At 63.1% G+C, this 109996-nt stretch carries 120 protein-coding genes and 3 pseudogenes (2 of these 123 cut by a window edge); 51 read left to right on the top strand and 72 right to left on the bottom strand.

Translation table 11 applies throughout. From position 1 onward, the window contains the following. On the top strand, window positions 1–408 hold the 3' portion of the coding sequence (locus NKH60_RS11635) for a GntR family transcriptional regulator (protein WP_352612064.1). Its footprint begins 354 nt before the window's first position; 408 of the gene's 762 nt are visible here — the last part of the coding sequence; the start codon falls outside the window, past its left edge; its stop codon occupies window positions 406–408. Here NKH60_RS11635 and NKH60_RS11630 read toward each other — a convergent pair. The 3 genes from NKH60_RS11630 to NKH60_RS11620 are packed head-to-tail and all read right to left on the bottom strand — an operon-like array spanning window position 394 to window position 940. Next, a complete protein-coding gene (locus NKH60_RS11630) occupies window positions 394–582 on the bottom strand; it encodes a hypothetical protein (RefSeq protein WP_352612066.1) in 189 nt (62 codons plus the stop codon). The two genes, NKH60_RS11635 and NKH60_RS11630, sit on opposite strands and share 15 nt — an antisense overlap. 8 nt (window positions 583–590) lie before the next feature. Continuing rightward, window positions 591–719, bottom strand: coding sequence for a hypothetical protein (locus NKH60_RS11625; protein WP_280952094.1), 129 nt, complete (start codon window positions 717–719; stop codon window positions 591–593). 5 nt (window positions 720–724) lie between these two features. Continuing rightward, window positions 725–940, bottom strand: a complete 216-nt coding sequence (locus NKH60_RS11620) for a DUF2934 domain-containing protein (RefSeq protein ID WP_352612068.1) — start codon at window positions 938–940, stop codon at window positions 725–727. Window positions 941–1158: 218 nt separating this feature from the next. Between NKH60_RS11620 and NKH60_RS11615 the strand changes: the two genes are divergently transcribed. The 9 genes from NKH60_RS11615 to NKH60_RS11575 all read left to right on the top strand — a co-directional run bounded on the left by NKH60_RS11615 (window position 1159) and on the right by NKH60_RS11575 (window position 7585). Next, complete coding sequence (locus tag NKH60_RS11615) at window positions 1159–1557, top strand: hypothetical protein (RefSeq protein WP_352612070.1); 399 nt, start codon at window positions 1159–1161, stop codon at window positions 1555–1557. Further along, window positions 1554–2774 (top strand): NRAMP family divalent metal transporter, encoded by a 1221-nt coding sequence (locus tag NKH60_RS11610; RefSeq protein WP_352612072.1) that lies wholly within the window; start codon window positions 1554–1556, stop codon window positions 2772–2774. The genes NKH60_RS11615 and NKH60_RS11610 overlap by 4 nt, the downstream gene beginning before the upstream one ends. Next, window positions 2774–3136, top strand: coding sequence for a hypothetical protein (locus NKH60_RS11605; protein WP_352612074.1), 363 nt, complete (start codon window positions 2774–2776; stop codon window positions 3134–3136). The genes NKH60_RS11610 and NKH60_RS11605 overlap by 1 nt, the downstream gene beginning before the upstream one ends. Then, a complete protein-coding gene (locus NKH60_RS11600; protein ID WP_352612076.1) occupies window positions 3136–3474 on the top strand; it encodes a hypothetical protein in 339 nt (112 codons plus the stop codon). The genes NKH60_RS11605 and NKH60_RS11600 overlap by 1 nt, the downstream gene beginning before the upstream one ends. Window positions 3475–3508: 34 nt before the next feature. Beyond that, on the top strand, window positions 3509–4795 hold the full coding sequence (locus NKH60_RS11595; protein WP_352612078.1) for an SDR family oxidoreductase: 1287 nt from the start codon (window positions 3509–3511) through the stop codon (window positions 4793–4795). Continuing rightward, window positions 4795–5268: a DUF2269 family protein gene (locus tag NKH60_RS11590; RefSeq protein WP_352612080.1), complete on the top strand. Its 474-nt coding sequence runs from the start codon at window positions 4795–4797 to the stop codon at window positions 5266–5268. The genes NKH60_RS11595 and NKH60_RS11590 overlap by 1 nt, the downstream gene beginning before the upstream one ends. A 270-nt stretch (window positions 5269–5538) precedes the next feature. Next, a complete protein-coding gene (locus tag NKH60_RS11585) occupies window positions 5539–6267 on the top strand; it encodes a WXG100 family type VII secretion target (protein WP_254818832.1) in 729 nt (242 codons plus the stop codon). Further along, complete coding sequence (locus NKH60_RS11580) at window positions 6264–6659, top strand: phage holin family protein (RefSeq protein WP_254818831.1); 396 nt, start codon at window positions 6264–6266, stop codon at window positions 6657–6659. The genes NKH60_RS11585 and NKH60_RS11580 overlap by 4 nt, the downstream gene beginning before the upstream one ends. Beyond that, window positions 6656–7585, top strand: a complete 930-nt coding sequence (locus NKH60_RS11575; protein WP_254818830.1) for a hypothetical protein — start codon at window positions 6656–6658, stop codon at window positions 7583–7585. Before NKH60_RS11580 ends, NKH60_RS11575 begins: the two co-directional genes overlap by 4 nt. Window positions 7586–8123: 538 nt before the next feature. Here the strand turns inward: NKH60_RS11575 and NKH60_RS11570 are convergent. From NKH60_RS11570 to NKH60_RS11525, 10 genes are all read right to left on the bottom strand, one after another. Beyond that, entirely contained in the window at window positions 8124–8693 is a 570-nt protein-coding gene (locus tag NKH60_RS11570; protein WP_352476444.1) for a c-type cytochrome, read from the bottom strand. Then, on the bottom strand, window positions 8674–9558 hold the full coding sequence (locus tag NKH60_RS11565; RefSeq protein WP_352612085.1) for a cytochrome c oxidase assembly protein: 885 nt from the start codon (window positions 9556–9558) through the stop codon (window positions 8674–8676). The genes NKH60_RS11570 and NKH60_RS11565 overlap by 20 nt, the downstream gene beginning before the upstream one ends. Beyond that, window positions 9555–9896: a hypothetical protein gene (locus tag NKH60_RS11560; RefSeq protein ID WP_352612694.1), complete on the bottom strand. Its 342-nt coding sequence runs from the start codon at window positions 9894–9896 to the stop codon at window positions 9555–9557. Before NKH60_RS11560 ends, NKH60_RS11565 begins: the two co-directional genes overlap by 4 nt. A 1-nt stretch (window position 9897) precedes the next feature. After that, complete coding sequence (locus NKH60_RS11555; protein WP_352612087.1) at window positions 9898–10503, bottom strand: cytochrome c oxidase subunit 3; 606 nt, start codon at window positions 10501–10503, stop codon at window positions 9898–9900. After that, window positions 10500–12476, bottom strand: coding sequence for a cytochrome c oxidase subunit I (gene ctaD, locus NKH60_RS11550; RefSeq protein ID WP_352612089.1), 1977 nt, complete (start codon window positions 12474–12476; stop codon window positions 10500–10502). Before ctaD ends, NKH60_RS11555 begins: the two co-directional genes overlap by 4 nt. Then, window positions 12473–13447 carry a cytochrome c oxidase subunit II gene (coxB, locus tag NKH60_RS11545; RefSeq protein ID WP_352612091.1) on the bottom strand — a complete coding sequence of 325 codons (975 nt, stop codon included), beginning with the start codon at window positions 13445–13447 and terminating at the stop codon, window positions 12473–12475. Before coxB ends, ctaD begins: the two co-directional genes overlap by 4 nt. Before the next feature lie 38 nt (window positions 13448–13485). Beyond that, the gene (locus NKH60_RS11540) at window positions 13486–14019 is read right to left on the bottom strand and encodes a c-type cytochrome (RefSeq protein WP_254818823.1); all 534 of its coding nucleotides are present in this window, start codon (window positions 14017–14019) and stop codon (window positions 13486–13488) included. Continuing rightward, window positions 14016–14849: a substrate-binding domain-containing protein gene (locus NKH60_RS11535; RefSeq protein ID WP_352612093.1), complete on the bottom strand. Its 834-nt coding sequence runs from the start codon at window positions 14847–14849 to the stop codon at window positions 14016–14018. The genes NKH60_RS11540 and NKH60_RS11535 overlap by 4 nt, the downstream gene beginning before the upstream one ends. Window positions 14850–14865: 16 nt before the next feature. After that, the gene (locus NKH60_RS11530; RefSeq protein ID WP_352612696.1) at window positions 14866–16623 is read right to left on the bottom strand and encodes a methanol/ethanol family PQQ-dependent dehydrogenase; all 1758 of its coding nucleotides are present in this window, start codon (window positions 16621–16623) and stop codon (window positions 14866–14868) included. A 104-nt stretch (window positions 16624–16727) separates the two neighbouring features. Next, window positions 16728–17507, bottom strand: coding sequence for a heme-binding protein (locus NKH60_RS11525; protein WP_352612095.1), 780 nt, complete (start codon window positions 17505–17507; stop codon window positions 16728–16730). A gap of 215 nt (window positions 17508–17722) precedes the next feature. On the opposite strand from NKH60_RS11525, the gene NKH60_RS11520 reads away from it, so the two are divergent. The 4 genes from NKH60_RS11520 to NKH60_RS11505 all read left to right on the top strand — a co-directional run bounded on the left by NKH60_RS11520 (window position 17723) and on the right by NKH60_RS11505 (window position 20050). Then, window positions 17723–18553, top strand: coding sequence for an SIR2 family NAD-dependent protein deacylase (locus NKH60_RS11520; protein WP_352612097.1), 831 nt, complete (start codon window positions 17723–17725; stop codon window positions 18551–18553). A 118-nt stretch (window positions 18554–18671) separates the two neighbouring features. Then, complete coding sequence (locus NKH60_RS11515) at window positions 18672–18830, top strand: hypothetical protein (protein ID WP_352612099.1); 159 nt, start codon at window positions 18672–18674, stop codon at window positions 18828–18830. Window positions 18831–18834: 4 nt separating this feature from the next. Then, the gene (locus NKH60_RS11510; RefSeq protein ID WP_352476452.1) at window positions 18835–19470 is read left to right on the top strand and encodes a LysE family translocator; all 636 of its coding nucleotides are present in this window, start codon (window positions 18835–18837) and stop codon (window positions 19468–19470) included. 82 nt (window positions 19471–19552) lie between these two features. Then, window positions 19553–20050 (top strand): hypothetical protein, encoded by a 498-nt coding sequence (locus tag NKH60_RS11505; RefSeq protein ID WP_254818816.1) that lies wholly within the window; start codon window positions 19553–19555, stop codon window positions 20048–20050. Window positions 20051–20091: 41 nt separating this feature from the next. Here NKH60_RS11505 and NKH60_RS11500 read toward each other — a convergent pair whose 3' ends face one another. The 3 genes from NKH60_RS11500 to NKH60_RS11490 all read right to left on the bottom strand — a co-directional run bounded on the left by NKH60_RS11500 (window position 20092) and on the right by NKH60_RS11490 (window position 21093). Further along, the gene (locus NKH60_RS11500) at window positions 20092–20382 is read right to left on the bottom strand and encodes a DUF982 domain-containing protein (RefSeq protein WP_352612102.1); all 291 of its coding nucleotides are present in this window, start codon (window positions 20380–20382) and stop codon (window positions 20092–20094) included. Window positions 20383–20423: 41 nt separating this feature from the next. Continuing rightward, window positions 20424–20771 carry a DUF982 domain-containing protein gene (locus tag NKH60_RS11495; RefSeq protein WP_352612104.1) on the bottom strand — a complete coding sequence of 116 codons (348 nt, stop codon included), beginning with the start codon at window positions 20769–20771 and terminating at the stop codon, window positions 20424–20426. Between the two features lie 118 nt (window positions 20772–20889). Next, window positions 20890–21093, bottom strand: coding sequence for a hypothetical protein (locus tag NKH60_RS11490; RefSeq protein WP_292657608.1), 204 nt, complete (start codon window positions 21091–21093; stop codon window positions 20890–20892). Between the two features lie 317 nt (window positions 21094–21410). Here NKH60_RS11490 and NKH60_RS11485 point away from each other — a divergent pair, with 317 nt between their 5' ends. Together NKH60_RS11485 and NKH60_RS11480 are read left to right on the top strand one after the other, a co-directional pair. Then, window positions 21411–21974 (top strand): sigma-70 family RNA polymerase sigma factor, encoded by a 564-nt coding sequence (locus NKH60_RS11485; protein ID WP_352488584.1) that lies wholly within the window; start codon window positions 21411–21413, stop codon window positions 21972–21974. A 50-nt stretch (window positions 21975–22024) separates the two neighbouring features. Continuing rightward, window positions 22025–22153 (top strand): hypothetical protein, encoded by a 129-nt coding sequence (locus tag NKH60_RS11480; protein WP_352502174.1) that lies wholly within the window; start codon window positions 22025–22027, stop codon window positions 22151–22153. Window positions 22154–22341: 188 nt separating this feature from the next. On the opposite strand, the pseudogene NKH60_RS11475 reads toward NKH60_RS11480, so the two are convergent. From NKH60_RS11475 to NKH60_RS11430, 10 genes and pseudogenes are all read right to left on the bottom strand, one after another. Beyond that, window positions 22342–22558 (bottom strand): annotated as a pseudogene (locus NKH60_RS11475) (hypothetical protein). Window positions 22559–22783: 225 nt separating this feature from the next. Further along, a pseudogene (locus tag NKH60_RS11470) lies at window positions 22784–23485 on the bottom strand (class I SAM-dependent methyltransferase); the annotation flags it as partial. Between the two features lie 59 nt (window positions 23486–23544). Next, window positions 23545–24534, bottom strand: coding sequence for a GNAT family N-acetyltransferase (locus tag NKH60_RS11465; RefSeq protein ID WP_352872149.1), 990 nt, complete (start codon window positions 24532–24534; stop codon window positions 23545–23547). Between the two features lie 7 nt (window positions 24535–24541). Beyond that, a complete protein-coding gene (locus NKH60_RS11460) occupies window positions 24542–25606 on the bottom strand; it encodes a glycosyltransferase family 4 protein (protein ID WP_352872147.1) in 1065 nt (354 codons plus the stop codon). A gap of 20 nt (window positions 25607–25626) precedes the next feature. Then, window positions 25627–26559 (bottom strand): glycoside hydrolase 5 family protein, encoded by a 933-nt coding sequence (locus NKH60_RS11455; protein WP_352502177.1) that lies wholly within the window; start codon window positions 26557–26559, stop codon window positions 25627–25629. After that, the gene (locus NKH60_RS11450) at window positions 26552–27313 is read right to left on the bottom strand and encodes a TIGR04290 family methyltransferase (RefSeq protein ID WP_352768295.1); all 762 of its coding nucleotides are present in this window, start codon (window positions 27311–27313) and stop codon (window positions 26552–26554) included. The genes NKH60_RS11455 and NKH60_RS11450 overlap by 8 nt, the downstream gene beginning before the upstream one ends. Window positions 27314–27315: 2 nt before the next feature. Next, window positions 27316–28116: a nucleotidyltransferase family protein gene (locus NKH60_RS11445; RefSeq protein WP_352612112.1), complete on the bottom strand. Its 801-nt coding sequence runs from the start codon at window positions 28114–28116 to the stop codon at window positions 27316–27318. After that, complete coding sequence (locus NKH60_RS11440) at window positions 28116–29219, bottom strand: CgeB family protein (RefSeq protein ID WP_352472875.1); 1104 nt, start codon at window positions 29217–29219, stop codon at window positions 28116–28118. Before NKH60_RS11440 ends, NKH60_RS11445 begins: the two co-directional genes overlap by 1 nt. A gap of 14 nt (window positions 29220–29233) precedes the next feature. Further along, the gene (locus NKH60_RS11435) at window positions 29234–29830 is read right to left on the bottom strand and encodes a histidine phosphatase family protein (RefSeq protein ID WP_352612114.1); all 597 of its coding nucleotides are present in this window, start codon (window positions 29828–29830) and stop codon (window positions 29234–29236) included. Then, the gene (locus tag NKH60_RS11430; RefSeq protein ID WP_352488477.1) at window positions 29827–30930 is read right to left on the bottom strand and encodes an inositol-3-phosphate synthase; all 1104 of its coding nucleotides are present in this window, start codon (window positions 30928–30930) and stop codon (window positions 29827–29829) included. Before NKH60_RS11430 ends, NKH60_RS11435 begins: the two co-directional genes overlap by 4 nt. 152 nt (window positions 30931–31082) lie before the next feature. Here NKH60_RS11430 and NKH60_RS11425 point away from each other — a divergent pair, with 152 nt between their 5' ends. Continuing rightward, complete coding sequence (locus NKH60_RS11425) at window positions 31083–32915, top strand: hypothetical protein (RefSeq protein WP_352612116.1); 1833 nt, start codon at window positions 31083–31085, stop codon at window positions 32913–32915. A 243-nt stretch (window positions 32916–33158) separates the two neighbouring features. On the opposite strand, the gene NKH60_RS11420 is transcribed toward NKH60_RS11425, so the two are convergent. The 8 genes from NKH60_RS11420 to NKH60_RS11385 are packed head-to-tail and all read right to left on the bottom strand — an operon-like array spanning window position 33159 to window position 42112. Continuing rightward, window positions 33159–34205: a UDP-glucuronic acid decarboxylase family protein gene (locus NKH60_RS11420; RefSeq protein ID WP_352472879.1), complete on the bottom strand. Its 1047-nt coding sequence runs from the start codon at window positions 34203–34205 to the stop codon at window positions 33159–33161. Between the two features lie 23 nt (window positions 34206–34228). Further along, window positions 34229–35338: a CgeB family protein gene (locus NKH60_RS11415; RefSeq protein WP_352612118.1), complete on the bottom strand. Its 1110-nt coding sequence runs from the start codon at window positions 35336–35338 to the stop codon at window positions 34229–34231. Next, window positions 35335–36429, bottom strand: a complete 1095-nt coding sequence (locus NKH60_RS11410; RefSeq protein WP_352612119.1) for a CgeB family protein — start codon at window positions 36427–36429, stop codon at window positions 35335–35337. Before NKH60_RS11410 ends, NKH60_RS11415 begins: the two co-directional genes overlap by 4 nt. Next, window positions 36426–37556 (bottom strand): CgeB family protein, encoded by a 1131-nt coding sequence (locus NKH60_RS11405; protein WP_352612121.1) that lies wholly within the window; start codon window positions 37554–37556, stop codon window positions 36426–36428. The genes NKH60_RS11410 and NKH60_RS11405 overlap by 4 nt, the downstream gene beginning before the upstream one ends. Window positions 37557–37558: 2 nt before the next feature. After that, window positions 37559–38659 carry a glycosyltransferase family 4 protein gene (locus NKH60_RS11400; protein ID WP_352612123.1) on the bottom strand — a complete coding sequence of 367 codons (1101 nt, stop codon included), beginning with the start codon at window positions 38657–38659 and terminating at the stop codon, window positions 37559–37561. Further along, entirely contained in the window at window positions 38644–39936 is a 1293-nt protein-coding gene (locus NKH60_RS11395; RefSeq protein WP_352612125.1) for a TIGR04295 family B12-binding domain-containing radical SAM protein, read from the bottom strand. The genes NKH60_RS11400 and NKH60_RS11395 overlap by 16 nt, the downstream gene beginning before the upstream one ends. Then, window positions 39933–41009, bottom strand: a complete 1077-nt coding sequence (locus tag NKH60_RS11390; protein WP_352612127.1) for an NAD-dependent epimerase/dehydratase family protein — start codon at window positions 41007–41009, stop codon at window positions 39933–39935. The genes NKH60_RS11395 and NKH60_RS11390 overlap by 4 nt, the downstream gene beginning before the upstream one ends. Continuing rightward, window positions 41006–42112 carry an NAD-dependent epimerase/dehydratase family protein gene (locus NKH60_RS11385; protein ID WP_352612129.1) on the bottom strand — a complete coding sequence of 369 codons (1107 nt, stop codon included), beginning with the start codon at window positions 42110–42112 and terminating at the stop codon, window positions 41006–41008. Before NKH60_RS11385 ends, NKH60_RS11390 begins: the two co-directional genes overlap by 4 nt. 271 nt (window positions 42113–42383) lie before the next feature. Here NKH60_RS11385 and NKH60_RS11380 point away from each other — a divergent pair, with 271 nt between their 5' ends. Beyond that, window positions 42384–42653: a hypothetical protein gene (locus NKH60_RS11380; RefSeq protein WP_352472886.1), complete on the top strand. Its 270-nt coding sequence runs from the start codon at window positions 42384–42386 to the stop codon at window positions 42651–42653. A 24-nt stretch (window positions 42654–42677) separates the two neighbouring features. Here NKH60_RS11380 and NKH60_RS11375 read toward each other — a convergent pair whose 3' ends face one another. Further along, a complete protein-coding gene (locus NKH60_RS11375; RefSeq protein ID WP_352612131.1) occupies window positions 42678–43274 on the bottom strand; it encodes a response regulator in 597 nt (198 codons plus the stop codon). A gap of 1 nt (window position 43275) precedes the next feature. Beyond that, window positions 43276–43473, bottom strand: a complete 198-nt coding sequence (locus tag NKH60_RS11370) for a hypothetical protein (RefSeq protein WP_352472888.1) — start codon at window positions 43471–43473, stop codon at window positions 43276–43278. Window positions 43474–43639: 166 nt separating this feature from the next. On the opposite strand from NKH60_RS11370, the gene NKH60_RS11365 reads away from it, so the two are divergent. Beyond that, window positions 43640–46744, top strand: a complete 3105-nt coding sequence (locus NKH60_RS11365; RefSeq protein WP_352612133.1) for a CheR family methyltransferase — start codon at window positions 43640–43642, stop codon at window positions 46742–46744. An 8-nt stretch (window positions 46745–46752) separates the two neighbouring features. Then, complete coding sequence (locus NKH60_RS11360; protein ID WP_352612698.1) at window positions 46753–47100, top strand: response regulator; 348 nt, start codon at window positions 46753–46755, stop codon at window positions 47098–47100. A 66-nt stretch (window positions 47101–47166) separates the two neighbouring features. On the opposite strand, the gene NKH60_RS11355 is transcribed toward NKH60_RS11360, so the two are convergent. Then, window positions 47167–49467 (bottom strand): FdhF/YdeP family oxidoreductase, encoded by a 2301-nt coding sequence (locus NKH60_RS11355; RefSeq protein ID WP_352612134.1) that lies wholly within the window; start codon window positions 49465–49467, stop codon window positions 47167–47169. Between the two features lie 134 nt (window positions 49468–49601). On the opposite strand from NKH60_RS11355, the gene NKH60_RS11350 reads away from it, so the two are divergent. The 5 genes from NKH60_RS11350 (at window position 49602) to NKH60_RS11330 (ending at window position 51118) form a co-directional block, all read left to right on the top strand. Then, window positions 49602–49820: a hypothetical protein gene (locus NKH60_RS11350; protein WP_352472892.1), complete on the top strand. Its 219-nt coding sequence runs from the start codon at window positions 49602–49604 to the stop codon at window positions 49818–49820. Window positions 49821–49846: 26 nt separating this feature from the next. Further along, complete coding sequence (locus NKH60_RS11345; RefSeq protein WP_352472893.1) at window positions 49847–50284, top strand: GFA family protein; 438 nt, start codon at window positions 49847–49849, stop codon at window positions 50282–50284. A 148-nt stretch (window positions 50285–50432) separates the two neighbouring features. Then, on the top strand, window positions 50433–50591 hold the full coding sequence (locus NKH60_RS11340) for a hypothetical protein (RefSeq protein WP_023716639.1): 159 nt from the start codon (window positions 50433–50435) through the stop codon (window positions 50589–50591). Between the two features lie 125 nt (window positions 50592–50716). Further along, the gene (locus NKH60_RS11335; protein WP_352472894.1) at window positions 50717–50896 is read left to right on the top strand and encodes a hypothetical protein; all 180 of its coding nucleotides are present in this window, start codon (window positions 50717–50719) and stop codon (window positions 50894–50896) included. 3 nt (window positions 50897–50899) lie between these two features. Further along, window positions 50900–51118 carry a hypothetical protein gene (locus tag NKH60_RS11330; protein ID WP_352612137.1) on the top strand — a complete coding sequence of 73 codons (219 nt, stop codon included), beginning with the start codon at window positions 50900–50902 and terminating at the stop codon, window positions 51116–51118. A gap of 43 nt (window positions 51119–51161) precedes the next feature. Here NKH60_RS11330 and NKH60_RS11325 read toward each other — a convergent pair whose 3' ends face one another. Next, window positions 51162–51422 carry a hypothetical protein gene (locus NKH60_RS11325; RefSeq protein ID WP_352502195.1) on the bottom strand — a complete coding sequence of 87 codons (261 nt, stop codon included), beginning with the start codon at window positions 51420–51422 and terminating at the stop codon, window positions 51162–51164. A gap of 447 nt (window positions 51423–51869) precedes the next feature. Between NKH60_RS11325 and NKH60_RS11320 the strand changes: the two genes are divergently transcribed. The 9 genes from NKH60_RS11320 (at window position 51870) to NKH60_RS11280 (ending at window position 59698) form a co-directional block, all read left to right on the top strand. Then, a complete protein-coding gene (locus tag NKH60_RS11320) occupies window positions 51870–52586 on the top strand; it encodes a GntR family transcriptional regulator (RefSeq protein WP_352612139.1) in 717 nt (238 codons plus the stop codon). Beyond that, window positions 52586–53680: an LLM class flavin-dependent oxidoreductase gene (locus tag NKH60_RS11315; RefSeq protein WP_352612700.1), complete on the top strand. Its 1095-nt coding sequence runs from the start codon at window positions 52586–52588 to the stop codon at window positions 53678–53680. The genes NKH60_RS11320 and NKH60_RS11315 overlap by 1 nt, the downstream gene beginning before the upstream one ends. Then, window positions 53680–54225, top strand: coding sequence for a flavin reductase family protein (locus tag NKH60_RS11310; protein ID WP_352502197.1), 546 nt, complete (start codon window positions 53680–53682; stop codon window positions 54223–54225). The genes NKH60_RS11315 and NKH60_RS11310 overlap by 1 nt, the downstream gene beginning before the upstream one ends. Window positions 54226–54305: 80 nt before the next feature. Next, on the top strand, window positions 54306–55283 hold the full coding sequence (gene dctP, locus NKH60_RS11305; RefSeq protein ID WP_352612141.1) for a TRAP transporter substrate-binding protein DctP: 978 nt from the start codon (window positions 54306–54308) through the stop codon (window positions 55281–55283). A 78-nt stretch (window positions 55284–55361) separates the two neighbouring features. Then, on the top strand, window positions 55362–55874 hold the full coding sequence (locus NKH60_RS11300; protein ID WP_352612143.1) for a TRAP transporter small permease: 513 nt from the start codon (window positions 55362–55364) through the stop codon (window positions 55872–55874). A 3-nt stretch (window positions 55875–55877) separates the two neighbouring features. Beyond that, complete coding sequence (locus tag NKH60_RS11295) at window positions 55878–57188, top strand: TRAP transporter large permease (RefSeq protein ID WP_352612145.1); 1311 nt, start codon at window positions 55878–55880, stop codon at window positions 57186–57188. Window positions 57189–57214: 26 nt separating this feature from the next. After that, a complete protein-coding gene (locus NKH60_RS11290) occupies window positions 57215–57928 on the top strand; it encodes a hypothetical protein (RefSeq protein WP_352612147.1) in 714 nt (237 codons plus the stop codon). Between the two features lie 42 nt (window positions 57929–57970). After that, entirely contained in the window at window positions 57971–58729 is a 759-nt protein-coding gene (locus NKH60_RS11285; RefSeq protein WP_352612149.1) for an HpcH/HpaI aldolase family protein, read from the top strand. 12 nt (window positions 58730–58741) lie between these two features. Next, on the top strand, window positions 58742–59698 hold the full coding sequence (locus NKH60_RS11280) for a C-terminal binding protein (RefSeq protein WP_352502202.1): 957 nt from the start codon (window positions 58742–58744) through the stop codon (window positions 59696–59698). A 212-nt stretch (window positions 59699–59910) separates the two neighbouring features. Here NKH60_RS11280 and NKH60_RS11275 read toward each other — a convergent pair whose 3' ends face one another. The 8 genes from NKH60_RS11275 to NKH60_RS11240 all read right to left on the bottom strand — a co-directional run bounded on the left by NKH60_RS11275 (window position 59911) and on the right by NKH60_RS11240 (window position 67243). Further along, the gene (locus NKH60_RS11275; protein ID WP_352502203.1) at window positions 59911–60390 is read right to left on the bottom strand and encodes a MaoC/PaaZ C-terminal domain-containing protein; all 480 of its coding nucleotides are present in this window, start codon (window positions 60388–60390) and stop codon (window positions 59911–59913) included. 1 nt (window position 60391) lies between these two features. Next, window positions 60392–61468, bottom strand: a complete 1077-nt coding sequence (locus tag NKH60_RS11270) for a Gfo/Idh/MocA family protein (protein WP_352612152.1) — start codon at window positions 61466–61468, stop codon at window positions 60392–60394. After that, window positions 61461–61790 carry an L-rhamnose mutarotase gene (locus NKH60_RS11265; RefSeq protein ID WP_352502205.1) on the bottom strand — a complete coding sequence of 110 codons (330 nt, stop codon included), beginning with the start codon at window positions 61788–61790 and terminating at the stop codon, window positions 61461–61463. The genes NKH60_RS11270 and NKH60_RS11265 overlap by 8 nt, the downstream gene beginning before the upstream one ends. Before the next feature lie 9 nt (window positions 61791–61799). Next, the gene (locus tag NKH60_RS11260; protein ID WP_352612154.1) at window positions 61800–62912 is read right to left on the bottom strand and encodes a mandelate racemase/muconate lactonizing enzyme family protein; all 1113 of its coding nucleotides are present in this window, start codon (window positions 62910–62912) and stop codon (window positions 61800–61802) included. A gap of 4 nt (window positions 62913–62916) precedes the next feature. Continuing rightward, window positions 62917–64014 (bottom strand): ABC transporter ATP-binding protein, encoded by a 1098-nt coding sequence (locus tag NKH60_RS11255; protein ID WP_352612156.1) that lies wholly within the window; start codon window positions 64012–64014, stop codon window positions 62917–62919. 1 nt (window position 64015) lies between these two features. After that, window positions 64016–64882, bottom strand: a complete 867-nt coding sequence (locus NKH60_RS11250; protein ID WP_352612158.1) for a carbohydrate ABC transporter permease — start codon at window positions 64880–64882, stop codon at window positions 64016–64018. A 2-nt stretch (window positions 64883–64884) separates the two neighbouring features. Further along, window positions 64885–65781, bottom strand: a complete 897-nt coding sequence (locus NKH60_RS11245; protein WP_352612160.1) for a carbohydrate ABC transporter permease — start codon at window positions 65779–65781, stop codon at window positions 64885–64887. Between the two features lie 142 nt (window positions 65782–65923). Continuing rightward, window positions 65924–67243, bottom strand: a complete 1320-nt coding sequence (locus NKH60_RS11240) for an ABC transporter substrate-binding protein (RefSeq protein WP_352612162.1) — start codon at window positions 67241–67243, stop codon at window positions 65924–65926. A 157-nt stretch (window positions 67244–67400) separates the two neighbouring features. Between NKH60_RS11240 and NKH60_RS11235 the strand changes: the two genes are divergently transcribed. Then, window positions 67401–68189, top strand: coding sequence for an IclR family transcriptional regulator (locus NKH60_RS11235; RefSeq protein WP_352612164.1), 789 nt, complete (start codon window positions 67401–67403; stop codon window positions 68187–68189). Window positions 68190–68256: 67 nt separating this feature from the next. Further along, window positions 68257–69093, top strand: coding sequence for an amidohydrolase family protein (locus NKH60_RS11230; RefSeq protein WP_352612166.1), 837 nt, complete (start codon window positions 68257–68259; stop codon window positions 69091–69093). A gap of 66 nt (window positions 69094–69159) precedes the next feature. Here NKH60_RS11230 and NKH60_RS11225 read toward each other — a convergent pair whose 3' ends face one another. The 8 genes from NKH60_RS11225 to NKH60_RS11190 are packed head-to-tail and all read right to left on the bottom strand — an operon-like array spanning window position 69160 to window position 76693. After that, on the bottom strand, window positions 69160–70125 hold the full coding sequence (locus NKH60_RS11225; RefSeq protein WP_352612168.1) for an ABC transporter permease: 966 nt from the start codon (window positions 70123–70125) through the stop codon (window positions 69160–69162). Window positions 70126–70130: 5 nt separating this feature from the next. Beyond that, on the bottom strand, window positions 70131–71081 hold the full coding sequence (locus NKH60_RS11220) for an ABC transporter permease (protein ID WP_352612170.1): 951 nt from the start codon (window positions 71079–71081) through the stop codon (window positions 70131–70133). Further along, window positions 71078–71821, bottom strand: coding sequence for an ATP-binding cassette domain-containing protein (locus tag NKH60_RS11215; protein WP_352612172.1), 744 nt, complete (start codon window positions 71819–71821; stop codon window positions 71078–71080). Before NKH60_RS11215 ends, NKH60_RS11220 begins: the two co-directional genes overlap by 4 nt. Next, window positions 71814–72551 (bottom strand): ATP-binding cassette domain-containing protein, encoded by a 738-nt coding sequence (locus NKH60_RS11210; RefSeq protein ID WP_352872131.1) that lies wholly within the window; start codon window positions 72549–72551, stop codon window positions 71814–71816. Before NKH60_RS11210 ends, NKH60_RS11215 begins: the two co-directional genes overlap by 8 nt. 55 nt (window positions 72552–72606) lie before the next feature. After that, window positions 72607–73794, bottom strand: coding sequence for an ABC transporter substrate-binding protein (locus NKH60_RS11205; protein ID WP_352612176.1), 1188 nt, complete (start codon window positions 73792–73794; stop codon window positions 72607–72609). A 20-nt stretch (window positions 73795–73814) separates the two neighbouring features. Next, window positions 73815–74957: an extracellular solute-binding protein gene (locus NKH60_RS11200; protein ID WP_352612702.1), complete on the bottom strand. Its 1143-nt coding sequence runs from the start codon at window positions 74955–74957 to the stop codon at window positions 73815–73817. Between the two features lie 20 nt (window positions 74958–74977). Continuing rightward, on the bottom strand, window positions 74978–76138 hold the full coding sequence (locus NKH60_RS11195; protein WP_352612178.1) for a CaiB/BaiF CoA transferase family protein: 1161 nt from the start codon (window positions 76136–76138) through the stop codon (window positions 74978–74980). 3 nt (window positions 76139–76141) lie between these two features. Continuing rightward, on the bottom strand, window positions 76142–76693 hold the full coding sequence (locus NKH60_RS11190; RefSeq protein ID WP_352455282.1) for a MaoC family dehydratase: 552 nt from the start codon (window positions 76691–76693) through the stop codon (window positions 76142–76144). 190 nt (window positions 76694–76883) lie between these two features. Between NKH60_RS11190 and NKH60_RS11185 the strand changes: the two genes are divergently transcribed. Further along, a complete protein-coding gene (locus tag NKH60_RS11185) occupies window positions 76884–77981 on the top strand; it encodes a lactonase family protein (protein WP_352612181.1) in 1098 nt (365 codons plus the stop codon). Between the two features lie 52 nt (window positions 77982–78033). Here the strand turns inward: NKH60_RS11185 and NKH60_RS11180 are convergent, their stop codons facing one another. The 5 genes from NKH60_RS11180 to NKH60_RS11160 all read right to left on the bottom strand — a co-directional run bounded on the left by NKH60_RS11180 (window position 78034) and on the right by NKH60_RS11160 (window position 87046). Continuing rightward, window positions 78034–81282: an AfsR/SARP family transcriptional regulator gene (locus tag NKH60_RS11180; RefSeq protein WP_352612183.1), complete on the bottom strand. Its 3249-nt coding sequence runs from the start codon at window positions 81280–81282 to the stop codon at window positions 78034–78036. A gap of 437 nt (window positions 81283–81719) precedes the next feature. After that, complete coding sequence (locus NKH60_RS11175; RefSeq protein WP_352612185.1) at window positions 81720–82442, bottom strand: phosphoadenylyl-sulfate reductase; 723 nt, start codon at window positions 82440–82442, stop codon at window positions 81720–81722. 36 nt (window positions 82443–82478) lie between these two features. Then, the gene (locus NKH60_RS11170) at window positions 82479–83909 is read right to left on the bottom strand and encodes a putative sulfate exporter family transporter (protein ID WP_352612187.1); all 1431 of its coding nucleotides are present in this window, start codon (window positions 83907–83909) and stop codon (window positions 82479–82481) included. Then, entirely contained in the window at window positions 83906–85993 is a 2088-nt protein-coding gene (locus NKH60_RS11165) for a di-heme oxidoredictase family protein (RefSeq protein WP_352872127.1), read from the bottom strand. Before NKH60_RS11165 ends, NKH60_RS11170 begins: the two co-directional genes overlap by 4 nt. A gap of 339 nt (window positions 85994–86332) precedes the next feature. After that, complete coding sequence (locus tag NKH60_RS11160) at window positions 86333–87046, bottom strand: GntR family transcriptional regulator (protein WP_023676076.1); 714 nt, start codon at window positions 87044–87046, stop codon at window positions 86333–86335. A 258-nt stretch (window positions 87047–87304) separates the two neighbouring features. Between NKH60_RS11160 and NKH60_RS11155 the strand changes: the two genes are divergently transcribed. The 6 genes from NKH60_RS11155 to NKH60_RS11130 all read left to right on the top strand — a co-directional run bounded on the left by NKH60_RS11155 (window position 87305) and on the right by NKH60_RS11130 (window position 93236). After that, window positions 87305–88393 (top strand): ABC transporter ATP-binding protein, encoded by a 1089-nt coding sequence (locus NKH60_RS11155; RefSeq protein WP_352612191.1) that lies wholly within the window; start codon window positions 87305–87307, stop codon window positions 88391–88393. 36 nt (window positions 88394–88429) lie between these two features. Continuing rightward, entirely contained in the window at window positions 88430–89719 is a 1290-nt protein-coding gene (locus NKH60_RS11150) for an ABC transporter substrate-binding protein (RefSeq protein ID WP_352472208.1), read from the top strand. Between the two features lie 197 nt (window positions 89720–89916). After that, window positions 89917–90828, top strand: a complete 912-nt coding sequence (locus NKH60_RS11145; protein WP_352612193.1) for an ABC transporter permease — start codon at window positions 89917–89919, stop codon at window positions 90826–90828. A 4-nt stretch (window positions 90829–90832) separates the two neighbouring features. Next, entirely contained in the window at window positions 90833–91651 is an 819-nt protein-coding gene (locus NKH60_RS11140) for an ABC transporter permease (protein WP_352451583.1), read from the top strand. A gap of 2 nt (window positions 91652–91653) precedes the next feature. Continuing rightward, on the top strand, window positions 91654–92394 hold the full coding sequence (locus tag NKH60_RS11135) for an aspartate/glutamate racemase family protein (protein ID WP_352872123.1): 741 nt from the start codon (window positions 91654–91656) through the stop codon (window positions 92392–92394). A gap of 5 nt (window positions 92395–92399) precedes the next feature. Continuing rightward, the gene (locus NKH60_RS11130; protein WP_352612197.1) at window positions 92400–93236 is read left to right on the top strand and encodes a GNAT family N-acetyltransferase; all 837 of its coding nucleotides are present in this window, start codon (window positions 92400–92402) and stop codon (window positions 93234–93236) included. 49 nt (window positions 93237–93285) lie between these two features. Here the strand turns inward: NKH60_RS11130 and NKH60_RS11125 are convergent, their stop codons facing one another. From NKH60_RS11125 to NKH60_RS11100, 6 genes are all read right to left on the bottom strand, one after another. Beyond that, complete coding sequence (locus tag NKH60_RS11125) at window positions 93286–93432, bottom strand: hypothetical protein (RefSeq protein ID WP_352612199.1); 147 nt, start codon at window positions 93430–93432, stop codon at window positions 93286–93288. 76 nt (window positions 93433–93508) lie between these two features. Beyond that, on the bottom strand, window positions 93509–94801 hold the full coding sequence (locus NKH60_RS11120; protein ID WP_352612200.1) for an NAD(P)/FAD-dependent oxidoreductase: 1293 nt from the start codon (window positions 94799–94801) through the stop codon (window positions 93509–93511). Continuing rightward, window positions 94798–95775, bottom strand: coding sequence for a branched-chain amino acid ABC transporter permease (locus NKH60_RS11115; RefSeq protein ID WP_352612704.1), 978 nt, complete (start codon window positions 95773–95775; stop codon window positions 94798–94800). Before NKH60_RS11115 ends, NKH60_RS11120 begins: the two co-directional genes overlap by 4 nt. Then, window positions 95772–96680, bottom strand: coding sequence for a branched-chain amino acid ABC transporter permease (locus tag NKH60_RS11110; protein WP_352612202.1), 909 nt, complete (start codon window positions 96678–96680; stop codon window positions 95772–95774). Before NKH60_RS11110 ends, NKH60_RS11115 begins: the two co-directional genes overlap by 4 nt. Beyond that, on the bottom strand, window positions 96677–97426 hold the full coding sequence (locus tag NKH60_RS11105) for an ABC transporter ATP-binding protein (RefSeq protein ID WP_352612204.1): 750 nt from the start codon (window positions 97424–97426) through the stop codon (window positions 96677–96679). Before NKH60_RS11105 ends, NKH60_RS11110 begins: the two co-directional genes overlap by 4 nt. Beyond that, window positions 97423–98220: an ABC transporter ATP-binding protein gene (locus NKH60_RS11100; protein WP_352612206.1), complete on the bottom strand. Its 798-nt coding sequence runs from the start codon at window positions 98218–98220 to the stop codon at window positions 97423–97425. Before NKH60_RS11100 ends, NKH60_RS11105 begins: the two co-directional genes overlap by 4 nt. A gap of 125 nt (window positions 98221–98345) precedes the next feature. Between NKH60_RS11100 and NKH60_RS11095 the strand changes: the two genes are divergently transcribed. Genes NKH60_RS11095 through NKH60_RS11070 form a run of 6 tightly spaced genes read left to right on the top strand, consistent with a single transcriptional unit; the run spans window position 98346 to window position 102725 of the window. Then, the gene (locus tag NKH60_RS11095; RefSeq protein ID WP_352612208.1) at window positions 98346–99083 is read left to right on the top strand and encodes a GntR family transcriptional regulator; all 738 of its coding nucleotides are present in this window, start codon (window positions 98346–98348) and stop codon (window positions 99081–99083) included. Then, window positions 99080–99568, top strand: a complete 489-nt coding sequence (locus NKH60_RS11090) for a DUF3830 family protein (RefSeq protein WP_352452384.1) — start codon at window positions 99080–99082, stop codon at window positions 99566–99568. Before NKH60_RS11095 ends, NKH60_RS11090 begins: the two co-directional genes overlap by 4 nt. Next, window positions 99569–99928 carry a TIGR04076 family protein gene (locus NKH60_RS11085; RefSeq protein WP_352612210.1) on the top strand — a complete coding sequence of 120 codons (360 nt, stop codon included), beginning with the start codon at window positions 99569–99571 and terminating at the stop codon, window positions 99926–99928. Beyond that, window positions 99925–100980: an aldo/keto reductase gene (locus tag NKH60_RS11080; protein ID WP_352612212.1), complete on the top strand. Its 1056-nt coding sequence runs from the start codon at window positions 99925–99927 to the stop codon at window positions 100978–100980. Before NKH60_RS11085 ends, NKH60_RS11080 begins: the two co-directional genes overlap by 4 nt. 8 nt (window positions 100981–100988) lie before the next feature. Next, the gene (locus tag NKH60_RS11075; protein ID WP_352542251.1) at window positions 100989–101417 is read left to right on the top strand and encodes a DUF4440 domain-containing protein; all 429 of its coding nucleotides are present in this window, start codon (window positions 100989–100991) and stop codon (window positions 101415–101417) included. A gap of 48 nt (window positions 101418–101465) precedes the next feature. After that, window positions 101466–102725 (top strand): ABC transporter substrate-binding protein, encoded by a 1260-nt coding sequence (locus NKH60_RS11070; RefSeq protein WP_352472226.1) that lies wholly within the window; start codon window positions 101466–101468, stop codon window positions 102723–102725. 75 nt (window positions 102726–102800) lie between these two features. On the opposite strand, the gene NKH60_RS11065 is transcribed toward NKH60_RS11070, so the two are convergent. From NKH60_RS11065 to NKH60_RS11050, 4 genes and pseudogenes are all read right to left on the bottom strand, one after another. After that, window positions 102801–103442, bottom strand: coding sequence for a sigma factor-like helix-turn-helix DNA-binding protein (locus NKH60_RS11065; protein WP_352472227.1), 642 nt, complete (start codon window positions 103440–103442; stop codon window positions 102801–102803). A gap of 58 nt (window positions 103443–103500) precedes the next feature. Further along, window positions 103501–103608, bottom strand: a pseudogene (locus tag NKH60_RS11060) (sigma factor); the annotation flags it as partial. A gap of 121 nt (window positions 103609–103729) precedes the next feature. Continuing rightward, a complete protein-coding gene (locus NKH60_RS11055; RefSeq protein ID WP_352472229.1) occupies window positions 103730–104269 on the bottom strand; it encodes a dihydrofolate reductase family protein in 540 nt (179 codons plus the stop codon). A 118-nt stretch (window positions 104270–104387) separates the two neighbouring features. After that, window positions 104388–104927 (bottom strand): Lrp/AsnC family transcriptional regulator, encoded by a 540-nt coding sequence (locus NKH60_RS11050; protein ID WP_352452390.1) that lies wholly within the window; start codon window positions 104925–104927, stop codon window positions 104388–104390. Window positions 104928–104975: 48 nt separating this feature from the next. Between NKH60_RS11050 and NKH60_RS11045 the strand changes: the two genes are divergently transcribed. Together NKH60_RS11045 and NKH60_RS11040 are read left to right on the top strand one after the other, a co-directional pair. Further along, window positions 104976–106157, top strand: a complete 1182-nt coding sequence (locus NKH60_RS11045) for an MFS transporter (protein ID WP_352612215.1) — start codon at window positions 104976–104978, stop codon at window positions 106155–106157. A gap of 49 nt (window positions 106158–106206) precedes the next feature. Beyond that, the gene (locus tag NKH60_RS11040) at window positions 106207–106635 is read left to right on the top strand and encodes a GNAT family N-acetyltransferase (protein ID WP_352612217.1); all 429 of its coding nucleotides are present in this window, start codon (window positions 106207–106209) and stop codon (window positions 106633–106635) included. Here the strand turns inward: NKH60_RS11040 and NKH60_RS11035 are convergent, their stop codons facing one another. From NKH60_RS11035 to NKH60_RS11025, 3 genes are all read right to left on the bottom strand, one after another. After that, window positions 106636–107766, bottom strand: a complete 1131-nt coding sequence (locus NKH60_RS11035; protein WP_352612219.1) for an anhydro-N-acetylmuramic acid kinase — start codon at window positions 107764–107766, stop codon at window positions 106636–106638. Window positions 107767–107771: 5 nt separating this feature from the next. Then, the gene (locus NKH60_RS11030; RefSeq protein ID WP_352612221.1) at window positions 107772–108773 is read right to left on the bottom strand and encodes a serine hydrolase domain-containing protein; all 1002 of its coding nucleotides are present in this window, start codon (window positions 108771–108773) and stop codon (window positions 107772–107774) included. A gap of 69 nt (window positions 108774–108842) precedes the next feature. Continuing rightward, on the bottom strand, window positions 108843–109996 hold the 3' portion of the coding sequence (locus tag NKH60_RS11025) for an ABC transporter ATP-binding protein (protein ID WP_352472237.1). It continues 595 nt past the right edge of the window; 1154 of the gene's 1749 nt are visible here — the last part of the coding sequence; its start codon lies off the right edge, out of view; its stop codon occupies window positions 108843–108845.

Raw genomic sequence — 109996 nt, 5'->3', positions numbered from 1 at the left:
GCCGACCTGCTTGCCGTGCTCAAAGGCGAACTGGCCGTCCAGGAGACGTTCGCCTCCATCGCGGACGACAGGCGCTTCTTCAAGTCGGACGGGCTGTTCCACCAGCACATCGCCAGCCATGCCGGGTTTCCCGGAATCTGGGCCGACATCAGCGCGGCAAAGCTGCACATGGACCGCTTCCGCTTCCTGTCTTTTCCGCGCCTCGACAGCATGTCGGTGGTCCTCGGCCAGCATCGGCGGATTGTCGATGCGCTTGAGCAGGCCGACGCGTTTGCGGCGGAAGAGGCGATGCGAACGCATCTTCGCCGCATCTTCGAGGTGCTCGAAATCGTCCAGGAGCGCTATCCCTATTATTTCGAGGCAAACGGCAGTGTGAGCCCGCTTTCGGCCGGCTCAATCCAAGCCTGAGCCTTTCTTGCGCGCTTCCGAAGGTGTCTTGGTCTTGCTGCCGGATTTGTCGGAAGCTGGCTCGGCTTTGCGATCTTGACCCTCGCCGCCTTGCTCGTTGCGGAGCTGCTTTTCCACAATCGATCGCGATCCTTCCGCCGGGTCTTGTTCAGGATGAGTATCGGTTCCCGTCATGTCGGCTCCTATCCATTTTGATCAATTGCGTGCGGCGTGGGCTGACCTCCGCCGCCGGTTCTGTCGCGCCCGATCATCAGCCAGGCGGCGAACAGCACGACCAGTACGACCACGATCCAGGCGACGAAACGAGGCATCGGTCTCATGTCCCTCGCCGCCGCTTGCTGCCGCGTGCCTCCGGATCGGAGCCGGCCTCGAACGTTGGATCGGGCACGACCGGGCCGCGTTCGGCCTCGGAACCCTCAGCTTCGATCTCCTGCACGGCCTGATCCCAGTGCTCGCGCTCGCGTCCTTGCGGACGGCCTTCGCGCTCCCAGATCTCGTGGGCTCGCTGCCTGATACGCTCTTCCCTGTCCATGGCTTTGCCTCCTCATCCCCTAATCCGGCGATCGCTGGTTTGTTCCGCGGTGCCAGCGCCGTTCATCGCGGTTCAGTTGACCTGATCACCCAGCGCTCTAGATCAAACTTCGCGCCGAAGTCGCTTGGTGCGGGGAGAACAATCGTGTGGCAGCAACGCTACAAGCACCTATTGTAAATGCCGTTACAGCCGTCGGTCCTCGACCAGACCGCCTGTGCTTGCTGCTGATAATATTTGTAGTGACGGCATGCTCGCCTTCCGGCCAGGTCGAGCAGCAGTCGAAAACCGCGGCTTCCGCCACACAGACCGCATCGCTGGTCCTGGAGAGCTGGATCGCTGGGGGAGCCCCGTCGGAATACACGTCGCGCACTTTGCAATCGGCCGGCAAGGCGCTCGCCGATGCCGGTGCGCAAATCCAGTCCGCCAAGTCGCCTGAGCCCGGCGGGCAAGCCGGTCTGACGATGGCAGTTGGACGGCTTTCGGCAGCGGCAATTCGCGCGGCGACGGCCGTGCAGTACGGCAACCGCTCGGAAGTGGAACACGCGCAGCAGGATCTGCGGGCCGCCGCCGCCGACCTGAGCACGTCCTACGCGAAATATTTCGCGCCGAAATCATGAAGAAGCTGCTCGAAATATCGCTCGGCGTCGTCACCAGCGTTGGCGGCTTTCTTGAGGTCGGATCAATGGCGACCGCCGCTCAGGCCGGCGCCGCCTTCAGGTTTCAGCTGATATGGGCCGTCGTCCTGGGCACGATCTGCATCATCTTCCTGGTCGAAATGGCCGGACGCTTCGCCGCAGTTAGTCATCACACCATCGCCGACGGGATCCGGGAACGGTTTGGCTTCAACGCCTTTCTGTGGCCGTTGCTCGCCACTTTGCTGGTTAACTTCCTGGTCATGGCAGCCGAAATCGGCGGTGTTGCCATTGCGCTCGAGCTCGCCACCGGCATCGGCTTTCAGTGGTGGGCGCTGCCGGTCGCTTTTCTGGCATGGCTGTTCCTTTGGAAAGGCACGTTCGGACTCATCGAAAAAGGCGTCGCGATCCTCGGGCTGGTCACGCTGTGCTTCGTGGTTGGCGCCGTCATGCTGAAGCCCGATTGGGGGCAGGTCGCGGCCGGGGCCGTGCCAACACTGCCGGATCACGACGCGGCCAACTACTGGTTCATGGCGGTCAGCATTCTTGGTGCGTCGATCTCGCCCTATCTGTTCATGTTCTATTCGTCGGGAGCGATCGAGGACGAGTGGGACAAGAGCTATCTCGGAGCCAATCGGGCGATTGCCGGCCTGGGCATGAGTTTTGGCGGCACAATCGCTATGGGTGTGCTGATTGTGGCGGCGCTCGTTCTGGCAGCACACGGCATAGTGCAGGTCGACGACTACCACCAACTGCCGCTGATGCTGATCCAGATCTTCGGTTTCTGGGGGTTCGTCCTGTTCGTTGCGTCACTAGGCATTGCCTGCTTCGGCGCCGCGCTCGAAATCGGCCTGCAGCAAGCCTACCTTGTGGCGCAGGGTTTCGGCTGGACCTGGGGCGAGAACCTGAAACCGCGCGACGACCCGGGTTTCAGCACCGTGTATACGGTCTCGCTGTTTCTCGCCGCCATTCCGATCGCACTGGGTCTCGATCCGCTGAAGCTCACCATCTTTTCCATGGCGCTGACGGCCGCCAGCCTGCCGCTGACCGTGGTGCCGTTCCTCTTCCTGCTGAACGACGAGCGTTATGTCGGCGAGCACCGCAATGGCATCATCGCGAATGCCGCGGTAATCTTCATCATCGCGCTCGGTTTCGTGCTCGCGATCGTGACCATTCCTTTGCAGATATTCGGAGGCACGTGATGGATTTGCTGCGCGACATCCTGGACAAGCAAGTGGTCGACCGCAAGCAGGTCAAGATCGGCAAGGTTGACGGGCTGGTGGCCGAACTCAGGCCAGGCAAGCCGCCAAAAATCATTGCGGTCGAGCTCGGCTCGATCACGCTGGCGCGCCGGCTTGGCCAGCGGCCGGGGCGCTGGATGGCGCGGCTTGCGGCAAGGCTCGGCGGCAAGCGCCATGCCGAGCCGCACCGCATCGCCTGGAACAAGGTGCGCGACATCGGCGTCGACATCGAGTTCGATATCGACGTCCGCGAAACGGCGATTTTCGACTGGCAGGACTGGCTGCGCGATCATGTCATTGGGCGTATCCCGGGAGCTGGATGATGGCTACTATCAATCTCGAGCAATTGGCTGGCAGGAATGTGCTTTCGCAGCGCGGCAAAAGCATCGGTCATATCGAGGAGATACGCGCAGAATCGGATGGCGACGACCTGGTGATTGCTGAGTACTATGTCGGCATCTACGCGGCCTTCGAGCGTCTGTCCGCTTCGGCCATCGGCATTGCGGTCCTCAATGTCTTTCGACTGCGCAGTCGCGACAGCATGTACCGCATCCCTTGGGACAAGCTCGACATCTCCGATCCGGCGCGGCCGCGGTTGTTATGCACGACGGAAGAACTTTCCGGTATGAAGGGGAGTATCGAGCGCGATAAACCGGAATGAACGATATTTTCCCGCCGTCGGAGAATGGGGTCCAGTGAAAGTCCTGGTTACCGGCGCCACCGGCCTAATCGGTGCCTCCGTTGTGGCACGCCTTCTTTCCGAAGGACATGAGGTGATCGGATTGGTCCGCAGCCCCGGCGCAAACCGGACCGGCAATTATCAATTGCTGGTGCTGGACATGGCGGTGGCGCTGCAGCCCGAAGACTGGCTACCGCATCTCAGGGGCATAGACGCCGTCGTCAATTGTGCCGGCGTTCTGCAGGATAGCCCTCGTGAAAAGACGCGCGAAGTCCATCGCGAGGCGGCGGCAGCACTCTTCCTCGCCTGTGCGCGGGCAGGGGTTACCCGGGTGATCCACTTCTCGGCAATCGGCGTCGATCGGGCGCAGCCTTCGGCATTCTCGGCGACGAAGCTGGCTGGCGACCAAGCGCTTATGGCGCTTGATCTGGATTGGGTGATCCTGCGCCCGTCCGTGGTGCTCGGCCGGCCGGTGTTTGGGGCCAGCGCATTGTTTAGGGGTCTCGCCTCGCTGCCGGTGCTGCCGTCCATGCCCGGCACCGGCCGGCTCCAAGTGGTGCAGCTCGACGACGTGGTCTCAACCGTCGTCTTCCTTCTCGATCCCGCCAGTCCGTCTCGCATCGTGCTGGAACTTGTCGGTCCCGAACAGCTGAGCATGGACGAGGTCGTCGGCAGCTATCGCCGATGGCTCGGCTGGGCTCCTGCAGCCAGGTTTGTCTTGCCGGCGGCTGTTGCGAGGCTTCTCTACCGCCTCGGCGACCTTGCCGCGATGTTCGGCTGGCGTCCACCGATGCGCACCAACGCGGCCAGAGAGATTGCCCGAGGAGCGGTTGGAGATCCCTCGGACTGGACCGCCACGACCGGCATACGCCCGCAAACCCTGGCGGGTTTCCTCGCGCTCAATCCGGCAACGGTGCAGGAAAAATGGTTTGCCCGGCTGTATTTCATCAAGCCTGCGATCTTCGTCGTCCTGCCCTTCTTCTGGATCGTGACGGGTATTGTGTCGCTGACCACCGGCTATAACGGTGGCGTCGAGCTGATGCAAAGCACGGGGGGTGGCATATTGTCGGTGCCGACCGTGATAGCCGGTGCTCTTGCCGACATCGCCGTCGGCGCGCTCCTAGCCTGGCGGCCGGCGGCGCGAAAAGGCCTCTATGGCGGCATCGCGCTCTCGCTCTTCTATCTGGTCGTCGGAAGCTTCCTGAGCCCCGATCTGTGGAACGACCCGCTTGGGCCATTCCTCAAGGTGTTGCCGATCCTGGTGCTGCACTTTGTGGCCTTGGCAGTGCTGGAGGAGCGTTGATGCTCTATTTCCTGCTGAAATTTCTGCATGTCATCGGCGCATCTGTGCTGCTCGGCACCGGCGCCGGCATCGCTTTCTTCATGCTGTTCGCGCACAGGACCGGCAATGCCGCGACGGTTGCGGCGGTGGCGCGTATCGTTGTCGTCGCCGACTTCCTTTTCACAGCGACGGCCGTGGTCGCGCAACCTTTGACCGGAGCCGCGCTCGCCTGGCAGGCAGGCTACTCGCTGTCGGAGGGCTGGATCGTACTTTCGATCGCGCTCTATATCTTCACCGGAATGTTCTGGCTCCCGGTCGTCTGGATGCAAATGGAGATGCGCAAGCTGGCATCGCAAGCCGCCGCTGCAGGCGCGCCGTTGCCGCCGCGCTACCATCGGCTCTTCTGGTTGTGGTTCGCCTTCGGCTTCCCCGCCTTCGCTGCCGTGCTCGGGATTTTCTGGCTGATGGTCGCTCGGCCAGCAATCGAGTGGTAGGTCGCAGGCAGGTCCCACTGCGATAATGCCCTGTCAAAGCACTGCGGAAAATTCCGGCCCCTGCACCGCGAATATCTGCCGGAGCGGACGTGCGTCTCGACCTGTAAGTCGCACCGGAGTCCGGTCTCGTATCATTTCCAACCGCGCGCTCACCCCTATCGGCACAGGACAAGAGCTCGTCTTGAGGCTGGTTAGGCTTCGCTTACCAAAAAAGATGACGTCTGGGGGAACACGGGAAGCACAGGCAAGTTCGGTGCGCAGTGGAGGAGATTGCGCCATGAACAGTGTTATTTATCTCATCGGCCTTGTCGTCGTCGTGCTTGCGATCCTCTCCTTCCTCGGATTCCACTAGGAGACACCATGCAGGACAAAGACGATCAAGGCCGTCAGACGGCCGATTTCGAGACAGCCAGAAGCGAGCTTTCGGAAAGACTACAACGGGAAAAGCAGACCGCGACGGAAGCGCTCCACGATGCGCGTGACGAGATCACCAGGAAAGCCGGAGATTACGCATCGGAAGCAAAGCAAGCATTGTTCAACAAGGCGGAGGGAACGCAGCGCGACATGAGCGCCAGTCTCAAGGCCTTCAGCGGCGCATTGCGCGCGGCAAGCGAGCATCTTGCCAACAATGATCAACGGACCGCTTCGAAATTCGCCCTTGACGCCGCAGGCGGGCTCGAGCGGCTTTCCTCGTCCCTGAAGGATAAACCCTTCGACGAGGTGCTTGGCGAAATTCAGTCGTTCGGCCGCGAAAACTCGGGGGCGCTGATCGCCGGCTCGGTATTGGCAGGCCTGGCTTTGGGGCGGTTCATCAAGAGCTCGCCACCCTCTGCCCAAACCGGAGCACCGGGCCAGTCGGGAAAAGGCCGGGCGCCCGAGACGGGTCCTAGCTCGAATGAGTCGGGATGGCGATCGGCAGAGCCAGTTGAACCAGCCCCGTTAGGATCCGATCAGTCCGGCGATGACTGGGCCAATGCAAGCCTGGAGCGAAACCCATGACTGACAACCAGGACACTCGCAGCCTGACAACCCTTGTCAGCGATCTGGCACAGCAGGTCACAACACTGCTTCAAACCGAAAGCAGGCTGTTGCGGGCTGAAATGTCAGAAAAGTTAAGCAAGGCCGGCGCCGGCGCCGTGGAGGTAATGGGAGGCGTCATTTGCCTGCTTGCCGCCCTGATGGTGCTTTTGCAGGCGCTGGTGATTGCCTTGGCGAGCGCCGGCCTGGGAGCCGGATGGTCCTCGCTGCTCGTCGGCGTCGTGGTGGCAGTACTGGGCGTCATACTCCTGCGCTCCGGCAAGGCAAGCATGGCTCCCTCAGAGTTGACCCCCGACCGGACCCAAGACCAACTTAAACGCGACGCACGCGTGATCAAGGACCAGATAAGATGACCGACAAATCCGCAGCCGAACTCGAACGCGATGCCGACATTGCCCGTGCCAAGATAACGGACACGGCAGACTCGATCCGGAGCAAGATGACACCAGGTCAGCTGATCGACGAATTCACCGGGATGTTCAGCGGCGAGGGATCCGCCATGCTCAGCAATCTTAAGACTCAGGTCAGGGACAATCCGTTGCCGCTTACATTGGTCGGCGCGGGCCTGGCCTGGCTGATGCTAGGCAAGGGCACGTCGGTAGACAGTTCAGCACTTGGTGCCTATTCGACCGGCAGGGAACCTGACGGCACCCGAAACTTCTCTGACCAGAGGGGCTTGGGCGGGGCCTGGCAGGACTCACGCGGCGATGAGTACGGTGCCGAGGGCGAAGGTTCCGCCGGCTCCATGCTCTCCGATACCGCCCGTTCGGTTGCGTCCGTGGCAGGCGGTGCGGCTGAGGCTGTGGCAGACGTTGCGAGCGGCGCCAAAGAAAGATTGAGAAGCACAGCCGGGCAGGTCGGCTCGGCCGCCACCGATAGGACGGGGCGGGTGCGGCAGTCGGCTCAGGACCTGTTCCAGCGCGAACCTCTGGCAATGGCCGCGGTAGGCCTTGCCGTGGGCACCGCCATTGGCGTGATGCTGCCTCACACCGCCGCTGAGGACGCGCAACTCGGCCCCTACCGCGACAAGCTTCGTGACAGTGCCGAGGAAGTCTTTGAAGAAGGCGTGGAGCAAGCCAAGCAGGTCGCCGCCGAAGCATATGAGACTGTAAAGGAAGAGGCTGACCGACAGGGTTCCAGCGGCGACGCCGAGACGTTGGTCGACCGCGTCGAGAAAGTCGTGAAAAAGACGGCAAGCAAAACCGAGGAAGCCATTCGCGATCGTTTGCCGGAGACCGACGAGGCTCCCAAATCGAACGAGTCTCCCGAAACGACGTGATTGCGCTACGGTCGTTCGTGGCGACTCCGACCGCGGTCGCCTCGCGGTTGGAACATCGAAGTCGGCTAGGAGCCCGCAACCTTCCGCTGACAAAGGTGATTGCGGCGCTCAAGTCATTAGCCGAGGCGCTCCGGTCCGTTCCGATTCTTCGCTCTAAATCCGTTCGGTTCTTCGGCTCCATGAGGCGTGTCTGCCCACGGCGTGGCACGCAATTCTCAGCAGCACTGTCCAATTCTGAAAAAAACAACCACCCCGTCAATTCGACTGGGACGACGACGTCGAGATTGCACTCGGCCCACTCGCCAAAGAAGCTCATATCCGAGATGCCCGCGAAACAATCCGCACAGCAGATTACCGGGCATAGCGGCGCTCGGCGATGTCCGACTAATCGCGGGCAGCCTCGCCGATGCGGGCCGGTTCCGAAAGGTTCGTCGGCAACTAAGGCATCGAGCCGAAGGCGGTGACGATTGCCGGTCCCGGCAAACCGGCATCGGTAGACTGCCGGCAGGGTTTGATCTCGACTAGGCGAGCAACGATGTCATTTCAGCGAATAGAGGTAGGCAGCGACGTCCCGCGCCTCCTGCTCGGAAATCCTTGTCGAAGGCATTGCCGCGTGCGGATTGATCTCCCTTGCGGCCCGTATCCAACGGACCATGTTTCGCGGGTTGTTGGACAATACGCCGCCGATATAGACCCGGGTGGCCAAGCTGGCGTCGAGGCGTGGACCGACCATTCCCTGCGCGCCGGGAACGCCGGTGATCGTGTGGCATCCAGCACAGCCATTGGCCATCATGATGGGTATAGCGCGGGCGCCAACACCGCCGGTTGCATTGTCGGCCTTCTGCTCCACTCGACGGCTTTGCTCGAAGTACAACGCGATCCCGGCCAGGACTGCAACGAGCAAGACAATTGCTGCGGCGCCGAGTATGGGTCCGGACGGAGTAAAGCGCGATGTGGCGCGCACACCGATGCTGCTGGTGGCATTGTCCGTTTTATGCGCGACCCTGATGAGGCGCTCCGGCCACAACGTCAGCGCCGTCCAAGCTGCGGCCAGCACGACAATTGCCGTCCCGGCACCAATGACCAGCTTAGACAGCTTGGAGCGCATGCGACGTCTCCCATCTTCTCTGTCCACTGGAGCGGATCCACAGGCCGGCCAGCAGCAAAGCCGCGCCGCCATAGATCAGGCCGGCCGGAACCCACATCACCAGACCGGCGAGCTGCTGGTCCTCGAGCGGACTAAGGTTCCACAATTTCGCACCGGCTGCGTTCACCGGATACCACAGCCTTGGCGAGACCAGCAGCAGCACCCCGAGCAGGCCGGTATGCAGCGAGGTGAAGAAGAGGTGCATGACTGCGCTGCCATAGGCTTGTTCGCGGCCTGAACGCGGCAGCAGCACCCACCAGAACAGCAGCCCTGTGCCGAAGAACCAGGCATGTTGCGCATAATGCAGGACACCCCGTGCAAGCGCCGCCTCGAACAGCGCCGGAACGTGCCACGCCCATATCGCGACGCCGTGCAGGAAGGTCGCGGCAACAGGGCGGCTGATGGCGGCCCAAACGGTTCGAAGCATCTTCGCCTGCCCGGCTGCGCCAAATGCCAGCCGCAGCTTGATCGGCAATGCCCACATCATCGCCGCCGCCGGACGGGAGGCGACCAGCAGGGGTGCCACCACCGCCATCAACAGCTCATGCTCGATCATGTGGGCGGTGAAGACGCGCTCACCCAATGCATGGAGCGGACTGACCAGTGCTGCCGCCAAAATGGCCCAGCCGGTCGCGAACAGCAGGGCTTGTCGCATCCGCAACGGGCGGCTGCGGGCGCTCCGCCGCCACAGCCGAAAGGCGCCTGCCGCGTAAAGCAGTGCGACCACGCCTAGCGGCAGCGTGATCGGCAACGCCAGTGTCCAGCCGGCCTGCGGGGCACCGGCACCGTAGCAGATCGAGGTCGAGAAGAGCGCGTCGAAGCTCATCGCAGACAGCCGTCGAGAATGAGCGAGGCGGCGCCTTGCATGACGATTACCAGCGCAAACAGCAACGCGCTGAGAATGCCGATATTGGCGACGAAATCCTCGGTGCCGCGCGCACGGTCCGGTTTAAAGGCGGCGCCACCTTGCTGTCGCGCCCGCCACGACAGCGCCCCGCCGAGCAAGGCCAGCACCGTCAGCATCAGCGCAACGACCGGTATGACAGGAATGCCGTGGGCGCACTGCCACTCCACGACCGCGTAATTCAGCTGCGTCGACACCGCCCAGGCCAAAGGCCCGGACAACAGCCCGCCCCATGATGTGCCCAAGCGAAGCGCACGCATCTCAGTCAAGCCTCGGCATCCAATAGATCAACAGATAGATCGGGATCCAGGTCGCGACCACGAAATCCCAGTAGAAGACGTTGTCGCCAACATCCCCGAAACGCCGGCCGCTATAGCCATGGCGCGTGAACATCAGGACCGTCAGCACCAGCGTGTCGCCGACGTCGGTGATCAGGTGTGTGGTGTGGAGGCCGAGCAGGACCCACAGCATTGAGCCGTACGCATTGGTATCCCAATAGATGTTGAGGGCCGGAAATTCGAACCACCGCACGACAAGCGGTGCGATACCGAGCAGCGTCATGACGATCAGGCCGATGCGCACGGGCACCATGGCACAGGCTTCGGCGTAGCGGTTCAGTATGTGATTGGGCACCACGCTGGCGAGCAGCAACAGTGTGACGATGGTGCCTGGCCAATGGTTGGGCGGCGGCACGCCCAATGGCCAGTCGGGCGACAGATAGGCGAGGTAAAGATAGGCGCCTGCGGCGAGCGCGAAGCCGGTGCCCTCCAGCGCCATGAAAGCGAGAGTGCCCCACCAGGTCGGGCTGCGCGGTCCGATCCCGAAGGTCGGGAGTTTGGAAAGATCGGCGGCAGGACGCTGTTTCATTCCTCATCCTCCGGATCGCCTTTCGGCCAGAACCAACCGATCAAAGTGATGGCGATTGGCCCGGCTCCCCAGACCACCGCCCACGGGCTGAAGATCGAATAGAGAAAGGTGGCGCCGACGGCGAGCGCGGCGAACAATGGCCAGATCGACGGCGTCGCCGACTTCTCGCGCACATCTGGATGCGCCTCTGCCACCGTCGAAATGACAAGTTCGCGCGCGTCGACGCGAAGCCCGGTCGCGACAGGCAGCGTGTCACGTTCGGCCCAGAGCGGCTCGGAGTGGGTAACCACCGGAATCCGAGCGAAATTATAGCTCGGCGGCGGGGAGCTTGTCGCCCATTCAAGCGTGCCCGCATTCCAGGGATTGTCCCCGGCCGGGGCGCCCCTCGAGGCGCTGTACACCAGGTTTATGGTGAACAGAACGAAGCTTAGGAACAGGACGACCGCGCCGGCTGTGATGAACAGGTTGATGTTGCCCCAGCCGAGCTCCACCGGATAGGTGTAGACCCGGCGCGGCATGCCCCACAGGCCGACAATGTGCATCGGAAAGAACGCCGCATTGAAGCCTATGAAGGCAAGCCAGAAGTGCCAGCGTCCAAGACGCTCGCTCATCATCCGGCCGGTGATCTTGGGGAACCAGAAATAGGTCGCGCCAAGCAGCGGGAACACCGACCCGCCGATCAGCACGTAGTGGAAATGCGCGGTAACGAAATAGGTGTCGTGTACTTGCAGGTCCAATGGCACCGACGCCAGCATCACGCCGGTCAGGCCGCCCGCGACGAACGTGAAGAAGAAGCCGAACACGAACAGCAGCGGCGTCCTCATTATCGGGCGTTCGTCCCACAATGTCGCCAGCCAGCAGAAGATCTGCAGCCCGTTCGGGATGGCGATCAGCATGCTCGAGGCGGTGAAGAAGCTCGCGCCGAGCTTGGGCAGGCCAGTTGCGAACATGTGGTGAACCCACAGGCCGAACGACAGGAAGCCGACCGAAATCAGCGACAGAACCATGCCCAGATAGCCGAATACCGGACGCCGGGCGAAAGCGGCGATGATCGAGGACACCATGCCGGTGGCCGGCAGGAAAATGATGTAGACTTCGGGGTGGCCGAAGAACCAGAACAGGTGCTGGAACAGCAGTACGTCGCCACCCTCGGCGGGATTGAAGATATGGGTGCCGACCAGACGGTCGAGGATCAGGAAGGTCGACGTGATCATGACCGCCGGCATGGCGAACACGATGACGAAGGAGGTGACCAGCATCGCCCAGACATAGAGCGGAATCTTGTCCAGCGACATGCCCGGCGCGCGTTGCTTCAGCACGGTGACGATGGTGGCAACCGCGACCGCCAACGACGACACTTCGGTATAGGTGATCATCTGCGCCCACACGTCGGAACGTTTGCCTGGCCCGAATTCAGGACCGGACAGCGGCACGTAAGAAAACCAGCCGACGTCGGGCGCCATGTCGAGTGCAAACGACACCCAGGCGAAGAGGCCACCGGAGAGATAAATCCAGAAGCTGAATGCATTGAGGCGCGGAAAGGCGATGTTGCGGGTGCCGACCATCAGCGGCACGAGATAGATGCCGGTCGCCTGAACGATTGGCACTGCAAACAGGAACATCATGGTCACGCCATGCATGGTGAATAGCTGGTTGTAGCGGTCCGGCCCGATCAGCCCGCGCTCCGGCCCCGACAGTTGGATGCGCATGGCAACGGCGCTGAGGCCACCGAGGCACAGGAAGACGAAAGCGGTGATCAGGTACCGCCGCGCGACAATTTTGTGGTCGACGCTCGAGAGCGCACCGATGATGCCCGGCACGGTCTGCCATGTCCGCGCCAGCCAGCGCTCGAGGCTGGCGTCGTCGAGGCCGGTATCGCGAGGGCCGTCGCGCTCGGGAGCCAGGTCACCCTTTTGTGCTGCGGCGCGTTGCGGGGCGAGGTCTCGCCCATGGGCTAGGTCGGCGCTGCTCATTTCAAGCCCTCGAGATAGGCTACTATCGCGTTCAGCTCGTCCCCGTTCAGTCCCACCACGGGCATGTGGGCACCTGGCTTGATCCCTTGCGGATCGGCTATCCAGGCTGCGAGATTGCCGCGGCTCATCGCCAGCGTTCCGGCAGCGAGCGTCCGCCGGCTTGCGATATGTGTAAGGTCGGGAGCGACCGTACCGCCGGCGATGGTGCCGCCGATCTTGTGGCACATCACGCATGGTCGTTTGAGGAACAGGTCGTGGCCGGCTTTGGCCTCGGTCGACACGGGAGCAGCTGCCGGCCGCAGCTGATCGTTCAGCCACGCGTCGAAGACGGGCCGAGGTTCGGCGATGATGAAGGTGCTCATATTGGCGTGCTGCGCGCCGCAGAACTCGGCGCACTGGCCGCGATAGACGCCGGGCTTGTCAGCCTTCAGATCGAGAACGTTCTCGTGGCCTGGAATGAGGTCCAGCTTGCCCGAGAGGTTCGGCACCCAGAAGGAATGGATGACGTCGGTCGAGGTTACTACAAGCCGCACCGGCTCGCCCGCCGGGATGTGGATTTCATTGGCGGTCGTCAGGATGCGGTTCGGCTGATCGTTTTCGTAGCGCACCTCCCACCACCATTGATGCCCGGTCACCCGGATCGTCAGCGCCGCATCCAAGCCGATGGCGGCAAGCGTCCGGTTAGCGACGTAGCTCAGCAGCGTCAGGCCGACCAGGATCAGGGCGGTAGCGGCGAGTGCGGCGACGACAATTCGCATCTTGCCGCGCTCGGCGGCAGCGTCGAGGACAAGCGGATCGCCGACCGGCGCGGGGCGTCGGGCCAATGGCAGGATCAGCACGGCCATCACCAAAAGCCAGACCACCGTGCACAGTGCTGTGAAGAACCAGATCAGCCATGCAAGCTCGCTCGCGGCCGGGCCTTTTGGGTCAAGCGCGGATTGCCAGCCGCTGCATCCTGCAAGGAGCAGCATGCAGGCTGCGCCGCAGCACACGCTGCAAACAAGGCGGTTCACGGCGACTTCCCCAGAGTCGCGGCATCCGGCAGGCGATTTTCGGACGGATGGGGCATCATGTCGTCGTCGCGGCTCGGCGCAGCCGATTTTGGCGCGTTGCCGCTCAACGCGCGGACGAAGGCCGCAAGCTCCCAGATCTGGTCGTCCGGGATCTTGTCCCGGAAGCTCGGCATGCCGTTTGGCCGACCGTCCCTGATCGTGGCGTGGATGCTTTCGATCGAGCTGCCATAGAGCCACTTCTGGTCCATGAGCGCCGGGCCCATGCCGCCACCGCCATTGGCATGGCAGCCGGAACAGTTAAACCAGTTGAACAGACGCTTGCCCTCGCTGAGGTGGAAGGCGTTGGCCTCGAACACTCCGGCCTTGTTGTTGGACGAGGCTGGCCGCTGGCCGCCCGGCTCGAGGGCCGTTACGGCTGCCGGTTGGTCGCCCGAGCCGAGCGCCGACTGTGGACGCGTGTCGCGTTCCTCACGCTGGCAGGCGGCAAGAACGAGCATCGCCGACAGCACGCATGGAAGGCCGCGGTTCATCGCGCTGCCGCCCCGGCGATGTCGAGGCGAGGCACGTCATATGCCGCCAGGATTGCATCGATCTCGGCGCGGTGTTTGGCGAGCGCTGCGTCTACCTCGCTGCGCAGCGCATCGTCGTCGTGGCGCACGCCCATCGAGATGTCGTAGATCATCGGCAGCAGCGGACCGTCGATGCGCGGTGCAACCGGCGTAATCCGCAACGGTACTTTTTGCCTGGCACCGAAGTAGCCGGCCAACGGCCCCCAGACGACGGCCATATCGATGTCGCCATTCGCGACCGCCTCAATGATGCGCGCTGGCGGGTTTGGCGCCGAATAGTCGCCATAGACGGGGAAACCGACGAGATGGCCGACGATGCCGCGACTGCCGAGCGCCTGGACGGGTGGCGAGTTGGCGCCGTCGTCGCCGATCAGCTGGACGCCGATGTGCAGATCGCGCAGGCGAGGATCGTTGAAGGACGCGATTTCCGGCGCATCTCTGCGTGTCACGAAGACGTAGGAAGACCGGTAGTAGGGCGCGGTGGTGCGCAGCATCTCGAGATTGGTGGGCGTCCCGGGCACCAGATCGCACAGGCCGGCTTTCAGCGTGTTGCGGACGAAGCCGCGCCGCTGTGCCCACCACGTGTAGGAAACAGTCGCACCCAGCTCCCGGGCGACGAGTTCGGCAATCTTGTTTTCAAAGCCTTCCCGGGTGGCATTGGAGAACGGCATGTTGTTGGGATCTGCGCAGATCCTCAACTCGCGCGCATCGGCAACGGCGGCCACAAGCGAGAGCGCCAGTGCGCCAACCGCGGCGGCAAGCCGCCGCGAACGCGTTTTCCGTGAGCACATAACGCGGCCGATCGTCTCAAGGCAGCCGGAACACATACAGCGTACCTCCCGCCGTGGTTACATCCTTCAGATCCTTCATGACGTTGACGAAGCCGAGCGCAGCGGTGGCGTCGCGCGGGTCGAGATCGCCGGATACGATCGCACCGGCCCAGCCGCCGACGCCCGAAAGAACCGCAACATATTGGTGCCCGTCCGGGCCGCGATAGGTGATCGGCTGGCCGATGATGCCGGACGACGTCTTGAACTGCCAAAGCAGTTCGCCGGTCCTGGCGCTGACCGCCTTGAACCAGCCTTCCATCGTGCCATAGAACACGACGTTGCCGGCGGTGGCGACCGCGCCGCTCCACACCGGAAAGTTCTCCTTCAGGCTCCACGCCGGCTTGGCGGCGGCGACATCCCAGGCAGTAAATGCACCGCGATTGCCGCCCGGCCCGGGAATCATGCGCACGTTCATGCCGACATAGGGCGTGCCGGCGATGTAATTCACCTCGACGCCTTCTTCGTCCATGCACATGTTATTATGCGGGATGTAGAGCAGGCCGGTCTTGGGCGAGAACGCCGAAGGTTGCCAGTCCTTGAGGCCCGATGCGGTGGGACAGATGTCGCGGACGACCTTGCCGGTGCCGGTCTTCTTGTCCGGATTTACAATCAGCCGGCCGGTCTTCAGGTCGACGCCCTTGCTGGAATTGACAGGCCCGAACGGCACTGCCGACAGTACTTCGCCCGTAGTGCGGTCCAACAGATAGACGTAGCCGTTGCGTTCCGGTCGGACCAGCACCTTGCGGGGCTTGCCCTGCCAGGTCATGTCGAGCAGCACCTGTTCGTTGATGCCGTCGTAGTCGTGCAAATCGTGCGGGGTCCATTGATAAAACCATTTTGCTGCGCCGGTGTCGGGATCGCGGGCAAAGATGCCGGCGGTCCATTTGTTGTCGCCGGGCCGCAGATCCGGATTCCACGGACCGGGATTTCCGGTGCCGTGGAAGATCAGGTTGAGGTCCGGGTCATAGGAAATCCAGCCCCACACATTGCCGCCGCCGATCTTCCAGGCGTCGGGCGGCCACGATGTCACCCCGAGATCCTTGCCCTTGTCCATGTCGTAATGCGGCTTGAAATCGGGGCCGATCAGCACGTCGGCGTCCGGGCCGGTATTGTAGGCCGTCCAGACGACGTGCCCGTCGCCGGCGTCGAGCGCCTTGATCCAGCCGCGTACGCCCATTTCGCCGCCGGAATTGCCGACCAGTACCTTCCCCTTCACCACCAGCGGCGCCATGGTGATGGTCTCGCCGATATTGATGTTGCCGATATGGGTGTTCCAGACCGGTTTGCCGGTGGCCGCATCGACGGCGATGGCATGACCATCGAGCGTGTTGAAATAGATGTGCCCGTCGAAGAAGGCCGCACCACGGTTGACCACGTCGCAACAGGCAACGCCCTGCGCGGCGGGCTCGGGATTGGGCTCGAATTTCCACTTCATCGGCGCGCCGGGCTTGGTAAGGTCAAGCGCATAGAGGATGTTGGGAAACGGCGTCACGATGTACATCGTGTTGCCGACGACCAGAGGCGCAGCCTCCTGGCCCTTGTTGACGCCGGTCGAGAAGGTGAAGGCCACCTGCAGGTTTTTGATGTTGTCTTCGGTGATCTCCGCAAGTTCGCTGTAGCGGGTCGAGGCGTAGTTCTTTGCCGGCATCGCCCACTGGCCGTCGTCGGGCGGAGCAGCCGCGGCCGGCGGATTTATCGCAGGGCCTGATAAAGACTGAGCAACCGCCGCCGTCATCAGTGCAAACCCCGCCAGCAGCGTCCATCCCAGCCTCGCAGCCATTGGCCTGTTTCCGCCTTTGGCTGACACACGAGTTTTCGCCGCCACTTGTCGCCCTTTCCTCATTTGCGTATCGAGCCGCCGACCCCGGCGCCAAGCTCCGCCGCCACGTCCGCCTCGCTTCCGGCACACAATGGATGGCCCCAGCCGGAAGCGCTCTTGCCGCCGGGATCGAGGTCGAAAATGATAGCGTCCTTGCGGTTTGGGTTGACGCCTGCCGGTACCTTGTCCAGCCCGAGCGCGGCGCGCACACGCCAGGCGACATTGTGGTCGGCACAGGGGGAATCGCCGCTTATCCCGAGGGCCCCGACGATCCCCTTGCCGTCGTAGAGAGCCAGGCCGCCGCCAAACACGACGACACCGCCGATAGGCTTTCCCAGCAATGGATCGCTGGAGCTTCCAAACGTTGAAGGATCGCCGGCATAGGCCACCGCTGGATTGACCGGATTGGTGGCCTGCAGGCCGAATAGAGGACCGCCGGGCTGCACCGGCGCATAGAGGTTCGCGGTGGACAACGCCATGTGGGCGAGGCTGAGCCCGTTGGCGGTATTGGCTTTTTCGGCGGCGATCAGCCGGCTGCCAGGCCACTGGGCGTCGGCGGTAGGCCCACTGAAGGCGACGGCGCAGACAGTTCCGTCGCGAGCCACGACTGCCGCCCATTCATTAGTGTCGAAGCCGCCATTGCCGGGACCGCCGCTGGATTTGACGTTGGCCTTGAGGGCGGCCAGCAACTTGTCATGGTCGGCCGGGCAAGGTGCTTGAGCCCAAGCCTTTTGCTGGACGGCGCCGATCGTAAGCAGGAACAGACATAATGCTACCGAGACAATCCGATGGCGATCCATTAGCTGCGCCGTCTTTGTTGAACACTCTCCAACGCGTAGGAGGCGCAGAAGTGCCAAAGGGAACGAAATAAATATCGGATTCGGTCGGACAAACTCGGGCGACCGGAACTCGGGACAGCCGATCTGGGTGTTGGCACTCAACCGGAAATCGGAGTTATTCTTGCGATGGTCCAGGCGCCGTCGGAACAGAGCAGCACTTCTGGCAGTTGTGTCGAATGCTGTCCGCAGTCGAGCAACTGGCTCAATCGGTGAAAGAGCGACGAGCTATCTTGTTCGTTGGAGCCGGGGTGTCGATGAGCGTCGGCTTGCCGTCTTGGCAAAAGCTCATCGAACACATGCAAAACGAGCTCGGCCTTGACGAGGACATGATCGGCGCACCGGAGGCCAGCTATCAGGCGCTTGCCGAATATTACCGGCTGAAGCAGGGGAGCCTCGGCCCTTTGCGCAGTTGGATGGATCGTGAATGGAGCGTCTCGCGGGAAGAAGTGCAGCGGTCGGCAATCCACAAGCTCATCGTATCGCTCGATTTTCCGATCATCTACACCACCAATTATGATCGCAACCTCGAGGTTGCCTTCGAGATTCATGGCCGGCCCTTTGTGAAGGTGGCCAACGCAAAGGACTTGCCCAAGACGACCGGCGAGGTGACGCAGATTATCAAATTCCACGGCGATTTCGACGACGACAAATCGCTGGTCCTGGCGGAGACCGACTATTTCGACCGGCTTTCGTTCGATTCGCCGCTCGACGTGAAGTTTCGCGCCGACGCACTGGGGCGCACCCTCCTGTTCATCGGCTACAGCATGTCTGATATGAACATCCGTCTGCTGTTGCACAGGCTTTGGCAGACCTGGCGGCGGTCGGGCTACGAAAAGAGCCGCCCGAAATCCTTCATCTTCATGTCGCAGCCGAGCATCGTCCAGGAGGCTGTTCTCGGCCACTGGGGCATCGATATGCTGACCGAAGAGGCCGACGATCCTGAGGACGCGCTGCTCGCGTTCCTGAACGAACTCAAGGATAGGGTGGGCCGGCCAGACAGCGCGTGAGAAAACCTGCGGAAAGTGGATTGGTCCGGCAGTGGAACCGACTGATCCGATGTGAGTTCGGGAAGACTAACGTATCCGGGACCGAGCCTGAATGGGCGCACGCAAACACAAGCGAAGAATGCATGCCAAACACGACCTGTCGGCCGAGTTGGCCTATGAGATCGATTTTTTTGCCCGCAGGTGCGGCCTGACGAGGGACGAAGCACTCAAGACGATGCGAGATGCCGGCCAGTTGAAGGACAGCGCGAAGGCATCTTACGAAACCGGGGCGAAGTAGCGGCGTGGATCCCGCTTCGTGGACGGCTTTTGTCGGAACGGTCATCCTGATGCAGATGCCGCCGGGGCCCGACAGTCTGCTGGTGATTGCGCGCGGCATCGGGCAGGGCCGTGATATTGCCCTGTTCACCGTCCTCGGAATGACCCTCGGCGCCGGTATGGTCCAGCTGCCGCTCCTTGCCCTCGGCATATCGTCGCTGCTCCAGGCATCGCCGCTTGCCTTTGCCATGCTTCGCTGGGCGGGTGCAGCTTATCTCGTTTGGCTTGGATCGCGTCTGGTGCTGTTGCCGTCAGCCAGCGTCGCCGTCGAGGAGGCGCGCAATGTCGGACCGCTTGTGGCCGCACGCGAAGGAATGATCGCCAATCTGATAAATCCTTGGCCGATAACCTTTATGGTGGCATTCCTTCCGCAGTTCGTCGATCCTGCTCGCGGATCGGTCACGCTGCAATTGCTGCTGCTCGGTGGCACCCAGAAAATGACCGGTGTGCTGGTGCTGGGCACATATGCACTCGCATCCGGCACGCTCGGGGCCTGGATTATGAAACGACCGAAGGTAAGGCTCTGGCAGCAGCGGGTGGCAGGCTGCGTCGTCGTCGGTCTCGGTATCCGCATGGCAGTCGGTGGTGGCGCGCACCGCTGAGGATCGAGCGATGCAGCGGCCGCCGATGGAACATCCGCCGACAATTTTCGTTGACATGCTCCACAAGGCGAAGAGGTCGAGCATGTCGAAGTTCCAAGCCGCTACCCCGGAGCGTTTGCAGCAGCTCAGGCTTGAGGCAACGGCGCACTTTGCGCCACTCATACTGCGCCAGGCGCTGGTGCGTCTCTGCCGGGCCTGCGGAAGCGATAGCCTCGAACGTTTCGAGAAGACCATGGTCGACCAAATCGAGGCATTGCGTGACGAAAAGGCCGATTTCGACACGATGAAGGAATTTGCCATCGAACAGCTCTATGGCTGGATTCGAGAAGTCAGGTCTTCGCCGGACATGACACAGCCGCTGGAGAGCGTAGATACCCGAAGGACCCCCGGCCGCTCTGAAGAGCCGCAAACGCTGGAAGACCAATTGCAGGCAGGCCTGGAAGATTCCTTCCCGGCAAGCGACCCACCGGCGGTCGTCTCCACCGCGATCCCGGGCGGATCGAAGAAGCTCGTCGGAACCGACGAAATCCTCAGGCAGCAGCGCGAGAAAAAGGCCGAGGACGCCAATCATTCGCGATAAACCAAGCTTTGGGCGGAACTTCAGGGAGGCAGCCTGCCGCTTCACCCGCAGTCCGATATGAAGGCTGTCGTGGCATGCCCATCATGCGGCTCGCCTTCGACAAGAATGTTTGCCTCCCACGCGGCGTCGACAAACGCTTGCCGCGCTTTGCCGGCCGTAATTTCACCGGTTCGGGCGCGATTCAATACATCAGCGGCCGCCAGCGCCAGTGGGGCATTGCGCGCCGGCCATTTCTCGCTTTTCAGGCAATGTACTGCTTCGAAAACGGAACTGACCAATCGCGATCGCCCGGGCTTGCCGAAATAGATGCAAACAGGTGTATCGAACTCCATTCTCTGCACCGTATTCCTCCCGGTTCAAGCAAGGTGTCGCTTCAAGCAAGCTGCGTGTCTTCAGGGTCTACACGACTGTCCGACGGGCGTTTCAGCCAAACGTCGTAGGCCTTCGCAGCTGTTTTGGCGCGTGCTGGTGTTTCGGCTGCGATATCGTAGGCCAGAATGCCCACCTTGCGGGCGAATTTATCGAACGCCGCGCGCACCGTCTCAACGTCGACCTCGTCAGCCAGCCCGGCGCGACAGGCGTCGAACGCCGCCTTGTGCGCCGGACCGCGGCTCGGCCATTCATTTAAGACGTCATAGGCCTGCCAGATATTCTCGACATGGCGAGGGAAACCAAGGCCGACGAGAATTGGAACGGGGCGGCCAAACGATTTTTTTGTCATCTGTGTCTCCGCGAAAGAGCCTGTCGCATCAACGTCCGGGGCAGACTGAAGGCTCATGCTCTTTAACGCGGGATTGCTGCACGGGTTGCAGCAGGTTTGTTCGATCGTGCGCAGCCGGTCACTTGTTGGTCCGCATCTTTTGCCGGGGATTGATACCGCCTTGCGGCGTGGTGTCGTTCTCGACATCGCCTTCGAACGTATTGTTGCCCTGATCGAGCCGGTCGCCCTCCTTGATCGTGCCCCTGGAACTGCCGATGCCGGGATCGTTGGCAAGATCGCTATCGGCCGGCGTTTTGCCTTTGGCGTGCTTGTTTCCTGTCATGGACTCCTCCTGTTTCTTGAGGTGGCGGGCCGCCCTTGAGGTCGCAGCTAAGGCTCGCTACGAGATCGCATTTCGACGCGCCAAGTGTCGGCGCGCGAATTTGTCGGACGACCTTGATTTTGAACTCCGCGATCCCGATGGTTGTTCCGTCAAAAATATCGCCGTCGGCCGGGATTGCTCAGCCAAGTCCTCTCCGGTTTCTGGAGCCGGGTGCTTTCGCCAACCGGAACGATCTTTCGCCCAATGCATTTAACTGGTCTGCGCTCACGAACTCATTCTGGACGGGAGCTGGACCATTGCCACCTACAGCCTACGCCTTGGCGACTCGCGAAACCGAAGAAGTTTCCATCGTCGACCTCATACCCGCTTTGAGGGCTTTCGCCCGCACCTTCTGCCGCACCCCCGATGATGCCGACGACCTGGTCCAGGAGACGCTGACCAAGGGCTTGGCCAACATTGACAAGTTCGAAGCTGGAACGCGCATGAAGTCATGGCTCTTCACGATCATGCGCAACACCTACTACACGCGTGTCAGGGCCGCGGTGAGGGAAGCGCCCGGCCTGCTCGACTGCGCTTCGCTGCGGCCGATCTCGGAAGCGACGCAGGAATGGTCCGTACAGGGCAAGGAGGTCCACCAGGCCATCCAGAGCCTTCCTGAGCACCAGCGCGAGGTTCTGATGTTGATAGGCGTTCTGGGCGTCAGCTATGAGGAAACGGCCGAAATATGCGGTTGCGCGGTGGGAACCGTGAAGAGCCGGCTCAACAGGGCACGCGCCGGCGTGCTGGAATACCTTGGCGAAAGTTCCTCGCAAACCCTGATGGAAAGGCGCAGCTATCTGTCCGAAGGACAACTGGACTTCGAAGCCGAGAGGCGCCGCTAATACACGTCACGTTAGTTGCTGGTCTCGCGCAAGCGCCTTTCGACAAGCGCATGCTGCAACTCGATCGCAAGTTTGGTCAGCCGGTCAGGAACCCTTTCCTGTTCGATGGCCGCAAGCAAGGAAGCGATTTCCCGGTCTATCGTCAGATCGGCACGCGTGCTGACAGAATCTTCCCTTGAGCGAGACATCGCGTTCTCTTGGCAAATGTTGGTCCCTTCACCTCACTCTGGTGGCAACAGTGCGAGTTTGCAAGAATTTGCAGGCCATCCATGCGACCGGCTTCGGTCCTTGCACAGCTTCGTCAGCGGTTGGCCTCTCGCTGCGTTTCAATTGCTCGCCGGCTGCAAGCCATATGCCGCCGCAACGATCAGTCTTCAGGCCGCCGATCCGCCGAATGATCCTGGTACTGCTCGGACTTGACCCGATTGCCGTCGAGCCCACGCTCCTTGGTGTGCTGCTTCTTGTCTCTGTTGGACAGAACGGCGTTCTCTCCGATCTTGTCCTTGGGGATCGGTCATCGCGCCAGCGCCAGCGCCTTTGCCGTGACTGCCGCGACCGATGTGCTTCTTGCTTCCGGACGCCATCTTGTCCTCCTTCATACCGTCGAATAGCGGCTTTTCCCGTTCGGCATCCGAACCAGCGTTGGGCCGCAATGTTCCGCCGGAAATCGTAAGCAGGAAGGCATCGCCGTCCCAGTGCCGGAACGGCTTTTCGCCGTCGACGAGGACTTGCATGCCATTTGCGTTGGCGAAGTTATGGACATCGGCGCGATCCAGCGCCGGCGATCCGCGATATGAATAATTCAAAAGCGCGGCCATCCCCGGCCTCTTCAGCACGCGCGCGATTTCCACGAAATGTCGCTCCGCAAGGCCGGCCAGCACCAGATAGGGAAAGCTGTCGACGGCCAGCACGCGGTCGAAGCTTGCATCGCAAAAATCGGCAAGATCGAAACCGCGCGTAGGGCGGAATTCTACATTGCCGAGCCCGGCGCATCGCCGGCGGGCGATCGAGATCATCGCTGGGGATATATCGCTGCCGACGATCCGGTGCGACAGAGCGGAGAGCGCCTGTTCGAACCGACCGATACCACAGCCGATATCCAGTATGTCGTAGTCGGTACCGGTAAAGCCTCGCCTCTCCAGCCATGCAACGATCTCAGCCGTAGCGGCAGAGAGCTTTTCCTCATTGCCCAGCGATGACAGCTGGACGCTCGCCGCCGGGGAGATCGCCGCCGCCGCGTCAAACCCGGCCGCCAGCCGTTTGACGACCGCATCGTCGGTCTCGTCCTCCCCACGCTCGTGCCGAACGGCACCACCTGTTTTGCGCAGCGTGGCGAAGATCTCGGGCCTGCGCTGCAGCAGGTCGGCAATCCGTTGTAGTTTTGCCGTCTTTCGCGAATCGGCCGAATGTGTGGTTTGTGCAATCTTCGCCAGTTCTGCGGCTTCGATTCCTGTCTCGAAACGGAGAGCCAGCCTGGCGATGACGGCTTCGACGCCGGCACCGTCTGCCATGCAATCCTCCAGCACCCGCCTTGCTGATATCGACCGCCGAGATTCTGGCTGGGTCGCGCTCATCGCCCTTTGCTCCGCGTCCAGATCTTGCGCATCGTCCACCGGTCTACGGCGCCCCAGCTGTACTTGTAGGCCTCTTGTCCGCGCAGAAAATCGAACTCTTCCGCGCCTTCGCAGATCGCCTGCCTTATCGCCTGGCCGATGAGCAGCGCGCCGGGACTTTCCTCGGCATAGGCCGGATCGAAGCCACCGAGATAAGCGCAAGCGCGGCCACGATGATGGAACCCGTAATAGGCGCCCACGATCGCGTTACCGATCGTGATAAGCCAGCATCGGGCAAGCACCTGTGCGACCAGCTGCGGCAGCGCCTGACGGTGGAATTCTTCCACGCGGGAATCGGACAGCACGCCGTCGCCGTGTCCGGCCCAGCGCGCGCGGTGAAGGCGGATCAGCTGGTCGAGGAATGTCTGCGGATCGGACAAAGCGGGTTCGATGGAGACACTGCCGCGTCTCGACGCGGCCCTGTGGGCGCGGCGCAATTGGCGCCTCCGCCGTGCCGGAACGCAGCCTTGAAGCGTCTGGTCGCCGGCGAGGGCGAGCACCGGGCAAGCGGCGTGACCGACGGCTTGGCACGATTCGAGCGCGGCATGCCTGATGGCAAGGCCGGCGCCGCCGGGAGGCAGGTCCTGCAAGATCCACTGTGACCAGCCGACGGAAAGAACGGCGCCACCGATGACTGCGCCGACCGGTTCGGCCATCTCGGGAAGACAAAGGACATCCAGATAGTCGCTCAACGAAATGCCGAGCGGAAGCAATCGCGCGCCGGCGTCGTGGCGTTCCAGATAGAGTGGCGCCAGGCCGACCAGATCGTCGCCACGCCAGACGGCGACCGTCGCCAGCTCGCCGGGAGCAAATGTCCGCCACCATGGCAGCAACCATGCGGGAGACTGGAACGGCGTCGCCGAGGGACTGCGCGACCAGAGTTCCCACCAGTGCGGCTCGAGGGCTTCGAGGTCCGCCGGATCGTCGATGATCTGACTGCGGAGCATGTCCTGCTCACCTCGCCGTCGCGAGCTGCCCGCTGTCTGTGCCGAGCCGTGCCAGCGCCCGATAGGCGTCCATGTAGGAGGAAACCATGCGGTCGAGTGAAAAGCGCCGCCGCGCCTCGGCTCGGCAGGTCTCGGGGTCCAGGCTGGGTGCGGCAGCGATGGCTTCGGCCATCTCGTCGACATCCCCGACCAGATACCCGGTCTTGCCGTGCTCGACCACATCCGGCAGTGCGCCACTCGGGAAGGCCACCACGGGGGTGCCGCAGGCGAGCGCCTCCATTGCGACGAGCGAACTGGTCTCCGCGGCAAGGCTCGGGATGACTAGGCAGCGGGCTGTATTCAGCAGGCGCCGCTTGGCGACAAAGCCGAGCGGACCAAGGAAGCGGCGCCGGTCGTCCAGCCGGGGTTCGACCTCGTCGCGAAAATACGTTGTGTGAGTTTCATAGGGGTAGACCTTGCCACCGATGACCAGCGGCACGCTGGCCTTCTTGGCTGCGTCGAGCGCCAGATGGATGCCCTTTTCCGGGCAGACGCGGCTGAGCACGAGCGCAAAGTCGTGTTTGGCCTTCGGCTCGCTCAGCGCGTCGACGTCCACTGCGTTGGGAATCGGCCCAATCAGCCTGGCTCCCGGCGGCGCGGTTCTTTGCTGAGCCGCCGATACCGCATGCAGCCACAGATCCTCCCGCGCCGGATTGAGAGCGTCGGCCGGATACCAGTCGAGCGGCAAATGCAGGGTCACCAATGTCGGCCCGTCGCCCGGCAGATAGGCATCGAAATCGATACCGTGCAAATGGACCACGTCGATTGGCCAGCGAGCGCGCGCGGTAGCAATTGCGGCGCAATGAGCACGCTGCGCCCGGCGCTTCGCCGCTTCATCGAGCACGCCCGGTTCGGCCGGCGTCTCGATGAGGACACCCGCAGCGCTCGAGCCCTGGCAGCCGATCACGATCGAGCGGTGTCCGGCCTGTACGAGCGCCTGGTCGAGCATCGACAGCACCTGCTCGGCACCACCGACCGCATCCGGCCCGACCGGGGCGAGGGGATAGGCGACGTTGAGGACGGTGAGCGTCATGGCTGGAGAGCCGAAGCTCCTCACGCTGCGGAGGCGCGCAGCCTGCCGAACGAAGGGGCAGCGATGCTGCCGGCATATCGGCGCGTCATTGCCGCGCAGAAGTCGGCGAATTCCTCCGGCACCAGCGGCGGACTGCTGTGGTGCGGCATCATTCCGCGGTGTTCCGGCGTGAAGCAGAAAGTAACCGTCACGTCGAAGTCGGCCAAAGCTTCCATCTGCCGGTCGAACCAGTCAAGTGCGTTCGGCCTGAAGCTGTCGGCCCAGGAAAGCCCGGTGCGCAGATTGGTGACGCCGAGGCGTTTCATCCAGGCAACGGCATCGTCCAGCCGGTGATCTTCGAAATGGAACCACTGCACCAGTCCCATTGCCGGCGTGTGGTGCAGGAACTCCTCGAGCGCGGGCTTTGGCGTGCCGTCCTGGCGGAGCAAGCCCATGTAGAAATGGCGGTAGTAAGACGAGCCTTCCGCCTCGCGATGGCGCGTCGTCGCTTCCCACTCGCGCGGCAGGTCGTAGAGGCTGTACCATTGGATGCGCGGTGCGTTGCCGATCAGCAATTCCGCGGTCCGGCGCAGGCCCCAGACCTGTACCTCCTCGGCGCCGAAGGTCGACACGCCGACCTCGCTGACCCATACCGGAAGATCGGTGACAGCCGAAATCTCGCCGATCTTCTGCGGCCATTCGTGGATCTGCCAGAGGTTCCAGTCGAGCGGAAAGCCGTGCACGGCGACTGCGTCGACATGATCGAGCACGCCGAATTCCTTCATCCGTGTCATGAAGCCGGCATCGATCGGCGAGATGCCGCCAAGGACCTTGGTCAAGGCCGGATTCTCCAACGCGATCGCGTCGGCGGCCAGGATTGCCGTAGCGGCGAAGCGACTCCAGTCGGGGTCGAGCTCGGGATCCCAGTGGGATTTGTTGTTGGGCTCGTTCCAGATCATGGCGGCTTCAATCATTTATCTGTCCTTTCGACGGGTAGACGGCGGCGCCGCCGGCCGGCACGTCGCCGGTGCGGCAGAAATAGACCTCCTGCTCCGGTTGCAGCACGATCTCGAAGCCGGCGCTGCGCAGCATGGCTTCGGTGCAGGCGCGATTGGGAATCCACCAGTTGGTCGGGTCGTCGGCATAGCGATGCTCGATGAAATGCAGCTTTGGGAACTCCGGCCGGTCGAACAGGTCGTGGGTCCAGAAATGATAATTCTGCTCGAGCGCCGGCACGTTGGTGCTGCCGCGCTGCATCGACTGGAAGATCATCAGGTCCCGGGCGACGTGCTCCCGGATCAGATCGAGTGCGAGCAAGGGATGGCGCAAATGGTAGAGCACGCCCATGAACAGCACGATGTCGAACCGCTCATGCAGGGCGCCAACGTCGTAGACCGAGAGCTGCCGGAATTCGATGTCGCAGTCTGCTACCTCGGCGGCAAAGCGCGCCTGCGCCAGGTAAGCCTCATCGAAATCGATGCCAAGCACGCGGCCGGCGCCGCGGCGTTTCATCTCGATCGAATAGAAACCCGCATTGCAGCCTATGTCGAGCACCGCCTTGCCGGAAAGATCGGCGGGAATGGCGTCGGCGAATTTGCGCCATTTGATCAGCGGATAGTTGCCAAGGAAATGGTCGGGAGCGGTTTCGATGCCGGCCAGTTCCATATTGTGGAACCATGGGCCGAGCGCATCGATACGGCGGCGGATTTCGGCATCGGAATGCAGCATGGCTAGCCTCTTTCGCCTGCGAGGACAGGGACGTGCTGGTGGCCGGGCAGCGTAATGTCGACTTGATCGTCCCTGGTACCGGCGGCGCTTTCAAGCAGGCGAAGTGCGGTGCGGTAGCCGTTGAAGGTGCCGACGTCGACATAGGCGGTGCCAGCCTTGATGCCGCAGGCATCGCCTCCGGCGGCGAGATAGGCATTGACCAGCGTGCCGATATATTCGTCGCACCGGTCCCGTTCCCGCCACTGCGCGGCGAGCTGGTGAAGGGTGCGGCCGGGCATCTTGAACGCACCCCAGATCCAGTTCGACGCGGCATTCTGCTGTTTGACCTGGATTTGCTTCACCCGGCTGTCCTGGTCGACAACGACGGCGTCGAAGAACTCCGGCTGGTCCACCGGAAACAGCAGGAAGGACAGGCCGTCGTCCGGGAGGGCCAGGAAGCCGTCTTCGGGAAACCAGATCGTATCGGGCAACCCGACCAGAACGGTCTCATCGGCTGTGACGAGCGGTGCGGCACGGAAGATGGCGTCGCAAAGGCCGACCGGAGAGGGCTGCACCACAAACAGCGCAGTCGCGTCGGCATAGCCGGCAGAATAATATTCGAGGATATCCGACTTACCCGAGCCGATGACGAAGCAGATCTTGTCGGCCCCCGCGCGCACCATGCGGCGCACCAGGTATTCGCTGACCGCGCAAGGCCGCTCGGTGTTGCCGTCGATGCGGCTGCCGACCGGCAGAAGCTCCTTCGAAAAGCCGAGCGGCTGGATGCGGCTTCCCCGTCCGGCTGCGGGCACGATGCCCAACATCAAACTGCCTCCTTCAACGGCTCGCCATGCGTGGAGCCGTGCAGTGCATCGGACAGGATGCGGTCGAATTCCTTCGCGCGCCGTGCCGAGGTGTGTTCCTCCAGCACCCGCTCGCGCGCTCGGCGGCGGATGGCGTCAAGCTCGGCGTCGGACAGGTCGAGCGCGGCGACCACGTCGTCGGTGCTGTTCGCCACGACGATCTCTTCGCCGGGCCGGAAAAAGGCCTCCAGTCCCGGCCATGTGTCGCTCACCATCGCGGCACCGCAAGCGGCGGCTTCGAACAGCCGGCCGGATGGGCACCAGCCCCTTTCTGCCATCGCCTCGCGGGTCACATTCAGAGTCAGCCGTGATGATGAAAAGAAGGCGGGGTGGTCGGCGGGCGGCAGGTGACGGACGAAGAAAATATTGTCGCTCCACGGGAATTCCTGCGGATATTGTGCGCCGCCAATGATGAAGCGGCGCTCCGGCAGGCGCGCAGCCGGACTGACCAGCAGCCTCTCGACCCCGGCCTGGCGGTCTGCCGCATAGGTCCCGAGATAGGAAAGGTCGCCGGCAAACTCCGGCCTGGGCGGAGCCGGCCGGTGTCGCTCTGGATCGACATGGCCGTAGAGCGGCATGACGTGGCGCGCACCCAGCATCGACCTCAATGCGTCGATCGCGGTTCCTCCCGTGTAGCTCAGCACGAGATCGAAATCGCGAAGCCCTTCCGGCCCGAAATAGGCCGGAGGCTCACCTTGTTCGATCCGCGCCAGCGTCACCGGCGTGTCCAGATCGTAGAACACCTTCAGTCCGCGGCAGGCCTGGTGGGCAAGGCGCGACGCGCTCACGGCATCGGGGCAATAGGAGGTGACGATGACGACATCGGCCTCACTCATCGCCTGCTCGGCAACGCTCTGGATGTCCTGCCAGTCCGGATAAAGGACAATGCTGCCGCCATCCAACTGATCGAGGTCGCGCGTCCCGGCATAATAGGGAGTGTTGCGTTCGAAGAAGGTGATGGACCAGCCCAGCCCGGCCATCGCCCGGATCAATCCGCGCCACAGTGTGGCGTGCCCATTGCCCCACGACGATGTCACGGTAAGACCGAAAATAGCCATGCGCATCCGGCAATTCCTCGTCAGGCAGCTTCGTTGAGTCTGATCAGCTTCGACCCCCAGTCCCCCCAAACAACCGTGGTGATCGAGGCTGGGTCGATATCGAAGCGAAAGCAGTTCCCCAGCGACAGGCCGAGCACCTTGCACACGGCGGCCTTGATGACGTCGGCATGGCTGACCAGTGCGACGCCCTGGTTCTGGTAGGTGCCGCGGACCTGCTCGATCAATGAGACGACGCGTTGCTGCACGTCCAGCATGGTCTCGCCGCTCGGTGTTCTCGCCTGCTGACGCTGGTCGTTCCACACCCGCCAGTCGGCATCCTGGTTCAGCTCCTCGAAGGTCTTCCCCGACCAGGTGCCGAAGTCGATCTCATCGATCTCCTCGCGGATCGCGATTTCACCGGCATTGCAGGCGAGCGCGATCGGATTGGCAGTCTCCTGCGTGCGTTCGCGCGGGCTGCTGAAGATTGCCGCTATCGCCTCACGTGCCATGCGGTCTGCCAGATGCGAGGCCTGTGCCTTGCCGGCTTCGCCGAGGCAAACGCCGGCCATCCTTCCGGCAAGATAACAGCCGACATTGTCGTGCGCGGCGTGGCGCACCAGAAAGAACGTCGTCGTCATTCCGCGGCATCGAGCATCGGCTCGTCCTTGCCGGCGATAAAAGAGAGCGTGCGCTGGCGCGCTTCCGCGTCGGTGAACTGCTCGGGCGGCGATTTCATGAAATAGCTGCAGGGACCGGTCAGCGCGCCCGCGATACCGCGGTCGAGCGCCAGCTTGGCGCAACGCACCGCATCGATGACGACGCCGGCCGAATTGGGCGAATCCCACACTTCCAGCTTGAGCTCGGCATTGAGCGGTACGCCGCCAAAGGTCGTGCCTTCGACCCGGATATAGGCCCACTTGCGATCGGTCAGCCACGGGACATGGTCGCTCGGCCCGACGTGAATGTTGCCGGGCTCCAGGGGAACGTCGATCTGGCTGGTGACGGATTGCGTCTTTGAGATCTTCTTCGATTCCAGCCGCTCGCGCTCCAGCATGTTGAGGAAGTCGGTGTTGCCGCCGAAATTGAGCTGGTAGGTGCGATCGATGCGCACGCCGCGCTCGCGGAACAGGTTGGCGAGCAGCCGGTGGACGATCGTCGCACCGACCTGGCTCTTGATGTCGTCGCCGATCAGCGGCAGGCCGTGCTGCTCGAAGCGCCGGCGCCACTCCGGCCGCGAGGCGATGAAGACGGGTATGCAGTTGACGAAGGCACAGCCCGCCTCGAGCGCGCACTCGGCATAAAAGCGCGTTGCCTCCTCCGAACCGACAGGCAGATATGACACCAGGATTTCGGCGCCGCTTTCGGCGAGGATCTTGCTGATGTTGGCGACGGGTTCGTCGGCCTCCACGATCTCGTCACGCAGATATTTGCCGATGCCATCCAGCGTCGGTCCGCGTTCGACGCGGGCGCCGGTAGGCGCTACATTGGCAAAGCGGAAAGTATTGTTCGGCGCGCTGTAGATCGCGTCGGCCACATCGCGTCCGACCTTGCCCTTGGCGACGTCGAAAGCGCAGACCACCTCGATGTCCTTGACATGGTAGCCGCCAAGATCGGCATGCATCAGCCCGGGTATGGGCTCATTGCTTCTTGCGTCGCGGTAATAGGTGATGCCCTGAACAAGGGAGGAGGCGCAGTTGCCGACGCCGACTATTCCGATCCGAACTTTCTTCGATCCCACGAAACCGCTGCCTATGCTGTTGAAGGTAAGTTCTTCGTGCCAAACCGCCTGCCTCGCTGATTGTTCCTTGCCGGCTGCAAAAATCGTGCAACCGATGGTGGATCAAAGTAGCGCTCGCCGAGTTGTGCAGTGAGGCCAACCGGGACGGGACAATGATCGTCTATGGCGACCACAAGCGAATTGAGAGCGCGCGACATGTTCGCAGCTCGGCCTGCGAAGCGGCCGGGCACATTGCGGAGATGCCCAGCGGGATCGAACGCCACGCAGCCCTGGTCGGCCTGTTCATCAAGACCTCGGAATTGGTCCAGGGCCTTGCCGATGCTGAATTCGAGGCCAACGGCATGGACAGGAATTCCCGACAGCGGATCGCGGGCGCAAATCTCCTGGTCGGCTTGGCCCGGGACGTGGGCAGATCGTGGAGGGCCGGATTCGCCGTCGACGGCCCGATCGATGCCGACGTGCCGCGAATGCTGGCCGAACTCGATTGCGACGGCGAAATCCTCATCGGCACGGCCGAGGGCTACGCCCATTACGCGCTCTATCCGGAAAGCTATTTGGTCGCCGCGCGGCAGTCGGGTCTCGATGCGAACACATGCGTAATCGGCATCCGCAGCATCGGCCTGGGGCTTGCAGCGATGGTGGCTGCAGCCATCGGCGCACAGGCACCCGTCGGTGTCCGTCCGATCGGTCATCCGTTTCGCAGGCGGCTTGCCGCCGATCCGGAACTGATCGGCGGCTGGAGGACAAGGCCATCGGCCCATTTCGCTGTCGTCGATGAGGGCCCGGGCCTGTCCGGCAGCTCGTTTCACGCCGTCGTCGCATGGCTGCAAGCGCTGGATATCGATGCCGGGCGCATCCATCTGTTCCCCAGCCATTCGGGTGGGCCGGGTCCCGAGGCATCGGCGGACATCCGTGAGGCATGGACGGTTTGCCAAAAACACACCGCGCATTTCGAACGGACTTTCCCCGCGGGATCCGCTCTGCCGGCGCTGCGGGATTGGGTGGCCAGGACGATCGGCCGCACAGCGGTCAGCCTGATGGAAATATCCGCCGGAGAGTGGCGTCGCTTGCATTATGGCTCGCAGGATCATTGGCCACCCGTCCACCGCGGCTTCGAGCGGCGAAAGTTTCTTGCTTCTGCGGGCCGGGAAAAATGGTCGGTCAAATTCGTCGGCCTCGGTGAAATCGGAATGCACAAGGCCGAGACTGCCAGGAGGCTGCATGACGCAGGCTTTGGCCCGGAAATTGCCGGGCTGTGCCATGGCTTTCTCGTCGAACGCTGGAGCGACGGTGCAACGCTGGAGCGGGCAAGGCATTCGAAACAAAAAATGGTCGCTCATCTGGCGCGCTATCTCGCCTGGCGCGCAGCCAATCTGCCCGCCTCCGGGCCGGGTGCCTCGCTGGAGGCGCTTGCCGACATGGCCGTGCGGAATACCAGCGAGGCGCTGGGCGAAAGCCGCGCGGCGGAGCTGCGGAACTGGTTCTCGAAACAGGCTTCACCAAAGACCATGCAGCGGGTCGAAATCGACGGGCGGCTTCATCCGTGGGAGTTCATCCTTTCGCGCGGCGGAACGCTGATCAAGACGGACGCCCTCGACCATTGCCGATCGCACGATCTGATCGGCTGCCAGGACATCGCCTGGGACATTGCCGGCGCCCGTGTCGAGTACAGCCTCTCCGATGCGGCGACTGCGGCACTGTGCAAAGCTGTCGAGGCGACTACGTCTCGTCCCGTCGATGCCAAACTGGTCCACTACTACGAGCCCTGCTATCTCGCCTTCCAGCTTGGCTTGTGGAGCATGGCTGAGCGATCGGGCGATGATCGGGAACAGATCCGGCTGGCGGCCGCGGCAAGACGTTACGCTGCCGCGCTGCTTCGTTTCCTGGAAAGCCAAGGCGACCTGCGGCCCTTCGAGCCCGATCAATCCAGCCGGCGCAGCATATCCGCTTCCTTTTCGAGGATGGCGGCTACCTCCTCGCGCTGAAGATGCGTCATCATCAGGCTCACACAACATTCCAGATAGGTGATAGAGGCGCGCCGCAGGAAGGCAGCCGTCTCCTTTGCGGCCATTTGTTCGATGTCTTTGGCGGATCGCTTCGGATGCACAGTCGTCTCCATGCCGGTACCTTGGCAGAACCAGAAGCTGGACGGGTTGTTCCCGCGACGAGAAAAAGTGACCAAATCCGAAACGACCGCGCGATCATACAGCGGCCAGACGCTCCTCGCCTCAGGCCGGCAGGTTTTGCAGCCGGCCTGATGCAGAACGCACGGTGGCGGCAATTCGACGTCTTCTGTCGATCATCTGCGCCGTCTCAAGCTCGGCAAAATAGCCGATCGTGTGCATCAAACCCTGCCTGAGCGGCACTTTTGGCGACCAGCCGAGAAGCTTTCTTGCGCGGGAAATGTCGGGTTGCCGACGACGAGGATCGTCTTGCGGCAGCGGCAGGAATTTCAGGCCCGATTTGGTTGCGGTCATGCCTCTCACCAGGCTCGCCAGTTGCAGGATGGTGAACTCCCCCGGATTGCCCAGATTAACCGGCTGGCGTGGATTGGGATCGACCTCCATCAGCCGGATCAAGCCGTCGACCAGATCGGAAACGTAGCAGAACGACCTGGTCTGCAGCCCGTCGCCGAATATCGTCAGCGGCCGTCTCTCGAGTGCCTGCATGATCAGATTGGAAACGATCCGTCCGTCCGCAGGGTCCATCCTGGGACCATAGGTGTTGAAGATGCGCGCGACACGGATATCGGCCTTTCCCATTCTCAAATAATCGAAGCATAAGGTTTCGGCGGTGCGCTTGCCTTCGTCATAGCAGGCGCGGGGCCCGATGCAGTTCACGTGGCCGACATAGTCTTCCTTCTGCGGATGCTGTTCGGGATCGCCGTAAATTTCGCTGGTGGACGCCTGCAGGAACCGGGCGCCATTGCGGGCGGCGAGCTCCAGCAGATTGAGCGTTCCGATGACGCAAGTCCGCGTCGTATGGACGGGGTCGGCCTGGTAACGCGGCGGCGAGGCCGCGCACGCCATGTTGAAGATGCGGTCAACCGGTTCGCCAAGCTCCAACGGTCGGCAAATGTCTTGCTTGATCAGCCGAAAATCCGGACGATCGGCGATCGATGCTATGTTCTCCATGCGGCCGGTAAGGAAATTGTCGACGCAGATCACGCGCCAGCCAGCCTGGAACATTGTCTCGCAAAGATGCGAACCGAGGAAACCTGCGCCGCCGGCGACAAGCACGGTCTTGGTCCGTTGCGCCTTTCTTGATAGCTGCATCTCTATCTTCTCCCGTCTGCGGGTCATGCTGCGCTCTCGACGTCCAGATCGAGAACAGAACGTGGCGATTTGGCCTGCGCCAGCAGCGAAACGAATTCGCGGGCTCTTGCGATGCTTGTGTGAGCTGCGAGGATGAGCACGCGCGCCTGCCTGGCCATGGCAAGCCGGGCGCCGTCGGATTCCCCGGACAGGATACCGACTACGTCCTCGGTCCTGCGCGCCGTGTGGATCGTCCGCTCTGGAAACAGGCTGTCCAGTCCGGCCCAGCTATCGCTGATGATCGCCGTACCGCAGGCGGCTGCCTCGAAGAGGCGCACGCTGGGCGACCATCCGGCCGCGATCATGGAACTGCGCGTGACGTTCAACGTGTAGCGTTGGCGGCTGTAAAAGGCGGCGTGATCTGCCGGCGGCAGGTGTTCGATGCGATCCACATTGTCCGGCCAGGCGATTTCGCGCGGATATTGCGAGCCTGCCACGACGAAGCGGCGCTCCGGCATGCGACGCGCCGGTTCGAACAGCAGCGCCTCCAGCGTCGCCTGGCGGTCGGGGCTGTAGGTGCCGAGATAGCCGAGATCCCAGCGGATTGGATCACCGGTTCCGTGATGCCGTTCAGGGTCGACGGAGCAGTAGAGCGGCTCGGCCCGCCTCGCGCAGAATTCCGCCGTCAGACGGGCAAGCGTCGGCCCGCCGGTGAAGGAGAAGTAGACGTCGAAATACGGGACCTGCCGCTTGGCAATGTACTCGCAATCATCGCTCGAAAGCTTGGCCAGCGTGATCGGCGTGTCGATGTCGTAGAAGCAGAACTGACCGGTGCACAGCGAAGCCACGACGTCGATGATTTCAGGGCCTTCGGGAACGAAGGAGCCGACGACCACGATATCGGCGTCGCGCAGGCAGCGCGCAAAATTGCGGCGAAGATCATCGATCGTTTCATAATAGCGCAAGGCGCAGAAATCGGGATCGCGCAGATCCCGGTGACTTGCGTACCACGGCACGTCGCGTTCGAGAAAAGTGACGCGGTGGCCGAGTTCGTGGATACCTTTAAGCAGCCCCCGAAAGGTGGTGGCGTGGCCGTTTCCCCAGGATGAGGAGAGCGACAGGCCAAGAAAGACGATGTCGAGTGGCTTTGTCATTCGGCCGCCTCCACGGTCGGACGCTCGAAATGGCGCCTAAAGATGGCGTCGGCTAAAACGGCACGTGTCGTATAGGTATGTTCGCCAAGCACGCGCCGAAGCGCCGATGTCCCGATCGCCTTAGCCCGTTCGGCACTAAGGCTTTGCATGATCTCGGCGACGTCCTCGCCATCGCGCGCGACGAGGATTTCCTCGCCGGATTTCAGGAACAGGTCCACGCCGAGCCAGGCGTCGGTGATGAGGCATGCGCCGGCGCCCGCCGCCTCGAAAACGCGCGTCGCAGGTGAAAAGCCATTGGCCGCCATGCTGTCGCGGCTGATGTTCAGCACCGCCTTGGCCGTGACGTTCAATGCATTGTGGTCACGCGTGCCGACATGGCCGAGCCATCGGACATTGGCGGGCATCTGCTTGTCGCCCCAGCCCGATCCGCCGAGCAGGAAGCGCTGATCGGCGGAGCGGCCGGCCGGGTCGAGGAAGAAGGCCTCGACGCGCGCCTCGCGATCCGGCAGCCGGTTGCCGAGAAAGGCGAGATCGCAGGCAAAGCGCATATCCTTGCCGACCGGATGATGCGTTTCCGGATCGAGCGCATTGTAGATCGGCACGCATTCGGCCGCCCCCATTGCCCGATAGGCCCAGACCACCGGGTCGCCGCCGCCATAGGTCAGCACGAGGTCGATTTCCTGCAGCGCGCGATGCAGCGGATGGTCGGGCTCGTCGCGCAACTGGCCAAGCGTCGCCGGCGCATCGACATCCCAGAATACGGTGAGCGCATCGGCACGGGCGTGATCGAGCACCGCCCGCAGGAGCGCGTCGTCGGCGAAACCGACGCCGCTCGCCTTGACGACGATATCTGCCTCCGCCGCTCGCGCCGCCACCTGCATCATGGCATGCGGAGTGGCCTCGTAGACGACGACGGCACACCAGTCCGGCGCCTCGATATCGCGGTTCTTCTGGCGATCGTAGACGTCCGGCTCGTAGAAGGTGATGTCGTAGCCGAGCCTTGCCAGGGCCTTGAGCAGTCCGCGGTAATAGGTGGCCGCGCCGTTCCAATAGGACGACAGCAGGCTCGACCCGTAAAATGCGATCTTCATTCGGCGGCCTCCTTTGCAAGGATCGTGTCGGCGGCTTGGCGGTGCCCGCATTCGGCGAGCACGCCGAACAGCTCATCCGCCCGGTGCCGGCATGTGTGCCGCAAGCGAATGGTCTCGAGGCCCGACGTCGCCAGAGAAGCGGCGAGATCCGCGTCGTGCAGCACGGCGCGAAGATGACGCCGCATCTCGGAACCGTTGTTTGCAAACAGAAAATCTACGCCTGGCCTGAACAGGCATTCGACATCGGACCACGGCGCCGAAACCAGCGGGATGCCGCAGGCGAGCGCCTCGAACATGCGGATGGTCGGGATGCCGGGCAGGCTTTCGCGGTATGGACGCCGCGGGATGTGAATCGTGATGCGGTTCGCCGCGAACGCCTTCGGCACGTCGGCATTGGCGATCCAGCCTTCGCAGCGCAGGCCGGCGGCCGCAAGGTCGGCGAGCGCCTCCCGCGGATAGCGAACGCCGTGGACGGTTCCGCTCAGGCCGAGTTCACGCACCGGGCCGACCAGGAACTCCCTGATTTCGGCACTGCGCTCGTCGTCGCCCCAATTGCCGATCCAGATAAGGTCGGAACTACGCTCGATTTCAGGATGCGGCTGGAACAGGTGGTCATCGGCTGCTTCATGCCAGGTGAAGACCCGCTTGCCCCATCCGGCGCGAAGATAGCTTTCCCGCAGCGCCTCGCCGAAGGCGAGCACGCCGTCGTAATGTTCAAGCCGCAAGGCGGAAATCGCTTGCGTAGCCGAGATAGCGCGATGGTGCGTGTCGTGGAACAGCAGCGTGAAACGCCCGCCAGTTGCTTTCGCCCTGCCCAGCCGCGCAACAAGGTCCGGCTCGGTCCACTCATGCACGATCACCACATCGGCGTCGGAGATCCAGGCTTCGTGGTCGAAAGCGGCATCGTAGGTCACCGGCATCAACTCGGGAAAGTCCTTCCGGAATCGCTCGATTGCGAAGGACCCTTTCTCGGCCAGCAGGTTCGACCGGCTCCAGCCGTCGGCGGGCTCCAGCGCGATAGCCTGGTGCCCGCGCGCGACCAGCTCACGCATGATGCCGCGCAGGAAATGTGCGTTGCCGTGGTTCCAGTCGGACACGATCGAATGGGTGTAGAATAAAAATCGCATAATCAATTATCCGCCATGGTGGCCAGGGCCGCCTTGTCGTAGACGCCGCGCATGGCGGTCGCCTGTCTTGCCAATGAAAATCTGCGGCTTCGGCGAGCCGCTGCTTCACCGAGCTCTCGCCGGCGCTGCGCGTCGCTGCAAACGCTGTTGACGCATCTGGCGAGATCGCCCGGATCGCGCGCGTCGAAGAACATGGCCGCCCCGTCCCACAATTCGCGATAGGTCGAGATATCCGCGAGCACCAAAGGCGTCTTCGACATCGCGGCTTCCAGCGTGGCCAAGCCGAACGGTTCGTAGAGCGACGGCGATACGAAAATGCCTGCCCGGGCCATCAGCGAGCGCACTTCCTCATGTGGCACCGGTCCGACGGGAACGGCGTGACTGAAGCCAACATGCTGGCCGTCCGGGCCTTGCAAGGAGCCGGCGACGAAGACCGGCCATTGCGTCAGGGAGGCGGCCTGGTCCAGCACCGCCGCATTCTTTCCTTCGTCCCACCAGCGCGCGGCGGCGAAAACCACCGATTCCCGTCTTTCGCTCTTCGCGCCGGGCCGCGCCCCGTTGCCGACGACGCTCAGGCGCGCGATCGGCCCGTAGCAGGTTTCGAGCATGTCGGCATGGCTGCGGCTGGGTGCAACGATAATGCCTGCTTTGTCGAAACCGCGCCGGTTGCGGTCCTTCTGCCAGGCCCATTCGCCGTCCGCCGCCTGTCCCTTGACGGCGTGGAACCATGTCACCACGCAGGAATGCGACACCGTCACGACCGGGCAGGGCACATCGAGCCCCGCGGCCTGCGTCGGCGCGTTGAGATGGACGATTTCGACGGCGTAGTCACGTATGAGCGGGTGCAGCTCCTGCTGTAATGTGTCGAGGTCGTGCTCGTTGCGGGTCATCCAGTCGGGCGGCGTGTTGAGCCAAGTCAGCGCCGCGAATGACCGGGCCTCCTCCGCCTGCTGCCTGGACGGTTCCGGACCAAGCCCGGCAAGCACGACGCTGTCGCCGCCGGCGACCAGTTGCCTGGCCAGATCGAGCGCATAGCGCCAGACGCCACCGACGGCATCGACGGTCATCAGTATGCGACGCGGCGGGCTCAGTGTCCGCAACATGTGGCCTCCAATTCAGCCAGCGGACGCGGACGCTTCTCCTGGATGTCGCTGAACGTTCGGAAGGATGCGAGGTAATGTTCATGCGCGCGCTCCCAGGCGAGATCGTCCGGCTCGCCCCAAAGTTCGCGATAGCTGGGCGAACTCGGATAAGGGTAGAGCGGCACCGGTTCGTTGGCCCAAACGCCGTTGTCGATCAGGTGCTTTCGCCAATAATCGACGAGCGCGGGATCGTCCTCGACCACGCCGATCAGATTGGCTTGGACGAACGGCACGTGGCGCCTTGCGTCGACCAGCAACGCGGCCAGCTCCTCGGTGCCCAAACGGCAGCGTTTTGCCAGCATGGCGCGGCCTTCCACAGTCAGGCTTTCCAGGCCCGCCTCGATCGAGACGCAGCCGGCGGCACCGAGCAGCTTCAGCAATTCCGGCTTCCAGAGGTCGATACGGGTCTGCACGCCGAACTTCACATCGCGATCGACCAGCGCCTCCAGCAATGCCTTTTGCGGCAGGAAGATCTCGTCGATGAAGTAGATGTAGCCGACACCCTGTGCGATCAGCCGGTCGATCTCGGCGATCACTGCTTCGTGGTTCCGGCGGCGATAGGCATCGCGGAAATCGATCTTGGCGCAGAAGCTGCAATTATACGGGCAGCCGCGTGACGCCTCGACCTCCGCGCCAAAGCCGACCTGGTTGTCGTCGAAGCGGTGATGGTGGTGCGAATGCGCGGCAATCCAGTCCGATGGCCATTCGAGCGGCGGGTGATCGATGAACGAGCTCGCATGCACGCCGCCGTTCGAGACCAGTTCTCCATCCTCGAAATGGGCGGTGGACGGCACCGCAGTCCAGTCGTCGCGCCGGGCAAGTTCCGCGACCACTTCCTCGCATTCGCCGCGCACGACGATGTCGACGCCAAGCTTGCGCAAAGTCGGCGTCGGCGTCGCCGAGCCATGCGGCCCGACGGCGACGGTGCGACCGCCGCGCCCGGCAAGATGATTGAGGAAATCGGCCGGCACGCGCAACTCGGGCGGTGCGCAGCGCCAGAACAGGTAGGTCGGCGCGGTGCTGACGACGGTCATGCCAGGCTCGAATGCGGCGACGCGATCGGCGAGCGCGGCGTTGTCGAGCTTCTGGATCTGCCCGTCCAGTATCAGCACCTCGTGGCCGGTGGCTTCGAGCAGCGCTTTCGAATAGCCGAGTTCGAGCGGCAGATGCGGCTGGCGGCAGCCGAAATAGATGCTGTCCTGGTACGTCCAGGACGGATTGACCAGGGCGACCTTCATGCCACGTACCTCGCCGGTTCGGGATGCGGGTCGAGGCGATGACGCTGCAGCCAGTCGGCGAGGTCGCGGATGCCATTTTGCCACGGGACGTGCGCTTTCCATCCCAGCGCCTCGATCGCGCGTGTGTCGGCGACGAAGAACGGTTGGTCGCCGGTGCGTTCGCGGTCGTAACGTATCGAAACGTCCCGTTTCGTTATGTCGCGAATCTCCTTCAGCAGCATGCGCAGGCTGACGGCGTTTTGTGGTCCGCCGCCGAGATTGAATGCCTGGCCGCTGATTTCCTCGATCCGGTCGAGCACGGCGCGATAGGCCGCGACCGCATCGGCAACGTGGAGGATGTCGCGCACCTGCTTGCCGTCGCCATAGATGGTGATCGGCCGGTCGGAGAAGGCGCTAAGCAGGAAGTGGGCGACCCAGCCCTGATCCTCCGTCCCGAACTGGCGCGGTCCATAGATGCAGCTCATGCGCAGCACCGCCGTCGGCAGGTCGTATGACTTGGCGTAGTCGAGGACATACTGGTCCGCCGCGCCCTTGGAGCAGCCATAGGGCGTGCAGAAATCGAGGCCGCGCGTCTCGTCGATGCCGTGCGCATGGATGGCCGCGTCGCGAGGCGCGTATCTGCCGTCTTCTTCGCCCATGGCGAGGTCGGCGAGGCGGCCATAGACCTTGTTGGTGCTGGCGAAAACGACGGGAATGCGCTTGCCGCCGCGGCGAGCGGCTTCCAGGACGTTGAACGTTCCGCGCAGGTTGATGTCGAAATCTTCGTCCGGTCGAACCAGGCTCGTGGTGACGGCGGTCTGCGCGGCAAAGTGGAAAACCGCTTTCGAACGCGCCACCAGCGGCGCGAGCGCCTCTGCGTCGCGGATATCGGCGATTTCGATGGTCAGGCGGCTGCCGTGCTTTTGCGTCAGCCATTCCAGGTTCTGCTCGACGCCGGGACGGCTCAGGTTGTCGATGACCAGCACCAGTTCGCCATCCGACAACAGGCTGTCGGCGAGGTTGGAGCCGATGAAGCCGCTGCCGCCGATAATGGCGATGGGCATTTCGCGAAAATCGGGTGACTCCGGTCTCATGATACCAGCCCTCGCGCTTCGAGTTCCCGCTTCATCTCGGCGCTGCGATCGATGGCGACCGTGTTGCGCACCCAGGCGACGAAATCGCCGAGCGAATGCTCCAGCCGGTACTGCGGCTGGAAGCCGAGCAGTTCGCGCGCCTTGGAGATGTCGGCAAAGCAATTGCGGATATCGCCGGAGCGTGCCTTGCCGAGGATTTCCGGCTGGCGGCCAGGCACGCCCATCGCTTCGGCGAGCAGCCGGGCGACGTCGCTGACCGCGTAGGCCCGGCCGCTGCCGATGTTGATGACGTGCCCGCGCGCCTGCGGCTGTTCCAGCGCCAGCCGGAAGGCGCGCGCGACGTCGCGTACATGCACGAAATCGCGCTGCTGTTCGCCGTCCTCGAAGATCAGCGGCCGCTGGCCGTTGGCGATGCGCGAGGCGAAGTTCGCCAGGACACCGGTATACGGGTTCGAGAGCGCCTGTCCGGCGCCGAAGACATTGAACAGGCGCAGCGCCACCGCATCGACCCCATAGGCTTCGCCGAAGATCAGTACGGCGCGTTCCTGGGCGTATTTCGTCAGCGCGTAAATTGAGGCGAGATCGACCGGTTTCTGTTCGTCGGTCGGCAGCGGCGACAGAACTTCACCTTCCGGCGACAGGGGATTCCATTGGCCGCTGCGGATGTCGTCCGGCTGCCGTCTTGCATTGTCGATGCGCCGGCCGTCCGGCGTGGCATAGAGACCCTCGCCATAGACGCTCATCGACGAAGCAACGACGATCCGTTCGATCGGGCGTTTGATCAGCGCTTCCAGCAACGTGGCGGTGCCGAGGTCGTTGGCGCCGACATAGCGGGCGATCTCGTACATGGACTGGCCGACGCCCACTTCAGCCGCCAGGTGAATGATCGCGTCGACATCGTCGACCGCCTCTGCGATGGCGTCGCGATCGCGAACGTCGCCTTTGATCAGCTTGGCGCCTGGCGGCAGGCTGATTGCCTCGCCACCATGCACCTGGTCCAGCAGCGCATCGAGAATTGAAACCCCATAGCCATGTTCAACGAGTTCCTGGGCGACGTGGCGGCCGATAAAACCGCAGCCTCCCGTGACCAGTATACGTTTCACGACAACTCCTCATACGAATGGCTTTGCCGCCCCAAACTTCCGGGCGAAAGGTTTGTTCCCTTGCTTCAACAAAGTTCCCGGAACGCTGCGCTCCGAAAGCGACCCCGCCTTGGGCTGGGCACGGGAACATCGAAGCGCGCTTGGTGTTAGGAGCCATAATCAACCAACCGCGCGCACATGCCGGGCAGCAATGCATCTGCTGGTTGTGTGAGGCAGACCGGAGCAACGCGTGAGATCTCGCGGCCTGCGGTGGAATCGAAGGGAGATTGCGATGTCTGAATCCAGGACGACCACCGATCACGACGAAATCCGCCGTTGGGCCGAGGACCGCGACGGGCGACCGGCGGTGGTGCGCACCAAGGGCGAGGGAGGCATACTGCGCATCGACTTCGGCGAGCCTGAAGAGACGTTCGAGCCTGTCGAATGGGACGAGTTCTTCAGGATCTTCGATGAGAACGAACTGGCCTTCCTCTACCAGGATGAGACCAGCGGCGGAAAGACCAGCCGCTTCAACAAATTCGTCGAACGCAGCCGGAAGTAGGATCGCGGCAAACAGCGGCCACGGTCAGTGCAGCAGGTTTGGCCCGCGTGCCCTGACGATGTTTCGCATGATGCCGTTGAGCCAGTCCTCCGTGGAGGAGCCGGATCGTCTCTTGTCGATTTCGCGGATGGCCTGTTCGAGCGTTCGCTCGACCAGCCGGTCGGAGGCCTCCACATCTCCCAGCAGCAGGCGCGCCGCGAGCCTGAGCTTGGGCAGCAGCGAAAATACGTCGTCCGAGGGCTCCGACGATCGGCCTCCTTTCGATGCCGACGTCTCGGCTGGGAAGAGAGCATCGAAGACAGCCTGGCCGTTCGAGGATTTTCGGAGGCTGCTGGCATAGCGAAGGCGCTCAGGAATAACGATGTCTTCGTCGCCGCTGAAAAACACGAACGGCACGCCACGGCGCATCAACTCGTCGGCGATCGGGAATACCCGTCGTCCGTTGAGATTGACGTCCAGGATCGCGGCCTCCGCCTCGTCCGTATGTTTTGATGCCTGTTCGACCGTCGCCACCGGGCCAAGCACCACGGCGCCCATCTTGCTGAAGTAACGTGCAAGATCGCCCGCCAGCATCCATTCGTCCTCGACGATCAGGATATGCAAGCCTTGCAGGTCGCGCACCTCATTGTTCCTTCTTCCTGCGGGATTTACGGCTGTCGGCGCGGACTTCCGCAAAATGGCGGGCCAGGACCTCTTGCAACCGTTCCGCGAGCGCGAGCAGGCGAGGCGGGATGTTTTCAGATACCGGGAACTTGGTCAGATCCGGCGAGGGCAACAGGATTCGCTTGGCCGGCTTTATTTCAGGTGGTCGTCTTGCCATTGGAACCGCCTCCGAAGTCAAATGTTAATGCCCAGCCGCGGTGCTTTGTTCCGTTACTGGACTATTTACTGGCCTCAGGCTCGGCCCGGTCTTAGTCTGAGGCGTGATTAGGGTCTGAGGCCCGATTTGACGGCTTTGTGTTCGCGGCTGTTACCAGGGGCTTGGCGTGGCATCCCAGAATGGAAGGTTTCCCATAGTCGGCGTCGGTGCATCGGCCGGCGGCATTCCGGCGATGGAGGGCCTGTTCAAGGGAATGACCGGCGGCACCGGCATGGCGTTCGTCGTCGTCACGCACCTCAGCCCGGAGCGGGAAAGCCTGCTGCACGAGGTCATCCGACGTTATACCGAAATGCCGGTCTTGGTGGCCGAGGAGGGGGCAGCGGTCCAACCCGACCAGGTCTATGTGATGCCGCAAAACGTCGTCCTCACCATCCGTAAGGGCGCGCTTTCGCTGCGCCGGCCGAACACGTTCAGCCGCGAGCGCAAGCCGATCGACATCTTCTTCAGCGCATTGGCCGAGGACCAGGGCGAGTATGCCGTCGGCATTATCTTGTCGGGTGGCGATTCGGACGGCACGCTCGGCGCCAGGGCAATCAAGGAGCATGGCGGGCTGACCATTGCCCAGGCCTCCAACGGTTCCGGCCCGCGCAATCCAGCCATGCCGCAGAGCGCGATTTCGAGCGGCCTGATCGACATAGCGGCGCCCGCCGAGCAGATCGGTGCAAAGCTTCAGGCGTTTGTCCGCGGTTTCGACGTGCTGAACGGCCTGACCGAAGCAGACGACGAACACAAGGCCGAGATGGATCGAGCCCGCGATGAAATCTACGCCATTTTGCGCAGCCATTCCGGTCACGACTTTTCCGGCTACAAGGCCAAGACGTTCCTGCGTCGCGTAAAGCGGCGCATGCAGATAACGCAGCTGCAGTCGATCACCACCTACACAGAACGGCTGAAAAGGGATCCGGACGAGGTGGCGAAGCTGTTTCGCGACCTCCTCATCAACGTCACCAGCTTTTTTCGCGACGCCGACGCGTTCAAATTGCTGGAGGACAAGATCATACCGCAGATTTTCGAAGGCAAGAACGCCTCCGATGCGGTGCGTGTGTGGGTGCCCGGCTGCGCCACCGGCGAGGAGGTGTTCTCGATCGGCATGCTGATGCGCGAGCGCATGGAGAAGCTTTCGGCGCCGCCGCGCGTCCAGATATTCGCGACCGACATGGATGAGCCGGCGCTCGCGGTGGCGCGTGCGGCACGTTATCCAGAAGCGCTGCTGCACGGGCTTTCGCCCGAGCGCAGGCAACGCTTTTTCCACAGTGACGGCGAGAGCTATGTGCTCGGCAAGGAGGTGCGCGAACTGTGCATCTTTTCGCCGCACAGCATTATCCGCGACCCTCCCTTCTCGCGCATCGACATGATTTCGTGTCGCAACCTGCTGATCTATTTCGGCCCGCAGATCCAGAACCGGGTCATCCCGATCTTCCACTACGCGCTGCGCCCGGGCGGCTATCTGTTCCTCGGGACCTCGGAAACCATCGGTCAGCACGGTGACCTGTTTGCCACGGTCGACAAGAAGCAGCGGATATTCCAGGCGCGGGAACATGCCACGCCGCGGCCGCCGGTCCTGATCGGCAATGGCCGCACGGGTGCCCTTCCGGTCGGACGCGGCGGCTCGAAGAAGGATGCGGCCAGCCATTCACTGCGCCAGGCGATCGAGGCTCAGGTGCTGGAGCGGTTCGCCCCGCCTCACGTTCTTGTCAATGGCGATGGCGACATCGTCTACTATTCGGCGCGGACGGGCAAATATCTGGAAGCGCCGCAAGGCGCCCCGAGCCGGCAGTTGCTGACCCAGGCCCGCCACGGGCTGAGACTGGAACTGCGCGCCGCATTGCGGGAAGCAGCCACGACGCGCCGCACGGTCGTGCGGGAGAACATAGCGGTCGAGGAAGACGACGGACAGCTTCAGTTCATTACATTGACGGTCGAGCCATACACGGAACGCAGTAATGGCGAGCCCCTCTACCTCGTCCTGTTCAATCCGGTGGGACAGTCCCAGATCCGCTCCGAGCCGGCACACGAAAGCCGCGGCACCGACGACGCGGCCGATCTCGAGCGGGAGTTGCGCGACACACGCGAGCGGCTGCAATCGACCATCGAGGAATACGAAACCGCGCTGGAGGAAGTAAAATCTTCGAACGAGGAACTCGTCTCCGTCAATGAAGAGGCGCAGTCGACCAATGAGGAGCTTGAGGCCTCGAAGGAGGAGATGCAGTCGCTCAATGAAGAGCTAAACACCATCAACGCGGAGCTGACCGGCAAGATAGAGGAACTCGATCGCGCCAACAGCGATCTCAGAAACTTGTTCGAAAGCACGGAAATCGCCACCATCTTCCTCGACCGCAACCTTGTGGTGCGGACCTTCACTCCCGCCGCGTCATCGTTCTTCAACTTGCGTCCGTCCGATGTCGGCCGCCCGCTGACCGATCTTTCGAGCCGACTCGATTACCCCGAGTTGAAGCGGCACATCCAGGCGGTGTTCGAGACGGGAGAGACCCTGAACCATCACCTTGCGCGCGATGACAACGGCCGGTTTCACCTGGTTCGCATCAACCCTTATCGGGACAAGAGCGGCGGCGTCCAAGGCGTGGTCGTGACCATGATCGACGTGACGACGCTGGCGCAGGCGGAAGAGCGTCAGCAGGTGCTCATCTCGGAGCTGAACCATCGCGTCAAGAACATGCTGGCGGTCGTCGCCAGCATCACCAACCGGACCCGTGAAAACTCGGCGTCGAAAGACGAGTTCGCCGACGCCTTGATCGGCCGCCTGCAGGCGATGTCACGAGCATACAGTCTGCTCTCGCGAGAAAGCTGGACCGAAGCTTCCGTCGAGGAACTGCTGCGCCAGGAACTCGATCCCTTCGGGGCCGAACGGTTCGAACTCCATGGCAAACGGGTGAGCCTCAAGCCGGTACAAGGGCTTTCCTTCGGCATGGCAATCCATGAACTGGCGACGAATGCCGCTAAATATGGTGCCCTTTCGAAACCTGCCGGGCGGATAGTCGTGAAATGGTCGGTGGCGGACGGAACCTTCAGGCTCACTTGGCGCGAGAAGGGCGGCCCCCGCATCAAGGAGCCAACCGACAGCGGCTTCGGCCTTACCCTTCTGCGCGGAGAAATCGGCTACCGGCTGGGCGGAAAGGTTGAAACAACTTTCCACTCAAATGGTTTGGAGGCGGAAATCGCATTCCCTCTGACCCGTGAGGGCTCGTCGTGACCGGAAAGATGCGTGTGCTGATCGTCGAGGACGAATGGCTGATCGCCGACGACGCGGCGGCTTACCTGCGCAAAGCCGGCCATCAGGTGGTTGGACCTGTTTCGTCGGTAACGGCGGCACTCCGGCTCGTTGGCGAAGGCGGGATCGACGCCGCGTTGCTGGATATCCAGTTGAACGACGAGACCAGCTATCCGATCGCGGAAGCGTTACGGACGCGCGGTGTTCCGTTCGCCTTCCTTTCCGGGTATGGCGAACGCGAAATTCCAGCCGGGTTCCGCGCTTGCAGGATGGTGCAGAAGCCGGCGAGCCAGAGTGCGATCCTGAATGCCGTGGATGAACTCGCGCGAGCCGGCTGAGGTCGCGATTGAAAGTCGCGCCAGGTCACATCGGCGTGGTGCGTGCCTGCCGCGAACGACGAACGCCTATGGCAATATCCGCACCGGTACCGATTTGACCGCCGGAACATGAGCCCTCTCGGCTCTGTGCCACAAAGGAACCAGCGGGTTGAGCTCGGGGTAGTAACCGGCGCAATTTCCCTCCGGCACCGAGTAAGGCGTGATGCGCAGTCCGTGCACGCGGCGCTCCACACCGTCCCGCGCGTTGGCTTCGAGATCAACCTCCTGTCCCGCGCTCAAACCGAGGCGCTGGATATCCTTTTCATTCATCAACAGCACCATGCGTGTGCCGCTGATGCCGCGCAGCCGGTCGTTGTAGCCGTAGACGGTCGTGTTGAACTGGTCGTTGGAGCGGACCGTGATCAGTGTCAGCACATCATCGCAGGCGACATCGATGTCAGGATCGGTTTCAAGGCCACTTGGCAGCTTGAAATTGGCCTTCTTGTTCGGCGTCTCCCACACCCGCTCGCTCGCCTTGATGTCGCGATGGAAGCCGCCGGGCGTCAGGAAACGCTCGTTGAAGTCGCGGAAATGTTGGGGGTAGCAGCGCTCGATTTCGTCGCGGATGCGGGAATAATCCCCAACCCACTCATCCCATGGGATCGAACTCCTGCCCGGCACCATGGCCTTGGCGAGTTCGGCGACGATCCTGGGCTCTGAAAGCAGATGCGGCGAAGCCGGAGGTCGCGATCCGAACGAGCCGTGGATACAGGCGGTGGAATCCTCTACCGACACCCTTTGGTCGCCGCTTGCCTGATGGTCTCTTTCCAGCCGTGACAGGCAAGGCAGCAAATAGGTTGCCCGGCCGGCGATCAGGTGACTGCGGTTGAGCTTGGTCGCGATCTCGACATGCAGGTCGAGCCCACGCCAGGCTTTCTCGACCAGGCCGGTTTCCGGCACGGCCCGCACGAAATTGCCGCCGAGCCCGACAAAGCCCTTGACCGATCCGTCGATGACGCCTTCGCAGGTCTCGACCGTATCGAGACCTTTCTCGCGCGGCGGTTCAAAGGCGTAGAATTCGGCGAACTTGTCGAGCGGGACGAGCTCGGGTTTTTCCGATATGCCGACGGTGCGCTGCCCCTGGACATTGGAATGGCCGCGCAGCGGCGAAATGCCGGCGCCGGGTTTTCCGATATTGCCGCGCAGCATCAAAAGGTTGCACAGCATCTGGACGTTCTCGGTGCCGTGCCGATGCTGGGTCAGGCCCATGCCGTAATTGCCGATCACCGCGTTGGCATGGCTGTAGACCTCGGCGACATGCTCCAGGTCGGTCTGCGCAATGCCGGATCGCGCGACGATATCGCTCCACTGGGTTTTGCGCAGGAAGGCTTCGAATTCGGCGAAGCCATGCGTGTGTTCGGCGATGAAAGCCGTGTCGAGGACACGCGTCCTGCCGCTTTCGCGGGCGTCGTCGTCGAGCGCCAGCAACGCCTTGGCGATACCCGTCATCGCGGCGATATCGCCGCCCGAACGAACCTGGAAGTAGTCGCTGGACATTTTGGTACCCGGTCCGGGCGACAGCATGTCGAGGGGGTTTTGCGGATTCTTGAAGCGCTTCAGTCCCCGCTCGGGCAAGGGATTGAAAGTGAAGACGGGCACGTTGCGTTGACGTGCCTCCTGCAGCGGATGCAGCAGGCGCGGCGCCGTCACCCCGGTGTTGTGCCCGAAGAAGAACATCATGTCGCATTTCGCAAAGTCTTCGAGCTGCACGGTCCCCACCGGCGAGCCGATCGATTCCGGCAAGCCGACCGAGGTCGATTCATGACACATGTTGGACGAATCGGGCAGGTTCGAAGAGCCATAGATCCGCGCAAAAAGCTGGTACATGAACGAGGCCTCGAGCGAGGCCCGGCCGGACGTGTAGAACACCACCGATTTTGGATCGAGCCGCCGCAGTTCGGCAGCTATGTCGCGGAATGCATCGTCCCAGGAAACCGGCTCGTAACGGTCGGTGGCGGCATTGTAGCGCATGGGCTCGGTAAGCCTGCCCTGCTTCTCAAGATCGTGGTCCGGCCAATCGAGTAGTTCCGTCACCGAATGCTCGGCGAAGAAAGCGGGTTCGCAGCGCAGCTTGGTCTGGTCCCACATCGTCGCCTTGGCGCCGTTTTCACAGAATTCGAAAGGCCTCGGCTGGGCTGGCTTTGCCCATGAGCAAGACACGCACATATAGCCGTCGGCCTTGTTCTGCTTGAGCAGCGTGCTCCATATCCCGGACAACAGCAGGCCTTCGCCGCGCGCCTTGCGGACCAGGGATTTGAGCGATCCCCAGCCGCCTGTCGGGTGGTCGTATTTCTTGGTTTCGATGCGATCGGTTACGGCGGGTTTCATGCGAGCCACTCCCTGTAAGAAGAGCATGCATAAGAACCCGCCGTAAGGCTGAATGTTCCGGGCCGGGTCCGTTCCGTCTCGCCGGAACCATTTCCGCCATCGTTTGTTCGGCCCGAAGAAAGGAGCCGCGCGAAATGGAGCGACGTAACGCGTTAATTGCGATGGTGATTTCGGCCATCATCATCGTCGGCTTTCTCATCGGCTTTTTGTACGGCGATATGGGCTGGCGAACTTCGCCGCTCAAAAGAGCCCCTGAGCAGAACCAGGGTGGCAATGCTCCGGCCGACACCTCGCCTGCCGCCGGCATCAAGAAGAACCCCAAGGAAAATACCGAAATGCCAGGCCAGCAATGAGTGAGACTCAGCAATGAAGGCAGGCAATGCCACGAACTGAAACGGGGTCCTGTTTTTGCGGCGCCATAACGGCGGAGATGCGCGGCGAGCCGTTCTGGATTTGCTCCGATCACGATGACGACTGCCGCAAGGCGATAGGAAGCCCGCTAACGGTGTGGGTCGGCTATCGGCCTTCTGAATTCACATTGCTCACCGGCACGCCCAAGACCTTTTCGAAAACCCCCGGCGTGCTCCGGTCCTTCTGTGCGGATTGCGGAACATCGATCGGCTATGTCGACCAGGGCCTGCCCGACGAACTCTATCTGTCGATCGGCTTTCTCGACCACCCCGAACGGTTTCCGCCGCAGGCCCACGCATATTGGGACATGAGGCTTCCCTGGGTCGACTTTCCAGACGAGCTGCCGCGGGTGGGAAGGTATTCGAGGCGGCGCGATCCCGCTTTCGGAAATCCGGCGGACCGCTAGCCTGCTGCCCGCTTGCAGGTGGAAAACGTACCGTTCGCAGTTTCGTACGAATACGACAATTGGCGCGCGGCCGAAAACGCGCAATTATAGGCCAATGGGCCGCCGTTTGGATGACAAGCTCGATTGCAAGGCGTGCGGGACGATCCTGATGGAAATTCCCGACAACCCGAAGGATTCGACGCCGATCTATTGCAGCAATTGCGGCGCCTATCTCGGCGAATGGGGCGATCTGCAGGAGGATTTCTTCAGGCAGGCGTTCGGTGCCCAGGCCTTCGATCTGAACAACGGAAACATCATCAAGAAATAATCCTGGATCCCGCCGGCCAAGCCACGGCCTGCGGGCCCGGCTATTCGCGGCAATTGCCGTTCGGACCGGGCCATCGGGAACCTTTCTCCCGAGCCGCTTGTTTGGGTGACGGAAGGAGAAACGCCATGAGCACAAAACCTCCCCCTGTGCCGCCGAAGAATCTGAGCCCAAAGGGCACCGGTGACAAAAAACCGGTAGCAGCCGACCAGGCACCGCAATCAGCTGTTCCGGATCCCGACAAGCAGGGCCAGCAAGGCAATACGAAGGTCAACACCACCCATCAAGGCAACGTCCAGGATCGCTAGGTCATGTCCACGTCGAAGAAGACTCCTGCCAGCATCCGCCAGGGCGGTCCCGGCGCCGCGCACGAAAACGCCAAGAAGCCGCTGAGCGTCGAAAAGCCGCCGGCCGACTCCGACCGTCGCAGCCACAGCAAGGTCTCCGGCGGCGGCGGCGAACACGACAGCCACCATACCCACGACCCCGAAAAGAAAGGCGACACCCGGCCCGCGCATCAGGACAAGTGAAGTCGTGCGGCGACGCGACGATCGGTGAGGTTCGAGCGAAGTGTCAGCGGGGACGGCGCGCCGAGGCAATCGGCACGACGTTGTCGACCACCGGCAAATCGAACAGCATCGGAAGCCCCCGCGTCGCGGCCATCTCCACGATCAGTTCTTCGATGGAGTGATCGGTCAGACGCGTCTCGACGCCCAGCCGGATCATCGCCGCCAGCTTGTGCACCGGCACCGGCACGGACTTCGCCCGGTCGTCGAGCAGCTTGCTGATTTCGATCACGACGTCGGCGTCGATATTCCTGGGCAAGTCTCGCATAAGCGCCTCCCCGCCAAACGAAACGAAAAGCCCGCCGCACCTTTCGATACGGCGGGCGATCCAGTGATGCGTACCGGCGAGGGGATCGGGGTGGGCGTGCCGGCGCGCGCAGATCGCAAGTAATTTTAGTTAAATCCGTCAACTTCGATGTGTCACGGAAAAACGTCTGTACGTTTTTTACCGAACCGCACGGATCGCTGGCTGTTCCCGCCGTCGCGCGGCGCGACCGTACGGATGGCGTGACCCTTTGCCCTCCGGACAGCGAACTCAAACAGTATACATTATAAACTTAAAACATCTTGCCAGGTGATCCAGCCTATGCTCCACTTGAGCCGGGAACACGGCTGATAGGTCGATTTCTGCCGACACGTGGCTGCATTTCAAACGGCACGACTGCGAGAACACAGCCTCAAACAATATACGAAATCTTCGCATGGGAAGGCGTGGATGACGGAAACGATAGAGCTCAAACGGGTTGGCGATGGCAATCTGCGTGCCCAGGTCTATCAACAAATCCGGCTGACGATACAGCATGGCGAATTGGCGCCTGGCCAGAAGCTCGTCGATGTCGATATTGCCGCCCAGCTCGGCATTTCCAGAATGCCTGTCCGTGACGCCTTGATGCAGTTGGTGCATGAGGGCTATCTCGTCGGCACGACACGCGGCTTCACCCTGCCCACGCTTACCGCGACGGATGTCGCCGACATCTTCGAGGTCCGCCGCCTGCTTGAGCCACGGGCCGCCGCGCACGCGGCACGGACACTTGACGCCGCTGGCCTCAAGACCCTGGCAGCCGCGCTTCGGGAGGCCGAGGCTGCGGCCGCCGCCGGTGATGCCGACCGCTTTTTCCAGGCCAATTCGGCATTCAGGAATTGTTGGCTCGGCGCCGTCGCGAACGAGCGCCTTTCCCAAACGATTGCAAGGTTCGCCGACCATGTGCTCGTCGTCCGCTTGAGGACGCTGTCGCACCAGCCGACGCAGGCCGTCATCGTTGCCGGCATGCGCGCAATCTATGAGGCATTCGTTAAGCGCGACGCCGTCGCCGCTTACGACCGCATGACCCACTTCATTCAGAACGCCGAGGAGCGTTTCACGAAGCTTAGCCCACCGTTTCAAAACTCCAACGGTGAAGGTGAGGGCATGTCGCGGCAGGGGAAAGCATGATCAGGAAGCAGCACCCGCTGAAAGGGCCGAACAGGTTCAAGCTCGGCGTATTTTCAATGAACGCCGATGGCGGCCTGGCAATGACCACCGTTCCCGAGCGCTGGCGCGCCCGCTGGGAAGACAACCTCAATTCCGCCTGTATCGCCGACCGCGCCGGCCTCGAGTTTCTGCTGCCGATCGCCCGTTGGCGCGGCTTCGGCGGTTTGACGCATGTGCGGGAATGGTCGTTCGAGACTTTCACCTGGGCGGCGGGCCTTGCTGTCGCCACCGAGAACATCGGCCTGTTCATGACGGTGCATGTGCCGCTGGTTCATCCGCTGCAGGCTGCAAAAGCGCTGGCGACGGTCGACCACATCTCCAATGGGCGGGCCGGCTTGAACATTGTCTGCGGCTGGAACCCCGACGAGTTCGCCATGTTCGGGCAAACGGTCGGCGATCGAACCTACGATCAAGCCGAGGAATGGATCAACATCATCGTGCGCGCCTATCAATCGAGGGAGCCGTTCGACTTCGGCGGCGAGTTCTATGATCTGAAGGGCGTCGTCAGCCGGCCGCCAAGCCTGCAGGCGCCGCGACCGGTGACCATGAACGCCGCCTTCGGCGCGCCGGGGCGCAACTACGCAGCGCGCCATTGCGATTATCTGTTTTCGACCTTTTCCGAAATTGCCGACGGCCGTGCGCATGTGGTCGACATCACCAACCGCGCGGCCGAAGTCGGGCGCGAAGTCGGCGTCTATACGGTTTGTCACGTCGTCTGCCGGGAGACCCAGCAGGAAGCCGAGGATTACTACCGGCACTACGCGTTGGAATGCGCGGACGAGGGTGCGGTCGACGAGCACATGCGCAAGAAGAAGGAATTCGCGAACTCGCACGATGCGAAGGCTTTCACCGAATATCGGCAAAGGTTCGCCGGGGGTGCCGGGACGTTCCCGCTCATCGGCACGCCGGAAACGATCGTCGACGACCTCACCGAGATCATGGAACAGGGTTATTCCGGCGCCGCCCTCACATTCGTCAACTACACCTACGAATTGCCCTTCTTCTGCGACCGCGTGCTGCCGCTGATGCGCCAGGCCGGGCTTCGAGTAAATTGATGCCGGCGGCCGCCATTCCGACGCCGTGGGTGGATGGGCACGACGCCATCAATCCGCGCGCGTTCAAGCAGGCTATGCGGGCCGTGGCGGGCTCGGTCGCCATCCTCGCGTCGGAACATGACGAGATCGGTTTTTGCGGCATCACGGCGACGGCTCTCTGCTCGTTCAGCGCCGAGCCGCCGTCGCTGCTGGCTTGTGTCAACCGCGGCAGCACCTTTGCCTCGGTCATTCACGAAGGTTTGCCGTTTTCGGTCAATCTTCCCGCCGGCGACCAGGAGAACGTTGTACGTGCCTTTGGCGGCATGACCAAAGCCAAGGGCGCCGCGCGGTTCTCGTCCGGATCATGGGTGCGTGGCGAAACCGGCGCGCCCTTGCTTGTCGGCGCACGGGCAATATTCGAATGCCGGGTGGCCGAAATCATCGTGCGGGCATCGCACATGATCGTCATCGGCATCGTGTCGGGCGTTGCGCTGGACCGCGCTCATCGATCGCCGGTCTTCTACGCGCATGGGCGGTTCCTGACAGTAGGAGATGATGCCAACTAACCGCCGTTCACGCGGCGGCGCGGCGATTGCAATTTTAGATCGAACCCGATCATGGACGAACTATCAAAGGGAGTATGGCAATGCGCATTTGGAAATCCCTTGTTCTGGCTGCACTCATGTCGGGTGTGGCGGGTAGCGCCGCGGCCGAAGAGGTCGTCCTCAACGCCGTGCATTTTACGCCGACGCAGAACGGCTACGCGCAGAGCTTCCTGAAGTTCGTTCAGAAGGTGAACGAAAAGGGCAAGGGCGTGGTCCAGATCAACGTCCGTGGCGGGCCGGAGGTCATTCCGCCGATCCAGCAGGGCGCGGCGCTCAGGAGCGGCCTGATCGATGTGATCGACACACCGGCAGGGCAGTTCCTCGAACTCGTGCCCGAAGGCGAGGTTTTCTCCGCATCGACGAAGACGCCGTGGGAGGTCCGCGACAATGGCGGCTGGGATTTCATCAGCGGAATTTTCGAGAAGAAGGCCAATGCCCACCTGCTGGCGCATGTCGACGCGGGCTCGGGCTTCAACGTCTTCACCGTCGACGAACCCAAGCTCAACAGCGAAGGCAGCATCGACTGGGGCAGCCTGAAAATCCGCTCGTCGCCGCTCTACCGCGATTTCCTTGAATCCTTGGGCGCAACGGTGATCGTGCAAGCGCCGGGGGATGTCTATACCTCGCTCGAGCGCGGCGTCGTCAATGCCAACGCGTATACGGTGTTTGGCTATGCGTCGTTCGGCTGGGACAAATTCACCAAATACCGTGTCGACCCGCAGTTCTTCAAAACCGACGTGCTGATCTCGATCAACAAGGCCAAATGGGACACGCTGTCGCCCGAAGCGCAGAAGCTGCTTGCCGACGCGGCCGTCGAATACGAGCGCGCGAGCTATGACGCCAACCTTGCCCAGTCCGAAAAACAGGCACAGGCGATGATCGACGGCGGGCAGAAGGTGATCAGCTTGACCGGCGCCGGCCGCGACAAATTCCTGGCGGCTGCCACGCAGGCGAGCTGGGCGAGAATGGCCAAACGCGATCCCACCAGCATCGATCAGTTGAAGAAATTCTTCCAGTAGCCCGAGCCGAGGGTGCCTTGCGTGCCCTCCATCAAAGCTGGGCCAAGGAGGCAAAGGTGGACATGAGGGTCGTCGGGAATGGACAGATCGTTTGCAGTGATTGGGAAGCTGAGCCTTGCGTTGGCGGCGGCGGCAAAAGTGGTGCTTGGCCTCATCATCGTCGCGGTGGTTGCTGATGTGTGCGTCCGCAATCTGGGCCTGAGGCCGCTTGCCTGGGCGGTGTCGGCGACGGAATACGGCCTGCTTTACGCGGCATTTCTGCCGATGCCATGGCTGGTCCACAGCAAGGGCCATGTCTTCGTCGAGTTCCTGCGCCAGGCGCTGCCGGTGCGGGCACGGGCGGTGCTTGAAAAGCTGGTCTATCTCGCCTGCATCGGCGTCAGCCTCTACCTCGGCAGCGTCGCTCTGTCTTCGCTGACAAGTGCCGTTGCGGGCGGCGAATACGAAACGCGCAGCTTCGATATGCCGAAATGGCTGGTCTTTCTGCCCATCATGCTCGCCTTCTATCTCTCGGCGCTGGAATGGCTCAGATATCTGCTCGGCCGTGACACGCTGTACACGCTCGATCCGCTGGAAATGGAAGGGCTCTGACCGGTGGCCTGGCTGTTTCCATTCGCCGTGCTCGTTGGCACCATCCTGGTGTTGATGGGCCTTGGGCTGCCGGTCGCCTTCGCGTTCTTCGTCACCAATGTGATCGGGCTGTATCTGTTCTTCGGCGGCTCGATCGGCGTGACGCAGATGGTCGCCAACTTCTCCGACGCTGTCTCGACCTACGCGCTTGCCCCGCTGCCGATGTTTCTCGTCATGGGCAGCCTGTTCTTCCGCTCCGGCCTCGGCGAGAAGGTCATCTACGCGCTCGACCTGTGCATCGGCAATCTGCGCGGACGCCTCGCCTATGTCGTGCTGGCCGCCGGCACGATCTTTTCCGCGCTGTCGGGCTCGAGCCTCGCCAATACCGGCATGATGGGCTCGCTGATGGTGCCCGAGATGCTGAAGCGGGGCTACAAGCCGCACATGGCCTACGGCCCGGTGCTTGGCGCCGGAAGCCTTGCCGTCATCATCCCGCCATCCTCGCTGGCCGTCTTGCTCGGCTCGCTGGCCCAGATCGACGTCGGCGCGCTGCTCATAGCGGGGGCTCTGCCGGGACTGCTGCTCGTTCTCATGTACGCGGCGCTGATCTTCGCGCAGACAAAGATCGATCCGGACGCCGCTCCGCACTATCCGGTGCCCGCCGTCCCCGCGGCCGAGAAGGTGAGGGCGGTCGCCGTCAACATCATTCCGATGAGCGTCATCGTGTTCATGGTGGTCGGCACGATCATCCTTGGAATAGCGACCCCGACCGAGTCGGCAGGCCTCGGCTGTGCCGCTGTCTTCGCCTTGTTGTTTGTCTACCGGCGGTTCAGCTGGTCGGTTGTCTGGAAGTCGCTGGACGATGCGATGAAGGTCACCGGCATGACCTTCCTGATCATCTCGGCTTCGACGACGTTCTCGCAGATATTCGCCTTCTCCGGCGCCTCCAACGGCTTTATCCAGTTCATCGTCGGCTACGATCTTGGACCGTATCCCATGCTGCTCATGATGGTGCTCGTCATCCTGCTGCTCGGCATGTTCATGGATCAGGTCTCGATGATGCTGATCACGCTGCCGATCTTCCTGCCGATCGCCCAGCAATTCGGCTACGAGCCGGTATGGTTCGGGCTGATCCTGCTGCTCGCCTACGAGGTCGGCTTCACCACGCCGCCGTTTGGTCTGCTGCTGTTCATCATGATCGGCGTTGCGCCGAAAGGCACATCGCTCAAGACGGTTGCCATGGCTGCGGCGCCTTACATCGCGCTGACGCTTCTGCTGATCCTGCTGATTGTCCTCTTTCCGCAGATCGCTCTCTTTCTTCCGAACTTGATCTAGTCGAACTCGATCCAGCAGGTGTCCACATGCGCTTTGCCTATCTTGCTTTCTTCCATGATGACCGCGAGGCAAATTTGGCCATCGCCGGTGAAGACGTTGACGCCGTGCGGCGTGTGATTGCTTCAACGCCGGGCCTTGGGCTTGCAAATATCTATCTGCCCGAAGTGGCGACGGACATGTTCAACAACGATGGTCCACCGCCGGTCTTTGGCTTCCAGCTCTATTTCGACGAACTGGCGGACATGGAGGCGGCGCTGGCGCCGTCCGGCCATCTGCAGGCGCTTGCCGCACCTGGTATGCTGTCGAGCATCGCCGGTTCGAGGCCGACGCAACAGGCAATGTGCGTGCGTCCGTTTCCCGTCGACGACGCTGGCGTCAAGACGTCCGGGCTGCCCTGCAGCTATCTTGTCCACTATCCCGGGCCGGCCGAAGACATGAATGCCTGGCTCTACCACTATGTGACGCATCATCCGCAATTGATGCGGTGCTTCCCCGGCATTCGCCACATCGAGGTTCTGTCGCGACTGGATTGGTGCGGTTCGCTGCCCTGGCCGCGGATCGACCATATGCAGCGCAATCGCGTCATGTTCGACAGTCCCGCTGCATTGACGCACGCGCTGCAATCGCCGGCGCGGCTGGAGATGCGCGCCGACTACAAGACCTTCCCGCCGTTTTCAGGCGGCAGCGGGCATTTTCCGATGTCGACGGAAGCCGTGCATCCTTCGTCAAGGGCCACATAGGCAAACAGGTTTTTGCCGACGCCGAAAATTTCTGGAGATTTCATGTACGACTTTCGCAAGAAATGTATCTCTCTCGATCGCCTCATCGGCACCTTCTGCGCCATCCCGCACCCTGTGGCGGTCGAAGTGGCCGCCGCCAGCGGGGTCGATTTCCTGTGCATCGACTGGGAGCATTCGCAGATCGGCCGCGAACGGCTCGAGGATCTGATCCGCGCCGCCGATGTCCACAAGGTTCCCGCGATGGTGCGCGTTCCCGGCCACACGCCGGAGTGGATGGCCGCCGCGCTCGACGCCGGCGCGTCGGGTGTCCTGGTACCCCGCGTCTCCACGGCCGAGCAAGCGCGCGTGGCGGTCATGGCCTGCCGGTACCCGCCGGTCGGCGCCCGCGGTGTCGGCCCGGGCCGCGCCGCCGGTTATGGCTACAGGATTCCGGACTACCTCAACTCGGCCAACGATGTCCTGACGGTCGCCATCCAGGTCGAGACGGTCGAAGGGCTCGCCAACATCGACGACATCGTCCAGGTCGACGGCGTCGACGTGATCTTCATCGGTCCCGGCGACCTGTCGGTTTCGATCGACGCCATGGGGCCGGCCGGCCAGGACAAGCTCAATGCAGCGATTATGAGGATCGCGGCCGCGGCGCGCACGGCCCGCAAGGCCGTCGGCATCTTTCGCCCTTCGGCGGATGATGTCGGCAAATGGTCGCGGCACGGCATCAGCTTCTACATGCTGGCCAGCGACACGATGTTTCTCGGGGCCGGCCTTGCCGCCGGCGTCGCCTCGGCGCGCAGCGCCTCATAGCAAGAGTTTGCCATGAAGATCATCAAGACCGACGGTGTGCTGTCAGTCGAGGAGGAGCAGCTGCGCTACCTCGACGGCTTGAACGTCGAATTTGTCGAAAAGACGCTGCTCACGGAAGATGCCCTGATCGAACACTGCCGCGACGCCGACGCATTGATGGTATTGCGGGAGCCGATCACGGCTCGCGTTTTGGCGGAACTGAAGAGGCTCAAGGTCATCGGGCGGTTCGGCGTAGGGCTCGATTCGATCGACGTCGAGGCTGCCAGCCGTGCCGGTGTTCAGGTAACCTACGTGCCGGACGCCAATCTGGTTGAAGTCAGCACCCACGCCATGGCCCTGATCCTGGCCTTGACGCGCAGGCTGAAGCAGTTCGACAGCGCGGTGCGCGCCGGCCGCTGGGTTGCAATGACCGATGGCGCCGGCATCACACGGCCCGACAGGCAGATCCTCGGCCTGATCGGCTTCGGCCAGATCGGGCGGCTGACTGCCGAGCGGGCGCGGGTCTTCGGCTACCACATCATCGCCTACGATCCGCATATGCCGGCCGAGCGCATCGCGGCCGGTGATGCCGAACCGGTCGGCTTCGACGAGTTGCTGGCCAGGGCCGACATCGTCTCGCTGCACGTTCCAGCGACACCGGAGACCAGAAACATCATGTCGGCGCAAGCCCTGTCGCGGATGAAGAAAGGGGCGATACTCATCAACGTGGCCCGCGGCGGCCTGGTCGACGAGGTTGCATTGGCGGACGCGATCCGGCGCGGCCATCTGGCAGGCGCCGGCATCGACACGTTCGAGCGGGAGCCGCCTTCGCCCGACAATCCGCTGCTGGCGCTGGACACCGTCCTGGTCAGTCCACACGCGGCGCACTACTCGACCCAGTCTTACGCGGAGGTTCGCAACAAGGTGTTTGCCGATGTCGCATCAGTCCTGCGCGGCGGCAAGCCTGTATATCCGGTCAACCGGATATGACCAATTCCCGATGTCGGCACCACCTCTATCCGCCTGCTCCGCGGAACCCAAGTCCTGCAAGTCGGGGTTCGCAGGGCGATAAGGGGCAGCGCAACCTGTCGCGATTTATCCGGTTTGCCACATTTTGTTCTTGCTTTGTGCCGGCAGCTATGCTACTAATTTGCGTATGGTGATGATTCACCGAGGACCCGCCGCAAGGCGGTTTTTTGTCTTTAGGTTTCAGCGTCATCTGTCGAGGCTCTGCTCGGCTTGTCGCGACGCTCGACGATGTAGATGTGATCAGCGACCAGCACCACGTCGCCATGCTGGTTGATCACCTCGCAGCGCTCGACGACCCGGCCTGAATCGGGTCGCTTCGGGTCGTCTTCCCTAGCCGAGATGGTGGTGCGGGTCCTGATCGTATCGCCGATGAACACCGGCTTGATGAAGCGCAGCCGGTCGTAGCCATAGGAGAAGGCAACCGGGTTGACGACGCTGGCCGTCAGCCCGACGCCGACCGAAAACACCAGCGTGCCGTGGGCGATGCGCTGCCCGAACGGCGTCGTCTTCATGAACTCGGCGTCCATGTGGTGGGGAAAGAAATCACCGGTATGGCCGGCATGGACGACGAAGTCGGTCTCGGTGATGGTGCGCCCGCTGGTCATGCGCGACGAGCCGATCCGGTAGTCCTCGAAATAGACTGTCTGCTCCATGTCAGGGCCTCGCCGCTATCGGTGTTGCCGGCGCCGCGCTCGATCGGTAGGCGGCTTCGACCAGCGCCATGGTGTTCCAGCCGTCCTCGACGGAACTGACAAGCTCGGCGTCCTCGCCCGACGCGTAGCGCTGGACATTGGCCATGCGGCCGGCAAAGGCGTCCGGAAACCATGCGCCGACGAGTGGAACCGCAATCCAGTCCGTGCCGCCTTTGGGGTAGATTTCGAGAATGTCCGGCTCGCCGCGCGGATAGTCGAGGTTGACGCCCAGTTTGAGGTAAGCGGCGCCTTCGGTGCCGCAGATGCGGAATTCGCAGGCCTGGTGTTTTCGACCGAATTTGTGATCGTGGTTGATCGACAGTGCACAGCGCACCGTGTCGCCATAGTCGAGGATCGCGCTGGTGCGCGTTTGCGCAACCTTGTGGCCGGGATGGCCGAGTGTCTTGGCGTGAACCCCCTTGGGGTCGCCGAGCAATTGCCGGATCAGGTCGAGATAATGGATCGAATGCATGGCGATCTCGACGCGCGGCGCCCGCAACAGGAATTCCCAGAGCTGCCAGGGTGTCGCCAGCGCAAGCCATGCGTCGAAATCGACCACTTCGCCCAGCCAGCCCTTGGCGATCGCATCCCTGAGCGCCAGCATCATCGGCGCGAAGCGCAGCTGGAAATTCACCGCCGCTTTCAGATCTTTGGCGCGGCAGATTTCGAGGATCTCGGTCGCCTCGGTGAGATTGCTGCCCATCGGCTTCTGGATCAGCGCCACCGCACCATCGGGCAACGCCCTGAGCACGCCGGCATGATGAGCCGGCGGCGTCGCCAGATCGAAGACGGCGTCCTTGATTGACGCAGCTTCCTCGACCGACCGGTAAGCGGCGACGCCCCATTTCTGCGCCAGTTTTTCCGCCTTGGGCAGGTCGGGGTCGAACAGCCCGGCAACCGGAAAACCGGCTTTCCCATAGGCCGGGAAATGCGCATCGCCGACGATCGAGCCGGCGCCGAAAATCACGATCGGCCTGGGCTTTGACGGCTGTGCCCAGGCCTGGGAAAGCGAGGCAGGATCGAAAATGTCATCAGTCATAATGGAAGACTTCGTCCATCGACGCCCACCACTCGCCGTCCTTGCGGGTCGGCAGCGGCTCCTGGCATGGCATGCAGAGCGCCCACCATTCCTGCGTCGTGGGATCGGCGGCCATCTTCGCCATGTCGGCGGCATAGTCGGTGCCGTGGTACTCAAAGGTGCTGAACAAAAGGTGCTCCGGCTCCCTCAGATAAATCGAATAATTCTTGATGTTGCAGGCGGAAATCATCTTGAGGACGTCCGGCCAGACGGCAGCGTGAAGCCGCACATACTCGGCGACTTTCTCCGGCTTGAGGCCGAGCACCATTCCCATTCGCTGCATGTCCGCCTCCTACTTCACTATCGCCATGGTGAATTCCGCGATGCTCTTCGACTTGATTGCATCCCAGTCCCAGTCGATGCCGATGCCGGGCTCGTCCGGCGCCAGCGCGTGCCCGTCCTCGATACGCATTTTCTTGCCGGTCAGCTCGTCGAGCTGGGGAATATACTCGACATATCTGCCGTTCTGAACGGCGCATGTCAGGCTGACATGCAATTCCATCAGGAAATGCGGGCAGACCGGTATGTCGAACGCCTCGGCTGCATGCGCCACCTTCAGCCACGGCGTGATGCCGCCGATGCGGCCGACATCGACCTGCACGATCGAGCACGCGCCCTTCTGCATATATTCGCGGAAATGCCGGATCGAGTAGAGCGACTCGCCGACGGCGATCGGCGTCGACGTCGCATTCGACAGGCGGATATGGCCGTCTATGTCGTCGGCCGGCAACGGTTCCTCGATCCAGGCGAGATCGAGTTCACGCAAGCGCTCGGCCCGGCGGATCGCCTCGTCGACCGAAAAGCCCTGGTTGCAGTCGGTCATGATCTCGTAGGAGTCTCCAACCGCCCGGCGCACCGCCGTCAGCCGGGCAAGATCCTCGGAGCCGTGCGGCTTGCCGATCTTGACCTTCGAGCCGCGAAACCCCTTGGCCTTGGCGGCCAGCGCATCCGCGACCAGCGCCTCGGTTTCGATATGCAGCCAACCGCCTTCGGTCGTGTAGAGCGGGCAGCGGTCCTTGGCGCCGCCGGCCAGCTGCCACAGCGGCAGCCTCTGTTTCCTGGCCCGCAGGTCCCAAAGCGCAGTGTCGATGGCCGCCAGCGCGATTGCCGTGATCGCGCCGATCGTCGTGGCATGGGTGGCGAACTCCAGCTCGTGCCAGATCGCCTCGATCATGTCGGCGTCGCGGCCGATCAGCCGCGGCGCAAGGTGGTCGGCCAGCAGCCGCATCACCGAGGAGCCGCCGGTGCCGATCGTATAGCTGTAGCCGGTGCCGACCGCGCCGTCGGCGTCGGTGATGGTGACGATCGGTGTTTCCTGGCTGACAAAACTCTGGATGGCATCGGTGCGCTTGACCTTCGGCACCAGGTCGACCATCCGCAGTTCGATTTTCTCGATCTTTGCCATGGTTTTAACCTCGCAATGTCTTGCCCGTTTCAGCAGAAAACAGATGGGCCTGCGACAGGTCCAGGCTCATCTTGACCCGGTCGCCGGCTTTCAGCGGCTTTGGGTTGAGCATCCGCGATACCCAGTCGCTGCCGTTGAATTCGGCGAACACCAGCGTCTCGTTGCCGAGCGGCTCGGTGACGGTCACCGGCAACTCCACCTGGTGGACGTCGACGTCTTCGCCGGAGCTGATGCCATGCCCGGTCGGATAGATGTCGTCGGGCCTGAGGCCGAACACGACTTTGTCGCCGGCCTCGATATTGGCCTTGAACTGGCTGGGCAAAGGCAGCCTCTCGCCGCTGGCGAACAGCAGCTGTCCGTCGTCGACAACCGCCTCATGCAGATTCATCGGCGGCGAGCCGATGAAGCCCGCGACGAAGCGTGTCTGCGGCCGGCGGAAGACCTCGTCGGGTGTGCCGACCTGCTCGATGAAACCGTCACGCATGATGACGATGCGGTCCGCCAATGTCATCGCTTCGACCTGGTCATGGGTGACGTAGATCACCGTCGACCGGACCTTGGCGTGCAGCTTCTTGATCTCGGTGCGCATCTGCGTCCGAAGCTTGGCGTCGAGATTGGAAAGCGGCTCGTCGAACAGGAAGACGTCGGGATCGCGCACGATGGCGCGGCCCATGGCGACGCGCTGGCGCTGTCCGCCCGACAGCTGCGATGGCCGGCGGTCGAGCAACTGGTCGAGGCCGAGAATGCCCGATGCTTCGGCGACGCGACGGTCCATTTCTTCCTTTGCGGCGCCGGCTATCTTGAGCGAGAAGCCGAGGTTTTCGCGCACCGTCATATGCGGGTAGAGCGCGTAGGACTGGAACACCATCGAGATATTGCGCGAGCGCGGCGGCAGATCGTTGACCGTGCGGCCGCCGATCTCGATGATCCCGTCGCTGATCGCCTCGAGGCCGGCGATCATGCGCAGGGTTGTCGACTTGCCGCAGCCGGACGGCCCGACCAGCGCGATGAATTCGCGGTCGGCGACCTCGAGATCGATGCCGTGCACCACCGCCACCGGGCCGTAGCTTTTGGTGAGGTTCTTGAGCGATACGGTTGCCATGTCAGCCTTTCACCGCGCCGGAAGTGAGGCCGCCGACGAGATGTTTCTGGACGATGAAGGTAAGCGTGAGCGCCGGTATGACCATGACCACGGCGAGCGCGCACATGCCGCGCCAGTCGATGGTGAATTCGGCCGTATAGTCGAGCAGGCCGACCGGCAGGGTCTTGGAGTTGATCGAGCGCGTCAGCTGCGAGGCGAGCGCGAACTCGTTCCAGGAGGTGAGGAAGGCAAAGATGCCGGCCGAGGCGATGCCAGGCCCGGCGAGTGGAAACTCGACCTGCCAGAAGGCCTGCCAGCGCGTGCAGCCGTCGATCTGCGCGGCTTCGGCGAGATCTTTCGGCACCTGGCGGAAAAAGCCGTCGATCAGCCAGACGGTGAACGGCACGTTGAGCGCGACATAGACCAGGATCAGCCCGAAATGCGTGTCGATGATGCCGAGCCGCGCAAAGACAAAGAACAGCGGCAGCGACAGCGCCATGCCGGGCACCGTGCGCGTCAGCATCAGGCCGAGGAACATCGCCGACTTGGCGCGAAAGCGGTAGCGCGCAAAGGCGTAGCCGCCGGCCATGCCGATGACGATGGCGATCACCGTCGAGGTCACCGAGATGATCAGCGAATTGCGGAAGTAGTCGAGCACCGGAATGCCGCCCTGGCCGACGCCGCTGAACATGGCGATGTAGGCGTCGAGCGAGAGTTGCTGCGGGATCCACACCGGCGGCTTGGCCATGATTTCGACGGTCGGCCGCAGCGACGACAGCACGATCCAGATGCCGGGCAGGCAGATGACCAGCATGGCCAGGAACAGTCCGATGCCGTGAACGATTCCGAGCGCTTTGTTGCCGACGCGATGCAGGCTGTTCTGGTCCATCCTCACCACTCCGCCGCGATCTGCGTGCGCGCTGCGGCGAGCTTGCGGTAGAAATAGACGGTGAACAGGATCGACAGCAGGATCGAGAAATAGGCCATGGCATTGGCCAGGCCCATCCTGGCATCGCCATAGGCGGTGCGGGCGACCAGTGTCCAGACCAGTTCAGTGCGGCCGGCGGGGCCACCGTCGGTCATGATCTTGACGATGTCGTAGGCGCGCGCGACGTCGAGTGAGCGGATGGTCATGGCAATGAAAGCAAACGGCATGATGAACGGCCAGGTGACATAGCGGAATGTCTGCCACGGCGTGCAGCCGTCGACGCGGGCCGCCTCGACCGGTTCGCGCGGCATCGCCAGCAGCCCGGCCAGGATCAGGATCGCGAACACCGAGGTCGACGACCAGATCTCGGCGATCAGGATGGCGATGAAGGCGAGATTGCCATCGATCAGCCACGGGATGGCGCGATCTGTCAGGCCGAGCCCCTGCAGGGCGTTGTTCACCAGGCCGATATTGTCGTTGAACATGAATTTGAACTGGAAGCCGACGAGGATCGGCGAAAACATCATCGGAAACATCATGATGGTGCGCAGGATCCGCTGGCCGCGCGACGCTTTCTCCACCAGCAGCGCCAGCCCGAGCCCGATCAGCATTTCCAGGTTGAGCGCCACCGTCAGCAGCACCACGGTGCGGGCAAAGGCGACCCAGAAAGCGCGGCTGGTCAGGATGGCGACGTAGTTGCGCGCGCCGATGAAGACCCAGAACGTCTCCGGCCTGGTCAGCCGGAACGGCGTGAAGCTGGAATAGAGCGAAAGCAGCAGCGGCACCACCACCACCGCCGCCAGAACGATCACCGCCGGCAGCAGGAGCAGCAATGGCGGCGAAGGTCTCCAGCCTTTCATGGCGATCCGGTTCTGGTTGGTGCCCGGACACCGAAGGCCGCCATCGGCGAGCTGGGATCAAGACAAAGCGGGTTGCGCATGGTTCGTAAATAGTTCGGGGACGCCGCTCTTCGATGAGCGCGGCGCCCCCTTGGGAGAATGGTCAAAGCTTGCCGGCGTCCTCGAGGATTTGCGTGGCCTTGGCGGCAGCGTCGTCCAGCGCCTGCTTGGAGGTCTTGTCGCCCAGGATGGCGGCCTGCAATTCGGGATAGACGGCGTTGGAGATTTCGATCCATTCAGGTGTCTGCGGCACGGCAAAAGCGTGCTTTGCCTCTTCCTGGAAGGCCGCCAGCACTTCCTTCTTGTAAGGATCGCTGGCCGCCTGCTGAATGTCCCAGTCCCACACCGCCGTGCGGGTCGGCAGTGGGCCGCTTGCCGCCTCGAGCTTCTGGCTGTCCTCATTGGTCAGGAACCAGACCAGCGACGCCGCGGCCTCCTTGCTGGCGCAGTTTTCGGTGACCGAAAATCCGTGGTGCCCCGACCAGCCGGTGCGAATGCCGGCCGATCCCTTCGGCGCCACCTTCACGCCGACATTGCCGGCGACCTTCGACGACTTCGGATCGTTGAAGAAGCCTGCCCAGCCCGGCCAGTCGAGGTTGATGGCGACGGTGCCCGAGGCAAAGCCCTGGCCGAGATCGTCCCACAGATAGTTGGTGGTGCCGGCCGGCACCGCCTTGGCCTTGTAGAGATTGACGAACCAGTCGAGCGCGTGCACGCCGGCTTCCGAGTTGAAGGCCGCCTTGCCATCCTTGTCGAGGTATTCGCCGCCGTCGGCGATGAGCATCTCGTAAAAGCGGCCGTTGATCGCCTCTTCCTTGCCGGCGAACTGGGTGCCGTAGAAATCGGGCGGGCTGGCGAAGAATTCCGCCTGCTGGGCGACCTCGTCCCAGGTGTCGGGCGGTATCAGATCCTTGCCGTACTTGGCCTTGTAGGCGGCCTTCTTGGCTTCGTCCTGGTAGAGGCTCTTCTGGTAATAGAGCGCCGAGACGTCGAACTGCGCGCGCGGCAGCATCACCAGCTTGCCCTCGAGCGTGGAGGCCTTGATCGTCGACGGCACGAAGGCGTCGATCTCCTCCTTCGGCAGCAGCTTGTTGAGATCGGTGTAGATATCAGGATATTGCGGCGCGAAGGACGAGTGGTTCGACCCGACGCACCAGTTGATGCTGCCGGAGGCGATGTCCGACTTGATCTCCTTGTCGAGCTCGAAGTGGTTTTTCTTCGAGATCACGTTGACCTTGGCGCCGGTCAGTTTTTCCCATTCGCCGATGCGCGCGTACAGCCCTTCATATTGCTGGCCGCCGATCAGCTTGGCGTCGATGGTGACGCCGTCGAATTTACCGGGCAGGTCGGCAGCAAGGGCAGCACTCGCACCCAGTGCGAGCAGCGTTACGCCGGCCGACAGGCCGCAAAACAGTTTCGTCATCGGTATCCTCCCAAGAGTCTGCGTCGATCGCGTAGTGAGGTCGATCGGCAGGCTCATTCATATACAAACAAAATATTTATAAGATCGTCAAGCCGAAAGTTCTTCCGGAAGCAACCGTTATGCGTATATGAAATATGAAATTCACTGGAGAAGCCCAATGGCAGAGGACGAGGAAGACGACCGCTATCGAGCCCCGGCGTTGGACAAGGGGCTCGACATTCTCGAGCTGCTGGCCGGCGTCGACGGCGGCCTGACGCAGGCGGAAATCGCCAAGAAACTCGACCGCAGCCCGAACGAGTTCTATCGCATGCTGGATCGGCTGGTGCGGCGCGGCTATGTCACGCGGCCGGATGGCGACCGTTACTCGCTGACGCTCAAGCTGTTTGGCCTGGCGCAGCTGCACGCGCCGGTGCGCCGGCTGGCTTCCTACGCGACGTCGCTGATGCGCGAACTGGCCGAAACCACACAGCAGGCAAATCAGCTCGTCGTCTTCGACCGCGGTTCCGCGGTGGTGATCGCACAGCAGGAGGCGCCGGATTACTGGGGCATCTCCATCCGCGTCGGCTCGCATATCAGCCTGTTCGACACCGGGTCCGGCCATGTGTTGCTGGCGTTCCGCCCGCCGGAAGAGCGGCAGATGATGATCTCAGAACATCTGCGCAGCACCGACAAGCCGCCGCAATCGCCGGAATTCTTCGCCCGCCTCGACCAGATCCGGGAACGCGGCTACGAGATGATGGCGTCGATGCAGACGGCAGGCGTGTTCAACCTGTCGACACCCGTTCTCGGCTCGGACGGCAAGGCGATCGCCGCACTGTCGATCCCCTACATAACCCTGGTCAACGCACCCAAGGCGCCCGACATTACGAGGACGATTGAGCTGCTGCTGGCAGCGACCGAAAAGCTGTCGCAACTGGCGGGATCGACCGTCAAGCAATCAAGATGAATTCTTATTTGAATGAAGAATTTCTCCGTGAGATGATCTCGAAGTCGCCAAGGAGGAGCGCGCCATCATGATCTTCGACACCCATCTGCACCTGATCGACCAGTCCGCGCTGCGCTATCCCTGGCTGGCCGATGTGCCGGCGCTCAACCGCGATTTCTCCTACGACGAATATGCACTCCAGGCCCGCCGCGCCGGCATCGAGGGCGCATTGCATATGGAGGTCGATGTCGATCCTGCCGACATCGAGGCCGAAACCGGCCGTGTCAAAGCGCTGTCGCGGGAGAAGGCCAGCTTGCTGCGGGGGGCAATTGCCTCCTGCCGTCCGGAAGAGCCCGGCTTTGCCGCCTATCTCGAGCGCCAGCGCGCCGATCCTTTCGTCAAGGGCTTTCGCCGCGTGCTGCACGTCATGCCGGACGAGCTTTCGGAGGGCGCGCTGTTTCGTGAAAACATCAAGCGGCTAGCCGGCAGCGGCCTGACCTTCGACCTCGTCGTTCTGCCGCACCAGATCCCCAAGGCGATCGCACTCGCCGACCTCGCGCCAGATGTGCAGTTCGTGCTCGACCATTGTGGCGTGCCCGACATCAAGGGTGGTGCCGAGCACCCCTGGCGCGAGCACATGGCGGAGATCGCGCGGCGCCCGAACGTCGTCGGCAAAATTTCCGGTGTGGTCGCCTATGCGGATGCCGGATCCTGGACTGTCGAAACGCTGCGTTCCTATGTCGAGCACACCATCGAATGCTTCGGCTGGGACCGCGTTGTGTGGGGCAGCGACTGGCCGGTCTGCACGCTTGGCGGCGGGCTTGCGACCTGGGTGGCGGCAACGCACGCGCTGCTCGCCGGTGCAAGCATCGATGAGCGGCAAAAGCTGCTCTCCGGCAACGCCAAGCGGCTGTGGAGCTTGTAGAGCATTTTGCAGCCAAGTGGGATCACTTGGCGTCGCGCATATGCGGCTAAAACGAATAAGGTAGCCTCAGATCGTCGCCGACACGTGCCGCTCGCGACCGTAGAGCGAAACCAGGAGCACGATGACCAGGCCAAGTGCCGCCTGCACCGTCGAGGGCCGGAAGCCGAGGCCGATCAGCAGCGTGTTGATCTCCGTCAGCACCAGCACGCCGGCAATGGTGCCGAAATAGCTGCCGCGGCCGCCGACAAGGGCGGCGCCGCCGACCACCACTGCCGCGATCGTCTGGAACAGATAGGGCTGGCCGACATCGCCATAGGCAGAGCCGGTGAAGCCGAGCAGCAGCACGCCGGCCGCGGCGGCGAAGAAGGCGCTCGCGGCATAGGTCACGGTCCACATGCGGACTGGATCGATCAGCGCCAGCGGCGCAGCACCTGGATTGCTGCCTAGGGCGTAGAGACGGCGGCCGTATGGCGTGCGCGCCAGCACCAGCGCCACCAGCAAGGTCAACACCAGTACGCATGGCACCAGCCCCGGCACCGGCAGCGGTCCGACCGAACCGCCGATCGAAACGAAGGCGGAAACCGCGGCAGGCGCCGATCCGGATGGAAAGCCACCGGTCCACAACAGGACGGCACCTTGCACGATCATGCCGATGCCGAGCGTGACGATCAGCGGGTGGATGTCGAGCCCGCGCGAGATCAGGCCGTTCAGCGCCCCGATCAGTATGGCGAGCGCGACGACGACTGCGCAGACAAGGGCAAAATTCCAGCCGACGCCGTAGAGCTGTGCGGCAACGACATTGGCAAAGCCGATGATGAAGGGGATCGACAGATCGATACCGCCCAGGATTACGACGAGGGTCTGGCCGATCGATGCCACCGCCAGCAGCGAGGCGATCACCAGCAGCGCCCGGACGGCGAACGGCTGGGAGTAGCCCGGGATGAGCAAGGTGCCAAGGAGATGCAAGGCGACAGCGACGGCAAAGGCACCGGCGACGCGGGCATTGGTGGACTGGAACCAGTTCCGGCTCATGCTTCTCAGCCTTTCCGTCCCGAGAGCCGCTCCTGCAGCGCCGTCATGATGACGGCCACAACCAGGATCGTGCCATAGGCGATCTGCAGCACATAGGTGGAGACGTTGAACGCGGTCAGCACGCTCTGCAGCAGGAAGATGTCGACAGCGCCGATGGCGGCGCCGGCGAGCCCGCCGCGCCCGCCGGCAAGGCTGACGCCGCCGAGCGCCACCGCGGCAATCGCGATCAGCGTGTAGGTCGGCCCGATATTAGGGTCGGCCGAACCGATCAGGGCGGTCAGCATGAGGCCGGCACAGGCGGCAAGTATGCCGGTCATGACATAGGCTATGAAACGTACTTTGGTGACTGGAACGCCGGCCGTGTAGGCGGCGCGGTCGTCGCTGCCCACCGCCATCAGCTGGTCGTAATAAGGCGTCTGTCGCACCAGCCACCAGAACAGCAAGATCAGCGCCAGCGGCAGTGCCGACCAGGGTCCGGCCATTGCCTTCAGCCAGCCCGGCGCCGGGCCGATCGGCGCCGGCAGGACGGTCAGCGTCATGCCGGTGAGGATCAGATAGGTGCCGAGCGTTGCGACGATCGGCTGGATGCGGACGATGGTCGCCAGAAAGCCGTTGGCAGCGCCGACGATCGCGCCGATCAGAAGCGCCGCCGGCACGATGACCAGCGGCGAAGATATGCCAAGCCTGAGGAACAGCACCTGGATCACCATCGCATTGACGAAGCCCATCAATGGCCCGGCGGAAATGTCGATGCCGCCGCGCCCGGCGAGGATCACTGGAGCCGAGGCGACCGCTGCGCCGATCAGCGGCGCGGCGAGCCCGATCAGCGCGCCCCAGGCGGCAGGATGGAAGCGCGCCGGATTGAGCAGCAGATTGACCGCGATCAGGATGGCCAGCAGCACTGCCGCAAAGCCAGCGCCGCGCCATCGCGCCGCCATGCGCCGCAACCCGCTCATGCCGCGCGCCCGAACATGGCGGCGATCACCGTATCGCTTTTCATCTCGTCTCCGGTGATTTCAGCCGCCACCTGCTGTTCGCGGAACACCAGCACGCGATGGCAAAGCAGCAGGATCTCCTCGATCTCGCTCGACAGGATGACCAGCGCCATGCCGTCCGCCGCCAGTCCACGAAACACATCGTAGAGGACATGGCGCGTCGCCACGTCGACACCGCGCGTCGGATCGTTGAGGAGCAGGATCGCCGGTTCCAGCGCCAATGCACGGGCCAGCAGCACCTTCTGCTGATTGCCGCCGGAAAGCGTGGTGATCGGGGCGTCCGGCCGTGGCGCGATGATCGACAGTCTGTCCCGATAGCGTTCATAGCGCTGCCGCCGCGCGGCGAAGCTGAGCAGGCCGAAACGCATATCGCGCGACAGCGTCGAGACGGCAAAATTGTCGAGCACCGATTGGGTCGGAAAAATGCCGGTGGTGCGCCGGTCGCGCGGCAAATAGGCGATGCCGCCGGCGACCGCCTTGCGGAAATTGGTGATCGCGCGCGCTCCGGTTGGCGCCTCGACGGTCACCTCGCCGCCGGCCGGGCGTTCCAGGCCGGCCAGCACTTTCAGGAACCGCTCCTGTCCGTGGCCGTCGAGGCCGGCAAGGCCGACGATCTCGCCCGGCGCAATGGTTTGTGTCATGGGGCTTGCGCTCGGCGCGATCACCAGGCCACGCACCGAAAGGCTGGCGCGATCAGCCATGCGCCAGCTCCGCCGCCGTGCGTGGCGCCATCGCGCTGAGAAGTTCGGATGCGGTGGACGTGTCGCGTTCCTCAGTCGTCACCACGCTGCCGCCGCGCAGGACGGAAATCCGGTCCGAAAGCGACATAACCTCGTCCATGCGATGGGTGATGAACAGGATCAGGCAGCCTTCGGAGGCAAGCTTGCGCATCATGGCAAAGACCGCCTCGCGATCGGCAAAGTCGAGCGCAGCCGTAACCTCGTCAAGGATGAGAATGCGCGGGCTGCGCACCACGGCGCGGGCGAGCACTACCAATTGCTGAACCGCAAGCGGCAATTGCCCGGCCAACTGGTCGAGCGGGATCTCGGTCACCGCGAAGCGCTTCAGCACCGCTTGCGCGCGTTGCCGCCGCTCGGCGCGCGGCACGGTGCGCGTCAGCAGGCCGTCGAGGCCGAGCAGGATATTGTCCGTCACCGAACGGTCAGGCGCGATCAGCACTTCCTGGAACACGGTGGCCAATCCGGCGGTCTGGAACGCTGCCGGCGAGAGGCCGGTAAAGGGCGCTCCGTCGAGCAGGATCGCGCCGCTGTCCGGCTGGACTATCCCCGACAGCAGCTTGACCAGCGTGCTCTTGCCCGAACCATTCTCGCCCAGGATGGTGTGGATCGTGCCGGCGCGGAATGCGATTGAGGCATTGGCCAGCGCAATCGTTTCGCCGTAGCGTTTCGAGATGGCCTGGACTTCCAGCATGAGCAATCCTGATAGAGAAAGCCGGCACCGCCCGTGCGGAGCCGGCCTTCGTATCCTACTTGGCGCAGGCGTCCGGCACCTTCGAATAATCCCAGCCCTTGGTGGGTGCCGGATTGGCGAAGTAGGCATCGAGCCATTCCTCCGGCATCGGATCCTTCGGCGGGACCGGGAAGATCGAGACGGCGTCCGGCGTCATGCAGTCCTTGTACCAGGCGCCGAGGTCGGCATTGTGGACCGGCGGAATCGGGATCAGCAGCGTATTGAGCTTCGGCCTCTGTCCGTCGAGCATGCGCACGCCGACACGAAACAGCGTCTCGGCCGTCCAGTGCGGCAGAACCGCATGGCCTTCGAAGCGGTATTTGTCGGGATTGGCCTTCCAGTAGCCGAGCGCATCGCCGGTGATCGAGCCGGTGATCAGCGGGGCAGGGCGGCCGGCCTCGGCAAAGGCCTCGGCGACGACGCGGCTTTCGCTGCCCGTCGTCCACACTGCATCGATCGGCGCCGGATTGGTGGCGATCGCCTGCAGCACCGCCGTCTTGGTGACGTTGGCCGTCCAGTTGCCGTTGACGCTGCGCGAGACCTTGAGCTTTGAATTTTCGGCCAGCGCCTTGTCGGCGCCCTGGCGCTCCTGCACGACGATCGGGTGACCGGCAATGCCTTCGACCAGAAGCACGCTACCGCCGTCCGGCATTGCTTTGCCGATCGCCGTCGTCATGTCGTAGCCCCAGCGCGCATAGTTGGAATCGACGTTGATGGCATTCGGGCTGGTCACCGACCCAGCTGCCGTGATGAAGGGGATGCCGGCTTTGGCTGCGGCATCGATGGCATCGTCCAGCGCCGTCGCCGAGCCGGGGATCGAGGTGATGATCGAGCATTTCTTGTCGATGAAGGCGCGGATCTGGTTGATCTGCTGACTGGCGTCGTTGTTGGAATCCGACACCTCGAAGCTCGCCACGGTGCCGTCGGCGATCAGGCCGTCGACCAGCCGCTTCAACTCCTTGGTCACGGTGACGCGCCACGGATTGCCCTGGTAGGACTCGGAGTGGCACCATTTCCATGGCTTTGGCGGCGGCGTGAAATTATCCCAGGCCGACGGCAGCACCTTTTGCGGCGCGCCGTCATATTGTGCCTTCAGTTCGGTCGGCAATCCAGCAATCACGCCCGAAACGTCTTGAGCGCAGGCTATGGTCGTGACCGATGCAAGTGCGGTTGCGGCCATAAGGCCGCGGATCAGGCTGTTCATGTTCTCCTCCGTTCGGTTGTTCAGGCTCCTCCGCCGGCAACGCCGGACACCTGCGTCGAAAGGCTCTCCCGAAACAGGCGATTGAGATCGGCAACGACGCGAGCGGCATTGTGCCTTTCGCTCAGGCCGAGATTGATGCGATCGGACGCCGCCTGCTGGAACGCCATATAGCCGTCGTGCCGCGGCCTCACCCAGGCACCTTCGAGCGTAGCCCGCGTGTCCTTGTAGAAATTGCCGGCAGCGGCGTTGACGGCGGCATCCGCCCAGGCTGCCGCATGGCCGGGCTGGCCGCCGGCCGAGGCGTAGGGGCCGCGCTGCACGTCACCGCTGGCGATCCAGTAGGCGAAGTCGATTGCTGCCTGTCCGGCCTTCGAGAAGGCCGACACGGCGATGCCGGTCCCGCCGAGCGCCGAGCCTTTGGGGCCGGCATTGCCAGCGGCCGGGATATCCGCGAAAGCCAGGCGGGTGGGTCGAAACCCGGCGATGGCATAGGAGACATAGCCATAGATCAGCGGCGCGCAGGCGATCCGCGAGCCGGATCCGGCCATTTGCTCCAGAACCGCGATCGGATCCATGCCAAGACAGGCCGGGTCGACGAGGGCTGCGATCTCGCGCATCATCTCGAAGACCTGCTTGCCCGCTGCCGGATCCACGTGGTCGCCAGGGCCTTCACCGGCGGGCCGGCCGAGATTGCCGGCAAGCGTGTAGAACACCATCAGCGAATGCGGCGGCCTGAGCGGCAACAGCTCGTGGCCTTGCCGCGCCAGATCGAGGGCATCGGCCCAGCTCGCCGGCGCAGCCGAAAGCATGTCGGGCCGCCATGCCTGCACCTGGCTGGCCGCGTCGATCGGAAACGCCCACTGCCGGCCTTGCCAGTTGTAGCTCGGAAAGGACGGGCCGACACTGCTCGCCGCAAGTGCTGCACGTTCGGCTTGCCGGCCGGCGACATCGAGCGGCGCCAGGCAATTCTCGGCGGTGATCTGGCCGACATGCGGATGGTCGACGACGATCAGGTCGTAGGCACGGGCCAGTTCCTCGACCGGGAAGGATTCAAAATCCTGCAGCGAGCGCTTGTCCCATTCAACGGCGATGCCAGTTTGTTGCTTCCACAGTCTCGAACAGGCGACCATCGGGTCATAGCCGCGCGGATGGCTCCAGGTCATGCCTTTGAGCGTGACGTCGCTCACAGCCCGAACTCCGCGCGGATTTTTGCGCTGTGCTCGCCGATGCGCGGCGCGGCCCGCTCGACCTTCGCGCGGATGCCGTCTACCCTGAGCGGCGAGCGCGTGGTGAGGATCGAAACGTCATCCTCGCGCGTCACCGTCTGCAGCATGTCGAGGACCTGGAAGCCTTCGCTGGCCATCATTTCCGGCCAGGTCAAAACCTTGGCGCACCAGATGTCGGCAGGCTCGAGAATGGCAAGCCATTCGTCGACCGTCTTCGTTGCGATCTTTTGCGCGATGATCGCCTTGATCTCGTCGCGGGCGGTGAACCAGGTCGACGGCTGGTCGCGATAGGGCGCAAGCTCCTCGAGCCCGAGGAGATCGGCGAGTTTCGAGATCGGCGTCATGGCGATCGCCAGATAGCCGTCCTTGGCCGGATAGACGCCGTAGGGCGCCGAGAGATAGGCGTGCGCGCTGCGGAAGCTCGACCGCCGCGGCAGCCGGCGCCCGTCATTGAGATGCGTGGTCAGCACCTCGAACTGGAAGTCGACCAGCGCTTCGAGCAGGCTGGTCTCGACATGGCTGCCCTTGCCGGTCACGCCGCGCCGCACCAGTGCGGCGAGGATGCCTTGCGCGGCGGCGGAACCCGCCAGCATGTCGGCGATCGCCAGGCCGAAGGGCACCGGCCCTTGGTCCTCGTCGCCGTTCAGCCACATCACGCCGGAGCGGGCCTGCGCCAGCAGATCCTGCCCGGGCCGCTTGACCCACGGGCCTTCCTCGCCATAGCCGCTGATCGAGGCATAGACCAGGCGCGGATTGATCTTGCGCACCGCCTCGTAATCGAAGCCCAGACGTTCGATGACGCCGGGCCTGAAATTCTGGATCAGCACGTCGGCCCTGGCCAGCAGTCCGCGCAGCGCCGCAAGGTCGGCCTCGTCCTTCAAGTCGATGGCAAGGCTTTCCTTGGCGCGGTTGATCGCATGGAAAATGGTGGAATCGCCGCCGATCTCGGTGTCGCTGAGATAGAGCCGGCGCGACAGGTCGCCGCCGTCCGGCCGTTCGATCTTGATGACGCGAGCGCCGAGGTCGAGCAGTCGCAGCGAGCAGTAAGGCCCGGACAGGAACTGGCTCATGTCGACAACGATGAGCCCGGTCAGCGGCAGTTCGGCAATGGCAGCCATTGCCTATTTCTCCGTCTTGCCGGCGAAATCGGCCGGATTGCGGTATTTCACCGTCTGCAGGTGCTCGCAATAAAGCACGAGCTCGCCTTCACCCTTGAAGACTTCATAGCTGGCGCGGATCAGCCCCATTTCCTTGTATTTTGGCTTCTTGTCGAGGTTGGAGCGGATTGAATAGATCGTGTCGCCTATGAACACCGGCTTGATAAAGCGCAATTTGTCGTAGCCATACGAAAAGGCGTTGATGCAATTGGTGGCGACGAGACCGAGCCCGGCCGAGAACACGAAGGCCCCTGCCACCAGCCGCTTGCCGAAAATGCCTTGCGTCTCGGCGAACATCTGGTCCTGCACGTATGGATGGATGTCGAGCACCAGCGTGTTGAAGAGATGGCTGTCGCCCTCGGCAATGGTCCGGCGCAGCGAGCGGATCTTCTGGCCGACCGGCCAGTCTTCGTAAAACCAGTTCTCCGCGTTCCAGACAGGAAGGTCGGCGTGATCCCTAGGCATGTTGGCGGGGTGTGTCGATGCCACGCCCACGGTTGGCGCGAAACCGCTCATGACAACTTCCTCTGGGAGCGGGAATCGTCCATCAGGGCGCGCCGCAGACCAGCGAAATGCATGATAGATCCTCCCGTCAATCTTCTTTTGTGAATAGTATTTTCACATATGGGGTTGTGTTGCAAGCGAGTCTCGGCGAAATTTTGCCTGCTCCGTCGGGGCCAATGCCAGCGGAACAAGGGAGGAAGTGATGCAGAATGCCTGTCTGATTTTCGTCGGCAGCCTCAATCGCGACGCCCCGTATTTTCAGGGCGCGCGCGGCATCGGGCTGGGTGTCTACAGTTTCGACGAAGGGACGCTGCAGACGAAGAAACTGGCCGAGACGGGAGACATCGACAATCCCACCTTCCTGTCGGTGACGCCGGACGGCTCCCACATCTATGCCAACTCAGAAGTGTTCACCTGGCGCGAAGGGGTGGTCTCGGCCTACCGTTTCGACAGGCAGACCGCCACGCTGTCCTACATCAACAAGCAGCCGACGCTGGGCAGCATCACGGCGCACAACACCATCACGCGCGACGGGACCAAGCTGCTGGTCGCCAATTACGGCATGGGCGAGGGCGGCCCCGATCGCTCGGTCGTGGTTTATGGGTTGGGTGAGAATGGCGGCCTGACAGCGCCGTTGTCGAGCGTTGCCCATAGCGGGACCGGGCCAGATCCTGCCCGCCAGGAGCGGCCGCATGCCCATAGCGTAACCGAGACGGTTGCCGGCGGCATGGCAATCGTCGCTGACCTCGGCATCGACCGGCTGGTGTCCTATCGCATCGGCTCAGACGGCAGCCTGACGAAGCTCGCCGAGTCGGCGCTTGCGCCAGGCGCGGGTCCGCGCCATCTCGCACTGCATCCGGGCGGTCGCTTCGTGTTCGTCATGAACGAGCTGGATTCGACGGTTGTCTCGCTGGCGCTGGACGAAGCATCAGGCAAGCTTACCGTGATCGACAGCAAGCCGGCCGTGCCGCCCGAGGCGCGCGACGGCAATCACTGCGCCGACATCCAGATCTCGCCTGACGGCCGCTTCATCTATGGCTCCAACCGCGGTCATGACAGCATCGTCGTGTTTTCGGTCGACCAGCAAACCGGCAGGATTGCTCTTGTCGACTATACGCCTTGCGGCGGCGCCACGCCGCGCAATCTGGCACTGACGCCCTCGGGCGGCCATCTGTTCTCGGCCAACCAGAATGCCGACCGCATCTCGATTTTCGCCCGTGATGCCGCAACCGGCCGGCTGACCGACACCGGCCGATCCATCGATATTGGCACGCCGATGTGCGTGAGGATCGTGCGTTGAGCGCTGGCGGGTGAAAATTCCGCCAGTACCATGGCCATAAGAACGTGTCGTTTCAATACGAGTGTCGGGACGCCCGTCGCGCGAGATAGGGAGCCACCAGCGCGCGTATGTCTGCGGCCGCTACGTCACCGGCAGCACGCAATGCGCGCTCGTAGCGCCCATATTCGTCAACTGCGCCTTCGAAATCATTGCGGCACAGTTGCTCCTTTATCAGCGCTTTGCAGATCGGTCCGGCATCTGGATAGAAGTCCAATACCCCTAAATATATCGCCCGTGCTTTGTCGGCTTGGTCGGCCGCGCCCAGCCGCTGGCCGAGCCGCAGCCCAAGATCGATCAGTTCGCGACGCACGCGCTCGCAAGCCGGGAGCGACCAGGAAGCGGTTCGCTCGTGCAACAACAACGGACCCGGGAATGCATGGAAGAGCGCCTCCGCGTCTGGCCGCAATCCCTCCGCATTGACCTTTGCGACAGTCTTGAGCCGTGCTTCCCAGTCGGCGAGGTCGACCCAGACCTTGTCCGATGCAAGGCGAAGCTTGCCTTCGCGCTGGACGATGAGGTCGGTCCGTCCCAACAGCTTGCGCAGCCGATGAAGCGCCTGGTCGCACGCCGCCCGCGCCTGGTCGCCGTCGAGGTTGGGCCACAGCCAGTCCTGAATGGTCTCCTGCGAGCAGGTATTTTCCTTTGAGATAGCCAGCACTCGCAGGATGTCGAGGGCCTTCGTCGGCGGCTTCGCGCCGAGCGCGAGAGGGTTTGCATCGAGTTCGAGCCGAAAGCCTCCGAGGACGTGGACCCTGAGCGGCCAGGGCCAGGCGGCGGGCCGCCGGGGCGGCGGCTCGAGCCGGCGTTCGCGGATCAACGACCGGCAGAACTCGGGCTCGGTGCCGCGCTCAAGCGCATCGCCAAGCAGTTCGGCGAGCAATTCCGGGACATTGAGCAGCACCATTGGCCAGCTGATGTCGCGCAGCGCTTCCAGGAAGGCCTGCAGCCGGTCGCCATAGTGCGGATCGTCGCTCCACAGGTTCTCCAATGCGGCCGCTGCCAGAATGCATATCTCGGTTCGCTTGTGGGCGCCGCCGTCCAGCCGCGGCAGCAGATCGCTGAGAAGCACGGCGGCTTCGCGCGGCTTCCTGTCCGCCAGCAGCACCTGGAACTGCGTGATGTAGTGCGGCCAGCGCTCGATCATCGGCTCGTTGGCCGCCTCGATGGCAGTCATGAAGCGCTCGCAATCCTGGTAAGCGGCCGTGAAATCGCCTTGCCTGGCATGGAGCGCGGCGTGGCAATCGGCGACGACGGCGACCTGCGTGGTGAAACGGCTGTCGGCGATCTCGGCCAAACGCTCGACCACTTGGTGGAACTCGGCAAAATCGTTGCGGACCTTCATCTGCATTTGCAAATGGTAGAGCCCCCCGAACTCCACGCCCCTCAGCGATTCGCGCTCGCCAATCGCGATCGCCGCCCGCAACGCCGCTTCGGCCGACGGATAGGGAAAATCCCTTCTCTTATAGGGAAAATAACGTCCACTTTCCGCACCAAAGGCGACCAGCCACATGCCGAGAATCCAAGGCAGCACGCTCTTGTCACTCAAATCGTCAACGACGCTGTCGACGGCCTTGGCGAACAGATCGGCGCGCATGGTCGATACCGAAAGATCGATCAGCGTTTCGCTGGCAAGCAGCCGCAATCCGCTCGGATCGTGCTCGGGATTCCGGGTCAACCGCTCCAGGAGTTCGGTTTCGAGTGCTTGTCCGGCGGGGCTGCTGCGATAGCAGTCGTCGCCGAAGTTCAGCGCCCGCATCATGCCAATGCGTACCAGCATCGCTTCCTCGGAAGGTAGTTCCGGAAGCCCGCGTTCGATAAGCTCGAACGCCCGTCGCGTCCACATGGACAGACCTTCGTACGTGCGCCAGCTGGCCGTCTTGACCAACACCGCCCGCGACACCGTGAGGCACAGGCCGCGCAGATCGTCGGCCTCGCCAAAGGCTTGCCACGCCTTGGACAGCCAACGCTCCGCCGCAGCGTCGTCGGGCATGTGGGCCACGCCCAGCCAATAGAAATGCCAGCCATTCATGATGGTTTCCGGCAATCGGCCGCACCACTCGATGAAGGTCGCGCGGCTCCCTTGCGCCAGCAAGTCCTCTGCGCGGCTCAGCAGCAGTTCGCTCGCTTGGTCCCAGTCGTCGGCCTGTAAGGCGAGGCGTATGGCTTCGTCATGACGGCCCGCCCCCGCAAGGACCTTCGCCGCCTTTCGCCGGAGCGATTGCTGCTCTTCCCTGGCAATTTGTTGTGCGAAACGACGCTCGAGGAAGTCGCGCAAGAGGTCATGAAGGTGAAAGATATCGCGGTTGTTTTCCGAGCGCGTGACCAGAAACTGTCGCCTGTAAAGCCTGTCGAGCAGCTTTCCTGCTTCGCCCGACCCGATCATCTCGTCAGCCAACCCGGCGCTGATTTCGGGCAGCAGATTGAGTTTCAGCAGCATGTCCTGGTCGACGGAGGGAAGGGAAAGGAAGAAATGACGACCGAGAACGTCGGGCAGCACGTTCTGCCCGCCGGGGACCGTCTCCGTTGTGCCGTCCAGTCCGGCTTTGGTGCCTTGGTCCGCGAGCAGGACGAGCCCGACCGCCCAACCGCGCGCCGCCTCGACATCGACCCGAGCGGCGTCCCTCGAACGCAGGTGGACGAGATCGCGCGCTTCCGCGGTCGAGAATTCGAGCGCGTGGCGGTCGATGACAGCCATTTTGCCCTTGAGAATGAGGTCGCCCAGTTCCTCCTGGGGCAGCGTGCGTGAGACACAGATGCAGCGGACGGTGTCAGGAAGTTCACGGAACATCTCGGAAAGCACCGCCCGAAATTCTGCGGTATCGGCGTCGTGCAAATCATCGAGCACCAGAATTGTGCCAGGCTTTAGCCGAGCGAAATAGGCTCTGGAAAAGCGCCTGGCGAACTCCTTCGGCTGCTCGGCATACTCGACGCCGAAGACCGGCATGTCTCCAGCCGAGACTGAGTCCAGCGACTGCGCCAGATATTGAAAGAACCGCGCTATATCCTGGTCGCCCTCATCGACACGGTACCATATGTGCGGCGCCTCGACGCTTTCGAGATAATCGATGACCGCGGTCGTCTTGCCGTAGCCGGCCGGTGCCGCCACCCAGCATACGCTCGACCGCGACACCCGATCGATCGCTTCGAGAACGCGGTTCCGCCTCAATATCCTGGCGCTGCGCGGCGCCGCCAGCTTGGCGATCCGGCCTGTGCCCGAGAGCGGTTGCGTCGCATCGGCTTCAAAGGCATCTAAGGCGGCCATGGGGGCTCCCGCTCGACCAATCATCGAGCGACGGTCGTGCTGCCATGACCGTCCCGCCGATCCGATTGACGTTAGCCTGGCGCAGTCATGCGACAATTCGTGGGGGCTTCGTAGATGAAGCGGCACTGGCTGATCCCGGGAGGGCGGATCTCGATGGTTGCGCAACCTGAAACTGGGCAATGGACGGCGGGCGAACCTCGCACTCGGTCTTCGACCGTCGGCTCCAAATCCGGTAGAAGACCTGATCATGGCTATTCCCTCCGATTGGCAAGCTCATGGGCTGCCTGGCAGTCCTTTCCAAACGCACGAGCTCATCCTGTGCGCAGTGGCATCCGCGCACATCGGTACGGTCACCTAGTTTCCCGGCGATTGATCTCCCAGTTTTCGCAAGCGTGCCTAGTTTTCAAGGCTTGTTGGGCGCCCGGGTCTTCGGTGCCTTACGCAACCGGAAATCGGGAAGCGGACGGGACCGGATTGTGCGAGGGGATGGGCGACCGGTGGATCCCGCACTCTGTTTTCGACAATCCGCTCCAGCGGCCCGCGCGCGGATTGTCCGCACTGCCGCACGCGACGGTGCAGGGCGCACAACCGATCGAGAAATAGCCTTTTTCGATGAGCGGATGCCGGGGAAGGCGATGATGGTCGAGATAGACCTCGATCTGCTGCCGGGTGAAGCGGGCGAGCGGCTCGATTTTCAGGCGTCCGTCAGTTTCTTCCAGCGTCGCAACATCCGTGCGAACTCCGCCATGATAGCGCTTGCGGCCGGAAATCCAGGCCTTGAAACCGCTCAGGGCCTTCTCGAGCGGCAGCACCTTGCGGATGTGGCAGCACCGGTCCGGATCGCTGCGGTGCAGCGATCCAGAGCCGTCGAGCACCCGCAGGACATTTGCCCGGGGCGTGACGATGCGCACGTCGGTGAGGCCGAGCAAGGCCGTCAATTGCGTACGATAGGCGACCGTTTCCGCAAACAGCTTTCCGGTATCGAGCGTGACGATGGGGAGCGACCTGTCGATCGATGCGGCCATGTGCAGCAACACCGCAGATTCCGCGCCAAATGAGGAGACGAGCGCTACCTTTCCGCGGAACAAGTCGGTGACGAGTGGCGCCAGCAGCTCGGGTCCGTCGAGATGGTTCAGCTCCGCGATGATGCCTTCATGCATGGCGATTCGGTCCGGTTTTGGCGTGACGCGGCCGGTTCATAGTCTGCTCACGAAATCGAGGATCGCCTGGCGGTCGGCCTCGTCCAGGCCGAAGAAGCGGTCGCGGACGATCTGCGCCGTGCCGCCATGCGCGAACACTGCATCGCGCAGTGTGGTCGCGCGGCCGTCATGTAGGAAGCGCTGGCGCAGGCGGATGCCGACCAGCGGCGTTGTCCGCCATTCGGCGCCGATGGCGTTACCCTGGATGATCTTGTCGTCGAGCGCCGATCCCATGTCGTGCAGCAGAAGGTCCGAGTAGAGCCTGACTTCGCCTTTTGTGCCCGCCAGCGCCGGCACATGGCATTTGGCGCAGCCGACCGAAGCGAAGAGCCTTCCGCCATCGCTGGCCAGCATTGCGCTTTCGCTCGAGACCGACGGCGAGGCCAGGAAGCCGGCCGAGAACGGGATCAGTGCGCCATAGGCCAGGGTTGCCGACAAAAGCACTCCGCTGGAGCCGAGGCCGATCAGGCGCCACGCACCGCCGGCTTCGCCGAGACGGCCGATGCGTGTGGTGACCCCGAGCGCGACCATCACCATCAGGAACAGGAACTGGTCGACGTCGAGAATGCCGCGGCGCAGTTGCGGATCGAGCGTGATTTGCGAATTGAGCATCACCACGCCGATGAAGGCGACGACGAACCACGGGAACGGGATCGGCGTTGCTCCGGGCGCGCTCTTGCGGCCGCGAAAGAACGTGCCGATGGCCAGCAGAAGCGGGATGAGCATCAGCACCTTGCTGAGCTTGACGAGGGTAGCGGTGTTCAGCGCCCCGTCCGAGACTGCGAAGGAGGCGCCGTAGACCTGCGCCAGTTCGAAGATGCTCGCGCCGACGAACACGCCGTAGAGCCGGTCGTCGAGATGCGGCAGCCAGCCGCCCAGGAACATCACGGGATAGACGAGCAGCGCCGCGGTGCCGCTGAGCGTGATCAGGGCGATCGCAACCCCCGCGCTCTGGTCGCGTGCGCGCATCAGCGCAGCCATTGAGAGAATGGCGGCTGCGCCGCAGACGGCGCTTCCGACCGCGACCAGCAACGCGATCTCGGCCTCCAGCCTGAACAGCCTACGTGCGATGGCGTAGAGCAAAGCCGCGACCAGGATCAGTTCGATGGCCGCCACCGCGAGCGGCATCAGCCCGAGATCGAGGAACAGTCGCGTCGTGATGCGGAAGCCGACAAGGACGACCGCCAGGCGCAACAGGTAGCGCTTGGTGAAGTCGAGCCCCGGGCGCAGGACGTCGCGGCAGGCAAAGCTGTTGCCGATCAGCAGCCCGAAGAGCATGGCGACGAGGACCGGATTGCGCGACAGCGGCTCACCCAATCCGCCGGCAATCCAGCCGCCCGCAAGGGCGAGCGCGGCCGCCACGGCGATACCGGGCAAGATCGAGCGCGCTTGTTCCGGCGCATGCGAAAACGTCAGGGCGATGCTCATCGCCTGGCCTCCTCGGCCGGGGTGAGCATTCGCAGATAGGCAGCCACCGCCTCGATCTCGCCGGACCCTTGTTCGACGGGTTGCGTGTCCGTCCCGCTGTGGCCGGAGACGACGCTGGTGATGCCGAGCTCCCTGGTGAAAGCGTCGGCGACCATCTCTTCGAGGACCGCAATGTCGGCCTTCCAGCCATAGCGGCCGACGCGCGTCGCGCCGTTGGCATCGAGGACATAGTGCGGGCGGCCCTTGATCCCGTCGCCTTTGCTGACTGCCTGCGCCTCGATGACGCTGTCGGGTATGTCGTCTATGCCAGCGACGCCGTAGAGGCTGGGCGGCATGCGCAGCGAGATGACATTGGCCTGCTGCGGCAGTGCAGCCGGTTCAGCCGCGATGCCGGCACCATCGCGCAGCATGTAGCGCCGGGCGACCGGGCTGTTGGGATGATCGATCGGGACCGTGCGCCCGGATCCCGGATCCATATGGGCTATCCTGCGCGCGAAACGGTTCTCATCCGCGCTCGCACCGCCGGGGCCGGGATGACAGGACAGGCAGGACGTCGCATTGAACAATGGTCCAAGACCGGTCCGCGGCGTGAAATCGGTCTGAAACAGCTCCCTTCCGCGAGCGGCGAGATCTGGGTTGGCGGCAGCATTTTGCGTCTGCTGGGCCGTCGCCGACACGCCGTGCTCGTCAAAAGCAGGGACCTCGAGCAGCGCTCCGTCGCGGCCGGGAAATCCGGGAAGCTCGCCGCCTATCGTTATCCAGATCCGCTGCGCGTCCGCCGACGTTGCGATGGCTCGCAGGCGATCGCCGCCGAGAGGCCCAAGGCCAGGGATGTCGATCGTCGCTCGGGCGAGAAGCCGGCCGTCCTGGCTTATGCGCAGTAGCGAGCCGTCGCCGCGATTGGCGACGAACAGGTCCGACCCGCCGGCAAGCGTCGTATGGCTCGAAAAGTGCGGATTGGCGATCTCGGGGACAGCCGCGGCGATGTCGACTGGACGATCGAATTCCGGCAGCGAGACCATGCCAGCCCCGGCGACCGTGAAATGCCGCCGGTCGTCTTGCAGTTTCAGCAGCACCAGCCGGTCGCGGCCGGGGTCGGCGATGTAGAGAACACGGTCCGGATTCCACTTGAAGGCAATGCCGATGACGCCGGGATCGTCGCCGCTGTTGCGGCCCATGCTCACCGTGCCAGGGCCGGCCAGGCCGTCGACACCGTCCTGGACATGGATCTGGACCACGCTGCCGTCCGCAGTGACCGCGGCGAACACGGCAAATCCGCTGCCGTCCGGTGACGGGCCGAGAAACGCCGTTCCGAGCGCACCGGTCTGCAGCCCGCCGGGCGTCAGTTGGCCGCTTGCCCGGTAGTTCAGCCGCTTCGCCAGCCATCCATTGGCCAGCCAGCCGCGCGCCAGCCATCCAGTGGGTTGAGCGATCTGCGCTTGTTTGCGATCGGTAGACCGGCCGGCGAACACGCCGCCGGCCTCGCGGCTTGGCGCATTGTCGAGCGGGGCTCCGTCGGGGTCGACGACGGTGACGCTGCCTTCGCCGGCCAATCCGTTCGGCGCGTTGGCGATCCAGGGCCTTCCAAAGGCGTTGTTGATCGAGATGTAGCGCGGTCCGGATGCCGCCGCCAGCCGCGCCGTTCGAGCCTGGCCATTGTAGCGCCGGTTGAGGAATGGCTCGCTCTGCGCCGTGTAGAGCTGGACTGGGCTCGGTCCGCCATAGTCGGCTAGATCTTGGTCGGTGAGATCCTGCGGAACCAGGATCGTGCCCGATTTGTCGCCGCGCGGATCGATTGACAGGATCGCGCCAGGTTTGAATACGATATCGCCTGGTGGCGCGCCGAAATTGCTGCCTACCGCGACCAGAACCCTAAGCGGATCGAGCACACGTCCTTCGCGCGTGGTCAGCAGGAATTCCGGATTTCCCGGTATCGGTCCGCCATTATGGAAACGCCCCACCTCGCGCACGCCGGCCACGCCCGGCAGCCCGACGGCGACGATACGGGCGCCCAGGCGCCAGGCGGAGATGTGATCGCTGGTGAAGCCCACCGTCGACAGCAAGATGAAAGACACCGCTGTCATTCCGGAGATAATCCGGCCAAACGAAAGGTCCAGCGAGGCGCAGCTTCCTCGCGACCGACGAGTTTTGACGAAATCCATAAGCACCGCGGCAAGGCCCTTGCGCATTGCGACATCCCCGGCTCGATACCTCGATGCGTCTACATGCGGCCCCGAGCATGTGACGCTTATCTCGACGCAATCATTGAGCGGGTGCACTTACGTATCGTGTACGGCACCTCAACCGCCGGCCGTATCTTGCGCTTTGGGGGAAGGCGTGCGGCCGCGCGCGCTTCGCAAGGCAAGCGCTTGTCGGGCAAAGGTGATTATGGGCATGGCGAGGTTGCCGCGAACGGCAAATTTTCAGAACTCGAGCGCCTGCCTGAGTGCCGGGCCGCTCCTGACGCGCAAATCGAGGTCGGCCTCGATATGGTCGATGTGGTGCAGCATCAGCGCGCTGGCGCGTTCGGCATTGCCATTTTCCAGCGCCTCGAGGATCTGCGTGTGTTCGTTGTGGCCGCAGCTCGAGATGCCCGAGCGGCCATAGAGTGCGATCACCAGCGATGAACGAGCGACCAATTCCTCCATGAAGCGCTGCAGGATGACGTTTCCCGCGACCGACGCCAGAAGCAGGTGAAAATCCCCCGACGCCTTGATCTCCGATCGCCTTGCGTTCGGTCCGCGTTCGGCGATGAAACGGCCTTCTTCGTCGAGCTGGGCCTTGAACGCGGCGACATGCGCCGGCGTCATCCGTCCGGCGGCGGCGATCGCGATGCCTGGTTCGATGAGCCGGCGCGAAGCAAAAACCTGCCGCGCTTCCTCCGGCGACGGATTGGCGACGAAGGCGCCGCGATTGCGCTCGGTGCGCACCAATCCCTCGAAGGAAAGCATCTGCAGTGCGGCACGCGCCACGGTGCGGCTGACATCGAACAGCGTGCCGACTTCGCCTTCGGAAAGCTTTGTTCCCGGCGCCAGCCGGCGATCGACGATCGCGTCGCGCAACTGGTCGCGGATCGCCTGCGCGCGATCCTCGTTGGCGGCCTCGATAGCAGGGAAGGTCTGGTCGGCAATGTTCATGGCAGTGGTCCTGCGTTCTTCTACCCTGAATCGCATCGCTTGGACGAGAGACAAAGTGAATACAGAGATGAAAAAGATTGCATACGATCTTTGCGGAGATCGGCGGCAATCGCCTATAATTTGTGCATTGCACAAGGCCGACGTATCGGCAGCTACATAGAGGCGGCCCTGATTTCTTCGAGGATTCAGTCAGTTGGTGCGGCGGTGCGCAACTGGCACGCATGATGCTTTGGCTAATCCGACCAAAGGGGAAGCTGGATGTCCAAAGCCGCCGAAATCGACATTGTGTCCGTTTCGAAAGTCTATGGCGCGACGACTGCCGTCGAAGGCATCAGCCTGAAAATCCCTGCCGGAACCTATTGCTGCCTGCTCGGTCCGTCCGGCTGTGGCAAGACCTCGACGCTGCGCATGATCGCCGGGCACGAGAGCATATCGAGTGGCGACGTGCGTCTCGGCAACACAGTGGTCACCGACCTGCCGCCGGCCAGGCGCGGCACTGCCATGATGTTCCAGTCCTACGCACTGTTTCCGCATCTCGACCTGATCGACAACGTCGCCTTCAGCCTGAAGATGAAAGGCGTCGGCAAGGAGGAGCGCCGCGCCAAGGCGCTCGACATGCTGAAGCTGATGCAGATGGAGGCCTATGCCAGCCGCCGCCCGGCGCAGCTTTCCGGCGGGCAGCAGCAGCGCGTTGCCCTTGCGCGCGCCTTGATCACCGATCCCGAGGCGCTGTTGCTCGACGAACCGCTTTCGGCGCTCGATCCTTTCCTGAAGATCCGCATGCGAGCCGAACTGAAGAAGCTGCAGACGTCGCTCGGCATCACTTTCGTCCACGTCACCCACAGCCAGGAAGAGGCGATGGCGCTGGCCGACCTGATCGTGGTGATGAACGACGGCCGTATCGAGCAGGCGGCGCACCCTCGCACGGTGTTCGAGCGGCCGGCCACGGCCTTCGTCGCTCGTTTCATGGGCGACCACAATGTCATCTCCGGGCGCGTCGCCGGCAGTCGCGACGGCATGGTCGTTTTCGATGTGCCCGGCGGCGTCACGTTCGCCGCCAGCGGGCAGGGCAGGGAGACCGGGGAACCCATCGACATCGCCATTCGCACCGACCACGTGCGCATCGGCGAGCCGCCGGCAGCCGGGCTCGGCTTCACCGGCATTATTGCAAACGTCGAGTACCGCGGTTCGACCGTGAAGCTCTCGGTCAATGGCGCCGGCATCGAGGATTTCACGGTGATCGTCGACGACACCAGCTTCTTCGCCAGGCCGGTTGCCGTCGGCGACGCAGTGCCGATCGCCTGGGACGCCGAGGACGCGATCGTCCTTGGCCGTCTCGATTCCTGAAATCCAGCATAACCAACCAAAACAGGGGAACTGAACATGACCAACACCACCGACAAGAAGACTGGAATATCGCGACGTTCGCTGCTCAAGACAGGTGCCGCCGCCGTCGGTTTCGCCGCCGGTTCCGGCGCCATATCTGGCTTTCCGACCATCTGGGCGCAATCGAACATCACGCTGCGCCAGTTCGGCACCGGCGTATCCAACCTCAATGCCATCGCCGACAAGTGCAAGGCCGACCTCGGCATCACGCTGGAGATGACAGCAACCGATTCCGACGCCGCCGCGCAGCGCGCCGTGACGCAGCCCGACAGCTACGACATCGCCGACATCGAATACTGGATCTGCAAGAAGGTGTTCCCGACAGGCGTCCTGCAGCCGATGGATGTCAGCAAGCTGAAATATTACGACGAGCTGGTGCCGCTGTTCAAAACCGGCAAGCTGACGCCGGACAGCGTCATTGCCCAGGGCACCGCGCCGCATACCGTCGGTTACGTCGAGGCGCAGGACAGCAAGGTCTTCGCCAAGGCGCCGACCAACTGGTTCACCATGGTGCCGACGATCTACAATGCCGATACGCTCGGCATCCGCCCCGACCTCGTCGGCCGCGATATCACCACCTGGGCCGACATCATGGATCCGGCCTTCAAGGGCAAGACCGCCATCCTCAACATCCCGTCAATCGGCATCATGGATGCGGCGATGATCATGGAGGCAACGGGCAACATCAAATACGCCGACAAGGGCAACATGACCAAGGAGGAGATCGACAAGACGATCGACTTCCTGATCAAGGCCAAGCAAGCCGGCCAGTTCCGCGCCTTCTGGAAATCATTCGACGAGAGCGTCAACCTGATGGCTTCAGGCGAAGTCGTAATCCAGTCGATGTGGTCGCCGGCCGTGGCCGCGGTCCGCTCCAAGGGCATCGCGTGCCGGTTCCAGCCGCTCAAGGAAGGCTACCGGTCCTGGGGTGGCGGGCTTGGCCTGGCAGCCCATCTCTCCGGCGCCGAACTCGATGCCGCCTATGAATACATCAACTGGTACACGTCCGGCTGGGTTGGCGGCTATCTCAACCGTCAGGGCTATTACTCGGCCAACATGGTGTCGGCCAAGAAGTTCATGTCCGAGGACGAGTGGGGCTACTGGATCGAAGGCAAGCCGGCAAAGGGCGATATCCTGTCGCCGGACGGCAAGGTCATGGAAAAGGCTGGCGCCGTGCGTGACGGCGGCTCGTTCGAAGAGCGCATGGGCAAGGTCGCCTGCTGGAACTCGGTCATGGACGAGGACCGCTACATGGTGAAGCGCTGGAACGAGTTCATCGCTGCTTGATGCCCTCCGCCTTCTCCCCTTGTAGGAGAAGGTGGATTGGCGCGCAGCGCCAAGACGGTTGAGGGGTGCTGGACGGAGCACTGTTGGTGCCAAGCTGGAACACCCCTCATCCGACCGAGCTTCGCTCGGCCACCTTCTCCCACAGGGGGAGAAGGGAACACCCCTCAGTCGCATCGCCGACCTCGACCGAGATATAGATGGCAGTAGCGCTCGAACAATCCACGCACGTTACGTCTGCAAAGCCTGCCAGACGCAGGCGCTCCTTTGCCGGAGTCGCACCCTATCTCCAGGCGGCACCGCTGGCGCTGATTCTCGGCGCGTTCCTCCTGCTGCCAATTCTGATGATCGCCGTGGTCTCATTCTGGGATTACGATTTCGCGGCGATGTATCCGGATTTCCTGACCACCAATTATTCCGACACGCTCGGCTCCTGGGTCACCTGGAAAACCTACTTGAATACGCTGAAATACGCCGCCATCGTCTGGGCGCTGACGCTGTTCATCGGTTTCTGGGTCGCCTATTTCCTTGCCTTCCATATCAGGACCACGGCCATGCAGATGGTGCTGTTCCTTGTCTGCACGGTGCCGTTTCTGACCTCCAACATCATCCGCATGATCTCGTGGATTCCGGTGCTTGGCCGCAATGGCCTGGTCAACTCGACGCTGGTGCAAATGGGGCTGATCCCGAAGCCGATCGAATGGCTGCTCTATTCCGAATTCGCCGTGGTGCTGGCTATGGTGCATCTCTATACGCTGTTCATGGTGACGCCGATCTTCAACACGCTGATGCGCATCGACAAGTCGTTGATAGAAGCCGCGCGCGACGCCGGTGCTTCCGGCTGGCAGGTTCTGTGGAACGTCGTCATTCCGCTCGCCAAGCCCGGCATGGCGATCGGCACCATTTTCGTCGTCACCCTGGTGATGGCCGACTTCTCGACGGTGCAGGTGATGTCCGGCGGGCAGAGCGCCTCCGTCGCGCTGATGATGAAGAACCAGATGTCGCTGCTGCAATATCCGGCAGCTGCCGCCAACGCCGTCGTGCTCTTGGTGCTGGTGCTGCTGATGGTCGCGGGCATCCTGCGCATCGTCGACATCCGCAAGGAGCTGTGAGGCGATGAGCCAGGACAAGCGCACCCTCGAATTCTATGTGTTGGCGGCGTTCTTCGGTCTTTTCGTGTTGTTCCTCTACGGCCCGCTTTCGGCGATCCTGATCCTCTCTTTCCAGGGCGAGAACGGCGGTCTGACATTTCCGCTGAACGGCGTGTCGCTGCACTGGTTCGCCAATTTGTTCGAGCGCCAGGCGGTCGGCGACTTCGGCGGCAGCTTCAAACGCTCGCTCGTCCTTGGCCTGATGGTGATGGTCGTCACTGTCGCCGTGTCGCTGCTCGCCGGCCTGGCCTTCCGGCAGAAATTTCGCGGCGCAACCGCACTGTTCTATCTGGCCGTCGCCAGCCTGGTCGTGCCGTCGATCATCATCAGTCTCGGCATCGGCGTCGTCTTCCAGCAGATCGGCTTCCGCCCCGCCTGGTACACCTCCGCTTTCGGCGCCCATCTGACCTGGACCTTGCCTTTCGGCGTGCTGATTATGTTTGCTGTCTTCAACCGGTTCTCGCCAGCCTATGAGGAAGCCGCGCGCGATCTCGGAGCATCGTCGTGGCAGACCTTTGCCCATGTCGTGCTGCCGATGATCGCGCCCAGCCTGATCGGCGTCGGCCTGTTCGGCTTCACTCTGTCATATGACGAGTTCGCCCGCACGCTGATGACCTCGGGCACGTTCAACACGTTGCCGCTCGAAATCTACGGCATGACGACGAATGTCACGACGCCGGTGCTCTATGCGCTGGGCACCGTGACGACCGTGTTTTCCTTCCTGGTGATCCTGCTGACGCTCGGCGCAATCGTCTATGTCGGCCGCCGCCGCGAGCGTGCCTGACAGTGCAGATCCTCGTCGTCAATCCAAACACCACCGCCAGCATGACCGACACTATCGCGGCGGCAGCCCGATCGGTCGCTGCTCAATCGACGAAGATCGTTGCCGTCACCTCGTCGATGGGACCTGTATCGATCGAAGGCTATTACGATGAAGCACTTGCCGTGCCCGGCCTGCTGGTCGAGATCGCCGCCGGCGAACGCTCCGGCGCGCAAGCCGCGATCATTGCCTGTTTCGACGACACCGGCCTCGATGCCGCGCGCGCCATGGCCAACATTCCGGTCATCGGCATTTGCGAGGCATCGCTCAGCACGGCCTCGTTCATCGCCCAGCGCTTCACCGTCGTCACCACCACCGGACGTTCGCGCGTGCCGGTCGAAGGCCTGGTGCAACGCTATGGCATGGCGGGGCGGGCACGCGTGCGCGCCGCCGACATCCCGGTTCTTGCCCTCGAAGATCCGGCGTCCGACGCACTGCTCAGGCTGCGCAGCGAGATTGCGCGCGCCATCGACGAGGATCGCGCCGAGGCGATCGTGCTCGGCTGTGCCGGCATGGCCGATCTGGCGGCGGCGCTGCAGCGGGAATTCGAGCTTCCGGTCATCGACGGCGTGGGCGCTGCCGTGAAACAGGCCGAGGCATTGATCGCCCTTGGCCTGACGACATCCAAGCGCGGCGCCTATGCAAGCCCGTTGGCAAAGTCTTATCATGGCGCGTTGAAATCCTTCGCGCCTGGCGCCGCCGAGTGATCGCAATGCCCCGAACGATCCGAACGCTCGCACGTGAGGAAGTGCAAACCCTAGTCGATTGGGCGGCGGCGGAAGGCTGGAATCCCGGCCTTAACGATGCCGCGCTGTTTCAGGCAGCCGACCCGCATGGCTTCATCGGCGCCTTTATCGATGGCGAGATGGCGGCCGGCATTTCGGCCGTTGCCTATGGCGACGGTTTCGGCTTCATCGGCCTCTACATCTGCCGGCCGGACAGGCGTGCCCAAGGTCATGGCAAGGCGGTCTGGGATGCCGGCATAGCGCGGCTCGGCAAGCGCACGATCGGCCTCGACGGTGTCGTCGAACAGCAGGCCAACTACCGCAGCATGGGTTTTGCACCGGCCTACCGGACGATCCGGTTCATGGGGTCGCCGAATGTCCCGGCAGCCGTCGGCAACGACATTCGCGCCATAGGGCCGGAACTCGTGCCGGACATACTGGACTATGACCGCCGCTTCTTTCCCGGTCCGAGGCGATCCTTCCTGGAACACTGGCTGCGCCCGCCGCACATGGCGCTTGCGATCCTCAAGCACGGCGCCATTGCGGGATATGGCATCGCGCGCCAATGCCGGGACGGCTGCAAGATCGGCCCGCTCTTTGCCGACAGCCTGGACGCGGCAAGCCATCTCTTCGCCGCGCTCGCGCACATGTCCGGTCCCGGAAACGTCCATCTCGACGTTCCCGAAACCAGCCGGCAATTTGCAGACTTGCTGTCGTCCGCAGGCCTTCTACCGGGCTTCGAGACGGCTCGGATGTACAAGGGAAAGGCGCCGCAGCTCGTGCAGTCCGGAGTTTTTGCGATAACGACGTTGGAGCTGGGGTGAGGCGGTACAAGCCGACTTCCAGTGCAAAGTCGGGCAACAGGACTACGCTCTATTTTTCCCGAACTGAAATGCCGGAATCGTCGATGCGAAGTTCCACGCCTTTCGGCCTAGTCTCCTCGCGATAAACGTAAATCCCCAACGCAATAACGGCGACGGCCAAAGCGCCGATGATGAGATAAAGATAGTTCTGCTTCATCCGCTGTCGTTAACAACATGGTGTGGGCGAGTCTAGCAGTTCGGGTATCAGGACGGCGGCCAGAGACGCACGTCGATCAGCCATCCAGCCGGTCGCGCAGCATGCTCCAGGGGAGCACCATGTTTGGTGCATGCCGCATCAGGCTATGGAACGGGATCGGCGACGGCGGCGCAAACGGCAGCGGCAAATCCTGAGGCTTTATTCCATCAGCCCAATCCGCAAGCACCTTGCCCATCGCAGTGGTCATGGCGATGCCGCGTCCGTTGCACGCGAAGCCGGCGATCAGCCCGGGGCCGAGATCGACGAGGTGCGGCAGGAAGTCGGGCTCGACGGCAGCCATCCCCGACCAGCTGTATTCAAGCGGCGGGATGTCCGGGAGATCGAGATATCTGGCAAGCCGCCGCCAGATCGCCCGCGGCACCCGCGTGTCGGCACCGGGGCCAAAAACATGCATGCCGCCGGTGATCAGCCTGTTTTCGCCGTCGAAGCGGAAGGTGAAGAGATTGCGTCTTGTGTCGCCGACGCCTTGCCCGCCAGGAAGCAGGCGAGTGCGCACTTCGCGCGGCAGCGGCGCCGTCGCGATCTGGAAGATTTTCAGCGGGATGTAGGTTCGCTCAAGCGTGCGGTTCAGCGACCCGCCATAGGCGTTGGTGGCGACCAGCACCTTTCCTGCCCGTACCGAACCGGAGGCCGTCTTCAAAGCCCAACCATCGCCTATATGATCGATCGACGCGACACGCGTATGCTCGAAGATGCGCGCTCCGGCCTTTTCCGCCGCGTCGGCCAATCCGCGCGCATATTCGACCGGATTGAGGACGCCACCCGATCTGTCGATCCAGCCGCCGAGATAACCGCGAACGCCGGTCAGCTCTTCGACCGCCTGTCTATCCAGCGCAATAGCCGGCCTTCCGCGTGGTGCCCATTGTTCGGCGCGCGATCTGGTCTTTTGCAAAGCGGCCGGTGAATGGGCTGGTTGTATCCAGCCGCTCTGGACGGAATCGCATTCGATGGCATGCCGCCTGATCAGGTCGAAGACGAGGTCGGCGCTGCCGGCAGCGAAATCGACAAGGCGTTCGCCGCGTTCGGGCCCGAGCTGGGCAATGATATTGTCGGGGTCTCTTTTCGCGAAATTCGGAACGACGAAGCCGGCATTCCTGCCGGTTGCCTCCCAGGCGATGATTTCCGCCTCGATGACGGCAACCGAGATGCCTTTCTCGGCACTGTGCAGCGCGGTGGAAAGGCCTGAAAACCCGCCGCCGACAATTGCCAGATCGACATCGAGTGCGCCTTCGAGGGTGGGCCGGTCGCGGCGACTGCGGCTGACGGCATGCCAAAGGGAAACGCCGTGCGGCCCGGTCACGCCGTTCATGAGCCGCTCTCGCTCGGGGCCACGCGTCGACGTTTGCCGAACCTTGGACGCCGCGGCCTGTCGCCAAACAGGCCGTTCGGCCTGACCAGAAGGATGACGCACAGCATCACCCCGATGGCGACGATCTGCAGCGAAGCGGCGCGGGCCTGCTGTTCCGGCGAGAACAACATACTGGTCAAGGCTCCCGATCCGGCCCATATCGCCCAGACCAGGATGCTGCCGATGACGGCGCCGATGTTGCTGCCCGAGCCACCGACGATCAGCATCACCCAGACCTGGAAAGTCAGCGCCGGCAAATAATTGTCCGGGGCGATGAAGCCGGTGAAATGCGCCTGCAGCGCACCGGCAAGCGCCATGATGGCGCCACCGACGGCAAAGGCCTGGACGCGGTAGAACCGTGCGCTTTTGCCTAGGGATATCGCGGCCCGCTCATCCTCGCGAAGCGCCTTCAACACGCGCCCCCACGGGCTGCGCGACAGATGCTCCAGCGCGAGATAGACGATCAGCGTCACTACCGAGACGATCGCAAGGTTCGAAAGGTTGAACAGCAACGGCGTTTCGGCAAGACCGCCGAACGGACGCGGAATGAAGCCGATGCCGAACGGCCCGCCGGTCAGCTTCTGGGCATTGAGCGCTATCAGTTGCACGACGACGGCGACGCCGAAAGTAGTGATCGCAAGATAGTCCGATCTCAGGCGTAGCGTGGCAATGCCGGTGATGGCGGCGGTGACGCCGCCCAACAGCATGGCGCCAAGCCAGCCGATAAGGATCGGCAGGTCGAAGCCGCCCAGGCGCGCGGCATCGTCGGGCGTGGTCAGCAGCGCCGAGGTGTAGGCGCCGATGGCAACGAAACCAGCGACCCCGACATTGAAAAGCCCGGTCAGCCCCCATTGCAGATTGAGCCCGAGCGTGATGAGCGAAAAGATCAGCGCGGTGGTCAGGAAGAAGGCGCCGTAGCCGAGCAGATCCATCAGCGTTCCCTCGCTCCGAAAAGGCCGATGGGCCGCACGAACAGCACCGCCATCAGGATGATGAACGAGACGGCTGCCCGCCATTCGGCGCCGATCAAATGCACGGCAGCCGCTTCGGCCATGCCGATGATCAGGCCGCCGAGAACGGCGCCAGGCACGCTGCCGATGCCGCCGAGGATGGCGGCCGCGAACATCGGCAGCAGCATCTCGAAACCCATGAACGGGCGGACCTGGATGAGAATGCCGATCATGACGCCGGCGACGCAGGCCAGCGCGCCGCCGATGATCCAGGTGACGCGCACCACCCTGGCGACGTCGATGCCGACGATGCGGGCAAGTGCCGCGTTCTGGCTCAATGCCTGCATCGAGCGGCCGGTCTGGGTCCGCGTCATCAGGAGATGCACGCCGAGCACCAGCACGGCGGTCAGCAGCAGCAGCGCGATCTGGTCCGGGGTGATGCGGATGCCGAAACCTATCGGCATGGCGATCTGGATCGCCCGGCTGAAATAGGTCGGACGCGAGGTGAAGATGAATTCGAGCAGGCTTCTCAGCGCCATCGAGGCGCCGAAGCTCGCCATCACCACGATGATCGCCTGGCCCTTGGCCCGCAGCCGCGCGAACAGCACCATGTCGAGCACCAGCGCCAGCAGGCCGGTGGCCGCCATGCCGATGATGAGCGCGACGATCAGCGGCCAACCGAAGGAGAGGGGCGCGATCGGCGCGATCTTGCCGAAAATCGCGCCAATGGCGCCAACCACGGCGAGCGTCGCATAGGCGCCCCAGGCCATGAAGTCGCCATGGGCGAAGTTCGAGAAGCGCAGGATCGAATAGGTGAGTGTCACGCCGATGGCGCCGAGGCCGATCATCGAGCCTGCCAGCAGTCCGTCGACGACGAATTGCAGGTTCATGCCGCGCTTCCTTGTCCAAGATCGAGGCGGCGCTGGCCAAGATAGAGTTCAGCCACGACCGGGTCGCTCCAGAGCTCGGAGGCGACGCCTTGGTGCCGCTCCTTGCCCTCAACCAGCACATAGGCGCGGTCTCCAATGGCAAGCGCTGCCTTGGCGTTCTGTTCGACCAGCAGGATGGTGACGCCGGACTTTCGGATGCCGGCCAGCATCTCGAACACCGTCGCCACGAACTTCGGCGACAGGCCGGCCGACGGCTCGTCGAGCACCAGCACCTTGGGATGGACGATCAACGCCCGGGCGACAGCCAGCATCTGCCGCTGTCCACCCGACAGATTGCCCGCGGCCGTTCTGCGCTGACGGGCGAGATCGGGAAAGGCCGCATACATTTCCTCGATGCGGGCTGGGACCTCGCGCGGCCTCAGGATGCCGCATGCTACCCTGAGATTGTCCTCGACCGACATCAGCGGGAAGATGTTCTCTGTCTGTGGCACGAAGGCAAGGCCAAGGCGGACCATGATGTGAGCGGGCGACGCCGTGATATCCTTGCCGTCCAGCAGCACCGCGCCGCCGGTGATCGGGACAAGGCCGGCGATGGCCTTGATAAGGCTCGACTTGCCGGCGCCGTTGGGACCGAGAACGACGACGATCTCGCCCTGGTCGACGGTGATCGAAGCGCCGCGCACGATCGGAACGCCAGGCTCGTAGCCGGCTTCGAGATCGCGGACATCGAGTACCTTTTGGCTCATGCCGTGCCTCCGAGGTAGGCCTCGATGACGCGCGGGTCGCGCGCCACCTCCTCCGGAGTCCCTTCGCACAGAAGCTGGCCGCTTGCCATGACCAGGACGCGGTGGCAAAGCCGCGTCACCATGTCGATATTGTGCTCGATCAGCAGGAAGGTGATGCCGCGCGCATTGATGTCGCGGATGCGATCGATAATGATCTCGAGCAGGGTTGCGTTGACCCCGGCCGCCGGCTCGTCGAGCAGGATGATCGCCGGGTCGGCCATCATCACGCGGGCCAACTCGAGCAGCTTGCGCTGGCCGCCTGAAAGCACGCGCGCAGGTTCGTGCGCGAGGTGAGCGATCGTGACGAGCTCGAGCAGTTCGACGGCTCTTGTCTCGGCAGCCCTTTCTTCGGCAGCGACCCGCCGGGGCGTCAGGAAATTGGCGAGCAGTTTTTCTCCAGTCTGTCCTTGCGCGGCCAGCATGACGTTTTCGATCAGCGTCAGGTTAGGCAAGGGCCGGGGGATCTGGAACGTGCGGCCAAGGCCGCGGCCGATGCGGCGATGGGCTGCTTCCCCCGACACCGATACGCCATTGAGGAGGATTTCGCCGCTGGTCGGCAGAATGCTGCCGGCGAGCAGGTCGAACATCGTGGTCTTGCCGGCGCCGTTCGGGCCGATGAGGCCGAGTATTTCACCCGGCCGGACGTCAAACGAGACATTGTTGACCGCGACGAGGCCGCCGAAGCGCTTGACGACGTTCCTGGCCGTCAGAACCGGCGTGCGGATCTCCTCCTGCCGTTCCGTCGTGTCGCCCATCAATCCCTCAGGCCGAAAGCGATCTTCGCCGCCAATGATTTGATTTGTGATCACACTTGCTTTGATCACGCTATTCGGCTTTAATTTCTTCCGCAAGCCGAAAACGGCCAAGACCGGGATTGCCCATGCAGAAGGCCGCCATCGAAAAGAACAATGAGGTGATCGCAGCCCAGCTTACGCCGGTCGGCCGCGAGACCGTGCAGGATCGCGTCTATTCGGAGCTGCGCCGCGCCTTGATCGGCGGCCTTTTCGAGCCGAGCCAGGTGCTAACCATCCGCGGCCTCGCCGACGCGCTGGTCACAAGCACCATGCCGGTGCGCGAGGCGCTCGGACGGCTGATCACCGAGAAGGCGCTGGAGGCGCTTCCCAACCGTTCGGTGCGCGTGCCGCCGATCACGCTGGAGCGCATCGACGACCTCTTGCGCGCCCGCTCCCTGATCGAGGGCGAAGCGATCGCCCTGGCCGCCACGCGCATGAACGCGCGCCAGATCGCTTCGGTCGAAGCCATGCTGGGGCAATGGGACGAGATGCGCGCGCTCAAGCACAAGAAGGATATCGACCGCGAGGCCACGCTCAATCAGAGCTTCCATTTCGAGATCTACCGTTGCTGCGGTTCCGCCGTGCTGATCCCGATGATCGAGAGCCTGTGGTTGCAATCGGGGCCTTGCATCCGCGTTGCCATCTACGCCTTCTCCGACGCCGGCGAGGTCGATACGGCCCACTACCACCGCAGCATCGTCGCAGCGCTTGCGAGGCAGGATGCGCAAGCGGCGCGCGAGGCGCTGGTGGCCGATATCAGCCGGCCCTTCGCCTTTCTGCGCGACAAGCTCCAATCCACAAGCAAGGAAGGATTGAGGGCATGACGGCGCCTGGCATCAGCATCACCGAGCCACGCTCGAAGCTTTCCGTGACCGCGCTGCTGTTGCCTGAAAAGGCGCCCGACAACGCCGCCTTCCTGCTGGCGTATCTCGAGCAGCCGCGCGTCGTTTCCGGCATCCATGCTATGTGGACGGGGCCGGAAATCTCCTGCCCGGTTCCATCAGCCGAACTTGAGGGCCAAACCTATGCCAGGCCCTTGCCGGCGGAGAACGCAACGCTGACGCCGCAGCCGGGCGACATCGTGTTGTCCTACGTGCCGCCGCGCATGTGGGGCGGCAACCCGAATGCCATCTTTGACGTCGGCCTGTTCTACGGAGCGGGTGCACGCCTGCTGTTCCCGATCGGCTGGCTTGCCGGAAGCGTCGTCGCGCAGGTGGTACCTGAGGATCGCGATAAATTCGCAGCCGCTTGTGGCGTGATCCGCCGCAACGGTGCCTGCGACATCACCTTCACCCGGGTGGAGATCTGAATGGCTGAGACCGACGACAGTTTTGAGCTCTTCGACCTTCGCGTCGAGGCGGTTATCCCCGAGGGCAAGCCGATCTATTGCGGCGCCAAGCCCGGCGACTATTTCGAGTTGAAGGGCGAGATGCTGTCGATGCCAGCGGGGCAAGGTTTCTCGATCTATTCCATTGCGGCAGTGTTGCCGCTTCTGGCCGCAAAGCAGCGCCCGACCCACAGGAACGACTGGATGACGTCGGACGCCGAGATCGCTTGTCCGGATCCCAATTGTGGCAGCCGGCTGAGGATCGTCAGGACCGGCAAGCGGCGGTTCAGCCATGCCGAAACGACGGCGGTGCCGCTGCCGAAGGAGAATGACCGGAGATGACCGCCAAGGCTTTCGAGCTCAGCCCCGGCTATACGATCTCGCGCGTTATTCGCGGCGGCTGGCAGCTTGCCGGCGGGCACGGCGCGATCGACCGCCAACAGGCGGTAACCGACCTGATCGCCACCTTCGACGCCGGCATCAGGACCTATGATTGCGCCGATATCTATACCGGTGTCGAGGAGCTGATCGGCGCGGCACGCCTGCGCCTTGCCAATGAGCGTGGCCTTGATGCTGCCGCCAAGATGAAGGTGCACACCAAGCTAGTGCCTGACCTCGAACGGCTTTCCACGATCAGCTGCGACTACATCAGCAGCATCGTCGAGCAGTCGCTGCGGCGGCTGAAGACCGAGCGGCTCGATCTCGTGCAGTTCCACTGGTGGGACTATGCGCTGCCCGGCTATGTCGAAGCGATGGGCTGGCTCAACGAAATCCGCGGGGAAGGCAAGGTGCGCAACATCGGCACCACGAACTTCGACACGCCGCGGTTGGCCGAGATGCTGGCCGCCGGTGTGCCGCTGGTCAGCCAGCAATTGCAATACTCGGTGCTCGACCAGCGGCCAGCCAACAGCCTTGCAGCGCTCGCCAGCCGGCACGGCGTCAGTTTCCTCTGCTACGGTTCGGTGGCGGGCGGCTTCCTCAGCGAAAAATGGCTTGGCGCTGCCGAGCCGCAGACGCCGCTCGAAAACCGATCGCTGGTCAAATACAAGCTGATCATTGACGACTTTGGTGGCTGGGAGCTTTTCCAGGAGTTGCTTCGCACACTGAAGGCCGTCGCCGACCGCCACGGCGTCGATATCGCCACCATCGCCAGCGCCTGGGTGCTGGAGCAGCCGCAAGTGGCGGCCGTCATCGTCGGCGCCCGCAACCAGGCGCACGCCCTTGCCAATGCCAGAATCATGGACGTCGCGCTCGATGCCGACGACCGGGCGAGGATCGCTGCCGTGATCGCGCAAAGCCGTGGGCCGCTGGGCGACGTCTACACTTTGGAACGCGACCGTCACGGCCGCCACGGCTCGATCATGCATTACAATTTGAATGCAGGCAGGAAATGAACGCGGCCATGGACGAAAAGCCCTCCTTGCTCTCCCGCGCCAGCGCCGAGGTGGTCGATCTCCACCGCTTCTTCGTCGACTGGTTCAATGCGGCGAGTGCGGACAATTCAGATTTCAGGCGCTTCGAACGCGTCATGGGCGAAGGCTTCCGCATGGTTGTGCCGGACGGCCAGGTCCTCGATCGTGACGCGGTGCTCGACCATGTCAGGGCAAGCCGCGCCACTTGTGACGGCGATTTCACCATCTCGATCGAGGAAATCCGGGCCGGCTGGCAACAAGGCGACACGATCGTCGTCAGCTACATCGAAGCGCAGCAGCGCGCCGGCAAACATAGCCGCCGCCGCTCAAGTGCCGTTTTCACCACCAGTTCATCGGCGCCCAACGGCGTCGAATGGCGACATCTGCATGAAACCTGGCTGCAGATGCCGGAAGGCTGAACAGGCTCAAGACATCAATGAGAGTCGTGTAACGAAAGGGGAACAGCAATGAAAAAGACCATACTTCAGATCACCACCGCGCTCGCACTGCTGACAGCGGCCGGCGCAGCGCAAGCCGCCGATTGCAAGATCACCGTCGGCCTCGTCATGGAACTGACAGGCCCGGCCGGCGAGTACGGCCAGGCCGGCGCCAAATCGGTTGAGATGGCCTTCCGCGACATCAACGATGCGGGCGGCGTCCGCGGCTGCGATCTCGCAACCGACACGCGCGACAGCCAGAGCCAGGGCAACATTGCGGTCGACGCCGCGACGCAGCTCGTGCAGGTCAAGAAGGTGCCAGTGATCATCGGCGGCATCATCTCCTCGGTGTCGATCCCGATCCTGACCTCGGTCACCGCTCCGGCCAAGATAGTCCAGGTGTCGCCTGCTTCCTCGTCGCCGACGCTGACGGCGCTCGGGCGCGACGGCAAGACCAACGGCATCTTCTTCCGCACCATCACATCTGATGCGCTGCAGGGCGTCGCCGCCGCCAAATATGCCATCGACAAAGGCTTCAAGAAGCTGGCGGTCATCCACGTCAACAACGACTTCGGCGTCAACATGGTGGCGGAATTTTCGCGCGCCTATAAGGCACTCGGCGGCACCATCGTCTCCGACACGCCCTACAATGAAAAGCAGTCGAGCTATGCCTCGGAAGTGACGGCGGCGATGGCCGGCGAGCCCGACGGGCTTTATCTCGTCAGCACGCCTGTCGACGGCGCAACCATCGCCCGCACTTGGATTTCGCAGGGCGGTGTCCAGAAATTCCTGCTCAATGACGGCATGAACAGCCCGGACTTCATCGAATCCGTTGGCGCGGATTATCTGAAGGATGCGTACGGCACTTCCTCCGGCACCAGCCCGACCGCATCGACCGAGTATTTCACCAAGAACTACAAGGAATTTTCGGGCATCGAACCGTCGAACCCGGCGGCCGACCGGTCGTATGATGCCGGCGCCATCGTCGGCCTGGCCATCGCCATTGCGGGCTCCGAGGATCCAGCCAAGATCAAGGAGGCGATGTACAAGGCGGTCGACCCGGCCGGCACGCCGATCTATGCCGGCAAGGACGAGTTCGCTAAGGCGCTCGGCCTGATCAAGGATGGCAAGCCGATCCGCTACGAAGGCGTCATCGGCCCGGTCGCCTTCGACAAATACGGCGACATCACCGGCCCGTTCCGCCTCTGGAAGATCGTCGACGGCAAGGTGACGACCGACGGCGAAATGACGACGGATGACGTCAACGCCCTGCAGGCGAAGCTTCAGTAAGCCGCCCATGTCTTGTCCGGCATCGATCCCATTCCATTGAGGTTGATGCCGGACACTTGCATGTCCTGTTGCTGGTCAGGCCGGCCTGGAAACGACCACCGCACCAGCCGCCGGCATGATCCAAGGGCAGGCATAGTAATCGGCGATGCGATTTATGATCCCGCCAACGGCTTCGATCCGAACCGGATGGGCCGGCTTCCAACTATCTTCGCCATGGTGGAGCACGGGCAGCACCGCCTCGCCATCGATCTCGCCAACCGCCATTTTCCATGTCGTCGAAGCTCTTTCGTATTCGACGAAGTAAGGTGATTCCGACAGCCTGCCCTTGAAGCAATCCGCGACCCGCAATTGTGCGTCGGCGCTGGTCAACGCTCGTACCCCATCCCAGTCGCGGCGGTTGAACAGTTCGACATAGCGGCTGAGCAATTCCAAGAGTTCCGGATCGCGTTGGGGCTCCGAACGGACGATCGACTCGCCCGACAAGGCAGCCAATTTAGAGCGGCCTCGGTTCAACGCAGCTTTGACGCCACCAACGGTCGAGCCGACGAGATCGGCAATCTCTTCCAGCGAATAGTCGAAGACGTCCTTGAGCAGGACGCAGGCGCGCTCCTTGGGCGGCAGGTAGATCACCAGCCGCTCGATGGCGCGATCCGCGCCCTGGCCCGCCGGCTCGACCGGCAGGACGATCTCGTCTTCGACGAAAATTGGCCTCCGCATGCCGACGCACCTGCCGGCTTCGCAGGAAATCGATGCAGCGATTATGCGCAATACGAAACAGCCAAGGGCGAAGAGCACTCGCATCGTCCAGCTTCTCGATCTTCCGATAGGCCTCGAACAGCGCCTCTTGCATCACGTCTTCGGCGTCGAGCGTTGAACCGGTCATGCGTGCACAGTAGCGGTGCAGCCGTCCACGCAAATGCGCGACTGTCTCCAGGAAGCCGGCGTAGCGGACGTCGAAAAGCCCGGTCGGGTCAAGTCCTGGCTGCATCTTCATGGCATACGGATCATAGCGGGACATAGGTCAGCGTAATGACCCCGTTCTTGAAACGGTGCGTATCTATAAGCTCCAGCTTGACCAGGGACGGGTCGACATCCTGGAAAGCGCGTTTGCCAAGGCCGACGCGGGTCGGCACGATCGAGAGTTGATACTCGTCGACAAGCCTGTTGGCGAGCAGCGTCTGGTCGAGATTGCTCACTCCATATTTCAATATGTTGCCGCCGGTTTGCTGCTTGATCCTGGCGATTTCGGCAGCGACGTCGCCTTCGATCAGCGATGCGTTCCAGCTCACTGCCTTGAGGCTGCGCGACGCGACGAGCTTCTTCAGCCCGTTCATGCGGTCCATGTACTTGCTGCCTTTGACCTGCGGCCAACGCGCCGAGAACATTTCATAGGTGACGCGGCCGAGCAGGAAAAAATCCGCGTCGCCGGCCTTTTCATATGAGTGCTCCTTCATCTCCTCGTCGAAGAACGGTGACGCCCATTCCATCGGTGCTTCGATGACGCCGTCCAGCGAAATGAAGCTGCCCACGATCAATTTTCTCATCGCGTGTCTCCGGCTGCGCAACAGGCATCCCGTCTGACCCAAGAACCGGCGGGACCACAGGATGCAGTGTCTGAGACGTTTCCGGTTCGACTTTGGATACGCGTGAGAATCGTTTGAGCTAATAAAGCGGCTTGGCCATATGCCGGGGGGTCGGCCATTCCGTCGTTATCCCCGGCTGCACCGGCCGCTCGAGATAGGTCGACAGGACCACATAGCTTCGGGTCGAGGTGACGCCGGGTGTTTCGTAGAGGCGCGACAGCAGGCCCTCGAGCGCCCGCGTGTCCTCGGTGCGGACCTTGATCAGCATGCATGTGTCGCCGGCCACCGAATGGATCTCCTCGACTTCGGGGTGTTCGGAGATTGCCATCAGCTCCGGCGTCTTTCCCCACCCCTTTGTGTCGATATGGACGAAGGCAAGCAGCGGCTTGTGCACCGCCTTGGGATCGATGATGACCGCGGTGTTGCGGATGGCGCCGCTGCGCCGGAGGCGCTTGACGCGTTCATGGGCTGCCGGCGGTGAAAGGCCGACGCGGTCGCCGAGCTCGGCATAGCTGATCGTGGCGTCGTCGACCAGAACGCCTAATATTTTTCGGTCGGTTGCATCGATATCGCGGGCGGCGGGCCTGTTCTGCGGAATGCCATCTGTTTCTTCATCCATATTAAAATTCCCGATTGATGCAGAATTTAATACGGCCATTATTGCCATATGTCGAACACTGATCAAGTCGCCACATTCGCAGCGGCGCCCAGGCCGCCAATCCCGGCACTCGCTTACCTGCTGACGGGGTGCATTGCCGTGATCGGCTCGAACTCGCTGGTGCTCGGTCCGATCGCGCCGGCGGTGGCCGCGTCCTTCGGCACAAGCGTGCCGGCGGTTATGATCGCGTCGGCCGCGTTCGGGCTCGGGACGTCGGCAAGCGCCTTGTTCCTGGCGCGCTATATCGATCGGCTTGGCGCCCGCCGCATGCTGCAAGGGGCGTTGCTGCTGCTGGCGATAGCGCTCGTCGCCAGCGCCGCTGCGCCGACCGTGACGGCGCTGGTCGCGGCCCAGCTTCTCGCCGGCATCGCTGCAGGTGTCGCCATGCCGGCAATCTATGCCAGCTCCGCCGCGATTGCGCCGCCCGGCCGCGAAAGCGGCACCATAGGCGTCGTGCTGACCGGCTGGACGCTGAGCATGGTCGCCGGGGTTTCGCTGTCGGCCGTGCTTGCCGATCTGGTGCATTGGCGCGCCGTATTCGCTGCGGTCGCGGTGCTCTCAGCACTCGCCTTGGCCAGCCTGTCGCTGACCTCGCTCAGCGATGTCAGGAAGAGCGGTCCGGCACCGACGCCGCTGGGTGCGTTGGCCGTTCCGGGCATAGTGCCGCTGCTGGTCGCCTGCGCGGCCTTCATGACCGCGTTCTACGGCATCTACGGCTATCTGGGCGATCACCTTCACAACGGCTTGGGACGGCCGGTCAGTGCCAACGGGCTGGCCGCGCTCGCCTATGGTGTCGGCTTTGGCGCGGCGGCACTTCTTGACGGCGTTATCGACCGCTTAGGCGCGCGGCGTGTCATGCCATTTGCCTATCTGCTTGTCGCGGTCGTCTATGTAGTGATTGCCGCGGCAAGCAGTAGTTTTCATCTGACCATAGTGGTGATAGCCGTCTGGGGCCTTGCCAATCATTTCGGGCTGAACGTCCTGGTGATGCGCCTGTCGGCGCTCGACCCTGCGCGTCGCGGCACGATCATGGGTTTGAACAGCGCGGTGACCTATCTTGCGGTGTTCGTCGGCACCACGGCGTTCGGACCGCTCTATTCCACGTTCGGTTTTGCAGCATCGGCGGTGATTGCAGCTTTGCTCATGCTGATCGCTGCTGCGGCAGCGGCGTGGCGTTCGCCGAAGCTATAGCGCAGCAAGGCTTGCTTCTCGGGCCCGTCCTTCGATAGATGCTTGGCGGATGAACAATACAACGCTTGAGACAACCGCCGACCCCTTGCCGCACGAGCTGGCTTTTCTCGGAGAGCGGCTTGCGGCGTTCAACGACAGTGATGTCGGCGCCTCCTGCAGGAAGGCATTGGCCGTGTTCGTGCGCGATGAGCACGGCGCTATTGTCGCCGGCATCTCGGGATATACAGCCTGGGGCTGGCTCTATGTGCAATGGCTCTGGGTCGATGAAAAACTGCGCGGTCACCGCATGGCCGGCAGGATGCTCCAGGCGGCCGAGAGGGAGGCGATCGCCCGCGACTGTCACGGCGCCTGGATCGACACGTTCAATCCCAAGGCCGCCAAGGCCTATGAGCGCCAGGGCTATTTGCCCTTCGGCGTGCTTGCCGATTTCCCCATTGGCCGCAGCCGTATCTTCCTGCAGAAGAAATTGTTGGCTTAGTTAGCCGGCAAGGCGTCCGCCGCGCATCGGCTGGGGCACGCCGGTCGTACTGGGAAAGCTGATCGGCAAGCCCCTGAGCACGCGCACTGCCAGGAACGCAAAACACTCCGCCTCCACCGCATCGCCCTTCCAGCCAAGCGCCTCGGCCGGAACCGCTTCCACGCCAGCGCGGCTGGCAAGCATGGCCATGATCGTTGGGTTGTGTCGACCGCCACCGCTGACCACCAGCCGCTTCGGCCGGCGCGGCAGAAGATCGAGCGCCTTGCCGACGGCGGCCGCGGTGAAGGCCGTCAGCAGGGCTGCGCCATCCTCGGTGTTCATTCCGTCCGCCATCGAGGCGCCGAAATCGAAACGGTCCAGCGATTTCGGATAGGGTTTGGTCAAATACGGATGCTGCAGGAGCTTGGCCAGCCGTGCCTCGTCGACCGTGCCGGCGCGGGCAAGGGCGCCGTCGCGGTCCATTTCGCCGAGCCCCTTCGATTTGATGAAATCGTTCAGCGGTGCGTTGGCGGGCCCGGTGTCGAAGGCAACAACATTGCCCGTGCCGTCCCACCAGGTGATGTTGGCGACGCCGCCGAGATTGAGCACCGCCGTGTCGCCGGTGGCGTCGGCTTCGCGCAGCAGCGCGGCGTGATAGGCGGCCGACAGCGGCGCGCCCTGGCCGCCGGCGCGCATGTCGGCCGAGCGGAAGTCATAGGCGACCCTGGTGCCAAGGATGGCATGCATCAGCTCGCCGTCGCCAAGCTGGCGGGTCTGGCCCAGTCGGCCCACTTGCGGGGCACGGTGCAGCACGGTCTGGCCGTGGAAGCCGACGACCCCTATATCGGCCATCGTCAGCCCGTGGCTTTCGACCAGATCCTTGACTGCCGCGGACTGGGCGCGCGTCAGCGCTTCCTCTGCCTCGTGGAAGATTGCCGGTTCCGGTCCGGTGAAATTCCAGCTCCTTGCCTGCCGCAGCGTCTCTTCCAGCAAGGTCCGGATCGACTGCGGGTAGGGGGCCAGCGTGTAGATGCCGAAGTCGTCAATCCGTTCGCCGTCGGTCTTGATCAGCGCGACATCGATATTGCCGTCCAGCACGGTGCCGGTCATCAGGCCGACGGCCCACATGGGTTCGCCATTTTTCGGATTCATGGTTGTCAGGCTCCGTTGACGAGATCGCCGACCGCTTGGCGAAGCGCTGCGATCCCGCTGTTGAAATGACGTGTCGGATGGATCCGGTTGGTGAGCAAGGTCCAGGCTCTGCCTTTGTCGAAGTCGACCCACAGCCCGACACCGGTAAAGCCGGTATGCCCGATGGTTTCGGGGCTGCATAACCGGCCGCCGGACCAGCCTTCGTAGGGTCGCTCCCAGCCATGGGTGCGGGTCGCCGACAAGGGGGTGCGCATTAGCGCGATCGAACGCTGCGACGCGCCGGTCCCGTCCAGCAGCCCTTGCGCAAAGTCGAGGACCGAAGCCGCCGTTCCGAACAGGCCGGCGTGACCGGCACCTTGCAAGGCCGAGCAATTGTCGTCGTGGACTTCGCCGCAGAGCACGCGATGGCGCCATGTGCAGTCTTCGGTCGCCGCCGCTTGATCCGGTTCGGCGGAGAACGCGAAGCCCGGACCGGGATCTATGTCGCGAATGGTCTTGCCAGACAGGCGCTCCAGGACGAAGCCGAGCAGGATGAAGTTGATATCGGAATAGACCGGCTCGCCAGCCTGCCATTCGCGCTGCAGGATGAAGGCGCGCAGCAGGTCCGGATCATGGCCATAGGTGTAGATCGGTGCGACGGCGGGAAACGGTGTCTGATGGCCGAGACACTGGCGAAACGTTACGTTCCGTTCCCAGGCTTTTTCGTCATATTGGCGAAGGTCGGGCAGGACGGAAATCAGCGGCGCGTCGAGGTCGATGAAGCCTTCTTCCGCCAGTGCCAGGATACGCGACGTGGTGAAGATGACTTTGGTCAAGGATGCGAGGTCGAACCATGTCCCGACATGCATCGGCCGTACCTTGGGCACGACTTGGGCTGAGCCGATTGCCCGGACGATGCGTTCGCCGTCCCCGTCAACTATGCCGAGCACGCCGCCCGGAATGCGCGATGCGGCCACGGCCGCTTCGAGCGGGGCGAATGCGCGGGAGAAGAAATCATGGCCGATCAACTACGCCTCCGTTTGGAAGGCAGCGAGGGGGCTGTCCCTCCGGCCTTTCGTATCCTTGGGCGACAATCATCACACTTCCACCCGTGCTCTATGATCCGGCCCGAATTGCTGCCAATTAGCCGGCCCCGGCTCAAACCCCAGCGGACGCACGAGCGAGGGGACCTGGCGCGTGTCCAGCTCGAAACGTTCATGCCGCCGGTCTATAGTAGGAACGGCGGCGATAAGCTGTTTGGTATAGGAGTGCTTCGGCTCCGAGAGCACCGATCTGGCATCGCCGATCTCGACGATCTGGCCGGCATAGATGACCGCGATGCGATGGGCGATCCGCTCGACGACAGCCATGTCATGCGAGATGAACAGATAGGCCAGCCCGAATTCACGCTGCAGCTCGATCAAAAGCTCCAACACCCTGGCCTGCACCGACACATCGAGCGCCGAAACCGCTTCGTCGAGGACGACAACCGAAGGATTGAGCATCAGCGCGCGAGCGATGCACAGGCGTTGCCGCTGGCCGCCGGAGAATTCGTGCGGATAGCGCCGCAGGCTGTTTTCCGGAAGGCCGACGCGTCTCAGCAGCGCGGCCATTTTCGCCCGCGTTTCAGCAGTTATCCGTCCGCCGGTAGCGATCACCGGCTCCGCGAGGAGGTTTTCGACGGTGAGTCTGGGATTAAGCGAGCCATAGGGATTCTGGAACACCATCTGCACGGGAAGGGCGCTCTGCCCGGCGGCGGCCTTGCGCGCGCTGGCCGAGATCGTGCCGCGCGTCGAGCGCACCAGCCCCAGAATCGCGCGGGCGGTGGTGGACTTTCCGGAACCGCTCTCGCCGACGACCGCCAATGTCTCGCCCGGCATTAGCTCGAAATCCACACCGTCCACGGCATGGACGGCACCGCTGGTACGGCTGAAAAACCCAGCCTTGACCGGAAACCGCACTACGAGGCCATCGACCTTCAGCGCCGGCTCGGCAGCTTTTTGCGTTTCGCGTTGCACGTCCTTGCGTGCGGCACTGCCGCCGGCGAAATGCGGCACCGCATGAAGCAGATGCCGCGTATAGGGATGCCGCGGATCGTCCAATATCTGGTTCAATGCGCCCTGCTCGACAGCTTCTCCGCCTTGCATCACCATCACCTTGTCGGCGATGCCTGCAACCAGACCGATGTCGTGGGTGATGAAGATCATCGACATCCCGGTTTCCTGCTTTAATTCGGCGAGCAGCGCCATGA

The organism is Mesorhizobium sp. M1006 (assembly GCF_040318825.1).
In the GTDB taxonomy this organism is placed as follows: domain Bacteria; phylum Pseudomonadota; class Alphaproteobacteria; order Rhizobiales; family Rhizobiaceae; genus Mesorhizobium.
This window is presented reverse-complemented; position numbering and strand designations above follow the sequence as displayed.

Coding starts and splice junctions, on each gene's coding strand:
- NKH60_RS11065 (WP_352472227.1), bottom strand. CDS start 103,442: ATGCGGAGGCCAATTTTCGTCGAAGACGAGATCGTCCTGCCGGTCGAG.
- NKH60_RS11335 (WP_352472894.1), top strand. CDS start 50,717: ATGAGCACAAAACCTCCCCCTGTGCCGCCGAAGAATCTGAGCCCAAAG.
- NKH60_RS11260 (WP_352612154.1), bottom strand. CDS start 62,912: ATGGCAAAGATCGAGAAAATCGAACTGCGGATGGTCGACCTGGTGCCG.
- NKH60_RS11265 (WP_352502205.1), bottom strand. CDS start 61,790: ATGCAGCGAATGGGAATGGTGCTCGGCCTCAAGCCGGAGAAAGTCGCC.
- NKH60_RS11195 (WP_352612178.1), bottom strand. CDS start 76,138: ATGGCTGCCATTGCCGAACTGCCGCTGACCGGGCTCATCGTTGTCGAC.
- NKH60_RS11525 (WP_352612095.1), bottom strand. CDS start 17,507: ATGGATCGCCATCGGATTGTCTCGGTAGCATTATGTCTGTTCCTGCTT.
- NKH60_RS11350 (WP_352472892.1), top strand. CDS start 49,602: ATGGAGCGACGTAACGCGTTAATTGCGATGGTGATTTCGGCCATCATC.
- NKH60_RS11495 (WP_352612104.1), bottom strand. CDS start 20,771: ATGACAAAAAAATCGTTTGGCCGCCCCGTTCCAATTCTCGTCGGCCTT.
- NKH60_RS11325 (WP_352502195.1), bottom strand. CDS start 51,422: ATGCGAGACTTGCCCAGGAATATCGACGCCGACGTCGTGATCGAAATC.
- NKH60_RS11625 (WP_280952094.1), bottom strand. CDS start 719: ATGCCTCGTTTCGTCGCCTGGATCGTGGTCGTACTGGTCGTGCTGTTC.
- NKH60_RS11175 (WP_352612185.1), bottom strand. CDS start 82,442: ATGCATGAAGGCATCATCGCGGAGCTGAACCATCTCGACGGACCCGAG.
- NKH60_RS11580 (WP_254818831.1), top strand. CDS start 6,264: ATGACTGACAACCAGGACACTCGCAGCCTGACAACCCTTGTCAGCGAT.
- NKH60_RS11620 (WP_352612068.1), bottom strand. CDS start 940: ATGGACAGGGAAGAGCGTATCAGGCAGCGAGCCCACGAGATCTGGGAG.
- NKH60_RS11450 (WP_352768295.1), bottom strand. CDS start 27,313: ATGCTGCATTCCGATGCCGAAATCCGCCGCCGTATCGATGCGCTCGGC.
- ctaD (WP_352612089.1), bottom strand. CDS start 12,476: ATGAGCAGCGCCGACCTAGCCCATGGGCGAGACCTCGCCCCGCAACGC.
- NKH60_RS11435 (WP_352612114.1), bottom strand. CDS start 29,830: ATGACGACGACGTTCTTTCTGGTGCGCCACGCCGCGCACGACAATGTC.
- NKH60_RS11285 (WP_352612149.1), top strand. CDS start 57,971: ATGTACGACTTTCGCAAGAAATGTATCTCTCTCGATCGCCTCATCGGC.
- NKH60_RS11290 (WP_352612147.1), top strand. CDS start 57,215: ATGCGCTTTGCCTATCTTGCTTTCTTCCATGATGACCGCGAGGCAAAT.
- NKH60_RS11610 (WP_352612072.1), top strand. CDS start 1,554: ATGAAGAAGCTGCTCGAAATATCGCTCGGCGTCGTCACCAGCGTTGGC.
- NKH60_RS11095 (WP_352612208.1), top strand. CDS start 98,346: ATGCAGAAGGCCGCCATCGAAAAGAACAATGAGGTGATCGCAGCCCAG.
- NKH60_RS11075 (WP_352542251.1), top strand. CDS start 100,989: ATGGACGAAAAGCCCTCCTTGCTCTCCCGCGCCAGCGCCGAGGTGGTC.
- NKH60_RS11080 (WP_352612212.1), top strand. CDS start 99,925: ATGACCGCCAAGGCTTTCGAGCTCAGCCCCGGCTATACGATCTCGCGC.
- NKH60_RS11310 (WP_352502197.1), top strand. CDS start 53,680: ATGCCGGCGGCCGCCATTCCGACGCCGTGGGTGGATGGGCACGACGCC.
- coxB (WP_352612091.1), bottom strand. CDS start 13,447: ATGCTGCTCCTTGCAGGATGCAGCGGCTGGCAATCCGCGCTTGACCCA.
- NKH60_RS11170 (WP_352612187.1), bottom strand. CDS start 83,909: ATGAGCATCGCCCTGACGTTTTCGCATGCGCCGGAACAAGCGCGCTCG.
- NKH60_RS11540 (WP_254818823.1), bottom strand. CDS start 14,019: ATGAACCGCGGCCTTCCATGCGTGCTGTCGGCGATGCTCGTTCTTGCC.
- NKH60_RS11380 (WP_352472886.1), top strand. CDS start 42,384: ATGTCTGAATCCAGGACGACCACCGATCACGACGAAATCCGCCGTTGG.
- NKH60_RS11055 (WP_352472229.1), bottom strand. CDS start 104,269: ATGAGAAAATTGATCGTGGGCAGCTTCATTTCGCTGGACGGCGTCATC.
- NKH60_RS11050 (WP_352452390.1), bottom strand. CDS start 104,927: ATGGATGAAGAAACAGATGGCATTCCGCAGAACAGGCCCGCCGCCCGC.
- NKH60_RS11120 (WP_352612200.1), bottom strand. CDS start 94,801: ATGAACGGCGTGACCGGGCCGCACGGCGTTTCCCTTTGGCATGCCGTC.
- NKH60_RS11600 (WP_352612076.1), top strand. CDS start 3,136: ATGGCTACTATCAATCTCGAGCAATTGGCTGGCAGGAATGTGCTTTCG.
- NKH60_RS11045 (WP_352612215.1), top strand. CDS start 104,976: ATGTCGAACACTGATCAAGTCGCCACATTCGCAGCGGCGCCCAGGCCG.
- NKH60_RS11235 (WP_352612164.1), top strand. CDS start 67,401: ATGGCAGAGGACGAGGAAGACGACCGCTATCGAGCCCCGGCGTTGGAC.
- NKH60_RS11300 (WP_352612143.1), top strand. CDS start 55,362: ATGGACAGATCGTTTGCAGTGATTGGGAAGCTGAGCCTTGCGTTGGCG.
- NKH60_RS11090 (WP_352452384.1), top strand. CDS start 99,080: ATGACGGCGCCTGGCATCAGCATCACCGAGCCACGCTCGAAGCTTTCC.
- NKH60_RS11160 (WP_023676076.1), bottom strand. CDS start 87,046: ATGAACATTGCCGACCAGACCTTCCCTGCTATCGAGGCCGCCAACGAG.
- NKH60_RS11535 (WP_352612093.1), bottom strand. CDS start 14,849: ATGTGCTCACGGAAAACGCGTTCGCGGCGGCTTGCCGCCGCGGTTGGC.
- NKH60_RS11370 (WP_352472888.1), bottom strand. CDS start 43,473: ATGGCAAGACGACCACCTGAAATAAAGCCGGCCAAGCGAATCCTGTTG.
- NKH60_RS11490 (WP_292657608.1), bottom strand. CDS start 21,093: ATGACAGGAAACAAGCACGCCAAAGGCAAAACGCCGGCCGATAGCGAT.
- NKH60_RS11355 (WP_352612134.1), bottom strand. CDS start 49,467: ATGAAACCCGCCGTAACCGATCGCATCGAAACCAAGAAATACGACCAC.
- NKH60_RS11575 (WP_254818830.1), top strand. CDS start 6,656: ATGACCGACAAATCCGCAGCCGAACTCGAACGCGATGCCGACATTGCC.
- NKH60_RS11230 (WP_352612166.1), top strand. CDS start 68,257: ATGATCTTCGACACCCATCTGCACCTGATCGACCAGTCCGCGCTGCGC.
- NKH60_RS11035 (WP_352612219.1), bottom strand. CDS start 107,766: ATGAATCCGAAAAATGGCGAACCCATGTGGGCCGTCGGCCTGATGACC.
- NKH60_RS11360 (WP_352612698.1), top strand. CDS start 46,753: ATGCGTGTGCTGATCGTCGAGGACGAATGGCTGATCGCCGACGACGCG.
- NKH60_RS11110 (WP_352612202.1), bottom strand. CDS start 96,680: ATGAACCTGCAATTCGTCGTCGACGGACTGCTGGCAGGCTCGATGATC.
- NKH60_RS11085 (WP_352612210.1), top strand. CDS start 99,569: ATGGCTGAGACCGACGACAGTTTTGAGCTCTTCGACCTTCGCGTCGAG.
- NKH60_RS11465 (WP_352872149.1), bottom strand. CDS start 24,534: ATGCTCCGCAGTCAGATCATCGACGATCCGGCGGACCTCGAAGCCCTC.
- NKH60_RS11460 (WP_352872147.1), bottom strand. CDS start 25,606: ATGACGCTCACCGTCCTCAACGTCGCCTATCCCCTCGCCCCGGTCGGG.
- NKH60_RS11225 (WP_352612168.1), bottom strand. CDS start 70,125: ATGAGCCGGAACTGGTTCCAGTCCACCAATGCCCGCGTCGCCGGTGCC.
- NKH60_RS11270 (WP_352612152.1), bottom strand. CDS start 61,468: ATGACTGATGACATTTTCGATCCTGCCTCGCTTTCCCAGGCCTGGGCA.
- NKH60_RS11480 (WP_352502174.1), top strand. CDS start 22,025: ATGCTGCAACTCGATCGCAAGTTTGGTCAGCCGGTCAGGAACCCTTTC.
- NKH60_RS11455 (WP_352502177.1), bottom strand. CDS start 26,559: ATGATTGAAGCCGCCATGATCTGGAACGAGCCCAACAACAAATCCCAC.
- NKH60_RS11630 (WP_352612066.1), bottom strand. CDS start 582: ATGACGGGAACCGATACTCATCCTGAACAAGACCCGGCGGAAGGATCG.
- NKH60_RS11280 (WP_352502202.1), top strand. CDS start 58,742: ATGAAGATCATCAAGACCGACGGTGTGCTGTCAGTCGAGGAGGAGCAG.
- NKH60_RS11130 (WP_352612197.1), top strand. CDS start 92,400: ATGCCCCGAACGATCCGAACGCTCGCACGTGAGGAAGTGCAAACCCTA.
- NKH60_RS11560 (WP_352612694.1), bottom strand. CDS start 9,896: ATGCGTGCGCTTCGCTTGGGCACATCATGGGGCGGGCTGTTGTCCGGG.
- NKH60_RS11240 (WP_352612162.1), bottom strand. CDS start 67,243: ATGACGAAACTGTTTTGCGGCCTGTCGGCCGGCGTAACGCTGCTCGCA.
- NKH60_RS11340 (WP_023716639.1), top strand. CDS start 50,433: ATGGAAATTCCCGACAACCCGAAGGATTCGACGCCGATCTATTGCAGC.
- NKH60_RS11390 (WP_352612127.1), bottom strand. CDS start 41,009: ATGAGACCGGAGTCACCCGATTTTCGCGAAATGCCCATCGCCATTATC.
- NKH60_RS11530 (WP_352612696.1), bottom strand. CDS start 16,623: ATGACGGCGGCGGTTGCTCAGTCTTTATCAGGCCCTGCGATAAATCCG.
- NKH60_RS11040 (WP_352612217.1), top strand. CDS start 106,207: ATGAACAATACAACGCTTGAGACAACCGCCGACCCCTTGCCGCACGAG.
- NKH60_RS11155 (WP_352612191.1), top strand. CDS start 87,305: ATGTCCAAAGCCGCCGAAATCGACATTGTGTCCGTTTCGAAAGTCTAT.
- NKH60_RS11220 (WP_352612170.1), bottom strand. CDS start 71,081: ATGAGCGGGTTGCGGCGCATGGCGGCGCGATGGCGCGGCGCTGGCTTT.
- NKH60_RS11105 (WP_352612204.1), bottom strand. CDS start 97,426: ATGAGCCAAAAGGTACTCGATGTCCGCGATCTCGAAGCCGGCTACGAG.
- NKH60_RS11605 (WP_352612074.1), top strand. CDS start 2,774: ATGGATTTGCTGCGCGACATCCTGGACAAGCAAGTGGTCGACCGCAAG.
- NKH60_RS11590 (WP_352612080.1), top strand. CDS start 4,795: ATGCTCTATTTCCTGCTGAAATTTCTGCATGTCATCGGCGCATCTGTG.
- NKH60_RS11205 (WP_352612176.1), bottom strand. CDS start 73,794: ATGAACAGCCTGATCCGCGGCCTTATGGCCGCAACCGCACTTGCATCG.
- NKH60_RS11275 (WP_352502203.1), bottom strand. CDS start 60,390: ATGGAGCAGACAGTCTATTTCGAGGACTACCGGATCGGCTCGTCGCGC.
- NKH60_RS11515 (WP_352612099.1), top strand. CDS start 18,672: ATGCATGCCAAACACGACCTGTCGGCCGAGTTGGCCTATGAGATCGAT.
- NKH60_RS11245 (WP_352612160.1), bottom strand. CDS start 65,781: ATGAAAGGCTGGAGACCTTCGCCGCCATTGCTGCTCCTGCTGCCGGCG.
- NKH60_RS11520 (WP_352612097.1), top strand. CDS start 17,723: ATGCTGTCCGCAGTCGAGCAACTGGCTCAATCGGTGAAAGAGCGACGA.
- NKH60_RS11400 (WP_352612123.1), bottom strand. CDS start 38,659: ATGTTGCGGACACTGAGCCCGCCGCGTCGCATACTGATGACCGTCGAT.
- NKH60_RS11415 (WP_352612118.1), bottom strand. CDS start 35,338: ATGACAAAGCCACTCGACATCGTCTTTCTTGGCCTGTCGCTCTCCTCA.
- NKH60_RS11425 (WP_352612116.1), top strand. CDS start 31,083: ATGATCGTCTATGGCGACCACAAGCGAATTGAGAGCGCGCGACATGTT.
- NKH60_RS11250 (WP_352612158.1), bottom strand. CDS start 64,882: ATGGACCAGAACAGCCTGCATCGCGTCGGCAACAAAGCGCTCGGAATC.
- NKH60_RS11150 (WP_352472208.1), top strand. CDS start 88,430: ATGACCAACACCACCGACAAGAAGACTGGAATATCGCGACGTTCGCTG.
- NKH60_RS11210 (WP_352872131.1), bottom strand. CDS start 72,551: ATGCTGGAAGTCCAGGCCATCTCGAAACGCTACGGCGAAACGATTGCG.
- NKH60_RS11440 (WP_352472875.1), bottom strand. CDS start 29,219: ATGCGCATGGCTATTTTCGGTCTTACCGTGACATCGTCGTGGGGCAAT.
- NKH60_RS11100 (WP_352612206.1), bottom strand. CDS start 98,220: ATGGGCGACACGACGGAACGGCAGGAGGAGATCCGCACGCCGGTTCTG.
- NKH60_RS11165 (WP_352872127.1), bottom strand. CDS start 85,993: ATGACAGCGGTGTCTTTCATCTTGCTGTCGACGGTGGGCTTCACCAGC.
- NKH60_RS11125 (WP_352612199.1), bottom strand. CDS start 93,432: ATGAAGCAGAACTATCTTTATCTCATCATCGGCGCTTTGGCCGTCGCC.
- NKH60_RS11145 (WP_352612193.1), top strand. CDS start 89,917: ATGGCAGTAGCGCTCGAACAATCCACGCACGTTACGTCTGCAAAGCCT.
- NKH60_RS11410 (WP_352612119.1), bottom strand. CDS start 36,429: ATGAAGATCGCATTTTACGGGTCGAGCCTGCTGTCGTCCTATTGGAAC.
- NKH60_RS11185 (WP_352612181.1), top strand. CDS start 76,884: ATGCAGAATGCCTGTCTGATTTTCGTCGGCAGCCTCAATCGCGACGCC.
- NKH60_RS11570 (WP_352476444.1), bottom strand. CDS start 8,693: ATGCGCTCCAAGCTGTCTAAGCTGGTCATTGGTGCCGGGACGGCAATT.
- NKH60_RS11320 (WP_352612139.1), top strand. CDS start 51,870: ATGACGGAAACGATAGAGCTCAAACGGGTTGGCGATGGCAATCTGCGT.
- NKH60_RS11405 (WP_352612121.1), bottom strand. CDS start 37,556: ATGCGATTTTTATTCTACACCCATTCGATCGTGTCCGACTGGAACCAC.
- NKH60_RS11140 (WP_352451583.1), top strand. CDS start 90,833: ATGAGCCAGGACAAGCGCACCCTCGAATTCTATGTGTTGGCGGCGTTC.
- NKH60_RS11420 (WP_352472879.1), bottom strand. CDS start 34,205: ATGCAGCTATCAAGAAAGGCGCAACGGACCAAGACCGTGCTTGTCGCC.
- NKH60_RS11200 (WP_352612702.1), bottom strand. CDS start 74,957: ATGACCTGGAGCCATCCGCGCGGCTATGACCCGATGGTCGCCTGTTCG.
- NKH60_RS11565 (WP_352612085.1), bottom strand. CDS start 9,558: ATGAGCTTCGACGCGCTCTTCTCGACCTCGATCTGCTACGGTGCCGGT.
- NKH60_RS11180 (WP_352612183.1), bottom strand. CDS start 81,282: ATGGCCGCCTTAGATGCCTTTGAAGCCGATGCGACGCAACCGCTCTCG.
- dctP (WP_352612141.1), top strand. CDS start 54,306: ATGCGCATTTGGAAATCCCTTGTTCTGGCTGCACTCATGTCGGGTGTG.
- NKH60_RS11395 (WP_352612125.1), bottom strand. CDS start 39,936: ATGAAGGTCGCCCTGGTCAATCCGTCCTGGACGTACCAGGACAGCATC.
- NKH60_RS11345 (WP_352472893.1), top strand. CDS start 49,847: ATGCCACGAACTGAAACGGGGTCCTGTTTTTGCGGCGCCATAACGGCG.
- NKH60_RS11070 (WP_352472226.1), top strand. CDS start 101,466: ATGAAAAAGACCATACTTCAGATCACCACCGCGCTCGCACTGCTGACA.
- NKH60_RS11555 (WP_352612087.1), bottom strand. CDS start 10,503: ATGAAACAGCGTCCTGCCGCCGATCTTTCCAAACTCCCGACCTTCGGG.
- NKH60_RS11190 (WP_352455282.1), bottom strand. CDS start 76,693: ATGAGCGGTTTCGCGCCAACCGTGGGCGTGGCATCGACACACCCCGCC.
- NKH60_RS11445 (WP_352612112.1), bottom strand. CDS start 28,116: ATGTTGGGCATCGTGCCCGCAGCCGGACGGGGAAGCCGCATCCAGCCG.
- NKH60_RS11505 (WP_254818816.1), top strand. CDS start 19,553: ATGTCGAAGTTCCAAGCCGCTACCCCGGAGCGTTTGCAGCAGCTCAGG.
- NKH60_RS11330 (WP_352612137.1), top strand. CDS start 50,900: ATGTCCACGTCGAAGAAGACTCCTGCCAGCATCCGCCAGGGCGGTCCC.
- NKH60_RS11215 (WP_352612172.1), bottom strand. CDS start 71,821: ATGGCTGATCGCGCCAGCCTTTCGGTGCGTGGCCTGGTGATCGCGCCG.
- NKH60_RS11255 (WP_352612156.1), bottom strand. CDS start 64,014: ATGGCAACCGTATCGCTCAAGAACCTCACCAAAAGCTACGGCCCGGTG.
- NKH60_RS11500 (WP_352612102.1), bottom strand. CDS start 20,382: ATGGAGTTCGATACACCTGTTTGCATCTATTTCGGCAAGCCCGGGCGA.